The following is a 114,633-nucleotide window of genomic DNA, read 5'->3' on the forward strand; positions in this document are numbered from 1 at the left end:
TGCCTCCCCATCCATCGCGCGCTGTCCGACGCCGAAACCAATTGTGCCCACAGTCCGACGCTATGCACGACACACAGCTGCGGACGATGGTTGTGCGTGTACCCCCGCCTCAACGTCCCAGACGGCCGCGGACCATGCCGACGAGCGAGTTGAGCTCCTCGATGCGCATCCGGCGGGCGGCGACGAAGAAGACGCCCAGCAGCAGGGCTCCGCCGACCAGCAGCGCGGCGAACGACCCGACGACGCCCTGGCCGAGGGAGTGGCCGATGGCGTAGCAGGCCGCACCGCTGAGCAGCGCCGCCGGTACCGCCGCGATGCACAGCCGGGTGTACGTCCGCATCACACGCGCCCCGTCGAGGTCGCCGCCGAGCCGCTTGCGCAGCCGGTTCCAGGCGACGCCCACGCCGATGGCGTAGGCGAGACCGTAGGAGGCGGACATGCCGATCACGGCCCAGCGGGCCGGGAGCAGGAAGTAACACAGGCCCGAGGCGCTCGCGTTGACCGCGGCCACGATGACCGTGTTGTAGAAGGGGGTGCGGGTGTCCTCGTAGGCGTAGAAGGCGCGCAGGACGACGTACTGCACGGAGTACGGGATCAGCCCGAGGCCGAAGGCCATCAGCATGTAGCCCGTGTTCGTGGCAGCGCCGGTGCCGGCGGAGCCGAAGATCAGCGTACAGATGGGGACGCCGAGGGCGACGAAGGCGAAGGCGACCGGGACGATGGCGACGGCCGTGGTGCGCAGGCCCTGTGAGATGTCGTCGCGGACGGCGCCGGCGTCGCCCTCATTGGCCGAGCGGGAGATCCGCGGCAGCAGGGCCGCCATCAGGGAGACGGTGATGATGGCCTGCGGCAGGCCCCAGATCAGCTGGGCGTTGGCGTAGGCGGCGAAGCCGGTGCCGTCGATGTGCGCCTGGTTGCCCGACGACGTGGACAGCTGGGTGACGACGAGCGCGCCGGCCTGGTTCGCGAGGACGAACAACACGGTCCACTTGGCCAGCGTCATGGCCTTGCCCAGGCCGTGGCCTCGCCAGTCGAACCGCGGACGCAACCGGAATCCGGACTCGCGCAGATACGGGATCATCGCCAGGGACTGCACGACCATGCCGAGCAGGACGCCGACGCCGAGCAGGCGCTGTCCTTCGGGCGGGATGTTGGTGACCTCCATCCCGGAGTGCGCGGCGCTGCCGTACACCCAGATGAATGTGCCGAGCGTGATGATGATGACGATGTTGTTCAGCACCGGCGTCCACATCATCGCGCCGAACTTCCCGCGCGCGTTGAGGACCTGCCCCATGACCACGTGGATGCCCATGAAGAAGATCGAGGGCAGGAAGTACCGGACGAAGGTGACGCCGACCTCGTTCGCCGGCTGGTAGCCGGCGACGGAGTCGGACAGCAGGCGGATCAGATAGGGGGCTCCGAGCACGGCGACCACGGTGAGCACGCTGAGAGCCATCATGACCAGCGTCAGGAGCCGGTTGGCGTAGGCCTCGCCGCCGTCCTCGTCCTCCTTCATGGAGCGGACGAGCTGTGGGACGAAGACCGAGTTGAGGCCGCCGCCGACGGTCAGGATGTAGATCATGGTCGGCAGCTGGTAGGCGACCTGGAAGGTGTCGCCGAGCAGGCCGATGCCCAGCGCCGATGCGATCAGCGCGGAACGGATGAACCCGGTGAGGCGGGAGACCAGGGTGCCCGCCGCCATCACCGCACTCGACTTCAGCAGGCCGGAGGCCTTTCCGCCCTTCTTCGCCGGGGCGGGCGCGGGGGCGGCTGCGGAGGGTGGAGCGAAGGTGCCCATCGGGGCCGGAGCGGGACCGGGTACCGAGGGAGCGTCCATGGACGGGCGCCCGTCCATCGCCTGCGGGGTCTGGTAGCCGTGCGGACCGGGGGACGGGGGCTGGTAGCCCCCCTGCCGGGGGTCGTAGCCCTGCGGCCCGGGGTTCTGGTAGCCGGCCTGGCGCGGGTCCTGGTAGCCGCCCTGCTGCTGGTCGCGGAAGAGGTGGGCGAAGGCGTCCGGTTCGTGGTGCTCCTCGCCGGAGTGGCTGACCAGGTCGTCGACGCCCACGAACTGCGTGGTGCGCGGATCCTCGCCGTACGGCAGGTACTGGGTGGTTCCGGACGGCTCCGGCGGTGGGGTCTGCGCCCAGACGCGAGGGTCGGGGGCGTACGGCGACGGTGGCGGGCTGCCGTACAGAGGCTGCTGCGGCCCGTACGTGCCCGCGGGCGGCGGTGGGTGCGCGGCACGGTCGTACAGCGCCTCGCCGACCGGGTCCTGAGCGGTCAGGTCCTGCGCCTGGTAGGGGTCCTCGGTGTAGGCGTCCTGGAGGTACGTGTCCGCCGGAGGCTGCTGCGGCATCTGACCGTGTTCGGGGGGCGGTGCGTCGTGGTGACCCGAGCCGCCCACGGCCTGGCCGCGGTCACCGTCGTACGGCGCGTTCATGCTTACCCCACCTCATCGTCCCGGGCCCTCCGGGCCACGACATCCTCAACGGTCCACTTTCTCACCCGTGCCGGACGGGTCTGCGCTTTCCGCTGCGGTGTCCGGTGCCGGGTCACTCGCCTGCTCCGGGGCATCTGCCCGGGAACGGGAGCCCGACTCTTCCGTGAGACGTTCGGCGGGGGTCTCGGGGTTCTCCGATCCGCCTGTCTCCGGTCCGGCCGCGCTCGAGGCGGACTCGTCGGGGCCGCCGGAGCCGTCCTCGGCGTCCTTCGTCTCCTGCGCGTCCTCGGCCTTCTCCCTGGCCGCCGCCCGCTTGCGCTGGGTGTACATGCGGAAGCCGGCGAGGACGAGGAGCAGCACCCCACCGCCGATGACCAGCATCACGGTGGCGGTGATCTCGGTGACCTTCACGTCGAAGGTGACGGGCGCGCCGTACACCTGGCCGTCCTGCGTGTACAGCTGGGCGATCACCGTCACGGGGCCGTTGGCGTTGGCCGACGTGGTGAACTTCACGGACTGGCTGTGGCCGCCGGAGACCGCCACCTGCTGTTCCGCGTAGGCCTCGCCGCCGATCTTGAGGCGGGTGGGGTTGGTCGAGGTGAGCCGCAGCACCAGATGGTCGACGCCCTGCACCAGGTTGTTCTGCACGGTCACGGGGATCGTGGCGCTGTGGCCGGAGAGCTTCGTCTCCGACTTGTCGATCAGCTTGACCTCGTCGGTGAGGTCGTCGAGGTAGGCCTCCACCTCGCCCCGGAAGCTCTCCGCCGCGCTCTTCCGGCCCCGCCACGACGTGGACATCTCGCGGTTCATGGCCCGTCCGAACGGCGTGACGACCCGGGACTGGTCGGTGAGTACGACCTTGAAGTTGTCGACCTTGTCCTGCGTCCTGGCGATCACCGCGAAGGCGGAGTGCCGGAGCTCACGCTTGCGCAGTGAGGAGGGGTAGTCCGAGGTCGAGGGGATCGTGGTCGTGGCCGCGGGGTCCGGCTTGGCCTTGGCCGCCGCGGCCAGGTTCTGGGGCTGGGACCAGGTGCTCTGCTGGAGAGCGGTCAGGGCCTGCGCCATGACCTGCGCCTGGCTCGCGCTGGGCATGCGCTGCGGGGCGACGACGACGCTGCGCTGCTTGCTCGTCTGGTTGTTCAGCGCGAGGCTCTGGGCCAGGAAACGCTGCACGGCGAGCGTGCCGGCGCCGGCCCGCGTCATGTCACCCTCGAACGCCTTCGACATCCGTGCGTCGGTGACGACGGCCGTGGTGCCCCCGCCGACCGGGCGGGCCGCGGAGGGCGTGTAGGTCAGGGCGTCGGACTCCTGGATGCTGTCGCTGCGTGCGATGACCTTGTCCGCCCCCGCGGAGGTGGCGACCCTGATGATCGCCGGGTCGACGGCACCGTCCACCGGCCAGGCGAAGTCCGTGTCGGGCTTCACGTGGAGCACGGTCTCCACCGTGCTGCCGGCGACGTCGGTGGCGTCCTTGAGCTGGCTCAGCGATCCGGCGACGCTCGTGCCGCTGTGGGCGATGGAGGCCAGGTCCGGGTCGGCGAAGGGCAGCGCCACGACTTCCTTGCCCGCCACCGCCTGCTGCAGTGCGTCGAGCCACTGCTTGGCCACGGCCTGGTGGGTGCCGGCGACCGGGGTGGAGCCGGCCTTCGTCTGGACGCGGTAGTTGCGCGTCATGGCGTCGACGGACGCCAGCAGATCCGGGTCGATCACCCAGGTGACGTCGAGATCCTTGCCCAGGGTCAGCATCCGCTCCAGCCGGCCGCCGGGGGCGAGGTCCTTGGCGAGGTCGTCGTTGAGGAAGACCGGGGTCTGCTGCGTGCCGGGGCCCGTCTCCGCCGTCATATGGGCGGTGGACACCAGCGGCCACAGAAACGTCGTCTTCGTCTTCGTGTCCGCTTCGTCGGCCTGCCAGGGCAGGAAGGTGTGCTGGATGCCCAGCACCTGCTCCCATGGCTGCGCGGATGTCTGGCCGGACAGCGAGACGGAGAACTCGTAGACCCCGTCCGCGCCCAGGTTCAGCTTGTCGACCGGTACGGAGATGCTGAAGTGCTCGGCGACGCCGGGGGCGAGCTCGGCGAACCTCTGGGCGTACTTGTCGCCGATCTCCGGGCCGTCGGCGATCGGTACGAAATCGGTCCGCCGGGCGACGTCGTCGATCGCGGAGCGGGTGCCCAGTTCCTGGCCGACACGCAGACCCACATGGGCGTCGGTGACCGGCTGCTTGCCGTTGTTCGTCACGGTGCCCGAGACGGTCAGCGTGTCGTCGTCCGAGGGGGCACTGGGACTGAGCGAGTCGAGGGAGACGGCCACCGTGCGCGAGCCGGAGGCGGCCCGGAGCGAGTCCTGACCGGTGGCATGCGCACTGGGAGCGGCCGAGAACTGGAGCAGACCGGCCAGCAGGGGCGCCCCGGCGAGCAGTGTCCCGGCCCGCCGCAGCAGGCGGCGGGCAGGTGAGGGACTGGTCCCCTGGAAGTCTGCCGCCTCGGCCACGCGCTCGCCCGTCCCTCGTCGTCGTCAGTGGTCGTCGGAATGTGCGTCCACGCATGGTAACGATGCGCGCCGAGAGGAAGTGCCACGGAGGCGGCCACAAGATCGGCGGCAAGGCGAGGGCGCCCTGGATATGCCCCTATCCGGGGATGCTGTCCAGTACGTCACAAACACGAGGCTTGTGCACGGCGGAGAGGTGGGCGCGGTGCGAGGAGTGAGCAAAGGAATGAGCAGAAGCCGGCTGCCCGTGGACGTCGCCGCGGTCGGGCGCGTTATGTCGCGGCGGCCCGGCGCCCGGGCCACGTACCCTTTTCTGTTGTGCCGAACGCCAACGATGACACTTCCTCTGCCCTGAGCCAGGCGCAGCAGCGCGCGGTGAGCGAACTGCTGCGAGTGGCCCCCGTCGCCGACGACCTCGCGCGCCGTTTCCAGGAGGCCGGGTTCTCGCTCGCCCTGGTCGGCGGCTCGGTCCGGGACGCGCTGCTCGGCCGGCTCGGCAACGACCTGGACTTCACGACCGACGCCCGTCCCGAGGACGTCCTGAAGATCGTGCGGCCCTGGGCGGACGCGGTGTGGGACGTCGGCATCGCCTTCGGCACGGTCGGCGCCCAGAAGCAGGCCCGCGTCGAAGAGGCCGATCGGTCCTTCCAGATCGAGGTGACGACCTACCGGTCCGAGGCCTACGACCGCACCTCGCGCAAGCCCGAGGTGTCCTACGGCGACTCCATCGAGGATGACCTCGTCCGCCGGGACTTCACCGTCAACGCGATGGCGGTGGCCCTGCCGGAGAAGAGGTTCATCGACCCGCACGGTGGCCTGGAGGACCTTGCGACGCGCGTGCTGCGCACCCCCGGAACGCCCGAGGAGTCGTTCTCCGACGACCCGCTGCGCATGATGCGGGCCGCGCGTTTCGCCGCCCAGCTCGACTTCGACGTCGCGCCCGAGGTCGTCACGGCGATGAAGGAGATGTCCGGGCGTATCGAGATCATCTCCGCCGAACGCGTACGGGACGAACTCAACAAGCTGATCCTGTCCACCCACCCGCGCAAGGGCCTGTCCCTTCTCGTCGACACGGGGATCGCCGACCGGGTGCTGCCCGAGCTGCCGGCCCTGCGTCTGGAGAGCGACGAGCACCACCGGCACAAGGACGTCTACGACCACACGCTGATCGTCCTGGAGCAGGCGATGGCCCTGGAGGAGAACGGCCCCGACCTCACGCTGCGGCTGGCCGCGCTGCTGCACGACATCGGCAAGCCGCGCACCCGGCGCTTCGAGAACGACGGCCGGGTTTCCTTCCACCACCACGAGGTGGTCGGCGCGAAGATGACCAAGAAGCGCATGACCGCCCTGAAGTACTCCAACGAGCTGGTGAAGGACGTCTCCCGTCTCGTCGAACTGCACCTGCGGTTCCACGGCTACGGCACCAGCGGGTGGACGGACTCCGCGGTCCGCCGTTATGTCCGCGACGCCGGACCGCTCCTGGACCGCCTCCACAAGCTGACCCGCTCCGACTGCACCACGCGCAACAGGCGCAAGGCGGCCGCTCTCTCCCACGCCTACGACGGCCTGGAGAAGCGCATCGCCCAGTTGCAGGAGCAGGAGGAGCTGGACGCGATCCGCCCGGACCTCGACGGCAATCAGATCATGGAGATCCTGGGCATCAAGCCCGGACCGGCCGTCGGCCGCGCCTACAAGCACATGCTGGAGCTCCGCCTCGAGAACGGCCCGATGGGGCACGACGCGGCGGTGGCGGCCCTGAAGGAATGGTGGGCCGAGCAGGGCTGAGTGCATGCCCCGGGGCCATGTTTCACGTGAAACATGGCCCCGGGGATGCGAGAGGGGCGACGTTTCACGTGAAACGTCGCCCCTCCGTCGTGAGTCGAGCGGTGTGCTACTTGCTTTCCTTCAGGCAGAGCACCACGTCGTGACCGCCGCCGTACTGGACGTAGGAGATCGTCGCGTCGGTGACGGCCTGGCACTTGTCCTCGTCGGTGGAGCCGTCGAACTTCTGGACCACCTTGTACTGCGCCCCACTGGACGAGCAGTCGACCTCCTTGAGATCCGGGTCGCTCATCGTGCCGTCGTTGTGCATGCAGGCGCCCACCGAGGTGGTCTCCGCGTCGTCGCGGCCCAGGAACCAGCCCAGCCCCAGGGCGCCGCCGAACTTCAGCAGGGCGACGAGGACGGCGACGAGGACACCGCCCACGATGCGCAGTGTCTTCTTGCTGCCGCGCCTCGTCGGCGCGGGCGGCGGCGGAACCGGTGCGCCCTGCTGCTGCGGGAACGGGGCGTAGGGCTGCTGCTGCGGGGGGTACGGCTGGCCGGGCTGCTGCCCCATCGGAGCGGAGGGCGCCTGGGCGTACGGGTTCTGGCCCTGGGGCGGCGGAGTGGTCACGTGGGAGTCCCCCTGGAACATAGACAGGATGACGCGGACATGGCGTCGAGATAAGACGCACGTAAGCTACAGTCCGCCAGTGACAACCCAGTACTCCGTAGGGGGTCTGTGTCATTGATGTGACACTTACTGGCGTTCAAACCGGGCCATAGCTCCCGCAACGACCCCGTAGATCACGGCCACCGTGACCACGAGCACGGCCGAGCGGCCGTCCGGTGGCAGCATCAGCGCGGCGACGCCCGCGGCGCCCACGAAGGCGACGTTGAACAACACGTCGTACACGGAGAAGACCCGGCCGCGGAAGCCGTCCTGGATCACCGACTGCACGATCGTGTCCGTGGAGATCTTGGCCCCCTGGGTGGTCAGCCCCAGGACGAAGGCCGCGACCAGCAGCGGGCCGGTGGCGAACGGAAGGCCGAGGGCGGCCTCCAGGACGGCGGCCGAGCCGGCGCACACGGCGATCCAGCGGGCCGGGCCCAGCCGTCCCGCCGCCCACGGGGTCACCACCGCCGCGGCGAAGAATCCGGCACCGGAGAACCCCAGTGCCAGTCCGAGCAGCCGCAGGCCCTCACCGGTGCCGGACGTCAGGCCGTAGCGGCACAGCATCAGCACCATGACCGTGAGCGCGCCGTAGCAGAACCGCATCAGCGTCATCGAGGCCAGCGCCCGGGCCGCCGCCCTGCGGGGCGGCGCCACGAGATGGCGTACGCCGGCCGCCAGCTCGCGTGCGGTGCCGGTCAGCGCGGCGCCCAGTCGCGGCCGCGCCGGGCCACGGTCGGGGCCGAGCAGCTCCGGAGCCATCAGCAGTGACACGAGGGCCGAGCACAGATAGAGGGCGGCGCCGAGCAGCACCACGACCGCGTCGGAGTCCGCACCCACCAGGCGCACGAGGAAGGCGAGACCGCCGCCCGCGAAGGCCGCCAGGGAGCCCGCCGTGGGCGACAGGGAGTTGGCCATCACCAGCCGCTCGGCGTCGACCACCCGAGGCAGCGCCGCGGACAGCCCCGCGAGGACGAAGCGGTTGACGGCGGTGACGCACAGCGCCGAGACGTAGAACAGCCAGTCCGGGACGGCGGCCACCATCAGCACGGCCGCCGCCGCCGCCGTCACCGCGCGCACCAGATTGCCGTAAAGGAAGACCTGGCGGCGCCGCCAGCGGTCCAGCAGGACCCCGGCGAAGGGGCCGACCAGGGAGTACGGCAGCAGCAGCACCGCCATCGCCGAGGCGACCGCGGCGGCCGAGGCCTGATGCTCCGGGGAGAAGACGACGTAGGTGGCGAGCGCGACCTGGTACACGCCGTCGGCGCCCTGGGAGAGCAGCCGTATGGCGAGAAGGCGCCGGAAATCCTTGAAGCGCAGCAGGACGCGCAGGTCACGGACGACGGCCATGAGGCACAGCCTCACATACGGGAAGGGTCCCCGGGTCCGGTACGCGTGGCGTACCCGGCCCGGGGACCCAACAGCCCTGGCAGGAGCGGTTTTTCAGCGCTCGACGTCGCCGCGGATGAACTTCTCGACGTTCTCGCGGGCCTCGTCGTCGAAGTACTGGACCGGCGGGGACTTCATGAAGTACGAGGACGCCGACAGGATCGGGCCGCCGATGCCGCGGTCCTTGGCGATCTTCGCGGCGCGCAGGGCGTCGATGATGACACCGGCGGAGTTCGGGGAGTCCCAGACCTCGAGCTTGTACTCCAGGTTCAGCGGAACGTCGCCGAAGGCACGGCCCTCCAGGCGGACGTAGGCCCACTTGCGGTCGTCGAGCCAGGCCACGTAGTCGGACGGGCCGATGTGGACGTTCTTCTCGCCGAGGTCCCGGTCGGGGATCTGGGAGGTGACGGCCTGGGTCTTGGAGATCTTCTTGGACTCCAGGCGCTCGCGCTCGAGCATGTTCTTGAAGTCCATGTTGCCGCCGACGTTCAGCTGCATCGTGCGGTCCAGGATGACGCCGCGGTCCTCGAACAGCTTCGCCATGACGCGGTGCGTGATGGTGGCGCCGACCTGCGACTTGATGTCGTCACCGACGATCGGCACGCCCGCCTCGGTGAACTTGTCCGCCCACTCCTTGGTGCCGGCGATGAAGACCGGGAGGGCGTTGACGAAGGCGACTTTGGCGTCGATGGCGCACTGGGCGTAGAACTTCGCCGCGTCCTCGGAGCCGACCGGCAGGTAGCAGACCAGGACGTCGACCTGCTTGTCCTTGAGGACCTGGACGACGTCGACCGGCTCCTCGGCGGACTCCTCGATGGTCTGGCGGTAGTACTTGCCGAGACCGTCCAGGGTGTGGCCGCGCTGCACCGTCACACCGGTGGAGGGGACGTCGCAGATCTTGATGGTGTTGTTCTCGGACGCGCCGATGGCGTCCGCGAGGTCCAGGCCGACCTTCTTCGCGTCGACGTCGAACGCGGCGACGAACTCGACGTCCCGCACGTGGTAGTCGCCGAACTGCACGTGCATCAGGCCCGGGACCTTGGACGCCGGGTCGGCGTCCTTGTAGTACTCGACGCCCTGCACCAGCGATGCGGCGCAGTTGCCCACGCCGACGATGGCTACGCGAACCGAACCCATTCCGGTTGCTCCCTGTGTGTACTCGGTGAAGCCCCGACGGGACCTCACGTGGCGGTGTCGCCGGGCGTATCCGGCCGGGAAGGGTCCCCGGTCCGGGGCAGGCCGCCCGTCGCTCCATTGGTGGTGTCCTGCTGAGCGGTCCCCCCGGTGGCGGAACCCTTCAGGTCCCGTCCGGCCCGCTCGCTCTCGATGAGCTCGTTCAGCCAGCGCACTTCGCGCTCCACGGACTCCATCCCGTGGCGCTGGAGCTCGAGGGTGTAGTCGTCGAGGCGCTCCCGGGTGCGCGCGAGGGAGGCACGCATCTTCTCCAGGCGCTCCTCCAGCCGACTGCGGCGGCCCTCGAGCACGCGCATGCGTACGTCGCGCGACGTCTGCCCGAAGAAGGCGAAGCGCGCGGCGAAGTGCTCGTCGTCGTACGTGTCGGGGCCCGTCTGGGAGAGCAGCTCCTCGAAGTGCTCCTTACCTTCTGCCGTCAACCGGTAGACGATCTTGGCGCGACGTCCCGCGAGTGCAGCCGCGACGGTGTCCTCGGAGGTGCTCCCCGGCTCCTCGATCAACCAGCCGTTCGCGACCAGCGTCTTGAGGCAGGGGTAGAGCGTCCCGTAGCTGAACGCACGGAACACACCCAGTGACGTATTGAGTCGTTTGCGCAGCTCATAGCCGTGCATCGGGGACTCGCGGAGCAGGCCGAGTACGGCGAACTCGAGGATTCCGGAACGCCGGCCCACTGTCGCCTCCTCTCTGCCGCGACCCGGTGGTGGCGGGCCACCCCGGGTGCCGTGACGGTCTTTATGTCGCCCTGATGTATCGACTCGATACATCACGACGATAGAACGGCGCTGCGCATGCGACAAGGGGTGACATGGTGAACGGGATCACATCACTGTTTCGGTGCAGGCAAGTTGCCTGATTTGGGGTGAACTTCGGGACCCGGTGGGTTTCGGCGGTGCGTAGTCTGTGCGCCATGCAGACCACCGGGAACCGAGTGACGCCTGGGGACGTCCTCGTCCCCGGTGCAGTACGGGTGAATGCGCGACCGGCCACATCCGTACTTCGGGGGGACCGGAAACCAGCCGCCGTTTCCAGGCGCGCAAAGGTGCGCCTGCCCGAGGAGTAGTCGTTCGATGAGCGAGCACCGTCGCAAACCGCCGCAGCCGCAGGGAGGCGGACGTGCCGCGGCCCGACGCGGCCAGTCCGGTTCGTCCTCCGGCCGCCGTGCGGCACCGCGAGGCGCCACCGGGTCACCTGCCGACTCCTATGGGTCCACGTCCTACGGGTCGGGCTCGTACGGTGCGGGAGGTGAGGGCCGCCCGGCCGGCGGGCGCGCCGAGGCCCGCCGGGCGGCGCAGAGAAGCGGTGGCCGGCGCAGAGGGGCCGGCCCCGGCGGCCCGAACGGGCCGGGGCGCGGCCGGGGGCGCACGGGTCCCCCCGCCAGGAAGCGGTTCATCGACTACCCGCGGGCGGGCAGGTACGGCTGGCGTCGCTGGGTGCCGTCCTGGAAGCTGGTCTCCGGACTGTTCATCGGCTTCATCGGGAGCCTGGTGGCGGTGGCCGGCATCGGCTACGCGATGGTGAGCGTGCCCAACGTCGCCCAGACCGCGACGGCGCAGAACAACGTCTACCTCTGGTCCGACGGGTCGCCGATGGTCGCGACGGGCGGTGAGACGAACCGCCAGATCGTCAACCTCTCGCAGATCCCCGAGGCGATGCGGTGGGCGGTCATCTCGCAGGAGAACAAGACCTTCTACACCGACAGCGGCATCGACCCCAAGGGCATCGCCCGCGCGGTCTTCAACATGGCCACCGGCGGTCAGACGCAGGGTGGTTCCACGATCACCCAGCAGTACGTCAAGAACGCGCGGCTGGACGACCAGTCCCAGACGGTCTCCCGCAAGTTCAAGGAGATCTTCATCTCGATCAAGGTGGGCGCCACCGTCAAGAAGGACGACATCCTGGCCGGCTACCTGAACTCCGCGTACTACGGCCGGGGGGCGTACGGCATCCAGGCGGCCGCGCGTGCGTACTTCAACAAGGAGGCCATCCAGCTGAACCCGGGTGAGTGCGCCTTCCTCGCGGCGACGCTCAAGGGCGCCACGTACTACGACCCGGCCGGCTCCGTCTCCATCGACCCGGCCGCCACGCCCGAGGCCAACGCCAGGCGCGCCACGGCACAGATGCAGGACACCCTGGACAAGATGGTCAAGTACGGCCATCTGAGCGCCGCCGAACGGGCCAAGTACACCAGGCTCCCCCACTGGGAGAACCCGCGGTCCAACACCAGGCTGAGCGGTCAGATCGGCTACCTCGTCGACCTGGCCAACAGCTATCTGGTCGCCCACAGCGACGAGACGCACATCACCCAGGAGCAGCTGCAGCTGGGCGGCTACACGATCAAGACGACCTTCGACAAGAAGAAGGTCAACGAGCTCAAGAGCGCGGTCGAGAAGGTCCAGAAGGCCAACATCAAGCCGAAGGAACGTCCGGACACCGACACCCACGTCCAGTTCGGCGGTGCCTCGGTGGACCCGGCCACGGGGGCCATCAAGGCGATCTACGGCGGTGAGGACTGGACGAAGCACTTCACCGACAACGCCGACGCCACCGGCGCGCAGGTGGGCTCGACCTTCAAGCCGTTCGTGCTGGCGGCAGCGATGCGGGACGGCGTCCGCGACCCTCACGGGGACCCGACGCAGGCGCAGGACGAACGGACGCAGGTCTCGCCCAAGAGCCGCTTCAGCGGCAAGAACAAGCTCAAGATCAAGGACTACGACGGGACGGTCTGGAAGAACGAGAAGGGCGAGGAGTGGCTGCAGACCAACGACGGCAATGAGTCCTACGGGAACCCCCCGAACTACATGATCGATCTGCGCGAGGCGATGCGGGAGTCGGTGAACTCCGCGTTCGTCCAGCTGGGCATGGACGTGGGTCTGGACAAGGTCAAGCAGGCGGCCCTGGACGCGGGTCTGAAGGAGGACAGCCTGGCCGGCACCAGCTACCCGTCCTTCTCCATCGGTATCTCCGACCCCAGCGCGATCCGCATGGCCGGCGCCTACGCCACGTTCGCGGCCAGCGGCAAGCAGAACGACCCGTTCTCCGTCCTGGAGGTCAAGAGCAAGGACGGGCCGGTCTACAAGCACACGAGCAGCACGAAGCAGGCCTTCACCGCGGCGGTCGCCGACAATGTGACGGACGTCCTCAAGACCGTCGTCGAGAGGGGAACGGGTACCAACGCCCAGCTGCCCGGTCGCGAGGTGGCCGGCAAGACGGGCACCACCGACGGCAACAAGTCCGCCTGGTTCGTGGGCTACACCCGGCAGCTGTCCACCGCCATCAGCATGTTCCGGATGGACGACAACGAGAAGAACAAGTCGCGCACCTTCCTGAAGATGTACGGAACGGGCGGCCAGAAGAAGATCCACGGTGCCTCGTTCCCGGCTCAGATCTGGCACGACTACATGTTCCAGGCGCTCAAGGGCCAGTCGGCCGAGCCGTTCCCGGCGCCCGAGCCCATCGGGGAGATCGTCAACGCCGCTCCCAGCCCCACGCCCACTCCCTCGGCCACCCAGACCCAGGAGTCGAGCCCGACGCCGACGCCCACGCCCAGCGCGACGAACACCAGCCCGTCGCCCACGCCGACCCAGTCGAACTGTGGCTTCTTCGGCTGCTCGGACACCGGCGGTCAGAACGGCGGCAACGGCACCGGAGGCACCGACACCGGCGGCACGGACGGAGGCTTCCCCTCCCCGACGCCCACCGCCACGGAGACCAGCACCGGAGGCACCACCCGGGGCAACGGAAACGGCGGCTTCTTCGGAGGCACGAGCAATTAGCCGTGAGGCCGTGAGTCCTCGATCCGGCGCCGTCCGGTAAGGACGTTTCACGTGAAACATGGGCCGTCGCACCGTCCAGGTGCGGCGGCCCACGGCTTTTCCGAGACGCGTACGGCAGGATGGCGGCATGCCCAGTGCTGAATCGACGCAAGCGAGCGTGCACGAGCCCGCCCCCGGCCCGGTGCGGCCGACCAGGGAGGACGAGGTCGCCGCGGCCGGCAGCGAGCTGATCGGCGGTCCTACCGGGCGGCGCGCCCTGCTCGGGACGTCCTGGTGGACTCCGGTGCGGGTCGTCGCGCTCGTCGCGATCGGCATGTTCGCCCTCGGACTGGTCCAGAAGGCGCCCTGCTACCACAGTGCCTGGTTCTTCGGGGCCAGCTCGCAGTACACGAAGGCCTGCTACTCGGACATCCCGCACCTCTATCAGGGGCGCGGCTTCGCCGACGGTCTCGTGCCCTACTTCGACAAGCTCACCGGCGACATGCCGTACCTCGAGTATCCGGTGCTGACCGGTGTGTTCATGGAGGTGGCCTCCTGGCTGACCCCGCACAGCGGCACCATCCAGCACCAGGAGCAGTGGTACTGGATGGCCAACGCCGGGATGCTGATGGTCTGCGCGGCCGTCATCGCCGTCTGTGTGGTCCGCACGCATGCCCGGCGGCCCTGGGACGGTCTGCTGGTGGCTCTGGCGCCGGCCTTCGCGCTGACCGCGACCATCAACTGGGACCTGCTGGCGGTCGCCCTGACGGCCGCCGCGATGCTGATGTGGTCCCGGCGGCGCTCCCTCGCCTTCGGCGTCCTGCTGGGGCTCGCCACGGCCGCCAAGCTCTACCCGGTGCTGCTGCTCGGCCCCCTGCTCGTGCTCTGCTGGCGGGCGGGCCGATGGCGGGACTTCGGCAAGGCCCTGGCGGGAGCGGTCGTCGCCTGGTTGCTGGTGAACGTGCCGGTGATGGCCTTCGCCTCCGACGGCTGGTGGCAGTTCTACAGGTTCAGCCACGACCGGGGCGTCGACTTCGGCTCCTTCTGGCTGATCTGGGCCCAGAACTCCAGCAGTCCGCCCAGCACCGACTTCGTCAACACCGTGGCCACGCTGCTGGTGGTGCTGTGCTTCCTCGGTATCGCGGCGCTGGCCCTGTTCGCTCCCCGCCGCCCGCGCTTCGCCCAGCTGGCCTTCCTGGTGGTGGCGGCGTTCATCCTCACCAACAAGGTCTACTCACCGCAGTACGTGCTGTGGCTGGTCCCGCTCGCGGTGCTGGCCCGTCCGAAGTGGCGGGACTTCCTCATCTGGCAGGCCTGCGAGGTGGCGTACTTCCTCGGCATCTGGATGTACCTCGCGTACACGACCAGCGGGGACGCGCACAAGGGACTGCCGACCGACGGCTATCACTGGGCGATCGCCGTGCATCTGGCGGGGACGGTGTACCTGTGCGCGGTCGTCGTCCGCGACATCCTGATGCCGGAGCGGGACGTGGTGCGCCGCGGCGGGGACGACGATCCTTCGGGCGGTGTCCTCGACGGTGCGCCGGATGCCTTCGTCCTCGGCACCTCAGGCCATTCCCGGCTCCACGCGGCACACTTCGACGGGCCCCCGGTGGAGTGGGGCAGTCGGATCCCGGCCCCACCCGACGACCGTTCGCTGTGAGCGAACGGCGCTGAGGGGGCTTCAGGAAGAGCGAAGGCCGTACACGGCAGGCATCGTGTACGGCCTTCGGCGTGGCTGGGCCGCTCAGCGGTCCACGAGCCGGTCGAACTGCGTGGTGGTGTGCCGCAGATGGGCCACCAGTTCGTCCCCGACCTTCGGCTCCGGCGCGTCCGAGGGCACGAACAGGATGGAGACCTGCATGTGCGGGGGCTCGGCGAACCAGCGCTGCTTGCCGCCCCAGACGAACGGCGAGAGGTTCCGGTTCACCGTGGCCAGCCCGGCCCGTGCCACGCCCTTGGCGCGCGGCATGACGCCGTGCAGCGCCTTGGGTGCCTCCAGGCCCACTCCGTGCGACGTGCCGCCCGCCACGACGACGAGGAAGCCGTCGGAGGCCGCCTTCTGCTGGCGGTAGCCGAAGCGGTCGCCCTTGGCCACCCGTGTGACGTCCAGGACCGCGCCGCGGTACTCGGTGGCCTCGTGGTCACCGAGCCACAGCCGCGTGCCGATGCGGGCGCGGAACTGGGTCTGCGGGAACTGCTGCTGCAGCCGGGCGAGCTCCTCGGCCTTGAGGTGGCTGACGAACATCGTGTGCAGCGGAAGCCGTGCCGCGCGCAGCCGGTCCATCCAGCCGATCACCTCCTCGACGGCGTCCGAGCCGTCGGTGCGGTCCAGCGGCAGATGGATGGCGAAGCCCTCCAGGCGGACGTTCTCGATGGCGGCGTGCAGCTGGGGCAGGTCCTGCTCGCTCACGCCGTGCCGCTTCATCGAGGACATCACCTCGATGACGACGCGCGCGCCGACGAGGCCGTACACGCCGTCGACCGACGACACCGAGCGGATCACCCGGTCGGGCAGCGGCACGGGCTCCTCGCCGCGCCGGTAGGGCGTCAGCACCAGCAGGTCGCCGCCGAACCAGTCCTTGATCCGTGCGGCCTCGTAGGTCGTGCCGACGGCGAGGACGTCCGAGCCGAGCCGGGTGGCCTCCTCCGCCAGCCGCTCGTGGCCGAAGCCGTAGCCGTTGCCCTTGCAGACCGGGACCAGCCCCGGGAACTGCTCCTGCACGTGCTTGTGGTGCGCCCGCCAGCGCGCGGTGTCGACGTAGAGCGTGAGCGCCATGGCCGGACCCGGAACCTTTCTCGTGGCTGCGGTGAATCAGAAGTGTGGGGATTGGCGACGGTGTCGATGCGGAGAACGCGAGGTCAGCGACGCGACATGTAGATGTCGAGTGCCTTGTGGAGCAGCTTGTTCAGCGGGAAGTCCCACTCGCCGAGGTACTCGGCGGCCTGCCCGCCGGTGCCGACCTTGAACTGGATCAGGCCGAACAGGTGGTCGGTCTCGTCCAGCGAGTCGGAGATGCCGCGCAGGTCGTAGACCGTGGCGCCGAGGGCGTAGGAGTCGCGCAGCATCCGCCACTGCATCGCGTTCGAGGGGCGGACCTCACGGCCGATGTTGTCGGAGGCCCCGTAGGAGTACCAGACGTGGCCACCGACGATCAGCATCGTCGCCGCGGCCAGGTTCACGCCGTTGTGCCGGGCGAAGTACAGCCGCATGCGGTTGGGGTCCTCCGAGTTGAGGGCCATCCACATGCGCTGGAAGTACGACAGCGGGCGCGGCCGGAAGTGGTCGCGCACGGCCGTGATCTCGTACAGCCGCTGCCACTCCTCCAGGTCGTGGTAGCCGCCCTGGACGACCTCGACACCCGCCTTCTCGGCCTTCTTGATGTTGCGGCGCCACAGCTGGTTGAAGTTCTTGTGCACCTCTTCCAGGGACCGGTTGGCGAGCGGCACCTGGAAGACGTAGCGGGGCTGGACGTCGCCGAAGCCGGCGCCCCCGTCCTCGCCCTGCTGCCAGCCCATACGGCGCAGCTTGTCGGCGACCTCGAAGGCGCGGGGCTCGATGAAGTCGGCCTCGAGGTCGCGCAGGCGCTTGACGTCCGAGTCCTGGATGCCCCTCTTGATGGTCTCCGAGTTCCACCGGCGGATGATCACCGGCGGGCCCATCTTCACCGAGAAGGCACCCTGCTGCTTCAGATGCGCCAGCATGGGCTGGATCCAGTCGTCGAGGTTCGGCGCGAACCAGTTGATGACCGGGCCCTCGGGCAGATAGGCGAGGTAGCGCTTGATCTTGGGCAGCTGACGGTAGAGGACCAGGCCCGCACCGACCATCTCGCCGGTGCGGTCGTCGAACCAGCCGAGATTCTCCGAGCGCCACTCCGCCTTGACGTCCGCCCATGCCGGGACCTGCATGTGACTCGCCGCCGGCAGACTCTGGATGTAGGCCAGATGCTGCTCTCGACTGATGGTCCTCAGGGTCAGGCTCATTCGGGGCGCTCCTCGGGCTGGCGTGTCCCCATGGGTTCAGGGGCTCCGGCTCTCGCGCCGAAGCCTACTGCGCCCCGGGAGCGCGCACTCTGGCCGCACGCAACCTTCGCCCCGGCCCATTGGCCGGGGCGTGCTGCGGGTCGGACGGACGGCGCCCGCGGGGTCAGGCGGACGCCGTCCGGGACAGGAGCGGCCGGGATGCCCGGCGTCAGCTGATGACACCGCCGAAGAGGCCGCCGTGTGCCATGCCGAGGAAGAAGCCGATCGCGGCGGCGCCGAGGCCGAGGATCAGCCCGAAGCGCTCGCGCGTGGTCACGGAGATCCACTGGCCGTACGCCCCGGTGAGGATGCCCGCCAGGCCGGCCCAGGAGCTGACCAGATGCAGGCCGTGGAAGAGGAGCCCGGTGATGAAGGCGAGCACACCCAGCACCAGGGTCACCGCGAGCAGGGTGTCCTGCAGCGGATGGGACTTGCCGTCCGTGGCGAAGAGCCCGTTGCTCGCGGCGGTGTTCGGTCGCATCGTCTGTGCCATGGGCACCTCCAGCGAAAAGCGGCGCATCGTAGCGCCGTGCACACCCGAGGTGTCCAGGTTGCCGGGTCCTGCGCCCCGATTTCAACCGGAAGCGGGGGTGCGGGTAGTCTGTACCCTCTGCACTCGTGTCTGCCCGGACCGAAGCCAGGGCAACCTGGGGACGGCCCGGAGATTCCGTCGGCCGACCCCGATTGTCAGTGCCGGCTGATTTACTGGCAAGCACGATTGCGTACGCATCACAACCCTCCTGCCACGGAACGACCGTGGCCGCTGAGTCCAAAGGAGGTGGGTTCCACATGCGTCACTACGAGGTGATGGTCATCCTCGACCCCGACGTCGAGGAGCGCGCTGTCTCCCCGCTGATCGAGAACTTCCTCTCTGTCGTCCGTGACGGCGGCGGAAAGGTCGAGAAGGTCGACACCTGGGGCCGTCGTCGTCTCGCGTACGAGATCAAGAAGAAGCCCGAGGGCATCTACTCGGTCATCGACCTGCAGGCCGAGCCTGCGGTCGTCAAGGAGCTCGACCGCCAGATGAACCTGAACGAGTCGGTCCTCCGGACCAAGGTCCTCCGCCCCGAGACCCACTGAGCCCTCCCGCTCAGCCGGTCTCGGGATTCGAGTAGCAGCACAAGCAGCCAGCAGCACACCCGCCGAGAGGTTCCCCATGGCAGGCGAGACCGTCATCACGGTCATCGGCAATCTTGTCGACGACCCCGAGCTGCGCTTCACCCCCTCCGGTGCGGCGGTCGCGAAGTTCCGTGTCGCGTCCACACCCCGCACCTTCGACCGCCAGACGAACGAATGGAAGGACGGCGAGAGCCTCTTCCTGACCTGCTCGGTCTGGCGCCAGGCGGCGGAGAACGTCGCCGAGTCGCTCCAGCGAGGCATGCGCGTGATCGTGCAGGGCCGGCTGAAGCAGCGGTCCTACGAGGACCGTGAGGGCGTCAAGCGCACGGTCTACGAGCTGGACGTCGAGGAAGTCGGCGCCAGCCTGCGCAACGCCACGGCCAAGGTCACCAAGACCAGCGGCCGCGGTGGTCAGGGCCAGGGCGGCTACGGCGGCGGTGGCGGCCAGGCGGGCGGCGGCTGGGGCGGCGGCCCCGGCGGTGGCCAGCAGGGCGGCGGTGCTCCCGCCGACGACCCGTGGGCGACCGGCGCTCCCGCCGGTGGCAACCAGGGCGGCGGCTGGGGTGGCGGCTCCGGCGGCGGTGGCGGCTACTCGGACGAGCCCCCCTTCTAGGCCTGCGGCCGGCCTTCCGGGGCCGGGCCTGGGTCGGGGTGGGCCGTACCCACACTTCTTGATCACACAGGAGAAACACCATGGCGAAGCCGCCTGTGCGCAAGCCTAAGAAGAAGGTCTGCGCTTTCTGCAAGGACAAGGTCACGTACGTGGACTACAAGGACACGAACATGCTGCGGAAGTTCATTTCCGACCGCGGCAAGATCCGTGCCCGCCGCGTGACCGGCAACTGCACGCAGCACCAGCGTGACGTCGCCACGGCCGTCAAGAACAGCCGTGAGATGGCGCTGCTGCCCTACACGTCCACCGCGCGCTAAGGGAAGGGTGACCTACTCATGAAGATCATCCTCACCCACGAGGTCTCCGGCCTCGGTGCCGCGGGCGACGTCGTCGACGTCAAGGACGGCTACGCTCGCAACTACCTGATCCCGCGGAAGTTCGCGATCCGCTGGACCAAGGGTGGCGAGAAGGACGTCGAGCAGATCCGTCGTGCTCGCAAGATCCACGAGATCCAGACCATCGAGCAGGCCAACCAGGTCAAGGCCCAGCTCGAGGGCGTGAAGGTCCGCCTGGCCGTTCGCTCCGGCGACGCCGGCCGTCTCTTCGGTTCCGTCACCCCGGCCGACGTCGCCTCGGCGATCAAGGCCGCCGGTGGTCCCGAGGTCGACAAGCGTCGCATCGAGCTGGGTGCGCCGATCAAGACCCTGGGCGCCCACGAGACGTCCGTGCGTCTGCACCCCGAGGTTGCCGCCAAGGTCAGCATCGAGGTCGTCGCCGCCTGAGCGCTGCGCGCTGATTGAGCAGTCGGGAAAGGGGCCGCACCCATCGAGGGTGCGGCCCCTTTCCACGGGCGTGGCGCTTCCATGGATGGCTTTTCCACAGGCGTGGCCCGTTTTTTCCACCGCCGTCACTCGCCATGTGGCGCTGGGTGTTTCACGTGAAACCTGACAGGCATGGTGTTTCACGTGAAACGGTCAGCGCGTCGCACCGGTGACGATCCAGCGGCCCGAACGCGAGCGCAGCCACAGCGTCAGCAATCGCACGGTCATCATCAGCGTCATCGCAGCCCAGAGCGCCGTGAGCCCGCCTCCGAGGATCGGCACGAGCAGCGCCACCGGCGTGAAGACCACGAGGGTCACCAGCATGGCGCCCGCGAGGTAAGGCCCGTCTCCAGCACCCATCAGCACACCGTCGAGGACAAAGACCACGCCGCAGATCGGCTGGGAGAGCGCCACCATGAGCAGCGCGGGCAGCGCCGCGTCCTTGACCACGGCGTCGCTGGTGAACAGAGGCAGGAAGAGCGGGCGGCTTGCCAACACGAGGAGCCCGAGGACGACTCCGACCGCCATGCCCCACTGGACCATGCGGCGGCAGGCCTCACGCGCGCCCCGGGGATCGTCGGCACCGAGGTAGCGCCCGATGATCGCCTGCCCGGCGATCGCGATCGCGTCGAGCGCGAAGGCGAGCAGGCTCCACAGGGACAGGATGATCTGGTGGGCGGCGATGTCCGCGTCGCCGAGGCGGGCAGCGACCGCCGTGGCGATCATCAGGATGGCCCGTAGCGAGAGGGTGCGGACGAGCAGGGGAACTCCGGCCTGTGCGGACGCCCTGATGCCGGCGGCGTCCGGGCGCAGAGAGGCAGCGTGTCTGCGGGCTCCGCGGATGACCACGGTGAGGTAGACGGCGGCCATGCCCCACTGGGCGATGACGGTGCCCCAGGCGGAACCTGCGATGCCGAGTCCGGCGCCGTAGACGAGGCCTGCGTTGAGGGCGGCGTTGGCGATGAAGCCGACGACGGCGACGTAGAGCGGTGTCCGGGTGTCCTGCAGTCCGCGCAGCACACCTGTGGCGGCGAGCACCACGAGCATGGCCGGGATGCCCAGGGCGGAGATGCGCAGATACGTCGTCGCGTACGGAGCTGCCGTGTGCGAGGAGCCGAAGAGGTCGACCAGGACGGGTGCAGTGGGCAGGACGACCGCGATGACGGTAGCGCCGAGCAGCAGGGCCAGCCAGATGCCGTCCATGCCCTGGCGGATGGCGGCCTGGAGATCACCCGCGCCGACACGTCGGGAGACGGCGGCCGTGGTGGCGTAGGCGAGGAAGACGAAGACGCTGACGGCGGTCGTCAGCAGGGCCGAGGCGACACCGAGTCCGGCGAGCTGCGCCGTTCCGAGGTGGCCGACGATCGCGCTGTCGGCCATGACGAAAAGCGGCTCGGCGACGAGGGCGCCGAAGGCCGGGACGGCCAGCGCGACGATCTCTCGGTCGTGCTGACGTCGGCCGGCCGTAGGGCGTGCGGGGGCCTGTGTCATGGGCACCAATCTAATCGTCCACAGGTAAGTGACGCAAAGGCCTTGCACCCCTTACTTGTCGTCTCGTGCTGCGCACTCGTACGCACCGTTCGAACCGATCTTGGTCCGACGGGGAAAGTTTTTCTTCTGCACAGCCAGTGGACGGCAATGATGCAGGTCAGAAGGGTCCTGGGGAATTCGGCGAGGCCTTGTTCACAGCACTGTCCACCGGGTCGTGCACAGGTTTGGGGGAGTTCTCCACAGCATCCGGTCGCTCGTCCACATGGCCTGTGGATAACCAGATTGGCTGACGGTGCCCGGGGGCCTACCGTAGTCCGGCGCGCGCTCCGTCCGCAGGCTTCCAAACCGTCATAAAAAGACGGGCCAGAAGCGGAGTCGGGCTTCTCGAATTGTCAGTGCCGTGCCGTAGAAATGAGGGGCACGGCGAGGTCCGCTCGGCGGACGGGAGGAGGTCGCTCGGTGAGCATTTCCGAGCCCCTGGACGACCCGTGGGCCGGCAGCGGACCCAGTGATCGTCTGCCCGCCTCCCGGCGTCGGCCCGACCAGGTCCGCGGCCGCGACGAACAGCACGACCGCGGCCCGGACGACGGGAAGTGGGACAGCGGCTCGTCGTTCGAGCGCGTCCCCCCGCAGGATCTCGACGCGGAGCAGTCCGTCCTCGGCGGGATGCTCCTGTCCAAGGACGCCATCGCCGACGTCGTCGAGATCCTCAAGGGCCACGACTTCTACAAGCCCGCGCACGAGACGATCTACCAGGCCATCCTCGACGTCTATGCCAAGGGTGAGCCGGCCGACCCCATCACCATCGCCGCCGAGCTCACCAAGCGCGGTGAGATCAACAAGGTGGGCGGCGCCTCGTATCTGCACTCCCTGGTGCAGACCGTGCCCACGGCGGCCAACGCCGCGTACTACGCGGAGATCGTCCACGAGCGCGCGGTCCTGCGCCGCCTGGTCGAAGCGGGTACGCGGATCACACAGATGGGATACGCGGCCGACGACGACGTCGACGAGATCGTCAACCGTGCCCAGGCCGAGATCTACGCGGTCACCGAACAGCGCACCAGCGAGGACTATCTGCCGCTGGGCGACATCATGGAGGGCGCACTCGACGAGATCGAGGCGATCGGCTCGCGCAGCGGGGAGATGACGGGTGTGCCCACCGGGTTCACCGACTTCGACTCGCTGACGAACGGCCTGCACCCGGGGCAGATGATCGTCATCGCCGCACGGCCTGCGATGGGTAAGTCGACGCTCGCGCTGGACTTCGCGCGGGCCGCGTCGATCAAGCACAACCTGCCGAGCGTCATCTTCTCCCTGGAGATGGGCCGCAACGAGATCGCGATGCGTCTGCTGTCCGCGGAGGCCCGGGTCGCCCTGCACCACATGCGCTCGGGCACGATGACCGACGAGGACTGGACGCGGCTGGCCCGCCGCATGCCGGATGTCTCGGCTGCTCCGCTCTACATCGACGACTCCCCGAACCTGTCGATGATGGAGATCCGCGCCAAGTGCCGGCGCCTGAAGCAGCGCAACGACCTCAAGCTGGTCGTCATCGACTACCTCCAGCTGATGCAGTCCGGCGGCTCCAAGCGCGCCGAGAGCCGCCAGCAGGAGGTCTCGGACATGTCCCGCAACCTCAAGCTGCTGGCCAAGGAGCTGGAGGTCCCGGTCATCGCGCTCTCCCAGCTCAACCGTGGCCCCGAGCAGCGCACCGACAAGAAGCCGATGGTCTCCGACCTGCGCGAGTCCGGCTCCATCGAGCAGGACGCCGACATGGTCATCCTGCTCCACCGCGAGGACGCCTATGAGAAGGAGTCGCCGCGCGCCGGTGAGGCCGACCTGATCGTGGCCAAGCACCGCAACGGCCCGACGGCGACGATCACGGTCGCCTTCCAGGGCCACTACTCGCGGTTCGTGGACATGGCGCAGACCTGACCGGTGCCCGTGGGCGGGTAGCCTCCGCTGCCCAGGCCGCCACGGGTGAAATCCGCTCGACGTGCACGGGTGTACCGGATGGACTGAGGGCATGACGACACCTCAGGACGAGCTGCTTCCGAGTACCCGCCGGGCCCTGCTGCACCGGATCGCGGTCGCCCAGGCCGAGGGGCGGGCACCGTCGCTCGTCGCTGCGGTCGCCCGTGGCGGGCGGACGGTCTGGCATGGCGCGCGGACGTCGGTGGACGGCCATGCGCCGGACGAGAACACGCAGTACCGCATCGGCTCGATCACCAAGACCTTCACCGCCGTGCTCGTGCTGCGCCTGCGCGACGAGGGCCTCCTCGATCTCGTGGACCCGCTGGAGAAGCATCTGCCGGGAACCGGTGCGGGGGAGGCGACGGTCGGGGATCTGCTGGCGCACACCGGCGGCCTGGCTGCCGAGTCGCCCGCACCCTGGTGGGAGAGGACCCCTGGAACACTTCGCCCCGAACTCTCCGATGTGCTCGGCGAGAAGCCGCTGCGGCACCCGGTCGGACGACGGTTCCACTACTCCAATCCCGGCTACACCGTCCTGGGCGCACTCGTCGAGAAGCTGCGCGGCGCCGCGTGGGAGGACGTCCTTCGGCGGGAGGTACTCGAGCCCCTGGGGCTGCATCGGACAAGCACTCGACCGCAGGCGCCCCATGCCGGTGGCTGGGCAGTGCACCCGTGGGCCGACGTGATGCTGCCCGAGCCCGCCGAGGACCTCGGGCGGATGGCCCCGGCCGGACAACTCTGGTCCACCACGGGTGACCTGGCCCGGTTCGCCGTCTTCCTCGCCCAGGGGGACGACCGGGTGCTGAGCGCCGAGTCGCTGCGCGAGATGCGGCAGCCGTCGGCCCCGCCCGAGGACGTGGACGTGGTGACGGGGTACGCCTACGGGCTGGGGCTGGAACTGCGGAGGTCCGGCGAGCGGCTGCTGGTGGGGCACTCGGGGTCGCTGCCGGGCTTTCTTGCCTTCCTGACCGTCGCCATCGAGGACGACGTGGCCGTCGTCGTGCTGGCCAACTGCACCTCAGGCGTGCCGCTGGCCACCGTGGGTGCCGACCTGGTCCGCATCGTCGCCGACGCCGAACCGCGGATTCCGGAGCCCTGGCGGCCGCTGCCGGAGGCGGAGCCGTCCGTGCTGGAGCTGGCGGGGCAGTGGTACTGGGGGACGTACGGCTTCGGCCTGCGGCTGACGGCCGACGGGCTCCTCTCCCTGGAGCCGCTGTCCGGCACCGGCCGGCGTTCGCGGTTCCGGGCGAACGGTGACGGCACCTGGACCGGGCTGGAGGGGTACTACGCCGGAGAGCTGCTGCGGCCCGTACCGCGGGCCGATGGCTCAGTGGACCATCTGGACCTCGGGTCCTTCGTGTTCACGCGCCAGCCCTACGACGAGAACGCGTCGGTTCCCGGTGGAGTCGACCCGGCGGGATGGCGCGGCATCGAGTAGTCCGCCTCTCGCTGAAGGGGCCTGTTTCACGTGAAACAGGCCCCTTCAGCGCCTTTGTGACGGGAGCTGTCGTCATAGCGGAAGCTTGAAGCCGATGTGTGAGGCCACGAAGCCGAGCCGCTCGTAGAAGCGGTGCGCGTCGGTACGTGTCCTGTCGGACGTCAGCTGCACCAATTGACAGCCCTGGCGCCGGGACTCCGCGATCGCCCACTCGATCAGCTGGGTGCCCAGCCCGCTTCCCCGCTCGTCGGCATGGATGCGCACGGCCTCGATGATCGAGCGTGTCGCCCCCCGCCGCGACAGGCCGGGGATGACCGTCAGCTGGAGTGTGCCGACGACGCTGCCCTCGCGGACGGCGACGACCAGGTGCTGGTTCGGGTCCGCGCTGAGCCGTTCCAGTGCGGCCAGGTACGGGGCGAGGTCGTCGGGGGACTCCCGCTGGGCACCCAGCGGGTCGTCCGCGAGCATGGCGACGATGGCCGGGACGTCGCCGGTGACGGCCTCCCGTATCTCGAGATCTCCCATGACCGCACCCTATGCGGCAGCTGGGGCCTTCAGGGACTCGACAACCCGGACCAGCGGTGCCAGCTCCGGGTTCTGCGCGGCCTCGTCGAGCGCCTCGCGCAGGGCGGCGTCGTTGGTCGGCCGGGCCTCCCCCAGGAGCTTGAGCCCGGCCTTGGTGACGTTGGTGTAGATGCCGCGGCGGTCGGTGGGGCACAGGTACCGCTCGAGCAGCCCACGGTCCTCGAGCCGGGTGACGAGCCGGGTGGTGGCGCTCTGGCTGAGGACGACCGCGTCGGCCACCTGCTTCATCTGCAGATGGCCGCCCTCGCCGTCGTGCTGGCGGCTGAGCACGTCGAGCAGGGAGTACTCGCGCACGCTCAGGCCGTGCCCCGACTGCAGAGCGCGCTCGATGTGCGCCTCGATCCTCCCGTGGAGCAGCGAGAGAGCGCACCAGCCCTGGGCGAGAGCGGTGAGCGCTGGGTCCGTCGCTGTCATGGGCGTCTCCTCCATCCCGAGCGGTTGACTCCCAGGATAGAGCAGCATCGCAATAGCCCTCGTTTGCCATTAGCCCGCGTATGCAATTATTGTTGAAGCATGCAAAGCGCACCTGCAATCGTCTGGGAAGGTGTCCCCTCATGCCTCTCGCGCTTCTGGCCCTCGCGATCGGGGCCTTCGGGATCGGAACGACCGAGTTCGTGATCATGGGCCTGCTACCCGAGATCGCGGGCGACTTCGCCGTCTCGATCCCGACCGCCGGTCTGCTCGTGACCGGCTATGCGCTGGGCGTCATGTTCGGCGCCCCGTTGATGACCGTGCTCGGCACCAAGATCCCTCGCAAGCGGATGCTGATGCTTCTGATGGGACTGTTCATCGCCGGGAATCTGCTCTCCGCGCTGGCTCCCGCCTTCTCGGTCATGCTGATCGGCCGGGTGGTCGCCTCACTGGCACACGGCGCCTTCTTCGGCATCGGTTCCGTCGTCGCGGCGGACCTGGTCGCGCCGGACAAGCGGGCCGGTGCCATCGCGATGATGTTCACCGGTCTGACCGTCGCCAATGTCGTGGGTGTTCCGCTCGGCACCCTGATCGGACAGGCCGCCGGATGGCGCATCACCTTCGGCATCGTCGCCGGACTCGGTGTCGTCGGCCTGGCCGGCATCGCCAGGCTCGTCCCCGAGGTGCCCAGGAGCGAGACAGTGCGGCTGCGCCACGAACTGGCCGCCTTCAAGAACACGCAGGTGCTGCTGGCCATGGCGATGACCGTCCTCGGCTTCGGCGGTGTCTTCGCGGCCATCACCTACATCGCGCCGATGATGACCCATGTCGCCGGCTTCTCCGACGGCTCCGTCACCTGGCTGCTGGTCCTCTTCGGTCTCGGCATGGTCGGCGGGAACCTCGTCGGCGGCAGGTTCGCCGACCGGGCTCTGATGCCCCTTCTGTACGTATCCCTCGGCGCCCTGGCCGTGGTTCTGGCCCTCTTCACGCTCACGGCCCACCACAAGATCGCGGCTGCCGTGACCATCGTCCTGATCGGTGCCCTGGGCTTCGCGACCGTACCGCCGCTGCAGAAGCGCGTCCTGGACCAGGCGCACGGTGCACCGACGCTGGCCTCGGCCGTCAACATCGGCGCCTTCAACCTGGGCAACGCGCTGTCCGCGTGGCTCGGCGGGCTGGTGATCGCGGCCGGCTTCGGCTACACCGCCCCCAACTGGGTCGGCGCGGCTCTCGCGGCAGGCGCTCTGGTCCTCGCCGTCCTCTCGGCGGCCCTGGAACGCCGGGGCAGTACGCCGAGCACCGTCGTCCTCGGTTCCACCCCCGTCGATCAGCCGACCGCCGTCCGTCAGTGATCCCTGGCCGGGCGTCGCGGGGCCAGGGCCGTCCCCGCACCGTCCGGCTCATCCTCGCCTCACCTTCATGAGCACCACCGACAAGGAGAATCTCCGATGAGCACCACCACCGTCGCCCCGCTGACCATCCAGGACGCGGAGACCCTCGTCGCCGCCGCCCGCAGCGCGGCCGAGGCAGCCGGTGTCACCGTCAGCGTCACCGTGCTGGACGCAGGGGGCCACCTGCTCGCCTTCCGGCGCGATGACCGGGCCGTCCTCATCTCCGGAGAGACCAGCACACGCAAGGCCTACACGGCCCTCCAGCTGGACACCCCGACCGCCGACATCGTCGACGCCGTGCAGCCGGGTGGTCTCTTCCACACCCTGCCCACCGCGCTCGACCGGCCGCTGCTGTTCATCGCGGGTGGGGTACCCGTGCGGCGCGACGGCCGCCTGATCGGAGCGATCGGCGTCGGCGGCGGCGCGCCGGAGCAAGACCACGCCTTCGCCGTCACCGCGGTGAAGGCGCTGGCCTGACGCTCACCCCGCCGCCACGGTCAGCGGAGCGAACCGGCGAGTCCAGTCGCCGGGGAGCTCCGCGATGCCGTATGTCATGACCGAGTTGAAGGCGATCGACGCCAGGCCGCGCTGCTTCACCCAGGTCAGCAGTTCCTCGTGACGCACATCGATGTCGGTGCGCAGAGGGCGGTCGGTGTGCGCGGCGAGGGAGGCGATCAGCGCCTTGGCCGTCTCCGTGTCCCGGGCGATCAGCGGGCCCACCACGTGGGTGTCCATGTTCGGCCAGGCGGCCGCGTACCCGGTGATCCCGTCGCCGTCCTCGGCGACCCGCAACTGGTCGGCGAACGCGGGCAGCCGGATGATCAGAGGGGTGCGGTCGGCGCCGAACACCTTCTCGTCCAGAGCGAGGATGCCGGTGAGGTCCTCGGCGGTGGCCGCTCGGGTGGTGACGGCGGACGGCGAACCGTCCGGAGTGAAGCGGCCCCGCACCATCTCGGCCCGGCCAGTGACCTTGAAGCCGAGCTCCTCGTACAGCGGACGGCCGTTCGGCGTGGCGTGCAGGGTCAGCGGGGTGGTGCCCATCGTCGAGACGACGTGACGCATCAAGCGGCGGCCGATGCCCTGACGGGCGTGCCGCTCAGCGACCAGGACCATGCCGATGGCGCCCAGCTCCGGTCGCTCCTGCGGTCCGTACTCCGTGACGACGCAGGCGGCGACGAGCCCTCCGTCGGGGTCGTCGATGCCGTATCCCTTCCCGGAGCTGAGGAGGAAACCCCACTTGTGCTCCTCGCGCGGCCACCCCCGGTTCTCGGACAGGTCGGCGCAGGCGGTGAGATCGCGGAGCGTCAGACGGCGGATGGGCAGAGCGGCAGGGGAAGGAGTCGACACGCAGGTCAGGCTGTCCGACGGGTGTCGTCCCCGTCCACTCCTTTCGAGACGGACGTACGTGCTTTTGGCCATCCCGTGGGGCTCCCTACGGCACGCGGACAGACGCCGGGTGTTTCACGTGAAACGTACGGCGCTCGGTCAGCCCAGGTCCGGCGCGTGCATGGCCCGGACACCCTCGATGTTGCCGTCCAGGTAGTGCCGCAGGGACAGCGGGACGAGGTGGACGGAGGCGATCCCCACCCGGGTGAACGGCACCCGCACGATCTCGTACTCGCCGGCGGGCTCGTCCACCTCGGGACCGTGCCGCAGAGAGGGGTCCATCGACTCCAGACGGCAGACGAAGAAGTGCTGCACTTTGACACCGGTCGCGCCACCGTCCGCGCCGATGTGTTCCACGGTGTCCACGAAGCAGGGCACGACGTCGGTGATCTTTGCGCCGAGCTCCTCGTACACCTCTCGGTGCAGGGCGTCGACGACGGTGGTGTCCCCCGGCTCGACCCCGCCTCCGGGGGTGACCCAGTAAGGATCGACACCGGGCTTGGTGCGCTTGATCAGGATCAGGTCGTCGCCGTCGAGGAGAACGGCTCGAGCGGTGCGCTTGACCACGGGTCGGACGGTCATGGGAGAAATGTGGCCCGGTTGGTTCCACGTGAAACATCGCGAAACGTCAGCAACCGAGTTCGCTGTGTGAGGGGCGTGCGGAGGGTCTCAGCACCACTGCGAGGCCGCCCGTAACAGCCACTCGTGGGCACGGGCGATGTGCGGCATCGCCAGTGTGCCGGTGCGGACCACCAGGAAATACGTACGCAGGGGCGGCACCGCCGGTTCATGGAGGGCCACCACGTCTCCCTGCTCCAGGGCGGAAGCGCACAGATAGCGGGGTAACACCGCCAATCCGGCGCCCGCCACGGCACAGGCCAGAACCGCGCGCAGGTCGGGGGCGATCACAGTGCCGGACACGGTCGGCCGGGAGTCGAAGACAGACGCCCAGTAACGGGAGACGAAGGGCAGCGACTCGTGGACCTCGACCAGAGGGACGTTCTCCAGAGCGGGCACGTCCTTGCCGTGCAGCGTCATGGGGCCGATCTCGTGGGCCCGGCGCGGGGCGGCGACCAGGATGTGCTCCTCGTCGCACAGCGGAGCCGCCGTGAGCAGGGCGCCGCGCGGCCGGGCGGTGCTGATGGCGAGATCGTGGTGCCCGGCGGACAGCCCTTCCAGGACCTCTTCGGCGGTCCCGAAAGAGGCCCGGAGGGCGAAGCCCTGTCCGTCCTCGCCGGTCAGCTCGGTCAGCGCGGGCAGCGCCCGTTCCGCGGTGAACTCGGGCGGCCCGGCCAGATGCAGCGTGCGGAAGGAGGACTCGTCGTCGAGGCCGGACTCGGCTATCTCCACCAGGGCGTCCAGATGGGGCGCGGCCTTGTGGGCGAGTTCGTCCCCGATGGATGTCGGCGTCACCCCGCGGGCCTGGCGCAGAAACAGGGGGCGGCCCAGCTGCCGCTCCAGCGTGCGGATCTGGGAGGTGACCGCCGGCTGGGAGAGGCCGAGCAGCGCTGCCGCACGGGTGAAGGATCCCGCCCGGTGCACGGTCACGAACGTACGCAGCAACGCCAGGTCCACGCCTCGCCCTCCCCTTGCGGCGCCTACCCCTCCCGACCCCCCCGGCCGCGCACAACTATAAATATGTCGATAGGTCTCTGTCGCTACCGTGATTGGACACTGACGCAGAGTCAACTAGCCTTGTTCGCGCGGTTCTTCGCGCGCGGAACCGAGGGCGGTCCGAGCCACGAGGGGGGAGGCTCGGACCGCCTGTCATGGCGAGGCCGAGGGAGAGGCGGTCACTGCGCCGTTTCGTCCAGCGCGCGCAGTACATCCGCCACCAGGTCAGCGGGGTCCTCGGCGCCGACGGACATCCGGATGAAGCCCTCCGGGACCGCGTCCCCGCCCCAGCGCCCGCGCCGCTCCGCCGTGGAGCGCACCCCGCCGAAGCTCGTCGCGTCGTCCACGACCCGCAGGGCCTCGAGGAATCGGTCGGCCCGGGCACGCGAGGGCAGGGTGAAGGACACCACGCACCCATAGCGCCGCATCTGCTGTGAGGCGATCTTGTGCGAGGGATCGTCGGGCAGCCCCGGATAGCGCAGGCCGGTCACCTCGGGGCGCCCGCGCAGTGCCTCGGCGAGGGCCAGGGCGGTGGCGTTCTGCCGGTCGACGCGCAGCTGGAGGGTGGCGATCGAACGATGTGCGAGCCAGGCCTCCATCGGTCCCGGAATCGCACCGACGATCTTGCGCCAGCGGCGTACGGCCGCCATGGCCTCGGCGTCGCGGCCGGCGACGTAGCCCAGCAGGATGTCGCCGTGCCCGGTGAGCTGCTTGGTGCCGCTGGCCACCGAGAAGTCCGCGCCGAGCTCCAGTGGCCGCTGCCCCAGGGGTGTCGCCAGGGTGTTGTCGACGGCGACCAGTGCCCCGCGCGTATGTGCCGCCTCGACCAGCCGGCGGATGTCGCACACGTCGAGACCCGGGTTCGAAGGGGACTCGATCCACAGCAGCCGGGCTCCGTCCAGCACCTCCAACTGGGCGTCCTGCCCGGTCGGGGCGGTCCGCACCTCGATGCCGTACGACTGGAGCTGGTCGCGCACCAGAGGCAGTGCCTGGTAGCCGTCGCTGGGCAGCACCACCGCGTCGCCCGCGCGCAGCTGGGAGAAGAGCACCGAGGAGATGGCCGCCATGCCGGAGGCGAACACCAGCGTCTCGACGCTCTCGTGCCCGGGGGCCTCGAGCTCGCCGATGGCCCGCTCCAGCAGCGTCCAGGTCGGGTTCTCGTCACGGCCGTAGGTGTACGGGCCCGTCGGGTCGCCCGGCAGATGGAAGTGGGCGGCGAACACCGGTCCGGGCAGCGTCGGTTCGTGTTTGACCGGCTCGGGGAGTCCGGCCCGCACCGCGCGCGTGCCGTCGCCGGCGCCGGCGGGAAGACCGGTCTCCTTCCGTGTTCCTTCCCTACCGTAGGCGCCGTCCGCAGCGGAATCGCTCATACCGCCCGTCCCTTCACACGCTCTCGTACCGCGGCCGGCAGCCCCGGGCTCGCTGCCTCCACCATCTCAGGACACGCTCGGGCAGCGTCCGGACCCCCGTGGTGCGCCTGCGGCGCGGGTCGGCCGGTGAGCCCGAGCGCGGCGCGGTCGCGGGGGCCGGCCTCCTTGGTCAGTCATCGTCCGGCAGAACCATGTGCAGTGCCCAGGAGACGACCGAGACGATCAGGCCGCCGACGACGGCCGTCCAGAAGCCCTCGACATGGAAACTGAGCTCGAGCTTGCCGCACACCCACGACGTCAGCAGCAGCATCAGCGCGTTGACGACCAGGGTGATCAGGCCGAGCGTCAGGATGAACAGCGGAAAGGTCAGCACCTTCACGATGGGCTTGACCAGGAAGTTCACCAGGCCGAAGACCAGGGCTACGACGATCAGCGTGCCGGCCTTCTTCGCGGTGCTGTCACCGGTGAGCGTGATCTTGTCGAGCAGCCAGACGGCGACCGCCAGTGCGCCCGCGTTGGCGATCGTCTTGACTACGAAATTCTTCATGTGTCTGATCGTGGCAGAAGAGATCGATCACGGATACGGGCGAGGACGATGAAGGTATTCCGGCTGGACGAACTGGAGGCCGAGCGGGCCGCCAACGAGGGCGCCTATCTCCAGTTCCTGCGGGAACGGAACATGTCGGTCGGTCTGTACGCGCTGAACGCGGGCGAGCACGACCCGCAGAAGCCGCACCACCAGGACGAGGTGTACTTCGTCGTCAGCGGCCGCGCCTCGATCACGGTCGGCCTGGAGACGACCGAGGTGGCCCGCGGCAGTGTGGTGTACGTACCGGCCGGGGTCGCCCACAAGTTCCATCACATCAGCGAGGATCTCAGGGTCCTGGTGGTCTTCTCTCCGCCGGAAGCCTGAGGCGCCCTCTCAGGGTTCCCTAGGGGAACGGTCAGGGGAGGACAAGGGTGCGAAGCCCCCGCCGGAGCCGCTGACGGCCATAGCATCGGGTGCAGGACATCGACAGTGCCCGGCACCATGGGGTGCGGGGCACCGACGGACACCGGCACTGGGCCGGCGGAGAGGTAAGGACGAGGGCAATGCGAGAGATCTTCGCGGGTCTGCCGTGGTGGGTGAAGTGGATCGCGGTGCCGGTCATCGCCCTGGTCGTCTTCGGCGGCCTGATAGCGAGCGTGGTGGGCTTCGTGATCGGTCTGCTGTTCAAGCTGCTGGTCTTCGTGGCCCTGGTCGGCGGCCTGATCTACATCGTGCGGAAGTTCATGGCGGGGTCCTCCTCGCGCGGCGACTGGTGAGTACGCAGGGGCACCGGTGATCGGTAACAGGAATCGCCGGTTCCCTCGCGGGAGGGAAGTTTCCCGGACAGGCCGTCCACAAGCGGTGGTGGGCGGATAGGGTCCGGGCATCGACGTGGGGGCAGGACCCCCGCGGGCAGCGTTTCCCCACCCGTGTTTCCCCGCACGGGCTGCCCCCTCGTGCTACGGGAGTGACCCTTGGCCACGGTTGACACCGCACCCGCAGGACCGCACGCGCGTCCCGGCCCCCTGACGCCGTCCCGTTCCACGGGACTCCCCGCACAGCCGCGCTCCGCGCCACCGGTGGAGCAGTCCTACGCGAGGGCGCTGGAGCAGCAGGCCGCTCAGCCGCAGCAGACCCTCATCGGCTCGGTGCAGCGCGCGATGCGCCTGCTGGAAACCGTCGCGCGCCACGAGTACGGCGCCCCGGCGAAACAGCTGGCCCGTGAGACCGGCCTCGCTCTTCCCACCGCCTACCACCTGTTGCGCACCCTGGTCCATGAGGGCTACCTGTACCGCGACCGGGGGCTGTTCTTCCTGGGCGAGGCGGCCGAGCGACTCGGCAGCAGCGGAGCCGCGCAGAAACGTCGCAGCACGATCGTCGAGACGCTCGCACAATGGCGTGATCTGATCGGTGCTCCCATGTACTACGCGACGTACCGGGACGGCGAGATCGAGGTCATGAGCGTCTCCGACACCCCGGCCAACCCGGCGGTGGAGGAGTGGGCCGGCTTCCGGGAGACCGGGCATGCGCACGCCGTCGGCCAGTGCCTGCTGTCCCAGCTGGACGACGGTGCCCGCCGCGACCACCTCGACCGCTATCCCGTGCGGTCCGTCACTCCGTACACGGTCCGTGACAATCACAGCTTCCTGCGGCGTCTGGAACGGATGCGCCGGATGCAGCCGGTGACGGAGCGGCAGGAGTACGCCCTGGGGACGGTCTGCGCGGCCGTCCCCATCACGGTGGGCGCGACGGCTTTGACGATCGCCCTGTCGCTTCCCGCCCACCAGGACGACCGGCTGATGACCGCGGCGCTGCAACTGCAGCACGAGGTGGAACGGTGTGCCGGCGCCCTCGCACTCGCTATCAGTATCTGAAAACTTACTCCTTGTGATCTGTTGTGTACGTTCAGCAAGATGCCACCAGTGTCACGGGGATGATTCCCGGCCAGTCGACGGCAGATGACGGGGTAGCGATGCGCGAGTCCGTACAGGCAGAGGTCATGATGAGCTTTCTCGTGTCCGAGGAGCTCTCCTTCCGCATCCCGGTGGAGCTGCGGTATGAGACCTGTGATCCCTACGCCGTGCGGCTGACGTTCCACTTGCCCGGAGATGCCCCCGTGACCTGGGCCTTCGGGCGGGAGCTGCTGATCGACGGGGTGGGCACACCGTGCGGGGACGGCGATGTCCGAATCTCGCCCGCGGACGCGGACTCGCTGAGCGAGGTCCTGATCCGCCTTCAGGTCGGCAGCGACCGGGCGCTGTTCCGTTCCTCCACGGCACCCCTCGTGGCGTTCCTGGACCGCACGGACAAGTTGGTGCCGCTGGGCCAGGAGGGCGCTCTGGCCGACTTCGACGCGCACCTCGACGAGGCGCTGGGGCGCATTCTGGCCGAGGAACAGAGCGCGGGCTGAAGCGTTTCGGCAACGGGCCGTGTGCGGTGGCGTAACGCTTCACCGCGTACGCCGGTCACATGAAGCGGCGGGAGATCCGGTGCCCCGGGATCACCGCTTGCGGCGTCGTCCTCTGCCGCCGCGCGCGGGAGCCGGCACACCGGGCATCGCGCGCGCCGGCGTCGGCCCGGTACTCGTACGGTCGGCCGAGACCACGAGTGCCGCCAGGGCCGTGGTGACCGGCACGGAGGCGACCAGGCCGATCGAGCCCACCAGCGTGCGGACGATCTCCTCCGCGACCAGCTCACTGTTGGCGACGGTCCCCACGCTGCTCTGCGCGATGGAGAAGAGCAGCAGCAGCGGAAGCGCCGCGCCCGCGTAGGCGAGGACAAGGGTGTTGACGACGGACGCGATGTGGTCCCGGCCGATGCGGATGCCCGCGCGGTACAACCCGCGCCAGCCCATGGCCGGATTGGCCTCGTGCAGCTCCCAGACCGCCGAGGTCTGCGTCACGGTCACGTCGTCGAGGACGCCGAGCGAGCCGATGATGACCCCGGCGAGCAGCAGACCGCTCATGTCGATCGACGGGTACAGGCCATGGATCAGACCGGTGTTGTCGTCGGTGTTGCCGGTGAGCGCGGCCCAGCCGATGAACAGTGAGCCGAGGATGCCGATCAGCACCAGCGAGATCAGCGTGCCGAGCACCGCCACCGATGTGCGGGCGGACAGGCCGTGACACATGTACAGGGCGATCAGCATGATGGCGCTCGCCCCCACCACGGCCACGAGCAGCGGGTTCGAACCCTGCAGGATGGCGGGCAGGACGAACAGGTTCAGCACCAGGAAGCTGACGGCCAGAGCGATCAGCGCCATGACGCCCCGCATCCGCCCCACGACCACGACGGCGAGCGCGAAGACACCGGCCAGCAGCGCCATCGGGAAGCGCCGGTTGACGTCGGTGACCGAGTACTGAAGTTCCTTCGGCGCGGAGGGTTCGTAGGCGACCACGACCTTCTCGCCTTGGTGCAGCTGCCGTGACTGGTCCGGCTGCACGATCTCGGTGAAGGTGCGCCCCTTGTCGTTGCCGGTGTCGACACGGACCGTGGCCTTCTTGCAGGTACCGGTCGCCTGGGCTTGCGCGGAGGATCCCTCGGCCGTCGAGGTGTCGCCGGTCGGCGTGTCCCCGGAGGCGTTCACCGACTTGCAGCTCACCGCCACCACTTCGGTGACCGTGGCCTGCCGTGTCTGCCGGTCGAAGCCCACACCGGTGCGCTGGTGCGACGGCGCGCCGCCGGGCCAGAGCACCACGAGCCCGACCACGACCGCGGCGGCGAACGGGATCAGGATGGCCGCGATGACCTTGCGGAGGTGCTGGGAAACGGGGGCGGCCGGTCCATGGCTGTGGCTGTGCGCGTGCCCGTGCCCGCCGCCGCTCCCGGGAGGGGGCCCATGGGGGGACTGCTGTGTCGTGGTCACCACCAGATCATCGCAAGAACGGCAGAGGCCCACTGTTCACCGCGCCACAAATGACGCTAGCGTGTAGACACCTTTGCACACGCGGGAGCTCGGAGCACCGGGCTGAGAGGGCGCTGACCTTCGTCTTTGCGATGTTTCACGTGGAACGAGTGATGTTTCACATGAAACGTCGGCAGACGAGAACCGCTGCGTCGACCGCCGAACCTGTTACCGGGTAATGCCGGCGTAGGGAGTAGGTCTCATGACCAACAAGGACGTACGCACGCCTGCCTCCGCTCAGGACGAGAAGTCCCAGGAGGCCGGGAAGTCCATCGGCTGGCACAAGGCGTATGTCGAGGGTTCACGCCCCGACCTGCGGGTGCCGGTCCGTCAGGTGCACCTCACCAACGGGCAGTCGGTCACGCTGTACGACACCTCGGGCCCATACACCGATCCGCTCGTCGACACCGATGTCCGCAGGGGCCTGTCACCGCTGAGGGGGAACTGGGTCATCACCCGCGGCGACACCGAGGAGTACGCGGGCCGTCCCGTACGCCCCGAGGACGACGGGATCAAGCACACCTCGCCGCGTGGAGGCCTGCGCAACCTCGACGCGGTGTTCCCGGGCCGGCCGCGCCAGCCGCGGCGGGGGCGTGCCGGCCAGGCGGTGACGCAGCTCGCGTACGCGCGCCGCGGGGAGATCACGCCGGAGATGGAGTTCGTGGCACTCCGGGAGAACGTTTCTCCCGAGGTCGTCCGCGAGGAGATCGCGGCGGGCCGCGCGGTGCTGCCGGCCAACGTCAACCACCCGGAGATCGAGCCGATGATCATCGGCAAGCGGTTCCTGGTGAAGGTCAACGCCAACATCGGCAACTCCGCGGTCACCTCATCCATCGAGGAGGAGGTCGAGAAGATGACCTGGGCGACCCGCTGGGGCGCCGACACGGTCATGGACCTCTCCACCGGCCGCAACATCCACACCACCCGTGAGTGGGTGCTGCGCAACTCCCCCGTCCCCATCGGCACAGTGCCGCTCTACCAGGCCCTGGAGAAGGTCGACGGCAAGGCCGAGGAGCTGACCTGGGAGATCTACAAGGACACGGTCATCGAGCAGGCCGAGCAGGGCGTGGACTACATGACGGTCCACGCCGGCGTGCGCCTGGCGTATGTGCCGCTGACCGCGAACCGCAAGACCGGCATCGTCTCGCGCGGCGGCTCGATCATGGCGGCCTGGTGTCTCGCGCACCACAAGGAGTCGTTCCTCTACGAGAACTTCGAGGAGCTCTGCGAGATCCTCGCCGCCTACGACGTCACGTACTCCCTGGGCGACGGCCTCAGGCCGGGCTCCATCGCGGACGCCAACGACGAGGCGCAGTTCGCGGAGTTGCGCACGCTCGGGGAACTCAACCGCATCGCCAGGCGTTTCAACGTACAGACCATGATCGAGGGCCCGGGACACGTCCCGATGCACAAGATCAAGGAGAACATCGACCTTCAGCAGGAGATCTGCGATGAAGCTCCGTTCTATACGCTCGGCCCGCTGACGACGGACGTCGCTCCGGCGTACGACCACATCACCTCCGGCATCGGTGCGGCGATGATCGCCTGGTGGGGCACGGCCATGCTCTGCTACGTCACGCCCAAGGAGCACTTGGGCCTGCCCAACCGTGACGACGTCAAGACCGGCGTCATCACCTACAAGATCGCCGCCCACGCCGCCGACCTCGCCAAGGGGCACCCCGGTGCGCAGGAGTGGGACGACGCCCTGTCCGACGCCCGCTTCGAGTTCCGGTGGGAGGACCAGTTCAACCTCGCCCTCGACCCGGACACGGCACGGGAGTTCCACGACGAGACCCTCCCGGCGGAACCCGCCAAGACGGCCCACTTCTGCTCGATGTGCGGCCCGAAGTTCTGTTCGATGAAGATCTCGCAGGACATCCGGCGTGAACACGGCACCAGCCGGAGTGAGATCGAGGAGGGCATGGCTCAGAAGTCGAAGGAGTTCGCGGCCGCGGGCAACCGGGTGTACCTGCCGATCGCCGACTGAGCGCGGCGAAGCGTCACGGTGGTCGTTCTGGTCCGGGGGCACCGCTTGTGCCGCCCGGACCAGCCGGTGCCGTAGCCGACTGCCCCTGCGGGAGCGGGCCGGTGCGGCCCCGGGGGCTGGTCACTCCGGCTGGTGCTCGGGCCCTCCGAAGTCCGGGCTGGTGAAGTCGGGGCTGGAGAAGCTCGGACGGGAGCCCGGGACGCCGTCGTCGGGGCTGCTGAAACCGGGCCGGCCGTAGCCGAGTTGCGGGATGCGGCCGCTCGGTGCCGACGGGTCCGTACGGTGTGCGGCCGAGCCGGAGGCGGCGAGCGCCTCGCGCAGGAACGGCACGATGCCGCGTTCGAGCAGGGCGTCGTGCCAGGCCTGCCTGGCCCGGGCGAGTTCCGCGCCCAGTTCGCCGTACGGTCCCGTCTCGGGCGAGGGGCGGTTGCGCAGGGCAGTGAGCAGCAGCCCTGTGCCGGCGACGACGATCGCGGCCGCGGTCACGGCGCCGAACACCCAGCCCGCCGTGACCATGGTCCGGGCGAAGGCGGGGGCCGGATCCAGCATCTCCAGGATGTAGCCGACGAGCAGGAAGAGGGCCGCCGCGACTCCGGCGAGCACGGGGGCGAGCACCGCGACGACGGCGCCGGCGCCCGCGCCGGTGGGCTCGGCGACCTCGCCCATGGTGGTGGCGAGCCCGGTGGCGGCCGCGCCCAGGTCCGCGGAGCCGGTGTCGCCGGCGGACGACGGGGTGGACGGTGCGGGCCTGCGCAGTTCCTCGCGGACCTTCACGTAGTGGTGGTACTCGGTGGCGGCAGCCGCGGTGATCAGAGCGGTGGCGTTGAGCGCCATGGTGCGCAGCTGTTCGCTGTTGAGCCGCTGGCCGAGCGCGGCCAGTTCCGGGCGGTGTGGGGCGGAGCGCAGCGCCTCATCGAGGATCCGCTCGTATTCCTGGCGGTCCTCGCTCAACAGGTGCTGCGGAACGCTGTTCATGTGCATCCCCCGATGCTCCGTAGGGCTTGGGGCTCGCACGGCGGCGAGCCGTCGGGCAGAAACGGAGGGGAGCCTGCTACGGATAAGCCGATGGTAGAGCCGTGACGGCGCGCGGTGACAGGGGGTTTTCACAAATTGGGTGCCATTGGGTGCCCGGCCGTGCCCGGGTCCGGCGGGGGAAGCTCGCGCGGTGAACGGTCAGGCGTCCAGCGGAAGTTGCTGGACCAGCAGCTTTCCGGCCATGGTCACGCCGCCGTCCATCGCGATGGCCAGTCCGTCGGCGTAGACGTGCGGTCCCTCCACCACGGGGCCCGCGGTGTCGTCGCCGTCCTCGGAGCCGACTTGGCCCAGCAGGTAGGGAATGGGGCTGTGGCCGTGAACGATGCGGGTGCCGCCGTACGTATCGAGGAGGGAGCGCACGGCGTCGGCGCCGCCCTCGTCGCGGAAGGAGAAGCGTTTGGTGAATTTGCGGAACAGATCCCAGCACTCGTCCGCGTCGTTGCGCGTGAGCGTCTCGTGGACGGTGTCGTTGACCTCTTCGGTCGAGTCGCCGTAGTCGAGGTAGGCGGTGGTGTCGGAGTGCACGAGCAGATAGCCGTCGACCTCCTCGATGGCGTCGAGGCGGGCCATCCACTGCAGGTGGTGGTCCTGGAGGCGGTCCATGTCGGACTTCTGGCCGCCGTTGAGCAGCCAGGCGGCCTGGAAGGTGGCGGTGCCCGCCCCGGAGTTGACGGGGGTGTCGCCGAACCGCTTGGCGCCCAGCAGCAGCAGTTCGTGGTTGCCCATGAGGGCCTTGCAGTAGCCGCCGGCCGCGGCGGCCTCGGCGGACAGCCGCATCACGAGGTCGATGACGCCGATGCCGTCCGGGCCGCGGTCGGTGAAGTCGCCGAGGAACCACAGCCGCGTGGTGCCCGCGCACCACTGGCCGGCGGAGTCGATGAGGCCCTGTTCCTGCAGGGCGGCGACCAACTGGTCGAGATAGCCGTGCACGTCCCCGACGACGTACAGCGGGCCGGGCCCGGTGACGGGCTGGGCGGCCGGTGCGGGGACCGGGTCCACGGTCACCTGGAGTGTGTCGCCGCGGTTGATGACGGGAAGGTCGCGCTGGGTGGGCGTGTACGCGTCCGGGTAGCCGTCCTCGGTCGGCGGGAGGGTCTCGGCGGGGTGGGTGTTGTGGGCGTACGGACCGGTCTCGTTCACATACGCGGGTACCCGGAAGTCGCGCAGCGTCGCCGTCCGCTCCACTTCGGGTCCCTGACCGGCCCCCTGAGTCATCGACCCCTCCACCATCGCGCCGCATCTGCACCGCTTCGGACTGCCTGGTCGCAGCGGCCCGCGGTGTCGTGGGCCCATCATAGGAATGCGGATCGCGCCATGTGATGACCCAGGGGTGGTGAATCGGAGCAGGACTGCGGTTCACCGCGGCTTTCGCCCCGATTGGGCCGTCTTCGGCGATCCCGCGACCGGCTGCCCCCAGTGCTCCCCGGGCTTCTCAGTGCCCCTCCGGTGCGCGTGGCGGGCTGACGGTCGTGCGCGGTGGGCGCCGCTGGGACGAGGTGCGCACGATCAGCTCGGTCGGTATGACCTGCTCGACCGGGTGGTCGGAATCGACTCCCTCGATGGCGTCGATGAGCAGCTGTACCACCGCCGTGCCGATGCGGCGCGGCTTGAGGGAGAGCGTGGTGATGGGCGGGTCGGTGTTGGCATACACCGTGGACTCGCTGCAGCAGACCAGCAGCAGGTCGTCGGGTACGCGCAGGCCGTAGCGGCGGGCGGCGGCGAGCAGGTCGGTGCCGTTCGGGTCGAACAGCCCGTAGACGGCATCCGGCCGGTCGGGGCGGGCGAGTAGCCGGTCTGCGGCGACGGCGCCCGCGCAGGGGTCGTGGGCGGGATAGGCCTCGTACACCGGGTCCTGGCCGACGCGCTCGCACCAGTGCAGGTAGGCGGTGGTCGACAGGTGGGTGTAGGTGTCGGTGGTGGTGCCGGTGAGCAGGCCGATGCGGCGGGCGCCGGCCTCGGCCAGGTGGTCGAGGATGTCGAGCACGGCGGCCTCGTGGTCGTTGTCGACCCAGGCGGTGACCGGGAGCGAGCCGGCCGGGCGGCCGTCGCTGACCACCGGTAAACCCTGCCGGACCAGTTCGCTGACGACCGGATCCTGGTCGGAGGGGTCGATGACGACCGTGCCGTCCAGGGCGACGTTCGACCACACGTCGTGGCGTGAGGTCGCGGGGAGGATGACGAGGGCGTAGCCGCGGGCGAGCGCGGCGGAGGTGGCGGCGCGGGCCATCTCGGCGAAGTACGCGAACTCGGTGAAGGTGAAAGGTTCATCCCCGTACGTCGTCACGGTCAGGCCGATGAGGCCCGACTTGCCGGTACGAAGGGTGCGGGCTGCGGCCGAGGGTCGGTATCCCAGCCGGTCGGCGACCTCGCGGACATGGCGCCGGGTGGCGTCCGGGAGCCGGCCCTTGCCGTTGAGGGCGTCGGAGACGGTCGTGATGGAGACTCCGGCGGCGGCGGCCACGTCTCTGATGCCCGCCCGGCCCGGCCGGCTGCCTCGACGTGAGGTTTCCGCGCGGCTCACCTGGTGCTTCCCTGCTGCTGTCATGGCGAGCCGATAGTAGGGCTCATGGGGTGGGGTAGTGCGGACGCATATGCACGCATTGACAGGCACGTTTCTGCATGGTCATCTCTGCTCAACTGCCTTAGAAAACAAGCCGGTTACGCGTTGGAATGCCAGGAGATGACGCGGTGGCGCGCGTGCGCCTGGCGTGCCTCCGAGGTCTCGAAGAGGTCTCAACTCACCTTCACGAGGGATGCGCGCCACGGCGCGAGCCACCGGCGCGTAGATATATGTGCGGCGCGCCCCTCGTATCCGTACAAATTCGTACGATGGTGCCACTGATGCAGCCGATGCCTGTGTGACAGGCCGGGTCGGCGGCCGGACGGGAGTGATAGGGCCTGCCCCATTCGCACGGGCGCCCAATCCTCATAAGGTGTGCAGTATTGGAAGCCGGTGTGGTCACGAGGAGGACTGCGGTGAGCGAGACGAGCCCGAAGCTGCGCGCCGAGCTGGAGGGTATCCCCACCTACAAGCCGGGCAAGCCCGCCGCGGCCGACGGCCCGGTGGCGTACAAGCTGTCCTCCAACGAGAACCCGTACCCGCCGCTGCCGGGCGTCATGGAGACGGTGACGACCGCCGCCTGCTCCTTCAACCGGTACCCGGACATGGCGTGCACCGCCCTGACCGAGGAGCTGGCCGAGCGTTTCGGGGTGCCGGTCTCCCACGTCGCTACCGGCACCGGCTCCGTCGGTGTCGCCCAGCAGCTGCTCCAGGCCACCAGCGGCCCCGGCGACGAGGTCATGTACGCCTGGCGTTCCTTCGAGGCCTACCCGATCATCACGCAGATCAGCGGGGCGACCTCGGTGCGGGTCCCGCTGACGCCGGGCGATGTGCACGACCTGGACGCGATGGCGGACGCGATCACCGACCGCACCCGACTGATCTTCGTCTGCAACCCCAACAACCCGACCGGCACGGTGGTGCGGCGGGCCGAGCTGGAACGCTTCCTCGACCGGGTGCCCGGCGATGTCCTGGTGGTGCTCGACGAGGCCTACCGCGAGTTCATCCGCGATGCCGAGGTGCCGGACGGTGTGTCGCTGTACCGGGAGCGGCCCAACGTCTGTGTGCTGCGCACGTTCTCCAAGGCTTATGGCCTGGCCGGGCTGCGAGTGGGCTTCGCGATCGCCCATGAGCCGGTGGCGGCGGCGCTGCGCAAGACGGCGGTGCCGTTCGGGGTGAGCCAGCTGGCCCAGGACGCGGCGGTCGCCTCGCTGCGTGCCGAGGACGAGCTGCTCGGCCGGGTCGGCTCGCTGGTGGGCGAACGTACGCGCGTGGTCGACGCGCTGCGCGCGCAGGGCTGGACGGTGCCCGAGACGCAGGCCAACTTCGTGTGGCTGCGGCTGGGGGAGCGGACGATGGCCTTCGCCGAGGCGTGTGAGCAGGCGGGCGTGGTCGTCCGGCCGTTCCCGCGCGAGGGTGTGCGGGTGACCGTCGCGGAGACCGAGGCGAACGACATCTTCCTCAAGACCGCGGAGGCGTTCCGCAGGGAGGCCTGAACGGCCGTCCCGGTCTTCTGATCTGCCCCTAGTCCTCGACAGGTTCCACGCGTACCGGGTCGCCGGCGCGCATGGTCGCCAGGCGGCGGGGGTCGCCGTCGATCCGGCCGAGGACGTTGCACGGGCTCGCGAGGCGGCACTCTCCCTCGAACTCCGTTCGGGGGAGACCCCAGCCTTGCGAGATCGGCGTGGGTCCATAGGGGAGGGCCAAAGCGTCACCGTCGGTCCAGAAGGCGACCGTGCCGGGGGCGACGACCTGCTGGGCGCCCGTTTCGCGTGGAACACGGACGCCGGTGTCGAAGTAGACCTCCTCGCCCCAGGTCTGGGCGGTGGAGACCAGGGGCAGCTCCTTGGCGAGTGCCCGGGGTGTCGTCGAGGGTCGCGGTGAGGTGTCCCGCGGGCCAGGAGATCCGTATCTGCACGAGGTGCAATTCAACAAGCTGTTGAAGTTCTTGCCAAGACCTTGACGTGACGGCGAAGGGGGACCCCCGGGTTCCCTGCCGAAAATCAGTGCGTCATAATTGCTTGTGAATGTGAACGCGTTCACAAGCGAGTTCCGATTGCTGCCTTGTTGTGTGGGACACATCGGGGCAAACCGTCGCCGTGACCACGGCGACGTAAGGAGAGTGACGACGTGAACCTGGCTTTGGCGCCGGAGACACTGGCGCGCTGGCAGTTCGGCATCACGACCGTCTACCACTTCCTGTTCGTTCCCCTGACGATCTCCCTGGCCGCCCTGACGGCCGGGCTGCAGACCGCCTGGGTGCGCACGGAGAAGGAGAAGTACCTCAGAGCGACCAAGTTCTGGGGCAAGCTCTTTCTGATCAACATCGCCATGGGTGTGGTCACCGGCATCGTGCAGGAGTTCCAGTTCGGCATGAACTGGTCGGACTACTCCCGCTTCGTCGGCGACATCTTCGGTGCCCCGCTCGCCTTCGAGGCACTGATCGCGTTCTTCTTCGAGTCCACCTTCATCGGCCTGTGGATCTTCGGCTGGGACAAGCTCCCCAAGAAGATCCACCTGGCGTGCATCTGGATGGTGTCCCTCGGCACGATCCTCTCGGCGTACTTCATCCTCGCGGCCAACTCGTGGATGCAGCACCCCGTCGGCTACCGGATCGACAAGGCCAGGGGCCGCGCCGAACTCACCGACTTCTGGGCCGTTCTGACCCAGAACACCGCACTCAGCCAGGCCTTCCACACCCTCTCCGCCGCCTTCCTCACCGGTGGCGCCTTCATGGTCGGCATCGCCGCCTACCACCTGCTGCGCAAGAAGCACGTGAGCACGATGAAGACCTCGCTGCGGCTCGGCCTGGTCACCGTCGTCATCGCCGGCCTGCTCACCGCCGTCAGTGGTGACACCCTCGGCAAGGTCATGTTCAAGCAGCAGCCGATGAAGATGGCCGCCGCCGAGGCGCTGTGGGACGGACAGAAGCCGGCTCCGTTCTCGGTCTTCGCCTACGGCGACGTGGAGAAGGGCCACAACACGGTCGCGATCGAGATACCCGGCCTGCTGTCCTTCCTGGCCGACGACAACTTCAGCTCCTACGTCCCCGGCATCAACGACGTCAACAAGACCGAGCAGCAGAAGTTCGGACCCGGCGACTACCGGCCCAACATCCCCGTCACCTTCTGGGGCTTCCGCTGGATGATCGGATTCGGCATGGCGTCCTTCGCCATCGGCCTGGCCGGACTCTGGCTCACTCGCAAGAAGTTCATGCTGCCGCAGCATCTGCGGGTCGGGGAGGACGAGGTGCCGCACCTGGTCCTGTTCAGGAACAAGGCACTCGGCCCGCAGCTGACCACGTGGTACTGGCGGATCGCGATCTGGACGCTCGCGTTCCCTCTGATCGCCAACTCCTGGGGCTGGATCTTCACCGAGATGGGCCGCCAGCCGTGGGTCGTCTACGGCGTGCTGCAGACCCGGCACGCGGTCTCCCCCGGCGTCTCGCAGGGCGAAGTCATCACCTCCATGACCGTCTTCACGCTGCTCTACGCCATCCTCGCCGTCGTCGAGGTGAAGCTGCTCGCGAAGTACGTCAAGGCCGGCCCGCCGGAGCTCACGGAGGCCGACCTCAACCCGCCCACGAAGATCGGCGGCGACATCCGTGACGCCGACAAGCCGATGGCCTTCTCCTACTAGGCCGAGGGAGGCACAGTCATGGAACTGCACGACGTCTGGTTCGTCCTCATCGCCGTCCTGTGGACCGGATACTTCTTCCTGGAGGGCTTCGACTTCGGGGTCGGCGTCCTCACCAAGCTGCTCGCCCGGAACCGGGCCGAGAAGCGGGTACTGATCAACACCATCGGCCCCGTCTGGGACGGCAACGAGGTCTGGCTGCTCACCGCGGGCGGCGCGACCTTCGCCGCTTTCCCCGAGTGGTACGCCACGCTCTTCTCCGGCTTCTACCTGCCGCTGCTGGTCATCCTGGTCTGCCTGATCGTCCGGGGCGTCGCCTTCGAGTACCGGGCCAAGCGGTCCGAGGAGAACTGGCAGCGCAACTGGGAGACCGCCATCTTCTGGTGCTCGCTGATTCCCGCTTTCCTGTGGGGCGTGGCCTTCGGCAACATCGTGCGCGGGGTGCGGATCGACCGGAACCTCGAGTACGTCGGCAGCGTCGGCGACCTGCTCAACCCGTATGCGCTCCTCGGCGGGCTGGTCACCCTGACGCTGTTCACCTTCCACGGCGCGGTGTTCACGGCGCTGAAGACCGTCGGCGACATCCGGGAGCGGGCGCGCAGGCTGGCCCTGCGTGTGGGCCTCGTGACGGCCGTCGTGGCCCTGGCCTTCCTGCTGTGGACGCAGGCCCACTCGGGCAACGTCCGGAGCCTGGTGGCGCTGGTCGTGGCGGTGCTGGCCCTTGTCGCCGGACTGTTGGCCAACCAGAGCGGGCGGGAGGGATGGGCGTTCGCCCTGTCCGGTCTCACCATCGTGGCCGCCGTGGCGATGCTCTTCCTGTCGCTCTTCCCGAACGTCATGCCGTCCACGCTGGACGCGGACTGGAGCCTGACGGTCACCAACGCCTCGTCCAGCCCCTACACCCTGAAGATCATGACCTGGTGCGCGGGGATCGCCACGCCGATGGTCCTGCTCTACCAGGGGTGGACCTACTGGGTGTTCCGCAAGCGGATCGGCACGCAGCACATCGCCGAAGCCGCGCACTGAGTCCGACCGGGGTGTGTTTCACGTGAAACACACTGAAACACACCCCCTGGACCGAAGGGCATGTTTCACGTGAAACCCATCGATCCGCGTCTCCTCCGCTACGCCCGGGCCACCCGGCACTTCCTGATGGCCGTCGTCGCCTTGGGGGCCCTCGGCGCGGGCCTGGTCATCGCGCAGGCCATGCTCATCGCCGACGTGGTGGTCGGCGCCTTCCAGCACAGGATGACGGTCGGCGAACTCCGCACTCCCCTGTTGCTGTTGGTGGCCGTCGCCTGCGGCCGAGCGCTGGTCTCCTGGCTCACCGAGCTCGCCGCGCACCGGGCGAGCGCTGCGGTGAAGTCCGAACTGCGCGGCCGGCTGCTGGACCGAGCGGCGGCCCTGGGTCCCGGATGGCTCAGCGGGCAGCGGACCGGCTCGCTGGTCGCGCTGGCGACCCGCGGTGTCGATGCCCTGGACGACTACTTCTCGCGCTATCTGCCACAGTTGGGGCTCGCGGTGGTCGTCCCCGTGGCGGTGCTGGCGCGGATCGTCACCGAGGACTGGGTGTCGGCGGCCATCATCGTCGGCACCCTTCCGCTCATCCCCGTCTTCATGATGCTGATCGGCTGGGCCACGCAGTCCCGCATGGACCGCCAGTGGCGGCTGCTGTCCCGGCTCTCCGGGCATTTCCTCGACGTGGTCGCGGGACTGCCGACCCTGAAGGTCTTCGGCCGGGCCAAGGCGCAGGCGGAGTCGATCCGGCGCATCACGGGCGAGTACCGGCGCGCGACCCTGCGCACCCTGCGGATCGCCTTCCTCTCCTCCTTGGCACTGGAGCTGCTGGCCACGCTGTCGGTGGCCCTGGTCGCCGTGACGATCGGCATGCGGCTGGTCAACGGCGACATGGACCTGTACATCGGCCTGGTCATCCTCGTCCTCGCGCCGGAGGCCTACCTGCCGCTGCGCCAGGTCGGCGCCCAGTACCACGCCGCGGCGGAGGGACTGGCGGCCGCGGAGGAGATCTTCGCCGTGCTGGAGACACCGCTGCCGCAGTCCGGTGCGGCGGCCGTCCCCTCCGGGGCGCTGACCTTCGAAGGCGTGCGCGTCCGCTATCCCGGACGGTCCATGGACGCCGTGGCCGAGGTGTCCTTCTCCGTGCGGCCGGGGGAGACGGTCGCGCTCGTCGGGCCGAGCGGCGCCGGCAAGTCGACCCTGCTCAACGTCCTGCTGGGCTTCGTCCGGCCCACCGAGGGCCGGGTGTGCGTCGGGGGAGCCGATCTCGCCGACCTCGATCTGGAGCAGTGGCGGTCCCGCATCGCCTGGGTGCCGCAGCGGCCGCACCTGTACGCCGGAACGATCGCCGAGAACGTACGGCTGGCACGGCCCGACGCGGACGAGACCGCCGTACGCAGGGCGCTGGCCGACGCCGGGGCCCTGGAGTTCGTCGACGCGCTGCCGGACGGGACGCGGACCGTACTCGGTGAGGACGGCGCCGGGCTCTCCGCCGGTCAGCGGCAGCGGCTCGCGCTGGCGCGTGCCTTTCTCGCCGACCGGCCGGTCCTGCTGCTGGACGAGCCGACGGCCGCACTGGACGGAGCGACCGAGGCCGAGGTCGTGGCGGCGGTGCGGCGGCTGTCGGCCGGGCGGACGGTGCTGCTCGTCGTCCACCGGCCGGCTCTGCTGGGGGTCGCGGACCGGGTGGTGCGGCTGGACGGCGCCCGGCGGCCCGGCCCGGCGCCTGCCGCGCTGGTGCCCGCGAGCCGTCCGGAACCCATGGCGGAGACGGTGCGGGAAGGCGCGCTCGCTCCGGAGGACGGAACCGGGAACGCGACCGTGGCGGCGACAGGCAGTGTCCTCACCCGGGTCCGTGCGATGTCCGGCCCCCGGCGCGGGCGCCTCACCCTCGCCCTGCTCCTCGGCAGCCTCGCCCTCGGCAGCGCCGTCGGGCTCATGGCCACCTCCGGGTGGCTCATCTCCCGGGCCTCGCAGCATCCCCCCGTGCTCTACCTGATGGTGGCGGTCACGGCGACACGGGCCTTCGGCATCGGACGGGCGGTCTTCCGGTACGCGGAACGGCTGGTGTCGCACGATGCGGTGCTGCGGATGCTCGCGGACACGCGGGTGGCCGTCTACCGGCGCCTGGAGCGGCTGGCGCCCGCCGGGCTGCGAGGGCTGCACCGGGGCGATCTGCTGACGCGTCTCGTCGCCGATGTGGACGCGCTGCAGGACTACTGGCTGCGCTGGCTGCTGCCGGCCGGCGCGGCACTGGCGGTGTCCGCGGCCTCCGTCGCCTTCACCGCGTGGCTGCTGCCCGAGGCCGGTGCCGTCCTCGCCGTCGGGCTGCTCGCGGCCGGCGCCGGTGTCCCGCTGGTCACCGGCGCCGTGGCCCGGCGCGCCGAACGGCGGCTGGCCCCCGCCCGCGGCGCCCTCGCGACCCGTGTGACCGACCTGCTCACCGGGACCGCAGAACTGACGGTCGCCGGCGCCCTGTCCGCCCGTGCCGCCGAGGCGCGACGGGCGGACCGTGCGCTCACCCGGATTGCCTCGCGCGGGGCCACCGCCACCGCGCTCGGTGACGGGCTCACCGCACTGGTCTGCGGGCTGACCGTCACGGCGGCGGCCCTCGTCGGCGCGCAGGCGGTCGCCGGCGGCCGGCTGAGCGGGGTGGCCATGGCCGTCGTCGTCCTCACCCCGCTCGCCGCCTTCGAAGCGGTCCTCGGTATGCCGCTCGCCGTGCAGTACCGGCAGCGGGTGCGCCGCAGCGCGGAGCGCGTGCACGAGGTCCTGGACGCCCCCGGGCCCGTCCGCGAGCCCGAGCGGCCCCGGCAGGCGCCCGCATCGCCGTTCCCGCTCACCGTCAGGGGCCTGACGGCCCGGCACGCGGGGCAGGAACGGGAGGCGCTCACCGGGCTGGATCTGACCCTGGAGAAGGGCCGCAGGGTGGCCGTGGTCGGTCCGTCCGGATCCGGCAAGACGACGCTGGCACAGGTGCTCCTGCGGTTCCTCGACCCGGGGCCGGGCACCTACACCCTCGGTGGGGTCGACGCCCGCGCGCTGGACGGCGACGACGTACGGCGGCTCGTCGGGCTGTGCGCCCAGGACGCGCACCTGTTCGACAGCTCGGTGCGGGAGAACCTGCTGCTGGCGAAGAAGGACGCCACCGAGCCCGAGCTGCGTGACGCGCTGGCCCGGGCCCGGCTGCTGGACTGGACCGACACTCTGCCGGACAGGCTCGACACACTCGTCGGCGAGCACGGCACGCGGCTGTCCGGTGGCCAGCGGCAGCGGCTGGCCCTGGCCCGGGCGCTGCTCGCGGACTTCCCCGTCCTGGTCCTCGACGAGCCCGCCGAGCACCTGGACCTGGAGACCGCCGACGCGCTCACCGCCGATCTGCTGGCCGTCACCGAGGGCCGTACGACACTGCTCATCACCCACCGCTTGGCCGGACTGGAGGCCGTGGACGAGGTGATCGTGCTGGACGAGGGCCGTGTGGTCCAGCGGGGACCGTACACGGAGCTGGCGGCTCTGCCCGGGCCGCTGCGGCGGATGGCGGAGCGGGAGGCGGCGGCGGAGCTGCTGGTGGGCGCGCGGTAGCGGCGCGCTCCCGGAGAACTACGGCCGCTCCCCCAGCAGCTGCTCGATCACGACGGCGACACCGTCCTCGTTGTTGGCGACCGTGCGGCCGGACGCCGCGGCGATCGCGTCGGGGTGGGCGTTGCCCATGGCGTAGGACCGGCCGGCCCAGGTGAGCATCTCGACGTCGTTCGGCATGTCGCCGAAGGCGACGACCTCCTCGTGCGAGATGCCGCGCTCGGCGCAGCACAGGGCCAGCGTGCTGGCCTTGGAGACGCCCGGGCCGCTGATCTCCAGCAGGGCGCTGGGACTGGAGCGGGTGATGGTGGCGCGCTCCCCGACGGCGAGGCGGGCGGCGGTGAGGAAGGCGTCCGGGTCCAGCGTCGGGTGGTGGGCGAGGATCTTCAGGACCGGCTGCCCGGCGGCGACGCTGCCGGGTGCCAGCAGCTCCTCGGCGGGCGCGAGGGCGTCCGGCACCTCCATGTGCAGCTTCGGGTAGTCCGGCTCCTGGTAGAAGCCGTACGTCTGCTCGACCGCGTAGACCGTGCCGGGCGCCGTCTCGCGCACCAGCCGGACGGCGTCCAGCGCGTTCTCGCGCGCCAGTGCGCGGATCTTCACGAAGCGGTGGGCGCCGGGGCCGCCGTGCAGGTCGACCACGGCGGCGCCGTTGCCGCAGATCGCCAGGCCATGGCCGTGGACATGGTCGCTGACGACGTCCATCCAGCGGGCCGGACGGCCGGTGACGAAGAAGACCTCGATGCCCGCCTCCTCGGCGGCGGCGAGGGCGGCGACCGTGCGAGGCGACACCGACTTGTCGTCGCGCAGCAGGGTTCCGTCGAGGTCGGTGGCGATGAGCCGTGGCTTGACGGCGGGAGCACCTCCCGACTCGAGCGAGGTCGAGAGCTGGGGAGAGGCCGGGGGCTCGGGCTGTCGAGTCGCTGAGGTCACCGGGTCATTGTTCCGCATATGCCCGCACGCCCGTGCGGGAGTGTGCACATCTGAGGGGTCGCCTCGGTCACGTCAGCTGGGAGGGCGCTTCCATGGCGATCCGTTCGAACACCTTCTCGTCCGCGGCGAAGTCCGAGTCGGGGATCGGCCAGTGGATCACGAGCTCGGTGAACCCCAGCTCCTGGTGGCGGCCGGCGAAGTCGACGAAGGCGTCGAGGGACTCCAGCGGACGTCCCCGATCAGGGGTGAAACCGGTCAGCAGGATCTTGTCGAGGCCGGCGACGTCGCGGCCGATCGCGGCACACGCGTCGGCGAGCTTCTCGGTCTGGCCGCGCAGGGCCTGCACCGACTGCTCCGGCGTGCCGTTCTCGAACAGCTTCGGGTCGCCCGTGGTCACCCACGCCTGGCCGTACCGGGCGGCCAGCCGCAGCCCTCGTGGGCCGGTGGCGGCCACCGCGAACGGCAGCCGGGGTCGCTGGACGCAGCCGGGGATGGTGCGGGCCTCGTGCGCCGAGTAGAAGTCACCCTCGTACGACACGCCCTCCGTGCCGTCCTCGGTCAGCAGCCGGTCGAGCAGCAGGACGAACTCGGCGAAGCGATCGGCGCGCTCGCGGGGAGCCCAGGGCTCCTGTCCGAGCACGGTGGCGTCGAAGCCGGTGCCACCCGCGCCGATGCCGAGGGTGACCCGGCCACCGGAGATGTCGTCGAGCGAGATCAGTTCCTTGGCGAGGGTGACCGGGTGCCGGAAGTTGGGCGAGGTGACCAGGGTGCCCAGGCGGAGCCGTTCGGTCGCGGCCGCTGCCGCGGTCAGCGTCGGCACGGCACCGAACCACGGGCCGTCCCGGAAGCTGCGCCAGGACAGGTGGTCGTAGGTGTAGGCGGTGTGGAAGCCCAGCTCTTCGGCGCGCGTCCACGCCGAACGGCCGCCCTCGTGCCAGCGGCGGTAGGGAAGGATCACGGTGCTCAAGCGCAGACTCATGGATGCGAGCCTAAGCGGCTGCCGGTGTTTCATGTGAAACCGTCACCGCACGCGGCTGTTCAGCCACGGAGTGAGGCCGATCATGGGGACGCGCTCCTTGTAGGTGCGGTCGCCGGGCAGGGGCACGACCATGCGGTATCCGGGCGGGAAGCGCCGCCCTTTGACGTACGCCATGCCGTCCAGGACGGCGCGGAGAAAGGCGGGGACGTCGTCGCGGGGCAGATCGGGGAACTCGACGCCCTCGACGGTGATCAGTGCGTCGTCCTCCGGGTAGAGCCGCACGGCGATCCGGGGCAGGCCGCCGAACTCGATGAAGGCCTCGTGCGGGAGCGATCCGTCCGGGTCGCTGGTCACTCCGACGCCGGCGGCGCTGCGACGGGAGGTCTGGTCGGCGCCGATGTCGTGGGTCACCTCGATCTCGCGTGCGTACGCGGCGGCGATGGCACGGCAGGCGGTGACGGCGGCCTCGGTGGTGGGCAGGTGGCGGTCCATGGCGACGATCATGCCCGACCCGGGTCAGTGACCCGAGGGAAACCGCAGGTACCGCGGCGGTACGGCCTTGGTCAGCCATACCCCGTTGGCGCTCACGTGGAAGACATGGCCGTCCCGGTGCATGGCGGAGGCGTCGACGGCGAGCACGACGGGGCGGCCGCGGCGGGCGCCGACGCGGGTCGCGGTCTCCCGGTCCGGTGAGAGATGTACGTCGTGCCGGTTCATGGACCGCAGGCCCTCGGCGCGGATCGCCTCCAGGCTGCGGGCCACGGTCCCGTGGTAGAGGTAGGACGGCGGGGTTGCCGGGGGCAGTCCGAGATCGATGTCGATGCTGTGGCCCTGGCTGGCGCGGATGCGGTCGCCCTCGATCGCGAACCGCTGTTTGTCGTTGGTGGCGACCACCTGGTCCAGTTCCTCGCGCGTGAAGGGGAAGCCGTGGGCGGCAGCCGCCGCGATCAGCGCGTCGATCCCCACCCAGCCGCGCTCGTCCAGCGTGAGCCCGATCCTCCCGGGCTGGTGGCGCAGGTGTTTGGAGAGGTACTTCGACACCTTCACGGTGCGTCTTTCGTCCATGCCACCAGCGTGCCGGGAGAGACGAGCCTCACGCAGGTCCTTTTCGCTCCGAAAGGTTTGATCCACAGCCAAGGCATGTTGTCCACAAGCGAACGGGCCTTTCTGTGGACAACCGGCCCGCCGAGCGAGGGCGTCGCGCCGGAGTCGGCTGCTCACGGAGGCCGCACGGCCACGACTCACAGCCGTGGCCGAACCCGTGCCAGCCTGCGCAGCGCCCGGGGAGTGAAACGGGACATCGCGTGGAAGAGGCGCGCCTCCGGTGTCACCGGCACCATCGCCTCGTCGCGTACGACCGCGCGCAGGATCGCGTCGGCGACCTTCTCCGGCGGATAGCCGCGCAGCCCGTACAGCCGGGCAGCGTGCTGTCGGCGGCGCCTTTCCTCCTCCGCGTCGACGCCCGCGAAGCGTGCCGTCGAGGTGATGCCCGTGTTGACGAAGCCGGGGCAGACCGCCGTGACGCCGATGCCCTGCCCGGCCAGCTCCGCGCGCAGACACTCGCTGAGCATCAGTACCGCCGCCTTGGCGGTGCTGTAGGCGGGCAGCGCCCGGGAGGGCTGGTACGCGGCCGCGGACGCGATGTTGACGACATGGCCGCCCTGGCCGCGCTCGGCCATCCGCCGGCCGAACAGCCGGCAGCCGTGGATCACTCCCCACAGATTGACGTCGAGGACGTTCTTCCAGTCCTCCACGGTGTGGTCGAAGAAGGAGCCGGACAGACCGATGCCCGCGTTGTTCACGAGGACGTCCACCACGCCGTACTCGGCGGCGACCTTCTCGGCCAGCTTCTCCATGGCCTGCCCGTCGGAGACGTCCACGGCCTCCGCCCAGGCGGCCGACGCGCCGAGCGGCCGGGCCAGCTCGGCGGTGCGCGCGGCGGCCTCGGCGTCCCGGTCCACCACCACCACGCGCGCGCCGGCCTCGGCGAACGCGAACGCCGTGGCCCGTCCGATGCCACTGCCCGCTCCCGTCACCAGCACGAGCTGCCCGGCGAAGCGGTCGGCGTACTTCCCCGTGGCGGCGGGCCGGGGCCGTCCGCTCTCGGTGGCGGTCACGAACTCCGCGATCCAGGCGGCCAGCTGGTCGGGCCGGGTGCGCGGGATCCAGTGCTTGGCAGGGAGCGTGCGGCGCACCAGCCGCGGGACCCACCGCTCCAGGTCGTCGTACAGCCGCTCGGACAGGAACGCGTCCTCCACCGGGGTGATGAGCTGCACCGGAGCGTGGGCGTGGGCGTCCGTTCGCGGGCTGCGCAGCCGGGTGCGCACGTTGTCCCGGTAGAGCCAGGTGCCGTGCGCGGCGTCCCGAGGCAGGGACGGGGTCGGGTAGCCGCCGCCGGGCACCTTCTCGACGCGCTGGAGGATCTTCGGCCAGCTTCTGCCGAGCGGACCGCGCCAGGCCAGCTCCGGCAGCACCGGCGTGTGCAGCAGGTACACGTACCAGGACTTGGCGCCCTGACCGAGAAGCTGGCCCACACGGCGCGGAGTGGGGCGCTTGAGACGGGCGTTGATCCAGTGCCCGAAGTGGTCGAGTGACGGGCCGGACATGGAGGTGAAGGACGCGATCCGGCCCCGGGTGCGCTCGACGGTGACGAACTCCCAGGCCTGCACCGAGCCCCAGTCGTGCCCGACCAGGTGCACCGGGCGGTCGGGGCTGACGGCATCCGCGACCGCGAGGAAGTCGTCGGTGAGCTTCTCCAGGGTGAACCCGCCCCGCAGCGGCCGCGGCGCGGTCGAGCGGCCGTGCCCGCGGACGTCGTACAGCACGACATGCAGTCCGCCGGGGCCGGCGAGGCGTTCGGCCACCTCGGACCAGACCTCCTTGCTGTCCGGGTAGCCGTGCACCAGGACGACCGTCGGCTGCCGCGGGTCGCCCAGCTCGGCCACGCACAGCTCGACCCCGCCGGTGCGCACCCGGCGTTCCCGTGCGCCGTTCAGCGACGTCACCAGCGTCACCTCTCCTTCACGCAGTGCTCTTCGCCGAGTGCCGTGGGCGACTGTCGCAGTTGTTAGACGGGTCGTCAATAGGGCCGGGTGGACGCGGCTCCACCCGCTGGCGTGAGACCTCAGGGCGCGACCCCTAGGGTTCCCGTAATACTCGAGGTGGAGGCCGAAACGGCTCTGGGGTCTGACGACTCGCGTGGCGCCGGTCACTACCGTCGAAGACGTGACTGTGATCGCGACCGAAAGCCTGAGCAAGCGGTTCCCCCGGGTGACCGCGCTTGACCGGCTCTCCGTGGACGTCGGACCCGGTGTGACCGGACTCGTCGGCGCCAATGGAGCCGGCAAGTCCACACTGATCAAGATCCTGCTGGGTCTGTCCCCCGCCACGGAGGGCCGCGCCGAGGTGCTCGGCCTCGACGTCGCCACCAAGGGCGCCGCCATCCGCGAACGCGTCGGCTACATGCCGGAACACGACTGCCTGCCACCCGACGTCTCGGCCACCGAGTTCGTCGTCCACATGGCGCGCATGTCCGGCCTGCCGCCCACCGCCGCGCGCGAGCGCACCGCGGACACGCTGCGCCACGTCGGACTGTACGAGGAGCGCTACCGCCCCATAGGCGGCTACTCCACCGGCATGAAGCAGCGCGTCAAGCTCGCCCAGGCGCTGGTGCACGACCCGCAGCTGGTCTTCCTCGACGAGCCGACCAACGGGCTCGACCCGGTCGGCCGCGACGAGATGCTGGGCCTGATCCGGCGGATCCACACCGACTTCGGCATCTCGGTCCTGGTCACCTCGCACCTGCTGGGCGAGCTGGAGCGCACCTGCGACCACGTCGTCGTCATCGACGGCGGCAAGCTCCTGCGGTCCAGCTCCACCACCGACTTCACCCAGACCACGACCACCCTCGCGATCGAGGTCACCGACAGCGACGAGCACCCGGACGGCACCCGCGCGGTGCGCGACGCGCTCCACGCGCGCGGTGTGCGGACCGAGGACGGCACCGGCCTGCCGGGCGCGGGACACGTCCTGCTCCTCACCGCCCAGGGCGAGGAGACGTACGACCTGGTGCGGGACGTGATCGCGGACCTCGGCCTCGGCCTGGTGCGCATGGAGCAGCGCCGGCACCACATCTCGGAGGTCTTCCGGGACGACGAACAGCGCGACGGACAGCGGAAGGAGGCGGTCGGCCATGGCAGTTGAGCAGCCTATGAGCGCACCCGTCACGCCGTCGGGTGACCAGACCCGCATCCACAACATCGGCTACCGCACCTACGACGGCCCCCGCCTCGGCCGTGCCTACGCCCGCCGTTCGCTGTACTCGCAGTCCCTGCGCGGTGCCTACGGCCTCGGCCGCTCGGTGAAGTCCAAGGTGCTGCCGATGCTGCTGTTCGTGGTGATGTGCGTGCCCGCGGCCATCATGGTCGCCGTCGCGGTCGCCACCAAGGCCAAGGACCTGCCCGTCGACTACACGCGCTACGCCATCATCATGCAGGGCGTGATCAGCCTGTACGTCGCCTCGCAGGCACCCCAGTCCGTCTCACGCGACCTGCGCTTCAAGACCGTGCCGCTGTACTTCTCGCGGCCCATCGAGACCGCCGACTACGTCCGCGCCAAGTACGCGGCACTGGCCTCGGCCATGTTCGTCCTGACCGCCGCACCGCTGCTCGTGCTGTACGTCGGCGCGCTGCTGGCCAAGCTGGACTTCGCCGACCAGACCAAGGGATTCGCACAGGGACTCGTCTCCGTGGCACTGCTCTCACTGCTTTTCGCCGGCATCGGCCTCGTCATCGCCGCCGTCACCCCGCGCCGCGGCTTCGGCATAGCGGCCGTGATCGCCGTGCTGGTCATCTCCTACGGCGCGGTCTCCACCCTCCAGGCCATCGCCGACGCCCAGAACAACACCGGCGCGATCCCCTGGATCGGCCTGTTCTCGCCGGTCACCCTGATCGACGGCGTGCAGACCGCCTTCCTGGGCGCGACCTCCGCGGCACCCGGTGCCGTCGGCCCCGGCACCGGAGAAGGCGTCGTCTACGTCCTCGTCCTCCTGGGCCTCATCGCCGGTGCCTACGGCCTCCTGCTGCGCCGCTACAAGAAGGTGGGCCTGTGACGACCCTCAGCATCGACCACGTCTCCCGCTGGTTCGGCAACGTGGTCGCCGTCAACGACATCACCATGACGATCGGCCCCGGCGTCACCGGCCTGCTCGGCCCCAACGGAGCCGGGAAGTCCACGCTGATCAACATGATGGGCGGCTTCCTCGCCCCCTCCACCGGCTCCGTCACTCTCGACGGGCAGCCGGTGTGGCGCAACGAGCAGATCTACCGGCACATCGGCGTCGTCCCCGAGCGGGAGGCGATGTACGACTTCCTCACCGGCCGCGAGTTCGTCGTCGCCAACGCCGAGCTGCACGGCCTCGGGGCCAAGGCGGCACAGAAGGCGCTGGCCACGGTCGAGATGGAGTACGCGCAGGACCGGAAGATCTCCACCTACTCCAAGGGCATGCGGCAGCGCGTGAAGATGGCCAGCGCCCTCGTGCACGACCCGTCCCTGCTCCTGCTGGACGAGCCCTTCAACGGAATGGACCCGCGCCAGCGCATGCAGCTGATGGACCTGCTGCGACGCATGGGCGACGAGGGCCGCACGGTGCTCTTCTCCTCCCACATCCTGGAGGAGGTCGAGCAGCTCGCCTGGCACATCGAGGTGGTGGTCGCCGGCCGGCACGCGGCCAGCGGCGACTTCCGCAAGATCCGCCGTCTGATGACCGACCGCCCGCACCGCTATCTGGTGCGCTCCAGCGACGACCGCGCCCTCGCGGCCGCGCTGATCGCCGATCCGTCGACGTCCGGCATCGAGGTCGACCTCGCCGAGGGCGCGCTGCGCATCCAGGCCGTCGACTTCGGTCGGTTCACCGCCCTGCTGCCGCGGGTGGCCCGGGAACACGGCATCCGGCTGCACACGGTCTCGCCGTCCGACGAGTCCCTCGAGTCCGTCTTCTCGTACCTGGTCGCGGCGTAGGAGGCCCATATGTACGACCCCACAGTCGCCCGGCTCACCTATCGGGCCCTCCTCGGCCGTCGCCGGGCCCTCATCCTCGGCGCGCTGCCGCTGCTGCTGATCGTCATCGCGGTGGTCGTCCGCGCGCTCACCGGCGCCGACGACCAGACGGCGGTGAACGTCCTGGGCGGGTTCGCGCTCGCCACCATGGTGCCGATCATCGGTGTCATCGCCGGTACCGGCGCGATCGGCCCGGAGATCGACGACGGCTCGGTGGTGTACCTGCTGTCCAAGCCGCTGAAGCGGCCGACGATCATTCTCACCAAGCTGATCGTGGCGATCGCGGTGACCATGGTCTTCTCGGCGGTGCCCACGCTGGTCGCCGGGCTGATCCTCAACGGCAACGGGCAGCAGATCGCCGTGGCCTACACGGTGGCCGCGCTGGTCGCCTCCATCGCCTACGCGGCCCTGTTCCTGCTGCTGGGCACGGTCTCCCGGCACGCGGTGGTCTTCGGCCTCGTCTACGCCCTCGTCTGGGAGGCACTGTTCGGCTCCCTGGTGCCCGGAGCGCGCACCCTGAGCATCCAGCAGTGGTCCCTGGCCGTGGCGCACAAGGTCGCCGGCGGAGACCTGGTCACCTCCGACGTCGGGCTGCCGACGGCGACGGTGCTGCTGGTGCTGGTGACCGTGCTGGCCACCTGGTACGCCGGGCAGAAGCTGCGGGCCCTGACCCTCGCCGGGGAGGAGTGAGGCCTCGCCCGGTCACCGGGCGGTCCTCACCCCGGCCTTGACGGAGGTTTCACCTCCACGCGCGCACACTGGGCACAGCGGACGGACGACCAGGAGGCCGGGATGGCAGGCGAGACGCCGGAGCACGACGGCCGTGGGGCCACCGGCGACGGGTGGGACGACGTGGTCCTCGACGCGGACTTCATACGGGCCGCCGAGAGCACCGAGCCGTCCGCCCGGGCCCGTATGCTCGCCGCCCGCTGGCGCCGCGAGGCACCCGAACCGCAGCCCTGGCGGTCCGACGAGCCGCCCGCGGGATGGTTCTTCAGCAAGGTCCGCCGGCGCGGGTGGCGGCGGCGCTGAGCCATCGCTCGGTGCGCGTTTAATTCGGTGGCGACGGTGGGCGCCGGGACGGCACAGTGGTGGAGTCCGCAGCGCCGGGTCGAGCCGGCGCCACGTTCTGGGAGAGGAGCTGTGGCGATGTCCATGCACGGCAGTACGCCCAGCTCCCGACAGGGCAGCCCGCGGCGGGCTCCGGAGTAGTCCTCACCGCTCCGTCGAGCCCGCCCCGCACGGGGAGCTGCCCGGGGCGGCCGCTTCGAGCACGCGATCCGCTGTCGCGTGGGCCGCCCACCCGGAGGATTGGCCGAGTGGTAAGGCACCGGCTTGGCTCAAGCCGTGGTCGGGGGTGAGACCCCGCGCACGTTCGATCCGTGCATCCTCCGCAGAGACCGAGATCCGCACAGACCGAGACCCGCACAGACCCGAGAACCGGCGAGAACCGAGAGTTCAGCCCAGGAACCGTTCCAGCACCACCGCGATGCCGTCCTCCTCGTGAGAGGCCGTCACCTCGTCCGCGACCGCCTTCAGTTCCTCGTGGGCGTTGGCCATGGCCACGCCGTGCGCGGCCCAGGCGAACATCGGGATGTCATTGGGCATGTCGCCGAAGGCGAGCGTGTCGGCGGCCTTCAGGCCCAGCCGTCGTGCGGCGAGCGAGAGGCCCGTCGCCTTCGACAGTCCGAGGGGGAGGAGTTCGACGATGCCCTCGCCGGCCATGGTGACCGAGACGAAGCTGCCCGCGGCCCGGTGGGCCACGTCGGCGAGCTCGTCGTCGGAGAGGGTCGGGTGCTGGACGTAGATCTTGTTGAGCGGTGCGCTCCACAGGTCCGAGGCGTCCGTGAACGGAGTGGCCGGCAGCGCACCCGTGAGGGCGTAGCCGGGGCCGACGAGCACCTCGCCGTCCAGGCCGTCCCGGCTCGCCGCCAGGTACAGCGGGCCGACCTCCGCCTCGATCTTGGCCAGGGCCACCCCGGCCAGCTGCCGGTCCAGGGTCACCGAGGTCAGCAGGCGCTGCTCCTCGGCGTCGTACACCTGGGCGCCCTGGCCGCAGACCGCCAGGCCCCGGTAGCCGAGGTCGTCGAGGATGTGCCGGGTCCAGGGGACGGCACGGCCGGTGACCACGATGTGGGCGGCACCCGCCGCGGTGGCCGCGGCGAGCGCCTCACGGGTGCGGGGCGATATCGACTCGTCGGAGCGCAGCAGCGTGCCGTCCAGGTCGGTCGCGATCAGCCGGTAGGGGAGGCCGCCGGACATCTCGCCGGCGGCCTCGGGAGCAGGGGCGGTCACTTGGCCACCGGCTCCAGGACCTTCCGGCCGCCGAGGTAGGGACGCAGCACCTCGGGCACGCGCACGGAGCCGTCGGCCTGCTGGTGGTTCTCCAGGATCGCGACGATGGTGCGCGGGACGGCGCACAGCGTGCCGTTGAGCGTGGCCAGCGGCTTGACCTGCTTGCCGTCGCGGACCCGGATCTGCAGCCGGCGCGACTGGTACTCGGTGCAGTCCGAGGTGGAGGTCAGCTCGCGGTACTTGCCCTGGGTGGGGATCCACGCCTCGCAGTCGAACTTGCGCGCGGCCGAGGAGCCCAGGTCACCCGAGGCGACGTCGATGACGCGGAAGGGCAGCTCCAGCGAGGTCAGCCACTGCTTCTCCCACTCCAGCAGCCGCCGGTGCTCCTCCTGCGACTCCTCGGGGGCGACGTAGGAGAACATCTCGACCTTGTCGAACTGGTGCACGCGGAAGATGCCGCGAGTGTCCTTGCCGTGCGAGCCGGCCTCGCGGCGGAAGCACGGCGAGAAGCCCGCGTAGCGCAGCGGCAGGCGCTCGGCCTCGATGATCTCGTCCATGTGGTAGGCCGCCAGCGGCACCTCGGACGTGCCGACCAGGTACAGGTCGTCCTTGTCGAGGTGGTAGACGTCCTGGGCCGCCTGGCCGAGGAAGCCGGTGCCGGCCATCGACTGGGGGCGGACCAGCGCCGGGGTCAGCATCGGGGTGAAGCCGGCCGCGGTGGCCTGCGCCATCGCCGCGTTCACCAGGGCCAGCTCCAGCAGGGCACCGACACCGGTGAGGAAGTAGAAGCGCGAACCGGACACCTTCGCTGCGCGCTCCACGTCGATCGCGCCGAGGAGCTGACCGAGTTCCAGGTGATCCTTGGGTGCGAAGCCCTCGGCGGCGAAGTCGCGGATCGTGCCGTGCGTCTCCAGTGTGACGAAGTCCTCCTCACCGCCGACGGGCACGTCGGGATGCACGAGGTTGCCGAGCTGGAGCAGCAGCTCCTGGGTCTCGGTGTCCGCCGCGTCGCGCTCGGCGTCGGCCGCCTTGACGTCGGCGGCGAGCTGGCTCGCCTTCTTCAGCAGCTCGGCCTTCTCGTCACCGGTGGCCTTGGGGATGAGCTTGCCCAGCGCCTTCTGTTCGGCGCGCAGCTCGTCGAAGCGGACGCCGGACGACCTGCGCCGCTCGTCGGCAGACAGGAGGGAGTCGACGAGCGCGACGTCCTCTCCACGGGCGCGCTGGGAAGCGCGCGCACGGTCAGGGTCCTCACGGAGCAGGCGAAGGTCAATCACGCGGTCAAGGCTACCGGTGCGGCGTTCCCGCTCACGACCCTGTATTCCGAACCGCGCGTCTCGATGCCGTACACGGCCGTACGCACCGTTATGGATGAATTGCGCAGTGTGTCAATAAAGAGATGCTCTGCTCCCCGGAAGGGGGCAGGTCGCGGATGCCTGGTTGACTGGATTTCCTTGTGCGGAACGGGACTTGGCGCCTGTGTTGTCCACAGGGATCCACGTCCTCCGGAAAGTTATCCACAGGCTGTGTGCAAGATCTGTGGACTCCGGAATTGATCACTCCGGAAGCGTCGGCCGGAAGGAAGAATTCCCAGTACAAACCGGCCTGACACCCACTTTCGGGTGGAAAGGGGTCGCCCCAAGAGATGAACCGAAGGAAACGGGTGGACGAAGGGTTACCTACGGGGTGATGGCCCGGCTTGCGAGCCGTAGGGCGATTTGTCGACCGGGTCGCTGCGTGGTGTCGACTTGTCCCCAGGTCGATCAGGGCACCTGTGGATAACTTCTGTGGATAACGAAGATCTGCAGGTAGGACCGGTCGCACTCGGTCAGAAGCGGCTAGAAACGGCCGTCCTGGCAGCGTGCCACCCAGTCCGCCGCCGCCGTGAACTCCCCGTCCGACGTCCCCGTGGACGGCGGCCGTACGTCCGCCACCCCGATGTCCGCACGCGGATAGGAGCCGAGGAAACGCACCTGCAGACAGATCCGCTTCAGGCCCATCAGGGTCTCCGCCATCCGGCGGTCGCTGATGTGGCCCTCGGCGTCGACGCAGAAGCAGTAGTTGCCGATGCCGGCGCCGGTCGGCCGGGACTGCAGCAGCATGAGGTTGATGCCACGGGAGGCGAACTCGCCCAGCAGATCGCGCAGGGCGCCGGGGTGGTCGTCGCGCTGCCACAGGACGACGGAGGTCTTGTCCGCGCCGGTGGGCGCGGCGGGCCGGGCGGGCCGGCCGACCAGCACGAACCGGGTCTGCGCGTTCTCCGCGTCGTGGATGCCCGTCTCGAGGGGCTCCAGCCCGTACCGTTCGGCCGCGAACTCACCGGCGAAGGCCGCGTCGTAGCGGCCCTCCTGGACCAGGCGCGCGCCGTCCGCGTTCGAGGCGGCGGACTCCCACACGGCGTCCGGCAGGTTGGCCCTCAGCCAGTTGCGCACCTGCGGCTGGGCGGCCGGGTGGGCGGTGACCGTCTTGATGTCGGACAGCTTGGTGCCGGGCCGGACCAGCAGCGCGAAGGTGATCGACAGCAGTACCTCGCGGTAGATCATCAGCGGCTGGCCCGCGACCAGCTCGTCGAGCGTCGTGGTGATGCCACCCTCGACGGAGTTCTCGATCGGCACGAACGCGGCCTCGGCGTCACCGGTGCGGACCGCGTCCAGCGCGGACTGCACCGACACGTACGGGACCAACTCCCGGGTGGCCGCCTCGGGAAGCGTACGCAGGGCCACCTCGGTGAAGGTGCCCTCGGGGCCGAGATACGCATAGCTCGCTGGCATGTCCTCACCCTAATGGCCTTGACCGGACTCGGCCCATGTGTCTCATGTGCGCCCCTCCCATGGGTGACCCACCGCGCCCTCCCTTGTGGAGGACGCGAACCCTCCCTCGGAGGACGGCTCTCATCCCTCCAGCAGCCGCTGCCCCACGTACTCGCCCTTGGCCGCCCCGCCCGGCACGGCGAACAGTCCGCTCGCCTCGTGCCGGATGAACTGGGACAGCGCGTCACCCCGGTCCAGCTTGCGCTGCACCGGCACGAAGCCCCGCAGCGGGTCCGCCTGCCAGCAGATGAACAGCAGGCCCGCGTCCGGGGTGCCGTCGGCGCCGAAGCCGTCGTGGTAGGAGAACGGGCGCCGGAGCATGGCGGCGCCGCCGTTCTGGTCGGGCCGGGTGATGCGGGCGTGGGCGTTGATCGGGACGACATAGGAGCCGTCCTCGCCCGTCTTCTCCAGGTCCATGGCGGTCGTCTCGGTGCCCCCGCTCAGCGCCGCGCCGTCGGACTTGCGGCGTCCGATGACGTTCTCCTGCTGGGTGAGCGAGAGCTTCTCCCAGTCGTCGAGGAGCATGCGGATGCGGCGTACGACGGCGTAGGAGCCGTTCGCCATCCAGGCCGGCTCGCCGTTCGCGGGGACGAAGATCCGCTGGTCGAAGTCGGCGTCGGAGGGCTCGGGATTGCGGGTGCCGTCGATCTGACCCATCAGGTTGCGGGCCGTCATGGGCTGCGCGGTGGCACCCGGGGAGCGGTTGAAGCCGTTCATCTGCCAGCGGAGCCGGGCGGCGCTGCCCGCGTCCTTCTGGATCGCGCGCAGGGCGTGGAAGGCGACCAGTGCGTCGTCGGCACCGATCTGCACCCAGAGGTCGCCGTTGCTGCGGGCCTTGTCGAGGTGGTCGGAGGAGAAGTCGGGCAGCGGGTCGAGGGCGGCCGGCCGCTGCTTCCCCAGGCCCGTGCGGTCGAAGAAGCTGTGGCCGAAGCCGAAGGTGATCGTGAGCGAGGAGGGACCGGCGTCCCGGGCGACGTCGGTGTCGTCGTGCGTGGCCGGCTCGCCCGCCATCAGCCGCTCGGCCGTCGCCGACCAGCGGCGCAGCAGCGCGGCTGCCTCCTTGCGGCCCGCGCCTGCCGCAAGGTCGAAGGCGACGAGGTGGCCACGGGCCTGGAGGGCGTCGGTGATGCCCGGCTGATGTTTCCCGTGAAACATCGCCCGGTTCGAGCCGAGCGAGGTGAGCGGGGTGGCTGCGGCGGGTGAGCCGTTCTCCTCGGAGGCGGACTGCCGGGGCAGGCCCGGGACGGCCGGCTCGGGCATGGCCTTCGAGGCCTTGGTCCCGGCCTTGGAGGCCGTGGGCACGGCGGCCTTGGATCCCTCGGGTGTGGCGGCCTTGGAGGCCTTGGGGCGGGCCTTCGGGCTGGACTGTTCGGTCATCGTGGTGCTCAGCCGATCTGCGCGTTCTTGGTGACGGTCACCTGGTCGATGTCGGATGTCCGCACGGTCACGGCGACCTTCCAGTCGCCGGCCATGGGGATCTGCACTCCGCTCGCCGCCCAGTGCCCGGTGGTGATGTGGTCGGGGGCCACCGGCAGCGGCCCGATCTTCTTCGCGGTCAGGGTGAAGGCGACCTTGACCTCGGGGATGTCGAACGCCTGCCCGTCGGGCCGCTGGACGTAGACGTGCAGCTCGTTGCCGCCCACCCGCGCGGGGTCGATGTCGAGCCGTACGACGCCCTTGCCGTTCTGGCCGCCGGTGTCGAAGGTCATGTCGAGGGTGACCGCCCCCGCGGAGGACGAGGAGGAGTTCGAGGAAGCCGCCGAGGAGGTCGTGGCGGCCTTGGCCTCCTCCTCGGTGCGGCCGGGTTCGGTCTGGGTCAGCACGGTGGTGACGGCCAGCAGCACGACGGCGACACCGGCTTCCGCCAGCACGGAGCGGCGCAGCCCGAACCGGTGAGGATCGGCGTCACGCAGCCGCTTCTGCCGTGCCGCGTCCATGGCGGCCCGCTGCCGGGCGAGCTGGGCGGCCCGCCGGGAGTCGCCGCCGGAGTCGCCCTCGGCGGAGCGCGTTCCGCCCGAGTCACCGTCGGCGGAGCTCGTCCCCCCGGAGTCGCCGTCGGCGGAGCTCGCCGCGCCCGTCGCACCCTTGCGTACGGCCGCGGTCTCCTTCCGCTCCGCCTCCTGCGTCCCCTCCACGGCAGGGCTCGTACGCCCCGTCGTCTCCGCCTCGGTCACGGCCCCGGTCGCCGTCTGCGCCAGCCGTCCCGTCCAGCGCCGGGAGAACCAGCCGAGCCCGACCAGCAGCAGCACGAGCCCGATCTTGGCCAGGAGCAGCTGCCCGTAGCGGGTGCCGGTCAGTGCGGACCAGGTGCCGACCTGACGCCAGGCCTGGTAGGTGCCGGTGGCGACCAATGTGAGCACGGACCCGAAGGCGACGCGGGAGAAGCGGCGTACGGCCGAGGCCTCGACCGGGGCGTCCGCGGGCGCCCCGTACAGCGCGACCAGGAGCGCGACGAGCCCGCCGAGCCAGGCGGCCACGGCCAGCAGATGGACGACGTCGACCGGCATCGCGATGCCCGGTTGCAGGCCGACCGAGGCGTGCTCGGCCATCGCCCAGCTCGCGGCGAGGCCGGCGGCGACCACGGTGCCGCCGATCGCGAGCCCGAAGGCCAGATCGCGCTTCTCCTCGTCGTCCCGCTTCTCGTGGGCCCCGAAGAGCACCGCCACGAACAGGGCCGCCGCGGCGAGCAGCAGCAGCCGGGAGACGAGGGCGGCGCCGGTCTTGGTCTGGAGCACCTGCCCGAGCAGGTCCAGGTCGAAGACGTCCCCCACCTTCCCGGAGGTGGTGTAGGAGCCGCGCAGGAGCAGCAGCGCGAGCGTGGCCGCGGTGAGCGCCACCCAGCCGGAGACGACGAGCCGTTGCAGCACCCGTACCCCGGCTCCGCGCCGCCAGCAGGCCAGTACGAAGGCGGCGCCGCCGGCCAGGACGATGAATCCGGCGTACGAGACGTAGCGGCCCAGCCCGTACAGCAGGCCGACGATTCCGCCGCCCACCTCCTGGCCGCCGACCGCGACCGAGGTCTTGGAGGGCGCGCCGACGGAGAAGGTGTAGGCGCCGCCGACGGGGTGGCTGTCGGCGGAGACCACCTGGTAGGTGACGGTGTAGGTGCCGTCGGACAGCCCGGCGCGCAGTCGGACGGCGTACGTGGTGCCGCTGACGTTGGCGGGGTTCCCGGTGTCGACGCGCGCGCCCTTGGGGTCGAGGACGCGCAGTGAGTCGTCGTTCATGGCGACCTTCTCGGAGAAGGTCAGCGAGACCTGGGTGGGTGCCTTGTCGACCACCACCCCCTGCTGGGGGTCGCTGCCGGTCAGCGCGGCGTGCGCGGAGGCGGGTCCGGCACCGGCCAGGAGCATGCCGGTGACGGCGAGGAGCAGCAGCACCAGGGTCCGGATGCGGGGGGCGGTGGTCTGCGTCAAGGCGGTCCCTCCCTCAGTGTCCGGTCGCGGGGTTGTACGTGGCGGACTTCACCGGCATCTCAACCCTCAGGTCGCCGGACTTGGCGAAGTGCAGGTCGACCGTGACCGTCTGGCCCTGCTCGGGCTTGCGCTTGAGCTCGTCGAACATCAGGTGGTTCCCACCGCTGCGGAACACCAGCCGGCCGTGTGCGGGGACGGCGAGACGGTCCACCTGGCGCATCGCCCCGCCGACGGTCTCGTGCACGGTGACGTCGCCGGCGGCGTCGCTGGTGACCGAAGTCAGCTCGTCCACGGCGTCGCCCTTGTTGACGATCGTCAGGAAACCGGCGGCCATCGAGTCCGAGACCGGCTGAGGCATGTAGGAGGAGTCGACGGACAGCTCGGCGCTGCCGCCGCCGGACTCGGAGCCGGAGGCCGAACCGCCGCACCCGGTCAGCAGGAGTGTTCCGGCCAGGACGGCACCGATGACGAAGGGGGCCGCGGCACCCGGGCGCCTCACGGGTTCTCCCCCTTGATGAGCTTGGGGAGGTCCTTGGTGTAGTCGTCGACGGTGGTGTCCTCGCCGTAGACCACATAGCCCCGGTCGGTCTTGGGCGAGAAGGCCATCACCTGGGTGCCGTGCACCGAGACGAGCTTGCCGTTCTTGTCCTTCTTCGTCGGCTCGATGCTGATGCCGACGCTGCGCGCCCCGGCCTGGATGGTGGGGAAGTCACCGGTCAGGCCGATGAACTGGGCGTCGATGCCCTTGAGCCAGGTACCGAGCTCGGCCGGGGTGTCGCGGCCGGGATCGGTGGTCACGAACACCACCCGCAGCTTGTCCTGCTCGGCCTTGGGCAGTGCCTTCTTGGCGACGGCCAGGTTGTTCATCGTCAGCGGGCAGATGTCGGGGCAGTGGGTGTAGCCGAAGTACAGCAGCGTGGGCCGGCCCGCGGTCTCCTTGCGGAGGTCGTACTTCTTGCCGTGGGTGTCGGTGAGCACCAGATCGGGCTTGTCGAACGGCTGGTCGAGGACCGTCGCGGCCTTGTGCGAGGTCTCCTCGGAGACGAAGGTGGCGGGCTTGCTGTTGTCGCCGCTGCCGCAGGCGGAGAGGGTCAGCGTGGCGGCGGCGAGCAGCGCTGCCGCGGCGAACGTCTTCTTACGCATAGAGAAATGTCCCAGATGTGAGATCTCCGGCGCGTGCCGGGGTCGTACGCAAGCGTCGCACGGCCCCGGTACGCGACACGGACGAGCAGGTCAGGCGGCGGTGCGCCGACGGCCGGCGAACACGCCGTACGCTACGCCCGCCGCGCCGATCACGATGCCCACGACGCCGAGCACGCGGGCGGTGGTGTCACTGCCGCTCTTCGAGGCCGCGGTGGTGTCCTGGGCGGCGGGCTCGGAGTCGTCGGTGGCGTTCTGCGCGGTCGCCCCGTGGGCGTCGCCGTCCGAGGCCGCGGCCAGCTGCAGCACCGGAGCCGGGTTGTCGGGCTCGGGCTGTCCCTTCTGCGGCTCCTCGATCCAGCGGACGACCTCCTTGTTGGAGTACGTCTGGAGCGCCTTGAAGACGAGCTGGTCGGTGTCCTCGGGCAGCTGGCCGATGGAGAGCGGGAACTTCTGGAAGTAGCCCGGCTCGATGCCGTCGCCGTCGGCGGTCCAGGTGACCTTGGTGACGGCCTGGGCGATCTTCTCGCCGTGCATCTCGATCGGCTTGGCCAGCTTCGACTTGGTGACGTCGATCTTCCAGCCGTCGATCGGCTCCGGCATCACCGAGGCCAGCGGGTGGTCGGTCGGGAAGTTGACCTCCACCTTGGTGGTGGAGGCGTTGTCGCGCTCGTTGGGGACCTTGAAGTCGACGACGGCGTAGCCGCCCTTGGCGGGCGTGCCCTCGGGCTGCACGGTGACGTGCGCGAACGCGGGGACGGACACGGCGAGGACGGCTGTGCCCGCGAGGGCGCCGACGGTGACGAGGCGAGTGGTCTTGCGGCTGATGGCCTTCATGACAGGTGCACTCCGCTTCGAGTGGGTTCCGGTGGACACCGGTCGCGGTCCGGCGGATGCCGGTGTGCGTGCCGGTGGTGAAGAGGGAGGCGCGTGCGCAGGGCTGACCGCCGGTGCATGGGGGCGGATTCCCCGGAAAACGGGCACGCGCGCGCGTGCCGCACGACGGCGGCCGCTCCCTCCGGCGGAACCCGCTCGATGGCGGTCCTGTGTCCTGTGGGTGCTGGTCGCGTCGTGTCAGGCGGCGAGGGCGAGGGCGGCGGTCGGCGGGCCGCGGCGGATCACCGTGTGCTGGAGCGCGGCAGAGCGCGGTGCGTGGGCCGGGGTGTCGGCGGCGCGCGTGTAACGCGGGCCGGTCGCGGGCGCCGTGGGCAGCCCCGCGCACAAGGCGCGCACCAGCGCGAGCGCCCCGCGCAGGGAGCGTACGAGTGCGCCCTCCACGACTCCGTGCGCCGACAGCTCGATCAGCCGCAGCACGGCGAGGTCGCCGCGGCGCAGCAGCCAGCCCGCGACGAGTCCGGCGAGCAGGTGACCGAGCAGCATGGGCAGGGACGGCAGCAGCGAGGCCGCCGAACCGGTGACGGACAGGGCGTCCGCCGGGTGGTGCACGGCCGAGGTGCCCGGGGCGGGCCCGGGGTAGAGGTGCGCGTCCACGAGGATCCGGTGCGCGCGGGCCGGGGTGATCCCGGCCGGGCCGGTGCCGCACAGGTACCGCGCGGCCTGTTCCACGAGCCCGGCGTCGGACACGGCCTGCGCCGATCCCGAGGACGCCGAGCCCAAGGACGTCGATCCGGACGATCCCATGCCCGCCATGCCGTACTGCCCCAGCCCGAACAGCGTGTGCAGCACGATCTGCCCGACCGTGAGCAGCGCCGCGATCCCCGGCAGCGAGCGCGCCCGCCCGGCGAGCGGCACCACCACGAGAAGGGCCCCCAGGAAGCCCGCGCCCAGTGTCCACAGCGGCACCGTGGCGCAGGAGGCCAGCGTGTGACCGGCCGCGGCCAGCACGACGCAGACCGCGGCGAACACCGCGGCCCGCAGCATCCGGAGATCGCGTCCGGCGTGTGCCGTGCGCGAGTGGGGGGCAGACATGGCGGGCTCATCATCCCACTGGGCGGCCACGGTGCGTACGGCAGGTCCACAAGATGCGGTACGTCCGTCTGGTCACCCTCTGTCCTCCGTGACCCGGCGTCCCCTGTCTTCCGACGGCCTTCCTGCGGCCGGCCAAGTGCCGTCCCACCCGCCGTCTTCCAGCTGTCTTCCGGCCGCAGTCCGAGCTCGCATACACCGATTCCGCCCCCGCCGCATCCGCCGATCGAGCGGTCCGTCGTCAACTCCGTGCTTACGGCCGGGCACGAAGGGCAATACGTATCGGTATGTCGAGCCGCGGCCAGGAGGCTGGAGCATGAGCATCTGGTGGTCCCTCCATCTACGGCGTGACGCTGCCAGCGTGCCGCTCGCCCGGAGGCTGCTCCTCGGCACGATGGAGACCGCGGGCGTCGACCCCGACATCTCCTACGACCTGTCCGTGGCGCTGAGCGAGGCCTGCGCGAACGCCGTCGAGCACGGCGGGGACGGCGAGGACGGCGGCGGCGAGGCCTACCGCGTCACCGCCTACCTCGACGGCGAGAAGTGCCGTATCGAGGTCGCCGACGCGGGCCCCGGCTTCTCTCCCACCGTCCGAAGGGCACCGATCCGCCCCGCGCACGCCGAGTCCGAGCACGGCCGGGGCCTGTGCCTCATCCAGGAGCTCGCCGACCACGTCCACATCGGCAACAAGCCGGGCCGGGGCGGTGCGGTGGTGAGCTTCGACAAGATCCTCAAGTGGCGGCACGGCGCACCGCTGGTGGCGGTGTAGCGAGTCCGGCGCCCGGGGCAGCGCCGTCCGCCGGCGCGGCCCGGCGCGCGGCCGGGCCCATCGCGTACGAGGCCGCCGCCGTCGCGCCGCCCAGCAGCAGCCAGCCGGGCGTGCCCCACTGCACCAGCAGCGAGGTCAGCACCAGCGGGCCGAGGGTGCGGGCCACGGTGACGCCGGTGCCGAAGAAGCCCTGGTACTCGCCGGTGCGTCCGGCCGGCGCCAGGTCGAAGGACAACTGCCAGGCGCCCGCCGACTGCCCCATCTCGGCGACCACCTGCAGCACCGCCCCCGCCACCAGGAGGGCCACGGCCACCTGCGCGGGGACACGGGCCGACAGGGCGAACACCGCACAGGCCGCGAGCATCACCCAGCTCGCATGCCGCACCGCGCGCGCCGCCCCGGTGTTCAGCACGAACAGCGCGGACACCACCCAGTCCGGGGCGCCGGTCCGCTCGGTGATCCACAGCGGCAGCCCGAGGCTGAGCAGCGGCATCCGCAGCAGCAGGACCGTGTTCAGCAGCGTCAGGACGACGTAGGGGCGGTCGCGCAGCACCGTGAGACGCGTGGGCGCCTGCCGGGCCGGGGGCACCGGCGGCACCCGCAGCAGGAGTCCCGCGCACAGCAGGAAGCTCGCCGCGTCCAGCGCGAACACGCCCAGGTAGGCCGCCCGCGTGCCGGTGTGCAGGGCGAGCCCGCCCAGGCCCGCGCCGACCGCCAGGCCCGCGTTGAGCGTCGACTGAAGGTGGGCGAGCAGCCCGGTCCGCTCCGCCGCGGACACCAGGCCGGCCAGCAGCGCCTGCCGGGCCGCGGCGAGCCCGGACTGGGCGGCGGCGTAGGCGCACGCGGCGGCCACGAACGGCACGAAGCCGCGTACGACGAGGAAGGCCGCCACCGCCAGTCCGGTCACCAGCGCCAGCACCACCGCCGTACCGCGTGGCCCGCGCCGGTCCGCGACCCGCCCCAGGGGTACCCCGACGAGCGAGCCGACCGCCCAGGCGACGGTCAGGCCGAGCCCCACGCGCGCGGGCGCCAGCCCGACGACGTGTGTGAAGTAGAGCGCCGAGGTGACGTAGTAGGCGCCGTCGCCGACCGAGTTGGTCAACTGAGCGAGGGCCAGGACCCGTTGCGGCCCCGGAGGCGGAACGAGGGAGACCGTCATACCGATGACACCAGAGGCAGGATGGACCCCTCGGCAGACCCAATGGCCGCCCGTTCGAGTGGTCCACTTGCCCGGACGGGTCAGCAGGGCTCACGCCCCGTCAAGAACCTTCGCCAGCACCGCCAGTGCCTCGGGATACGCCCGCTCCCGGGGCGTTCCGTAGCCGACGACCAGCCCCTGCGGCCGCCCTGCGCCGGAGCCGCCACCGGAGCCGCCACCGGAGCCGCCACCGGAGCCGTCACCGGGACCGGAGGCGGAGCCGGAGCCGTCACCGGGTCCGGGCCCGTGCCAGTGGTCGCCCAGGCGGCCGAGCGCGAGCCCCTCCGCCTGCGCGCGGGCCAGCACCTCGTCCTCGTCGGCGACGTCGATCAGGGCGTGCAGCCCGGCGGCGATCCCGCGCACGCGATGGCGGGAGCCCAGCCGGTCCAGGAGCTGGTCGCGGCGGCGCCGGTAGCGCAGCCGGCAGGCGCGTACGTGCCGGTCGTAGGCGTGGTAGGTGCGGCGGCAGCACCATCCAGCCCAGCCGCAGGGCGGGGCCGAGGGTCTTGGAGGCGGTACCCAGGTACACGACCTGCCCCGGCGCCATGCCCTGGAGGGCGCCCACGGGCTGGCGGTCGTAACGGAACTCGCCGTCGTAGTCGTCCTCGACGATCAGCCCTCCACGCGCGCGTGCCCAGTCGGTCAGTGCCCGCCGCCGCTCGGGATGCAGGGTCACGCCGGTCGGGAACTGGTGCGCCGGCGTGACGACCACGGCGCTCCCCTCGCCCAGTTCGTGTGCGCAGGCGCCCCGGTCGTCGACCCGTACCGGCGCGACGCCCGAGCCGTTGCGCCGCACCACCTCCCGGTGAAAGGGCAGCCCGGGGTCCTCCATGGCGACCGTGCCGCCGTCCAGGACGCGGGTGAGCAGCGCCAGTCCCTGCACATACCCGGAGGTGATCACGATCCGCTCCGGCGGCGCGATCACCCCGCGCGCCCGCCCCAGATAGCTTGACAGCGCCGTACGCAGCTCGATCCGGCCGCGCGGATCGCCGTAGTCGTACGCCAGGGAGGGCGCCGTCGCCAACCAGCGATGCAGCGCGTGCAGCCTGGCCGCCCGCCGGGAATCCTCCACGTCCGGGCTGCCGCGCGGTCAGGTACCGTTCCTGTGCAGTGAGCGGGCGTGAGCCCGATCATTGGCACGCCCCGAACGGTCTTGGGCGCACTGGTCGTCCGCTTTCGCAACCAGGCGGCAACACGGATCCTGTCCGTGGTCCGAGCCGGAAGGGCAGAGTCCCTCACGACCCGGCTTTGTAGTTGCGGCCAAAGGCGACGGAGAGGCCCTGACCCATCACTCCGGTGGAGCAGGGGCCTCGCACGCTGGCGCCGCACCCGGCGTCCCAGATCGCGTAATCACGCCAACCCTGACCCTGCCCAGTGCCGCAAGCCCGTCATCCTGACCATCACACGATCGAGTTAGCAGGCTGGCGCTCGCCCTCAGCCATTCACACTCGTATCAGTCCTTCAGCGACGCCATCCAGGCCTCGACCTCGTCGGAGCGGCGCGGCAGGCCCGCCGAGAGGTTCCGGTTGCCGTCCTCGGTGACCAGGACGTCGTCCTCGATGCGGACACCGACGCCCCGGTACTCCTCCGGCACGGTCAGGTCGTCGGCCTGGAAGTACAGGCCCGGCTCGACGGTGAGGACCATGCCCGGCTCCAGCGTGCCGTCGACGTACGTCTCGGTGCGCGCGGCGGCGCAGTCGTGGACGTCCATGCCGAGCATGTGGCCGGTGCCGTGCAGTGTCCAGCGGCGCTGGAGGCCGAGCTCCAGGACCCGCTCCACCGGGCCCTCGACCAGGCCCCACTCCACCAGCTTCGCGGTGAGCACGCGCTGGGCTGCGTCGTGGAAGTCGCGGTACTTGCCGCCCGGCTTCACCGCCGCGATGCCGGCTTCCTGGGCCTCGTACACGGCGTCGTAGATCTTCTTCTGGATCTCGGAGAAGCGGCCGCTGATCGGCAGGGTGCGGGTGACGTCGGCGGTGTAGTACGTGTGCGTCTCCACGCCCGCGTCCAGCAGGAGCAGGTCGCCGGAGCGGACCGGGCCGTCGTTGCGGACCCAGTGCAGCGTGCAGGCGTGCGGGCCGGCGGCGGCGATGGTGCCGTAGCCGACGTCGTTGCCCTCCACGCGCGCGCGGAGGAAGAACGTGCCCTCGATGTAGCGCTCACTGGTCGCCTCGGCCTTGTCGAGGACCTTCACCACGTCCTCGAAGCCGCGCACGGTGGAGTCGACGGCCTTCTGCAGCTCGCCGATCTCGAAGCCGTCCTTGACCAGCCGCAGCTCGGACAGGAAGACGCGCAGCTCCTCGTCGCGCTCGCCGGTGACCTTGTCGGTCAGGGCCGCTTCGATGCCGGCGTCGTAGCCGCGCACCACGCGGACCGGGCCGGTGGCCTCCTTCAGCTTCTGGGGCAGCTCGCGCACGTCGGAGGCCGGGATGCCGTACAGCTGCTCGGCCTCGGCCAGGGAGTGGCGGCGGCCGACCCACAGCTCGCCCTGGCCGGAGAGCCAGAACTCGCCGTTCTCCCGGTCGGAGCGCGGCAGCAGGTAGAGCGTCTCCCGGTGGCCGCTGGTGCCGTCCGGGGAGGTGGTGGGCTCCAGGACCAGCACGCCGTCCTCGGTCTGGTTGCCGGTGAGGTAGGCGTACTCGACCGAGGAGCGGAAGGCGTACTCGGTGTCGTTGGAGCGGGTCTTCAGGTTGCCCGCGGGGATCACCAGGCGCTCACCGGGGAAGCGCTCGGACAGCGCGGCGCGGCGGCGGGCGGTGTGCTCCGCCTGCTCGATCGGCTTCAGGTCGCGCAGCTCGGTGTCGGCCCAGCCCGACTTCATGTTCTCGGCGAGCTCGTCGGACACGCCCGGGTACAGGCCGTTCTTGCGCTGCTTGATCGGCTCTTCGGACTCGTTCTCCGGGGTCTCCGGGGTGGTGAGCTCCTCCGACACGGTCTTCCTCCTAGGTACGGCACTGGACCACCCCCATCGTACGGTCGTGCGGAAGGGGCCCGAGGCGGCAGCACCTGTTACCGGGAGCACCGGCCGAACCGCAGGGAGCACGGCTCGAACCGCCGGGAGCACCGCTCGAACCGCCGGGAGCACCGCTCGAACCCCGGAGCCCTGGTGGAGCCCTAGTCGAAGCGTGCCGCCAGCAGTGCCACGTCCTCCGCGCCGTCGGTCCTGTCCAGGCCGTCCGGCAGGACCGTGCGCAGCACGTGGTCGGCGACCGCCCCCACGTCGTGGCGCACCGCGCGCGGGACGCTCGCCGCCGCCGCGTGCAGCCGGGCGAAGGCGCGGTCGACGGGGTCGCCGGTGCGGTGCAGCAGCCCGTCGGTGTACAGCAGCACCGTTTCGCCCGCGGCCACCTGGAACTCCACGCTGGGCGCCTCCCAGCAGGCGAGCATGCCCAGCGGCGCGGACACGGACGTCTCCACGAACTCCGTGCGCGGCCCGCCGAGCAGCAGCGGAGGGCTGTGCCCGGCGCCGGCCAGGGTGATCCGGCGCAGCTCCGGCTCGCAGTAGGCGAACAGGGCGGTGGCGGAGCGGGCGGGCTCGGTCAGCCGCAGCAGCAGTTCGAGGTCGGAGAGGACGGCCACCGGGTCCTCGCCCTCCATCACCGCGTACGCCCGCAGGGAGGCGCGCAGCCGGCCCATCGCGGCGACCGCGCCGGGGCCGGAGCCGGTGACCGAGCCGACCGCGAGACCGAGCGCGCCCTCGGGCAGCGGCAGCGCGTCGTACCAGTCGCCGCCCCCGCGCGGGCCGGTGCGGTGCCGGGCGGCGAGCTGGACCCCGGGGACCCGCGGCAGCCGGGTGGGCAGCAGCTCCTCGTACATCGTCGCCATGCACGCGCGCGTGCGCTCGCAGTCGAGCAGGCGCGCCAAGTGCTCGGTGGCGAAGCGGACGTAGAGACCGGCGAGGTGGCGCGGGCGTTCGGCGGGTTCGGCGGGCTCGTCGTAGAGCCACAGGGCGGCGCCGAGGCGGCCGGCGGCCTCGGTGGACAGGGGCAGCGCGTAGCCGGCGGCGTAGCCGAGGCGGACGGCGACCTCCCGGTGGCGGGGGTCGAGGCCGTCCTCGGCGAACAGGTCGGGGCGCACGATCTCGCCGGTGCCGCCGGGCAGTCCGGCGGCGGTGTCGAGGAGCGCGCCGTACGGCATCGCGCCGCGCGGCACGGTCTCGATGTGCCCGAGATCGGCGCGGGCCAGACCCAGCCCGATGGTGGTGCGGGGGCCCAGTCCGTCGTCCGGTTCCAGGACGACGAGACCGCGCCGGGCGCCCACCAGGGCGGCACCGGCGCGCAGGAGTTCCTTCAGGGCGGCGTCGAGCCGGTCCGTACGGGCCAGCCGCTCGGTCAGCTCGTGCAGGGTCGTCAGGTCGGAGACCCAGCCGGCGAGCCGGTCCTGCAGCAGGGCCCCCGGCGGGTACGGGGTGTGAGGGGAGTGCGCGCCGTGCGCGGTGGCGGCCGGAGAGGTGCCCGGGGCTGAGGGGACGGGCGGGACAGTGTGTGCGGGAGCGGGAACCGTTGAATCGATTCCAGCCACTTTCGAAGGGTGAGGGGCGTTCATGGCGTCCGGCTTTCCGACCGGCGCGTACTGCTCGAAAGCATCGCAAACCCCCATGTCTTCTGCGCCGCCAGCAGTGTCTCCACATGTACACGCACTCGTGAGGGGATGTCCAGCATTGTCCTGCCGGGATTCCTGGTGTCCAGGAGCCGGACGGGTCTTCCTTCAGCCCCCTTGCGCAACAACCAAGTTGGCTTGAAACTGCCTCGGGTAACGGTCTATTGCGGTCGACTGGGTTTGCTCCACAGAGCGTCACAGCGGTCGTGATGGGTACGTACTCGGAGAAGGCCAGGGGTGGTTGAGAGCCACCCGGAACCTGGTGATGGACCCGGGCGTCTTAGCCACCGACGACCGTGCCCCATCCTCGCGTGACGGCGGCGGAGAGCAGAACGCGCGACAGCAAAACGCCATGCTCCGCCACCCCACGCCACGCCCGTGCTCCTGGTAGACGCACGGACGGGGCTGCCGCGGAAAGCAGCCAATGCTCGGCCCATAGGGGTACCCCCGCCTGAAGGCAGGGGCGTGATGCGCCAACAGGTACGCACAGTGAAGTGATCGACCCATGGTGTGATGTGGCCCACGGTGTTGCCAGCGGTGCAACGGAAAGGAACGAGCGCTCATGCGCGAGATCCCCGGAAGGCGACGCAGGCTCCTGTCCCGGCGCAGCGACGGGAGGCCTGAGTCGATCAGCGCGGCCCTGACCTTCGCGACCCAGTGGCGGTGGCCGGTACTCCCGGGCGTGGCACCGGACCCGCGGCACCCCGGCCGCTGCGGCTGCCCCGACCCCGAGTGCACAGTGCCCGGCGCACACCCCTTCGACCCCGGTCTCCTGGCGGCCACCACCGACGCCCGGATGGTGGGCTGGTGGTGGACCAACCGGCCCACCGCGCCGATCATCCTGGCCACCGGTGGCACGGCCCCCTGCGCGGTGAGCCTGCCGGCCCTCGCCGCCGCCCGTGCTCTCGGCGCGCTCGACCGCGTCGGCATGCGGCTCGGCCCGGTCGTGGCCTCGCCCACGCGCTGGTCGATCCTCGTGAAGCCCTACTCCCTGGAGCAGCTCGGCGAGCTCCTCCACGCCAAGGACTTCGTGCCCGGCTCGCTCCGCTTCCACGGCCAGGGCGGCTATCTCCCCCTGCCCCCTTCCGAGACCGGGGCCGGGCAGATCCGCTGGGAGCGCGCCCCGCTGCCCGGGTCCGCGTCGCCGTGGGTGCCGGATGTGGAGGCCGTGGTGGACGCGGTCGTGGACGCCCTCACTCGTACGGGTGTGAGCGCGCCCGAGTTGTAGGGGCGTCGGGCGCGCCGGGGTCGTATGCCCGATCTGATCGTTATCGTCCCTTCATGCTGCGTCATTCCGAGGGACAGGGAAGCGGGCGGGGAACCGGGCGCGGAGGCGGACGGGACAGTCGGCGGGACAGCGGGCGGGCAGGCGATCGGGGGCGTCGGCGGGAGCCTCGGCAGGACGCGCGGCGGGGACCTCGGCGGGAGAGCGGGCGCGGAAGCCGGTCCGCGTGGCGCGGTCGGCTGGATGCCCGGCGCGTTCGCCTCTACGCCCTCGTGGCCGTCGTGGCGTGCGCCTTCGCGCTGCCGCTGGCCGTGGCGTCCGCGGGTCAGGTCGGCGACCGGGGCGGTGCGGGCGCGCCCTCCGCCGTACGCCCCCAGCCGCGCGGCGACGGCAAGGTGCCGTCCGCCGAACCCGGCCCGCCCCGCTCGAGCGGGACGCCGACCCCTGCACTGCTCGGCCTGGGCCTGGCGACCGCCGCCCGCTGCGGCCCAGAGGTCTCCTCGCCCGAGGGCATCGAGGCGCAGACCTGCGTGCTGACTCAGGGCGCCGAGAGCTGGGGGCGCACCTACTACCGCAACGCGAGCGGCGAACCCCTGGACGCCGCCCTGACCTTCATGGGCCCCGGCGACCGTACCGTGCAGACGCACTGCGCCCTGGACGGCGCCGACGAGCCGGGGACGTGTGAGACGCCCCGGGAGCACACCCGGGGACTGCCGTCCGCCTACAGCGCCGTCGCGGAGTTCGCCGGACGGGACGGACGGAACGATCGCGGCGGGCGCGGTCCGCTGCTGCTGCGTTCGGGGAGCAACTCACCGGCGAGAACAGGCGGTTGATGCTCGGCTGCGCTCGGTGAGCGACGACGCGGACGGAAAGACCCGGTTGCTGGCGACGGGGGATGCACCAGCAACCGGGCTACTGGAACGGTAACAAGAGATCGGCGGTTCGCAAATTCGATCCCGGCTTTCCAGTCACCTTCTGGGTTGCCTTTCCGGTCACCGACTCGCCTGTCCGGCCCAGGAGTTGTGACTGGAGTCACCCGTTCCGCACGAGATGTCTCGGCTGACCGGTCGGTCAGCCGATGCCGGGGATCGGTCGGGGGGCCGGTGGACCGGCCGGATCGAAATGGACCGGCCGGACCGGGTGGATCGGCCGGAGCGGGTGGAACCGGAGTATCGGCGGATCCGTGGGCCGGCGGATCAGCTGAGGGTGACCTGCCGGTTGGTCAGGCCGCCGCGGGCCCGGCGCTCGTCGGCGGTCAGCGGCGCGTCCGTGGCCAGCGCGGCGGCCAGCCGCTCGGCGAACTCGGCGGCCGGCTTCTCCACGTCCTGCGCGCCGACTTCGCGCGGCAGGTCCCACACGGGCACCGTGAGGCCGTGGGCGCGGAAGGAACCGACCAGGCGGGTGCCCTCACCGAGATTCGAGCGGCCCGCCGCGTGCAGCCGGGCGAGGGCGTCCAGCAGCTGCTCCTCCGGATGCGGCATGACCCAGCGCAGATGGTTCTTCTCCGGCGTCTCGCACCAGTACGCGGCCTCGACGCCCTGCAGCCGCACGGTCGGGATGGCCGCGGCGTTGGCCCTCTCCAGGGACGCGGCGACCTCCGGCGTGGCGTTCTCCGCGTCCGGGACCCAGAACTCGAAGCCCGTGTGCACCACGGGCTCGAAGGGTGTGTCGGCGTCGAGCAGGTCCTGCAGCCGCGGGCCCTCGGTCGGGGCGCGGCGCCCCTGCACCGGGGTGCCGGGCTCGGCCTCCAGGGCGCGCAGGAGGGTGTCGGCGAGGTCGCGGCTGATGTCGCCGGACGCCGTGTCGTTCTGCAGGCCGAGCAGCACCGAGCCGTCGTCGCGGCGCAGAGCGGGCCAGGCCATCGGCAGGACCGTGGCCAGGGTGACCGACGGGACGCCCTCGGGCAGGCCGTCCCGGAGCGTCAGCTCGACCGTGGCGGCGGGCACCAGCTCGCGCAGCGCCACCCAGTCGCACTCGCCGGGAAGTCCCTCGAACGGCCGCTGCACCAGCTCGGTCACCGCGTGCGCCGCGGCCCGGCCGTGACAGGCCTTGTAGCGCCGGCCGCTGCCGCAGGGGCAGGGCTCGCGGGCGCCGACCACCGGGATCTCTCCGTCCGTGAGCTGCGGGCGCTTGGCCTTCGTCTGGGGTCGCTTCTTGGCCATCTGGGTGTCTCCCGGTTACGGCTCGTCTCGTACGGCGCGAGCCTAGTCGTTCACACCCTCAACGACGGGAAGCTGTGGACAAGGCGGCGCATGTGGACAACGGAGGAGCACCCGTACGAACGCGTGGCGGCCTCTCCGGGGGCCACGGGCCGCTCGGTCGGTCCCTGGTCCGGGTCGTCAGTCCAGGTCGTCGAAGGCGTCCGCGAAGTCCAGCTCGGGCAGGGCCGCCACCGCCGGGGCCGCGATGCGGGTGGCGAAGTCGTCGCGACGGTGGCCGACGCGGCCGGCGTCGGGGTCGTGGACGTCGCCGTGGACGACCACCCACACCGTGACCTCGCCGTGGATGTCGTCGCGTACGCCCCAGTCGTCGCAGAGCGCCGTGATGATGTTCAGCCCGCGCCCGCCGTGCGCCGTGACCGAGGGGGTCGCCGGGGCCGGACGGGTGGGGCCGCCACCGTCCGTCACCTCGACGACCAGCCGACCGCACACGTCCACGCGCCACGCGGCCCGTACGTCACCGTCACCGGCCGGCATGCCGCCCAGCGGCCGGCCGTGCTTGCACGCATTGCTCAGAAGCTCGGAAAGGATCAGTACGGCATCGTCGATGACCGATTCCGCCACGCCGCCTCTGCGCAACTGATCGCGCATCCGGCGCCTGGCTTCCCCCACGCCCGCAGGGCCATGGGGTACGGCCATGCTCGACGACGTGGGCACCTCCTGTGCCACCACCAACGCCACCCCCGAGACCTCCTTCGCCCCACGCCACGGTGTGAATGCCCCATTGGCCTGAACCGGAAACCGGCCATTCCGCGTCCGGTGACGCATTCGCAACGATCGAACACACAGCGAACGCGCCGGAGCACTCCCTGTCATGACACGGCAGTATGTGGCTGGATTTCTTGAGGCGTGGCCGAAAACGGAGGATGCGGTCTCCGGTCGCACCGGTCAAGGTCCGCGGCCGATCAGCGGCCGAGCTGTTGCAGGACCGCGCCCGGACGGTTGGTGATGATGGCGTCGACGCCCAGGCCGAGGCAGAGATCGACGTCCTCGGGCTCGTTCACGGTCCACACGTGCACCTGGTGCCCCGCCCGCTTCAGCCGCTCGACGTAGGCCGGGTTACCGCGCACGATCCGGATCGAGGGGCCGGCGATCCGGATCCCCGCCGGGAGCCGGCCGTCCCGGAGCCTGGGCGAGACGAACTGCATCAGATAGACCGTCGGGAGCATCGGCGAGGCGGCCCGCACCCGGTGCAGCGAGCGCGCCGAGAAGCTCATCACACGCACCGGCGACTCCTCCGCCGAGGCCGGGGCGTCCAGGCCGAACCGCTTCAGGAGCACCAGCAGCCGCTCCTCGACCTGCCCGGCCCACCGCGTGGGGTGCTTGGTCTCGATGGCCAGCTCCACCCGCCGCCCGGCGTCGGCGACGAGTTCGAGCAGTCGTTCCAGGGTGAGCACGGAGGTGTCCTCGGGATCCTCCGGCCGCACCTCCCAGTCCGGCTCCTCGTCCCGGCCCCGCCAGAAGGCCCGGGTCCGCCCGGCGCCGAAGTCGAGCGCGGCGAGGTCGGCGAGCTCCAGGGCGGACACCGCGCCGCGCCCGTTCGACGTACGGTTGACCCGGCGGTCGTGCACACACACCAGGTGCCCGTCCGCGGTCAGGCGTACGTCACACTCGAGGGCGTCCGCACCGTCCTCGATGGCCTTGCGGTAGGCGGCCAGCGTGTGCTCCGGGGCGGCCTCGGAGGCTCCGCGGTGGGCGACGACTTGGATGTGGTGCTGCCGTACGTGGGTCACCGCGTCATGGTGCCACTGCGGCGGGGTGCGAGTGACAGCGATCGGGCGTCGATAATTTGTCCGTTTCATGTGAGATGACCTATATAAAGAATGCCATCGGACCCACAGGCACCGCTTATGGTGCTCTGACGGCCCGTGGGAAAAGCTGACGACATACAGATGCACATGCACAGCTGGAGCACGCCGGGTCGTCGGCAGGCGTGACGCGTGACCGAGTGCGACCGACAACAACAGCCGTGGATCGAGGAGAAGAGCTGTGAGCACCGAGAACGAGGGCACCGCGGTACCCCCGGCCCCGTCCGCACCTCCCGTGCCGGTGGAATCTCCCGCAGCTTCCCCGCAGCCGCCCGCCCCCCAGGGGGGCGCCCCCACACCCCCGCCCCCCGGCACACCCGCGCACGGGCCCGACACCCCGGACGCGCAGAACCCGCCGGCCCCGTCGGCACCGCAGGCCCCCGGCGTACAGGCATCCGCCGCGCCCGGCGCCGACCCTCACGGCCCCACCGGTCCTGCCGGCCCCGGCGGCTCGCCCGTCGACGGCTCCTGGCCGCCGCCCCCGCCCCACACGCCCGCCTACCCGGGCGGCGGTGCCGGTGGCGGCGCGGCGGGCGGCCCGGGAGGCGGCTCGGGCGGCTCCGGCTGGGGGTCGGGCTGGGGCTCGCCGTACCAGCAGCCGGCGCCGAAGCCCCAGGGACGCCGCGGCGGACTGGTCGCCGCGGTGCTCGTGGCCGCACTGGTCGCGGGCGGCCTGGGCGGCGGCATCGGCTACACGCTGGCCAAGAAGGACGACACCAGTTCCACCACGGTCTCCGCCTCCGACACCGGCGCCGCGCAGGTCAAGCGTGACCCGAGCTCGATCGCGGGCGTGGCGGCCAAGGCGCTGCCGAGCACCGTCACCATCGAGGCCGAGAGCACCAACGGCCAGGGCGGCACCGGCACCGGCTTCGTCTTCGACACCCAGGGCCACATCGTCACCAACAACCACGTGGTGGCCGACGCCGTGGACGGCGGCAGGCTCACCGCCACCTTCCCCAACGGCAAGAAGTACGACGCCGAGATCATCGGCCACGCGCAGGGCTACGACGTCGCGGTCATCAAGCTCAAGAACGCGCCGTCGGACCTCAAACCGCTCGTCCTCGGCAACTCCGACAAGGTGGCCGTCGGCGACGAGACGATCGCCATCGGTGCCCCCTTCGGCCTGTCCAACACGGTGACGACGGGCATCATCAGCGCCAAGAACCGCCCGGTCGCCTCCAGCGACGGCAGCGGCGACAGCAAGGCGTCCTACATGAGCGCCCTGCAGACGGATGCCTCCATCAACCCGGGCAACTCCGGCGGGCCGCTCCTCGACGCGCGCGGCGCGGTCATCGGCATCAACTCCGCGATCCAGTCCTCCAGCGGCGGCGGACTCGGCGGCTCCAGCCAGTCCGGTTCGATCGGCCTGGGCTTCGCCATCCCGATCAACCAGGCCGCGTACGTCGCCAAGCAGCTGATCAAGACCGGCAAGCCGGTCTATGCCAAGATCGGCGCGTCGGTCTCCCTGGAGGACTCGACGAATGGCGCCAAGATCACCGACCAGGGCGCCGCCGGCTCCGACGCCGTGGAGCAGGGCGGCCCCGCCGCCAAGGCCGGCCTCGAGCCCGGCGACGTCATCACCCGGCTCGACGACACGGTGATCGACTCCGGCCCCACCCTCATCGGCGAGATCTGGACCCACAAGCCCGGCGACCAGGTCAAGATCACCTACAAGCGCGACGGCAAGGAGCACACGACCGAGGTCACCCTCGGCTCCCGAGTCGGCGACAACTGACTTCCCCGCACGCGCGGGCCGTCCCCCGGGGAACAACTGACCCGCACACGCGCGCGCCGACCCGTTACTCTTGTCCCCGCGCCACCGATCAGGCAGGCGCGGGGAGGCGTGCCCGAGCGGCCGAAGGGAACGGTCTTGAAAACCGTCGTGGCAGCGATGTCACCGTGGGTTCAAATCCCACCGCCTCCGCGGCGAAAGCAGCGGGAACGGCCCCTGACCTGGATGTTCGGTCGGGGGCCGTTCTCGTGCCCGGCTACCATGACTGCCCGGTGTTCGCCGTGGTTCCCCGCTCGATCGGGCACAGCCGGGGCACGGGGAACGTTTTGATCCGTAGCTCTATGGGAGAAAGGCCGTTGGCGGTCACACCGGTCGTGGCGCGGCCCTTCGAGGGCACTGCCGAGCATGATCGGTCGCTGTGGTTGCTGTACTCCACTGCTGTACGGCGCTACAGCTTGATCAAGCTCGGCCGGGCATCTGGACGCCCGTATCCCAGGATGCGCGGCAGCACCTCGCGCATGCGCGCCACGTCCGGCGCCGGCGCCCGGAGCAAGGCCTCGACCACGGGATCGGCCAGGCCGAGGGCGTCCAAGGACGAGGAGTCCAAGGTCACCCGCGGCACATCGCCGTCCAGTTCCACTTCGCGTACACAGCCGTAGGCAGTGCCCTGGTCGGGCGTGACGAGACAGTGCGTGTCCATGCCGAGGCCTACTTCCTGCGCGTCGGGCTCGTCGAAGTCGCACATGAACAACAGGGAGAAAGCCTCCTCGTCGTCAGACTCGGCCACCCCGGCCATCAAACAGGCGTTTGCACTACGGCGAGAAGCACCACCCACCTGGTTCGGTTCGGCACTTGGAGCTGCGGCCGGCTGGTGTCAGACGCCGCATGCAGTCCCCACAAGGCTTACCCTGCGGCGACGGTGGCGGCCCAGGCGCGGCGCCCCTCGCCGATGTGCTGCGCCAGATCGAACAGCGTCCACTCCGGGCAGGTCGGCACCTGCACGTCGAGGCTGGGCGCGGAGGCGACCGCGGCGCGGAAGGCGCTCGACCGTTCGTCGAGCAGCTGCAGCAGAACGGGGAACGTGAGTGTCGTTGTCACATGGACTCTCCATCACCGTGTTCCGGCAATCGGACAGTGATTTTCACAGCCGAGGCGGCGAGCGCGCGGCACGGGCCGGGCGCCCTCAGATGACGCCGTGTCCACATTCTGAAACGATCAGTGAGTCACGCAACGCCGCACCGGCAAGGCCTCATTAGCCGCTCTTACCTTGGCGGACATCGTCACACCCATGGGGCACGTGGCGGGCATCGCAGCTCACAGAGCGTGGTGGTCAAGAAGGGGTGTCTCTCGACGAGGGGTGCCCTTCTGCGTGCGATCAGTTGTTGTTGTTCGTCCTGGAGCCCGTTGCTCCCAGTTCCTTCGGCGCCCAGCCGGGAGCATGGACGGCGTCCTTGAAATCGGTCGATTTCATCAGGCCCCGCCAATCCTCCTTGCCCGCGTCACCATCGAGTCGAACGGTGAATTCCTTGACCTGCTGGGAGTCATGGAAGTACAGGACCACGACCTGGCGCTCTGAGCCGCTGTCGTAGAAATCGCCTGTCACTTTTCCGCGGGCGCCGGCGCCGAAACCCTTGATCCAATTCTCGGCGGTCTTTCTGGCCTCTGCCTCACTGCTGTCGCTGGTGGCCAGCTTGCGGAGCTCGTCCGTCCTGCCGTCGGCGATGTCCCACACGAGCTCTTGCATCACGAGCAAAGAGCCGGTGGAGGGGTAGCCGACCACGTGCAACGGCTCGTGGTCGGCGTACGCCTGCTCGTAGGACGCACCCGGCCCTCTGGCATCGGCAGAGCTGCTGTCGAGGACAGCGCATCCAGACGTCAGCAGCATTGCGGCTGCCGGCCATCCGGCCGCTGTATGGCTCCGCTTCGACCTCGGCATCTCACGTCCTTGTTCCTGCGATGGCGCAGCAGTACTCGGCCGCCGGTGTTGCGGTCGACGCGGCTTCGGGACCTGCCGAGGTTACCCGCAGGTAGCCATGCAAGGCAGGGCGGTGTTCCTTCCGTATGGCTCTGTTCCGGCTCCCCGGTCCGGTTCTGTCGCGTTCTTGGTCCGGATCTGTCCGCTATGGATCAGTGCAGGTGACTCATGCCTTGTGAGGCGTTTCTTCACCGCGCTTCTTCACTGTTTCTTCACAGGAAACCCACTGAGTGGACACGCGCTACGCACTCCTTCTTCGCAGTCAAGGGCCCAAACGACTCATTCCAGAACTTCCGAACTTCATGCACGATGTGCCTCCGGCCCGACAGCGGAACGGGGTTCACCGTCGCGTGTCGGCGCCGTGCCGGGGGTGTCCCCGCGCATGATCGAACTGGGGAAGCACATGAAGCAGATGAAGCACAGAAGCGGGATGATCACTGCGGGACTGGCCGCCGCCGGGGCGGCCGTCACCGCTCTTGCCGTCGCGGGGACGGCCTCGGCCAGCGTGACCTTCGACCCGGCCACCGGGACGGGGTTCGTCGGCAAGGGCGATGTCCAGACGGCCTTCGGCTGGAACAACCAGCAACTGCAGAACTCCGCGGCCGGCGTGACGTTCTCGTACGACGCGACCGACGTCTACTCAGCGGTCTGCACCTGGATCACCGGGGAGGGAACGAAGGGGGAGAAGACACACGACATCTCGGTGCCCAGGCACTCCAGTGTGAACAGCGTGATCGCCTACGACGCACGGACGCACAAGCAGATCGACGGCTTCACTCTGACCGGATTCGCCGGCACCACGACGACGGGCACCGTGCCGGTGGTCGGTAACTCCTGTGTCGGCAACAGCGACGGCATCAACTTCAACGGCACGTGGACGTCCGTCTCGCTGGTCTCGTCCGATGCCACCCTGTCCACGGTCTACGGTGGCAACAGCGTGGTGGTCTGGCCGTAGCCGAGGCTCGCAGGCACGCGGACAGGGAGAGAAGACCGGCACGGTCCCTCGCGCGGGGCCGTGCCGGTTCCCCGTGATCCACCCGTGCGGGCACGGCGCCCCCACGGGTCACGGCTCGTGCCATGCCAGGCGGGCCGCCGAGGCGATGGTGGCGCGGGCCTCCCGTTCGGTGAGGCCGGTGTCGACGGCCGCCGCGACCAGGGGGGCGACGAGGTCGGGGCCGATGCCGTTCTCGTAGGCCCGGCAGGCCGCCCAGAACAGGCGGGTGTTGCGCTGGCCCGCGTGCGCGGCGAGGACGAACTGCACCAGGCCCTGGCCCTGTCGGCCCGTCGTCGGCTGCGCGGGGTGGCGGGGTGTGCGGGGCGGTGGGAGGAGGAGCCTCAGCAGGGCCCGTGGGCAGGGGGCGGGTGCGAGGTGGGCGGTGCCGGGGGCGGTGGCGTACACGCCGTGTTCGGTGCGGGAGCCGGGGCCGACCAGGTAGCCGCCGGCGCCGCGGATGTCGATGCCGGGGGCCAGCCGGCCGGCCGAGTTGGGGACGACGACGTCCGGCGGTCCGCTCAGCCACAGATGGCGGCCGCCGCTGGGGGTCATGACCACGACCGTGGGCGGGATGGTGAACAGGTGGCGCAGGGCGATCTCGCGCAGGGCCGCCGGGGCGTCCGTGCCGGTCTTGGTGTCGAGGTCGATGCCGATCAGGTGGTACGGGGGCAGGCCGCAGGCGATGCCGTAGCCGGTGGCCCAGGGCGCGGCGGCGAACAGTTCGCGGATGCGGGCGGGGTCGGTGGAGGCGTCGTACACACCGTGGCCGAAGCGGCCGCACTCGCCGTGGCAGCGCGGCCGGGCCGGGTCGGGTGCGTCGGCGCGGTGCGGGGAGCGCAGGGCCGGGAGTTTCGTCCGGGACAGGGGGATGACGGCCAGTCCGCGTTCGGCGGCTGACAGCGCGTGTGCGAGGGCCAGCGTCGTGGCCTGCCGGTCGATGGTGGCCATGACTTCAGTTTCGTATGCACGTTCGAAGAAGGGAAGGGGGAGGGGGTGGCGCGCCGGGGTGTGCGCGGTGATTTGTCGACGTTCGGGGGATTCGCGTCAGGGGTTTGGCGGAACGCTTCAGCCCTTGCGGCGGTTGGGAGCGGCTGGGGCGGTCCGGGTCCGGTTCGGTGCGCTGTGCGGGCTGTGGGGCAGGAAAGGTAGTGAAGGGGGTTTATCGACTTGTCCTCACGCTTGCGTGCGAATCGCGGCTTCCGGGGTGGTTCGCCGGGGGTCCGTGGGCAATTCTGATCTTGCGACGTCGTGAGAAGCCGCCGGGGCGGTCGGCCAACTGCCCTGGAGACAGCCGTAGTTCAGAGTTCTCAGAGTTCAGGCAGCTTCACGCAGCTTCACGCAGTGTCACGTACTCCGGCAGGCAGCCGGTGCGTACCTCGTACTGGAGGAGCAATATGGCAAGCATCCGTACCGCCCGCGTTTTCGCCGCCGTCACCGCCATCCCCCTCGCGGCGGCCCTCTTCACCGGCATCGCGGCCGCGGACAACGGTGCCTTCGCGGACAACGGATCGAACGCGGGTATCGCCGGCGTCGTCGGCAGCGGGGTCGGCCACAACAACAACGGCAACTCGTCCACCACGCAGCAGCAGGCGGTCGGCTACGGCGCCTCGAACCAGAGCAACACCGCCCAGGTCAACGGCTCCGCGTTCACGGCCATCCAGCAGGGCAACAGGAACGTCGCCATCGACTTCTCCCCCCTGTGGTGAGCCGGGGCGGGCCGGCGCGCACACTGGGGATCCGCCGGCCCTGAACTCGTATGGGTCTGCTCGTGGGGACGCAACACACGTCTGCGCGGCGGTGCTTCGGCCCCGCCGCGCAGGCGTTCGCCGTGCTCGGCGCGGGAGTTCGCCGTGCTCGGCGCGGGAGTTCTCCGTGCGCCGCGCGGGGGGGTGCTCCGTTCTTCCGGCACCCGGCGGAGGGCATCACCCGGACGTCACCCAGGGGTGAACCCGCAGTACGGACCGGTCCCTCGTCCACCTTCAGGAGGTGCGGTCAACCCCACCCCTACAACCTGAGGGGGACTCCGCTTCAGGACCTGCGGGCGATACACCGCGGGGGTCGGCGCTCCTAGCGTGGAGTCATGACCACACCCGTCTGCACCAGCGCGTCGACCGCCGCCGTACCGGCGGCGACGCAGAGCCTGGCGTATCCGTCGTTCTCGTCGTACGTGCGGGCCCGCCAGTCGGTGCTGCTGCGCACCGCCCGGTCGCTGACCGCGAACCCGAGCGACGCGGAGGACCTGCTGCAGACCGCGCTCGCCAAGACGTACGTCGCGTGGGAGCGGATCGAGGACCACCGGGCACTCGACGGCTACGTCCGCCGTGCGCTGGTGAACACCCGTACGTCGCAGTGGCGCAAGCGCAAGGTCGACGAGTTCACATGCGACGAGCTGCCCGAGCCGGAGCCCGCGCCGGGCGCTGCCGACCCCGCGGAACAGCAGGCGCTGCGCGATGCCATGTGGCGGGCGATCATGAAACTGCCCGCACGCCAGCGGGCGATGGTGGTCCTCAGGTACTACGAGGACCTCTCCGAGGTGCAGACGGCCGAGGTGCTCGGCGTCTCCGTGGGCACGGTGAAGTCGGCGGTGTCCCGGGCGCTCGGCAAGCTGCGCGAGGATCCGGAGCTCGGGCTGGTCCGCTGAGGCGGGGCGACCAGGGCCTGCTGACGCGGGCTCCCGAGCCCGCCGAAACGGGTCCCGAGCCCGCCGAGACGGGTCCCGAGCCGGCACCGGCAGGAGGCGTTCGTGCAGAAGGTCACGTGATCGATCGTCCGCCCCTAGTGACATACCACGTGGTATGTGCGCAGAATCAGCGCGACCCCTACTACCGCGTAGGCCATGCCGCTCCGGGAGGACGCCGTGCTGAGCACCATGCAGGACGTACCGCTGACCGTCACCCGCATCCTCGTCCACGGGGCGCTGGTGCACGGACGGTCCCAGATCGTCACCTGGACCGGGGAGGGCGAGCCGCAGCGGCGCAGCTTCGCCGAGGCGGGCCTGCGCGCGGTACAGCTGGCGAACGCCCTGCGCGACGACCTCGGCGTCCGCGGCGACGACCGGGTCGCGACCCTGATGTGGAACAACGCCGAGCACGTCGAGGCGTACTTCGCGGTCCCCTCCATGGGCGCGGTGCTGCACACCCTCAACCTGCGCCTGCCCGCCGAGCAGCTCGCCTGGATCGTGAACCACGCGGCCGACCGCGTGATCATCGTCAACGGCTCCCTCATCCCGCTGCTCGCCCCGCTGCTGCCGCAGCTGAAGACGGTCGAGCACGTCGTCGTCTCCGGCCCCGGCGACCGCTCCCCGCTCGACGGCGCCCCCGCACAGGTGCACGAGTACGAGGACCTGATCGCCGGCAAGCCGACCACGTACGACTGGCCGGAGCTCGACGAGCGCCAGGCCGCCGCCATGTGCTACACCTCCGGTACCACCGGCGACCCCAAGGGCGTGGTCTACAGCCACCGTTCGATCTACCTGCACTCCATGCAGGTCAACATGGCCCAGTCCATGGGCCTGACCGACCAGGACACCTCGCTCGTCGTGGTCCCCCAGTTCCACGTCAACGCCTGGGGCCTGCCGCACGCCACCTTCATGACCGGCGTCAACATGCTGATGCCGGACCGGTTCCTGCAGCCCGCCCCGCTCGCCGAGATGATCGAGCGCGAGAAGCCGACGCACGCCGCCGCCGTCCCCACCATCTGGCAGGGCCTGCTCGCCGAGCTGACCGCCCGCCCCCGTGACGTCTCCTCGCTCACCCAAGTCACCATCGGCGGCTCGGCCTGCCCGCCCTCCCTCATGGAGGCCTTCGACAAGCTCGGCATGCGGGTCTGCCACGCCTGGGGCATGACGGAGACCTCCCCGCTCGGCACGGTGGCCCGCCCGCCGGCGTACGCGGTCGGCACCGACGAGGAGTTGGGCTACCGCCTCACCCAGGGCCGCTTCCCCGCCGGTGTCGAGGCCCGGCTGACCGGCCCCGGCGGCGAACACCTCCCCTGGGACGGTGAGTCGGCGGGCGAGCTGGAGGTCCGCGGCCCCTGGATCGCCGGGGCCTACTACAACGGCCCCGACGCCGAACCGCTGCGCCCCGCCGACAAGTTCAGCGAGGACGGCTGGCTGAAGACCGGCGACGTGGGCACGATCAGTACGGACGGCTACCTCACCCTCACCGACCGCGCCAAGGACGTCATCAAGTCCGGCGGCGAATGGATCTCCTCGGTGGACCTGGAGAACGCCCTGATGTCCCACCCGGACGTCGCCGAGGCCGCCGTCGTCGCCGTCCCCGACGACAAGTGGGGCGAGCGCCCGCTGGCCACGGTCGTCCTCAAGCCGGGCGCCACCGCAGACTTCGAGACCCTGCGCGTCTTCCTCGCCGAGGAAGGGAAGATCGCCAAGTGGCAGCTCCCGGAGCGCTGGACGATCGTCGAGGCGGTTCCGAAGACCAGCGTCGGCAAGTTCGACAAGAAGGTGCTGCGCAGGCAGTACGCCGCCGGGGAACTCGACGTCACGCAGCTGTAGACGTCACGCGGCCGTAGCCCTGGTACAGCCGGCCGCCGGGGCAGGGCCCGCCCTCCGGGGAGACCTGTGAGGGCGGGCCCTCCTGCGCGGCCTGCGAAGGCGGACCCGCCTGGCGGGGCGGGTGCCGGCGCCTGGTGCCGGTGCCCAGTGCCGCAACAGGCAACGTTCGCCCCGTCGCGACGCCCGGCACGCCCTCTCGCCGCACCGGGCACAAGCCCGAGTACGTCCAGTACGAGGGCTTGCGCCAGGCACACCGAGAGCACGCACCGGACGCCGCTCCTTGACGGGTAAACGTCGCCTGCCGCGGCACTAGTTGGTGCCGATGCGGGCCAGCAGATCGACGATCCGCGTCTGGACCTCGCCGCTCGTCGACCGCTCGGCCAGGAACAGCACCGTCTCACCGGAGGCCAGCCGCGGCAGGTCCGCCTGGTCGACGGCGGCCGTGTAGACGACGAGCGGGGTGCGGTTGAGCTGGCCGTTCGCACGCAGCCAGTCCAGGATCCCGGCCCGGCCGCGATGCACCTGCATCAGGTCCATCACCACCAGATTGGGCCGGAACTGCCCTGCCAGCGTCACCGCGTCGCCGTCGCTCGCGGCCCGCGCCACCTGCATGCCACGCCGTTCCAGCGTCGCGGTCAGCGCCAGCGCGATCTCCGCGTGCTCCTCGACGAGCAGCACGCGCGGCGGGTGCTGCTCGCTGTCGCGCGGCGCGAGCGCCTTCAGTAGTACGGCGGGGTCGGCGCCGTAGGCCGCCTCGCGGGTCGCCTGTCCGAGCCCGGCCGTGACCAGCACGGGCACCTCCGCGGCGACCGCCGCCTGCCGCAGCGACTGCAGCGCGGTGCGCGTGATCGGTCCGGTCAGCGGATCGACGAAGAGCGCTGCCGGGAAGGCCGCGATCTGCGCGTCGACCTCCTCGCGCGAGTGCACGATCACCGGCCGGTAGCCGCGGTCGCTCAGCGCCTGCTGGGTGGTGGCGTCCGGGGCCGGCCAGACCAGCAGCCGACGCGGGTTGTCGAGCGGCTCCGGCGGCAGTTCGTCGTCCATCGGCTGCGGGCGCGGCATGTCCGCGACCTCGACGGCACCGCCGGGGCCGTCCAGCGGCTCGGGTCCCTCGGCGGCGTTCTCGTCCGGGGCTCCTATGGCGTACGACCGTCCGGCGCCCTCGGTGGTCTGCGCGAGCCGGGGCTGCCCGGGGGGCGGCGACGGCTGCGCCGGGGCTCCGGGCACCGCCGGTGCGGCAGAGGCCGCGGGGGCCGGGCCCACGGGAGAACCGCCCAGGGACGGCTGCGCCGGGGCCGCCTGCTCGGCAGACGGGTGCGGGCGCCCCGTCTGCTCGGGCCGCTGCTCGGGGCGTGCGGTGGCCGGGTCCGGGGGTGTGCCCAGCTTGCGGCGGCGGCCTGAACCGCCTGGCGTGTGCGGGGGCGGGGTGGCCGACGGCTGCTGCACCTGGGCGGCCTGACGGCTGAACGGCACGCCCTGTCCGAGCGTCCGCACACTGATCGACCGGCCCTGGGTGGAGTTCGGGTCGCCCGCCACGGCGGCCTCGGCCGGCAGCGGCTGAGCCGCCCGCGGAACACCGTCACCGGGGACGGGCGAAGCGACCGGCCCCCCGGAGGCCTGTGCGGCTTGCGGGGCCTGAGGGGCTTGGGCGACGGGCTGTCCGGCGGTCTGCTCGGGCGGCAGCGGGGTGCCGGGGACCGTGCCGTGGGCCGGGGTGCCCTGGGGCGGCGTACCGGAGGCGTTCGGGGGCAGGGGGGCGCCCGCCCCGTTCGGGCGGGCCGGAGTGGCCGGCCCACCCGGCGGCGGTACGACGGCCGCGGCACCGTTCGGCGGTACGGGCGCGGCGGAACCGTTCGGCGGTACGGGGACGCCCGGGCCGGAAACGTCACCGGTGCCGGGCCACGGCTGCGGGGCCGGTGTACCGGCTGCGGGGGTCTGCTGTGCGGCAAGGGGGGATTGGGCGGGGAAGCCCTGGGCCGGGGTGCCGGGTGCCGGGGTGCCCGCTGTCTGGGTGCCGTGCACGGGGGCGGCCTCGGCCGGGAGCGGCCGGCCGGTGGCGGCCTGTTCCTGGACCAGCGGGCCCTGGGCAGACGCCTGCGCCGGAGACTGCTGCGCTCCGGCCGGCTGCCCGGGAAGGCCCTGCACCACCGGACCACCCTGCGCGGGCACGCCGTGTCCGGGCGTTCCCTGAGTTCCCTGCGCGGGCGCGCCCTGCGCCGGTGTCGCGGCGGCCGCTGCCGCGGGCTCCGGCGGCTGGGCCACCGCCCGCCGCCGTCGCCCGGTCGGCGCGTTCGCGGGATGGGGCTGCGGGGGCGTGTGGTCGTCGGCCTGCCCGGCGGCCACGGCGTCGTGCTGCCCCGCGTCGGCACCGGCTCCGGCACCCGCTCCGGGATGGGCGGCCTGCTCCGGAATCTGAACCTGCTGCGGCACTCCCGGCCCCTGCGCCGCCGGCGTGGGCACGGACATGGGCGTCGGCGCGGACTCGGACGCCGGCCGGTCCACGTCGGCGGGCGGCAGGGCGAAGACCGTACGAGAAGCCGCCTCCTGGGCGGCGGCACGCTCGGTCGCCGCCGCGAGGGCACGTCGCCGTCGCCCGGTCGGCTGCTGGGCAGGCGCGGAGGCGGAACCGTCGGTGGAACCGGCGGAAGCGGCGGGGCCGGCCGCGGCATCCGGCGCCACGGGCAGCGCGGGCGGAAGAGCGTGGGGTGCACCGGACTCGCGCCGGGCCCGCCGCCCGCTGGGCGCGGGCATGCCCTGCGGCGGCACCGTGCCGCCCAGGCCGGAACCGGAGGCCGCCGCTCCCGCCGCGTGCTCGGCCGCCGTGACCACGGCGCCCTCGGCCACGGCGGCGTCCTCGGCGGGCCGTCCGCGCCGTCGGCCCGTGCCGCTGGACACCTCGGCTCCCTGGGCCGAACCCTGAGCCTGACCCCGGGCAGGGACCGGCGCGGGCTCCTCGGCCGGACGCCTCCTGCGCCGCCCGGTAGGCGCGGTCCGCCCACCGGAAGCGGATGCGTCGCCCTCGCCGTCGCCCTCCAGGAACGCGTCCGTGGACGCCCGTCGGGCCCGACGCCGTCCACCACCGGAGGCCTGTGCGGGCACGGTGTGCACGGCGACCTCCGCCGAGACCCCTCCACCGGGCACCGGCCCTGTCTCCGGCCCCGAGTTCGCCGCCGGCTCCAGCTCCATCCCGGCTCCCGTGTCCGCGACGGCAGCCGCGACCCCCGCCTGGCCGTGGTGGTCGTGGGCCACGGCCCCGGCGCCGCCCCCGATGGGCACCTCGAGGACGTAGGCGCTGCCGCTCATGCCGGGCACTTCGTGGGTCTGCAGCACTCCGCCGTGCGCCCGGACGATCCCGCGCACGATCGGCTGGTGCACCGGGTCTCCCCCGGCGTACGGCCCGCGCACCTCGATCCGTACCACCTCGCCGCGCTGGGCCGCCGCCACCACCACGGTGTTGTCCATGTAACCGCCCGCCGACACGGGCGCGTTGCCGGTCGCGTCGACACCGGCGACGTCCGCGACGAGATGCGCGAGCGCGGTGGCGAGCCGCCGCGAGTCGACCTCGGCCTCGATGGGCGGCGCGTGCACGGCGAACTGCACCCGCCCGGGCCCGACGAGTTCCACGGCCCCGTCCACGCCGGCGGCCACGACGGCGTCGAGCATGGCCTTGGTCCGGGTGATCTGCTCGCTGCCGACGTCGATGCGCTGGTAGGAGAGGACGTTGTCGATGAGGGTGGTGATGCGCGAGTAACCGGCCGACAGGTGGTGCAGCACCTGGTTGGCCTCGGGCCACAGCTGGCCGGCGTCGTCGGCGGCGAGGGCGGCCAGCTCGCGGCGCAGTTCGTCGAGGGGGCCGCGCAGGGAGCCGCCCAGCAGGGTCAGCAGCTGCTCGTGGCGGGCGGCCAGCGCCTCGTAGCGGTCCTTCTCCCGCTCCCCGAGCGCGGCGTACCGCTCCTCGTTCGCGGCGAGTTCCTCCGCGTGCCGCTCGGTGAGCTCCTCGATCTCGGTGACGTGCTGCTGGCGCAGGGCGGTGAGCTCGGAGGCGTGCTCCTCGGCGAGCTGTTCGAGCTCCTCGGCGTGCCGCTGCTCGGCGGTGGCCTTCTCCTCGGCGAGCGCGTCGTAGGGGCGACGGTCGGTGAAGGTCATGACGGCGCCGACGAGCTGGTCGCCGTCGCGCACGGGTGCGGTGGTCAGGTCGACGGGGACCTTCTCCCCGGCCTTGGACCACAGCACCTGCCCGCGCACCCGGTGCTTGCGGCCGGAGCGCAGGGTGTCGGAGAGCGGCGACTCCTCGTACGGGAAGGGTGAGCCGTCGGCGCGCGAGTGCAGCACGAGGGTGTGCAGCTCGCGGCCGCCGAGCTCACCGGCCCGATAGCCAAGGATCTGGGCGGCGGCGGGGTTGACGAGCACGATCCGCCCGTCGGTGTCGGTGCCCACGACGCCCTCGGCGGCGGCCCGCAGGATCATCTCGGTCTGCCGCTGCGAACGGGCCAGCTCCGCCTCGGTGTCGACGGTTCCGGACAGGTCGCGCACGACCAGCATCAGCAGCTCGGCGCCGGTGTAGCCGGAGCCGTCGTAGGCCTGCTGGCCGTTCTCCAGATGCGCGCTCGTGACCTCGACGGGGAACTCGGTGCCGTCCGTACGCCGCGCCGTCATCCGGGTCGGCTTGGTCCGCCCGCGCGGGTCGATGTGGTCGGGGCGGCGCATGGAGCCGGGGATCAGTTTGGAGTCGAACTGCGGCAGCAGATCGAGCAGCCCGCGCCCCACCAGGGCCGTGCCCGGCGTCTCGAAGGCCTCCAGGGCGATGGTGTTGGCGTTGACGACGGTGCCGTTGGCGTTGACCAGCACCAAGGCGTCGGGCAGGGCGTCGAGTATGGCAGCGAGGCGAGCAGCGCCTCGGGATGGCCTGCTGCTCACGAGACGCTTCCTCCCTGTTACCGCACCTTGCCGACCGCGGGGGTCATCTTGCCAACCGGCCCGCGGCGTGTCACGCGAGCGAGTCTATGCGCTGAGGTTGCGGCGGCGACGCCGGATGAGAGGGAGGTCGCACGAGGAAGTGACGTCGAACCGGTGACCGTACGATTCCGCTGCGCACGACCTCCGCACGACCTTCACCGACTGCGGAATCACGACTCTCACCGACTCCGGGATCCGGGCCGCAGGACCTCAGTAACCGAAGGAACCGAGGTCGGGCAGGAGCGGCACGAGCCGGTCCCAGCGGCCGATCTCGCAGCCGTTGCCGCGGTCGTACGTCGCGTCGACAGGCCGTCCGGCCCAGGTCCCGGTGATGTGGGCGGTGGCCGGCCCGCCGTACTGCATGGTGCAGACGCTGTCCCGCGGCACGGGGGCGAAGGTGTCACGGCCCCAGCGCGTGCTCCGGTCGAGCACCCCGCACGCGCCCCGCACGTCCGGATGGCTCCCACCGCCGGGATGGCAGTACAGCTCGAACGTCCCGTCCCTCCCGCCACCGGCGTGCCGCACGGTGACGGTGAGGTGATCGCCGGCCCGGTCCTCGTCCCGGACGGGCGGCGGCGCGCCGGCCGAGGCGGCGGCGGGCAGGGCGGACAGCGCGGTGAGCGCGACGGCGGAGGCAGAGGCCCCGAGCAGCAGCCGCCGCAACGGGCGGTGCGGGGAGCGTGAGCTGAGCTGCACCATGCCCGGACTAACGCGCCGGGCCCCGGGACGTTGCGCCCCGCGTCGCGGACCCGGCGACGCCGGCCTCGCGACGCCACGGCAAGGACTTTGCCCTGGGCCCCGCCTGCCTAGTACCGTGGGGGGCGATTGGTGACGCCCCGCTCGTGTGTGTCATCATCTGCACGCACCACTCGCGCGCTCGCGTGAGCGGTTGTGCTGGAGGCGTCGCCTAGTCCGGTCTATGGCGCCGCACTGCTAATGCGGTTTGGGCCTTAAAGCCCATCGAGGGTTCAAATCCCTCCGCCTCCGCTCAAGATCACCGAAGCCCCGGTCCACTGGACCGGGGCTTCGTCGTACGGCTCGTACGGGTCGTACGGGTCGTACGGGTCGGACCGTGTGGATCAACGCCCCACCGTCCCCGTGTCCCCGCCCGCTTCCGCCCCGAACCATGTTTCCGCAGGTCACAAGGGGTGTGGGGAATGGATTTCACATGACGGCGGCAGTCATGTAATGTTCTTCCTGTCGCCGCGAGCGGGCCGGAAGGACCGAAAGCGAAGACGAAAAACAGAACAAGCACTCGTAGCTTAACGGATAGAGCATCTGACTACGGATCAGAAGGTTGCAGGTTCGAATCCTGCCGAGTGCGCACAGACCAGAGGCCCCGGAGTGATCCGGGGCCTCTGGCGTTTCAGGCGCGTACAGCAGCGGAGCGCGGTGACCGCGTCAACCGCCGCGGCCCATGGCTCGACCCTAGATCGGGCAGGCCATCGGCCAAAGCCGTTCCGCAGTCATTCCGCCAACCTCGTCGCAACCGACACGGCCTCAACCCCCTCCCCTGTGGGGAAGGGGGTCGGGCGGCTGCCGGGCACGGTGTCCACGGAGACTGCTGCTGTGCGAGGCACAGCTGCTACATGGACCGGCTGGTCAGGTCCCCGGAGGCCGGGTGAACGGCGGCGCGAAATCGCACATCGTGATCGGGTTGCCCGGACCCGGCTCCCCCGGCCCCACGTCGCACGTGCCCTCCTGCACCTGTCCTTGCGCAGTCAGCACGGTGACATACACGTTGTCACCGTGCTCCGCCACTGTCGCGTCGATTACGTTGGACGGACCGCCGGTCGCCACCCACCCTGGTGCAATGGCATGCGGCCCATCAGGCTCCTCAGCCACCGCCAGGACGAACACCCGCCCGTTGCATACCACCGAGACGTACTTGGTCACCCCGTGAATGACCGAGTCGATGTCGAAGCAGCCCTTTGGCACCGGCGGGGGCTTCGGGCAGTTGTGGTCGTGGTCGTAGTCGCACCCGCCGGCGGATGCGATGCCTGCGCGGGCGGTCATGCCGTCTGCTGCCCCGGGCTGCTTGGCAGCCTGTGCTGTTCCGACCCCGACGAACGTCATGGCGACTGCGGCAGCCAGCGACGCGGCAACCCTGCGCTTTTGTTTCACTCCATGCGCTCCTTTCTCTGGCGACAACAGGCCTAAGCCTTTTTGTCGTGGAAACAGCAGGTATATGCCCGGTTGGCGTCGTCCATTTCAGGGTGTGCCCAGCTTTCACTCTCATGCCGCGAAGCAGGAATGAAGGAGCGGCCAGTCCGTCGGCCGGTCTTCTGGTGTCCGGAATGCCAGTGAGGATGACCCAGCCTGAACAGGGTGAGCAGCAGCAGGAGGGGCCTCGTCAGGGGCGGGGGCTTTCTTTCCGAGCGCCACGACGGTAAGCAGCGCCTTGACGCTGGGAGCCGAGCCGTGTGGCACTGCCGGTGTATCCCGCCAACCAGCGAATCGCCTCATCCTGAGCAGGTACGGCAGGCCCGCCAAAGCCATTGCCGACCGATGTCACTCCGATGACGCTCCAATCGCTTTAATTGCCCTTCACGGGTAACGGGCTGCGGGTGGTGTACCGCCATATTGATTGTTCCTCTTCCCATGTCAGCGGGGGAAGTTGTCTTACAGGGTCCTGTGATGCGAGCACTGCGAGGAGCGGCCGACCGGCCCCGGAGAGATCCGGCGCCTTGTGCGTCGGGCGGGTGACGGGGCGTTGTCAGTGGGGGGTCGTAGCCTCGTGAGGGATGGGGCAGGTGTGGAAGTGCTCGGGGTTGCGGTGGGTGGCCGGCGGGCCCGTGCTGGTGTGGGAGGGCGGGCGGTCCAGTGCGCTGACGTGGGGGAAGCGGGTGGCCTTCGGGGTCGTGGAAGGGGGAGTGCGGACATGTGTGGGGGCGCGGGGGCATGTGTGTCCGGTCCGGGCGGTCGTGCCGGGGCGGAGTACGGGGGCTCGGTGCGAGGGGTGCGCGCGGCTGGAGCGGGCGCACTCGGTGGCCGCGGACACGATCGCGGACGACCGGCGGGCGTATCACGTATATCTGGCCTGGTTCGGTGCCGGGATGACCAAGGTCGGGATCACGGCGGTCGAGCGGGGGCCGGCGCGGCTGCTGGAGCAGGGCGCCGTCTGCTTCAGCTGGCTCGGTGCCGGCCCGTTGATGGCCGCGCGCCGGACGGAGGAGCTGCTGCGCGCCGCGCTCAGGGTGCCCGACCGGATTCCGTACGCCGAGAAGCGGGCCGTGCGGTCCAGGCTGCCGGCGAGTCCCGCCGAGCGGGCCGCTGAGATCGAGGAACTGCACCGAAGAGCCGCCACACTCGGTGGCTGGCCGGAGTCGCTGGAGCGGGCGCCGTTCCGGCCCGTCGATCACGTGGCCGTGTTCGGTCTGGACGGGGTGCTTGCCGCCGTCGGCGAGGTGAGTGAGCTCGTCGCGGGCGGGACCGTGAGCGGTGAGCTGGTCGCCGCCGCCGGGCCGGACCTGCATCTGGCCACCGAGCGCGGGGTCGTGGTGCTCGATACGCGGCTGATGAGCGGGTGGGAGCTCGGGCCGGCCGGGCGGGGTGCCTCGAGCGTGCCGGTGCGGCCCTTGAAGGAGGCGAGGGAGGCCAGGGGGGTGCAGGACGGGTTGTTCTGAGGGCGGGGTGGACGCGGTGTGGGGTCCGGGGCGATCGTGGGCCGTATGAGTGATCACGTGCGGGACGCGGGCCCCGCGGATCCCGGTTCCTCCGGGGGCTTTGCGGGTGCCGCGGAGAGCGGGGAAGTGCGGCGCTTCCGGGAGCGGACCGGGGTGCGGGGGCTCGTCGACGTGCACACCCACTTCATGCCCGAGCGGGTGCTGCGCAAGGTCTGGGCGTACTTCGACGCGCTCGGGCCGCTCACCGGAGGCATCGAGTGGCCGATCGCCTACCGGGAGGAGGAGCGGCAACGGGTCGCCCGACTACGAGAGTTCGGGGTGCGGGCCTTCACCGCCATGCTCTACCCGCACAAGCCCGGCATGGCCCGGTGGCTGAACGGCTGGGCGGCCGAGTTCGCCCGCCGCACCCCCGACTGCCTGCACACCTCGACCCTCTTTCCCGAGGACGGCGTGCACACCTACGTCCAGGAGGCGGTCGAGGCGGGCGCGCGCGTCTTCAAGGCGCACGTCCAGGTCGGGGCGTACGACCCCGCCGACGAACTCCTCGATGCCGCCTGGGGGTTGCTCGCCGAAGCCGGCGTCCCCGTGGTGATCCACTGCGGGTCGGGGCCCGCGCCCGGCAAGCACACCGGGCCGGAGCCGATCGCCCGCGTGCTCGCCCGCCACCCCCGGCTGCGGCTGGTCGTCGCCCACCTGGGCATGCCCGAGTACGAGGACTTCCTCGACCTCGCCGAGCGGTACCCGGAGGTGCGGCTGGACACCACCATGGCGTTCACCGACTTCAGTGAACGGTTCGCCCCGTTCCCGCGCCGCGCACTGCCCCGGCTGGCCGGTCTCGGCGACCGGATCCTGCTCGGCTCGGACTTCCCCAACATCCCCTATCCCTACGTCCACCAACTGCACGCCCTGGAACGGCTGGACCTCGGCGACGACTGGCTGAGCGCGGTCTGCCACGACAACGGTGCGCGGCTGTTCGGCCTGGACCGGGACCGTTCCTGAGAGGCCCACCGGTCGGCCCCGAGAGACGCCTGAGCGTTTCTCAGGGAAATCACAGACTTGCCCAAGCGCGCTCTCAGAGGCGGCCGACAGGGTTGCCTCCATGACCACGATCTCGCCCCAGGGGCGCACCGAACTGCTCAGGCCGGACGGGAGCCCCGTCCGGGTGCTTGTGGTGGACGACGAGCAGTCGATCAGCGAACTGCTCTCCATGGCCCTGCGATACGAGGGCTGGCAGATCCGCAGCGCCGGGGACGGACAGGCCGCCGTCCAGACCGCACGCGAGTTCCGGCCCGACGCCGTCGTCCTCGACATGATGCTGCCCGACATGGACGGACTCACCGTCCTGGGGCGGCTGCGCCGCGAGCTGCCGGACGTGCCCGTCCTCTTCCTCACCGCCAAGGACGCCGTCGAGGACCGTATCGCCGGGCTGACGGCGGGCGGCGACGACTACGTCACGAAGCCGTTCAGCCTGGAGGAGGTCGTGGCGCGGCTGCGCGGGCTGATACGCCGCTCGGGCGCCGCCGACCGGCGCTCCGACTCGGTGCTGGTGGTCGGTGACCTGATGCTCGACGAGGACAGCCACGAGGTGTCCCGGGGCGGGCAGAACATCCACCTCACGGCCACCGAGTTCGAACTGCTGCGCTTCCTCATGCGCAACCCGCGGCGCGTGCTCAGCAAGGCGCAGATCCTGGACCGCGTGTGGTCGTACGACTTCGGCGGGCAGGCCAACGTCGTCGAGCTCTACATCTCCTATCTGCGCCGGAAGATCGACGCCGGTCGCGAGCCGATGATCCACACCCGGCGCGGCGCCGGTTACCTGATCAAGCCCGCCGTGTCATGAGCGGACGGCGACGGCCCCGTACGCAGCAGCAGAAGCGACGAGTTCGACAGCCGCGCACGCTGCGCACTCGGCTCGTCGTCGCGTCCGTGGTGCTGATCGCCGTGGTGTGCGCGGTGATCGGCACGGTGACGACGCTGGCGCTGCGGTCGCATCTGTACGAACAGCTGGACGGGAGGCTCAAGGAGGTCGCCGCGCGGGCGTCCGGCTTCATGCCGCCCGGCGCCCACCGGGACAGCGACCACGCCCCCGTGCCGCCGACGGGCAAGGAGATCGACCTCACCCAGTTCGTCACCAAGGGCCCGCAGCCGCAGGGCACGATCGTGGCGGCGGTCGAGGACGGCTCCGTCACCGACGCCAGGGTCGGCAAGAAGGCCAACGACGACAACAACGTTCCATGGCTGAACGCGGAGTCGCTCAGCCAGGCCCAGACCCGCGCTCTCGGCTCCGTCTCCCGGGACGGCCGCATGCACACCGCGGACATCCCCGGTCTGGGCGGATACCGGGTCCAGTACGTGACCGGCCCCAACGGCGCCTACTACGTGGCGATCCCGACCTCCGAGGTCGACAGCACCATCAACGCCCTCGTCCTCGTCGAGATCAGCGTCACCGCCGCCGGTCTCGTCGCGGCCTCCCTCGCCGGAGCGGCCATCGTCGGGGTCGCCGTGCGGCCGCTGCGCAAGGTCGCCGCCACCGCCACCCGGGTCTCCGAACTGCCCCTGCACACCGGCGAGGTGAACCTCAGCGAACGCGTCCCGGAGTCGGAGACCGACCCGCACACCGAGGTCGGCCAGGTCGGCGCCGCCCTCAACCGGATGCTCGACCACATCCACGGCGCGCTGCACGCCCGGCAGCAGAGCGAGACACGGGTACGGCAGTTCGTCGCGGACGCCGGCCACGAGCTGAGGACACCCCTCGCCTCCATCCGCGGGTACGCCGAGCTCACCCGCCGGGGACGGGAGCAGGTCGGGCCGGACACCCGGCACGCCCTGGGCCGCATCGAGTCCGAGGCCGGGCGGATGACGCTCCTGGTGGAGGACCTGCTGCTGCTCGCCCGCCTCGACGCGGGGCGGCCGCTGCGGTTCGAGCGCACCGATCTCGTACCGCTGGTCGTGGACACCGTCAGCGACGCCCGGGCGGCCGGGCGGGACCACACCTGGCGGCTCGACCTGCCCGACGAGCCCGCGCCGGTGTCGGCGGACGCGGCACGCCTCCAGCAGGTGCTGGTCAATCTGCTGGCCAACGCGCGCACCCACACCCCGCCCGGTACGACCGTCACCGCGCGCGTCCGGCGAGACGGGCCGTGGCTGTGCGTGGACGTGCAGGACGACGGGCCGGGCATTCCGCCGCGGTTGCTGCCGCATGTCTTCGAGCGGTTCGCGCGCGGGGACAGCGCGCGCTCCCGTGCCACCGGCTCGACCGGTCTGGGCCTGGCGATCGTGCAGGCCGTGACGGCCGCGCACGGCGGGGCCGTCACCGTCGGCAGCGAACCCGGGCGGACCGTGTTCACGGTGCGTCTGCCGGCAGGTCTGCCCGTGCTTGCGCCGGTCCCGCGGCAGTCCTCGTCCGCGCCCGCCCCCGCGGCCGTCCGGGAGCCGCACTCACAGGCACGGCACAGCGTCACCACATGGGTGCGACAGGGCGGTTGAGAAGAGTCGCTGCCATGCGAACCGACTCTTCTCCCGGCACCCTGCCGGCGCGGGAGCATCTCCCGGCCACAGACGCCGGTACGCCTGTCCTGGACGTAGTGATCCCCGTCTACAACGAGGAGAAGGACCTCCGGCCCTGTGTGCTCAGGCTGCACGAGCACCTCACGCGCACCTTCCCGTACGCCTTCCGCATCACCATCGCGGACAACGCCTCCACGGACTCCACCCCGCGGGTGGCGGCACGGCTGGCGGCGCAGATCCCCGAGGTCGCCGGCTTCCGCCTGGAGCAGAAGGGCCGCGGACGCGCCCTGCGGACCGTGTGGGCCGCCTCCGAGGCGCCGGTCCTCGCCTACATGGACGTCGACCTGTCCACCGACCTCAACGCGCTGCTGCCGCTGGTGGCGCCGCTGATCTCCGGCCACTCCGACCTGGCGATCGGCTCGCGGCTGACCCGCAGCTCGCGTGTGGTGCGCGGCGCCAAGCGGGAGTTCATCTCCCGTACCTACAACCTGATCCTGCGCGGCTCGCTGCAAGCACGGTTCTCGGACGCGCAGTGCGGATTCAAGGCGATCCGGAGCGATGTCGCGCGGGTGCTGCTGCCGCTGGTGGAGGACACCGGCTGGTTCTTCGACACCGAGATGCTGGTGCTGGCCGAGCGGGCGGGCCTGCGGATCCACGAGGTGCCGGTGGACTGGGTCGACGACCCGGACTCGACCGTGCACATCGTGAAGACCGCGACCGACGACCTCAAGGGCGTGTTGCGGGTGGGCAAGGCCCTGGCCACCGGTTCGCTGCCGCTGGACCGGCTCGCCCGCCCCTTCGGCGACGACCCACGTGACCGCGAGATCCAGGACGTGCCCAAGGGGCTGGCCCGCCAGCTCGTCGGCTTCTGCGTCGTGGGTGTCCTGTCCACCCTGTTCTACCTGCTGCTCTACAGCGCCTTCCGGCAGTTCTCGGGCTCGCAGATCGCCAACGCGCTCGCGCTGCTGGTCTCGGCGGTCGCCAACACCGCCGCCAACCGGCGGCTGACGTTCGGGGTGCGCGGCCCCGGTGGCGCGGTCCGCCACCAGGCACAGGGCCTGGTCGTCTTCGGCATCGGCCTCGCCCTGACCAGCGGCTCGCTCGCCGCCCTGAGCGCGGGGACCAGCAGCCCGGCCCATTCCACCGAACTCGCGGTGCTCATCGCCGCCAACCTCGCGGCGACCGTGCTGCGCTTCCTGCTCTTCAGGGCCTGGGTCTTCCCGGAACGACGCGACGAGCAGCCACCCGCCCAGCCGTACGCGACCACCGCCCAGCCGTATCCGGCCATCGCCCAGAAGTACCCGGCCACCACAGAGCCGTACCCGGCCGGCACCCAGCCCCACGCGTCCGCCCAGCCGTACCCGCCCGCGCAGCCGCCCCACCAGCAGCCCTGGCAAGGGGACGCCACCGTGCGGCTGCAGCCGGTGCGTCCGGGTGACACCGATCCGAGGGACCCCCGATGACCACTGACTACGACCGCACGAGCCAGCCGCACGGTGCGGGACAGGCCCCGGCCTCCTGGGGGCCGCCGCCCACGGCTCCCCCGAGCGCCTCGGCCGCCGTGGCCGACAAGCAGCCCCTCGCGCGCCGCCTGTGGCGCGGCCGTCCCGAGGACCCGAGCTGGGCGCGCCCCGCCTTCCTCGGTCTGCTGCTCGCCACCGGCCTGCTCTACCTGTACAACCTCAGCGCCTCCGGCTACGCCAACTCCTTCTACTCGGCGGCCGTGCAGGCGGGCAGCACGTCCTGGAAGGCCTTCTTCTTCGGTTCGCTGGACGCCGGCAACGCCATCACCGTGGACAAGCCGCCCGCCGCGCTGTGGCCGATGGCCCTGTCGGTGCGGATCTTCGGGCTCGGCTCCTGGGCGATCCTGGTCCCCGAGGTGCTCATGGGCGTCCTCACGGTCGCCGTGGTCCATGCGGCCGTACGCCGCCGGTTCAGCCCCGCCGCCGGACTGATCGCGGGCGCGGTGCTCGCGCTCACCCCCGTCGCGGCGCTGATGTTCCGGTTCGACAACCCCGACGCGCTGCTCGCGCTGCTGATGGCGCTCACCGTGTACTGCGTGATCCGGGCGCTGGAGGACGGCCGGACCAAGTGGCTGGTGTGGGCGGGCGTCGCGGTCGGCCTCGCCTTCCTGACCAAGACCCTGCAGGCCTTCCTGATCCTGCCCGCCCTCGCCGTCGTCTACGGCGTCTGCGCGCCCGTGAGGCTGAGGAAGCGGCTGGTGCAGCTCGCGCTCGCGACGGCAGCGATCGTCGTCTCCGGCGGCTGGTGGGTCGCGATCGTCGAACTGTGGCCGGCCTCCTCACGGCCGTACATCGGCGGCTCGCAGAACAACAGCTTCCTGGAGCTGACCTTCGGCTACAACGGCCTCGGCCGCATCAACGGCGACGAGACCGGCAGCGTCGGCGGCGGGGGCGGTACGGTCGGGGGCGGTACGGGCCAGTGGGGGGAGACCGGCTGGGACCGGATGTTCAACTCCGAGATCGGCAGCCAGATCTCCTGGCTGCTCCCGGCCGCGCTGATCCTGCTGGTCGCCGGGCTGGTCGTGACCCGGAAGGCGCCACGCACCGACCTGGCCCGCGGCTCCTTCCTCGCCTGGGGCGGCTCGCTGCTGATGACCGCTGCGGTCTTCAGCTACATGGCGGGCATCTTCCACCAGTACTACACGGTCGCCCTCGCGCCCTACATCGCCGCCGTCGTCGGCATGGGCGTGACCGTGCTGTGGGAGGAGCGGTCCCGGCCATGGGCGTCGCTCACCCTGGCCGCCGCCGTGACGGCGACCGCCGCATGGGGGTACGTCCTGCTCGACCGCACCCCCGATTACTTGCCCTGGCTGAAGTGGATCGTCCTGGTCGGCGGGCTGACCGCCGCGCTCGCACTGATCTTCGTGACCCGGCTCGGCCGGCGCCTCGCCGTCGCGGCGGTCGCCGCGGGCATCCTGACCTCCCTCGCCGGGCCGACCGCGTACACCGTGAGCACGGTGGACTCCGGGCACACCGGTTCCATCCCCACGGCCGGTCCGGCGGGCGCGAGCAGCATGGGCTTCGGCGGCCGGGGCGGCGGCCCCGGCGGGCGCGGCACGGCCGGATTCCCGGGTGGTGGGATGCCGGGCCAGAACGGTCAGAACGGCAACGGCTTCCCGGGCGGCGTCACGGGCGGAACCGGAGGCACGGGCGGAACCGGCGGCTTCCCCGGCGGTGGCATGCCGGGCAACGGCTTCCCCGGTGGCGGGAGCGCCGGCGCCGACGGCCGTACCGGCGAGGGCGGCCGGGCGGGCGGCATGGGCGGTCTGCTCGACGGCGCCCAGGTCAGCGCCACGGCCAAGAAGCTGCTGGAGCAGGACGCGTCGAAGTACACCTGGGTGGCCGCGTCCGTCGGCTCCCAGAACGCGGCCGGCTACCAGCTCGCCACCGGCGACCCGGTGATGGCCATCGGCGGCTTCAACGGCACCGACCCGTCTCCGACGCTCGCCCAGTTCAAGAAGTACGTGGCGGAGGGCAGGATCCACTACTTCATCGCGGGCGGCGGCATGGGCGGTGGAGGCATGGGCGGCAGCGGCACGTCCTCGCAGATCACCTCATGGGTCGAGAAGACCTTCAAGAAGGTCACGGCCGGTTCGGCCACCTTCTACGACCTCACCCGAGAGGTGAGCGGCTGACGGTTCGCCGAGCGGAAGGGGCGGTGCCTGAAGGGGCACCGTCCCTTCTCGTTGTCGTTGTTATACAGCGTATGAGGTTTGCTATATGCCGTAAGGCATGTCGTCGACCCCGCCTCCCCAAGGCCACGCCCAAGCCTCACAGCCAAGTGGACGGCCAAGCTCGGGGTGCCGGTGTCGATCACGCTGGGCATGGTGCTGATGTCCGGCGGACCGGCGTCGATCGCCACGCTCTCCGGGCGCGGGCGTCAACGGCACGCCGGCGGAGTTCGGCAACGGCCGGGGCGTGGCCGTGCTGGGCGCTGTCCTCAACGCGCGGTTCGCGGCGCTGGTGCCGGTGGCGGCGAGTTCGCTTCCCGCGGCGCACTCCGCGGAGGAACGGCGGCAGATCACCCACGCGTTCTCCTCGGGACTTCAGAGGAGCCAGCTGGTCGGCGCGGCGGCCGTACTGCTCGGCGGACTGCTCGCGGCGGCGTTGCTGCACCGGGCGGAGCGGGCAGGGGGAGAACACGGACGCGGAGATGGCGGTCGCCCGGTAGCGCGTGCCGGCGGCACTCAGCGGCCGCTTAGCATGACGAGCATCGGACCGATGGGGAAGGTGCGCCATGGTGAAGGCAGCCGGCGCCAAGGACGCGGCGCGGACCAGTGTCTGGCTGGAGGGCAGGGCGCGCCGGGGCGGGCGCGGCGGCGGGCAGCCGTCGGGGCTCGACCGCGAGCGGATCACCGAGGTCACGGTGCGCCTGCTGGACGCGGAGGGGCTGGCCAAGTTCTCCATGCGCCGGCTCGCCGCCGAGCTGAACGTGACGGCGATGTCCGTGTACTGGTACGTCGACACCAAGGACGACCTGCTCGAACTCGCCCTCGACGCCGCCTTCGGAGAGGTGCGGCTGCCCGACCCGGAGGCCGACGCCGACTGGCGCGACCAGCTGCGCGCTCTCGCCGCCGAGTACCGCGCGCAGCTGGTCCGCCACCCCTGGCTGTCGCCGCTGGCGGGTCGCTATCTCAACATCGGCCCGAACCACCTCGCGTTCTCGCACACGGTGCAGCGTGTCATCCGCCGCGCCGGGCTGCCCGCGCACCGTGTGACGAGCGCGATCTCGGCCGTCTTCCAGTTCGTCTACGGCTACGGCACGATCGAGGGCCAGTTCCTGTCCCGGATCGCGGACAGCGGCATGACGCCGGACGACTACTACGCGCAGGCGATGAACGCGGTGCGGCAGCACCCGCCGGTCGCGGACTACATCCAGCAGTCCAAGGAGATCATGGACGCCCGCGGCGGTGACACGGTCGCGGAGATGCTGGACCGCGACTTCATCTACGCCCTGGACCTGCTGATCGCGGGCATCGAGGCGATGGTCGCCCGGGGCTGATCACCCCTCATCGGCGAGCCGTGCGGGGAAGCCGCCCGTGGCCACCGGTCCCCACCGCTCCGGCGTGATCCGGATGATCGACTTGCCCTGCTTGACCATCGCCTGGCGGTACTCGTCCCAGTCGGGGTGCTCGCCGGCGATGTTGCGGTAGTACTCCACCAGCGGTTCCACGGAGTCGGGCGTGTCGATGACCTCGGCCGTCCCGTCGATCTGCACCCACGGCCCGTTCCACTCGTCGCTCAGCACGAGGACGCTCACCCGTGCGTCCCGCTTGGCGTTGCGGGTCTTGGCCCGCTCCGGATAGGTGGAGACCACGATCCGTCCGGAGTCGTCGACCCCGCAGGTCAGCGGGGAGGCCTGCGGGCCGCCGTCGGCCCGGCGCGTGATCAGCAGGGCCCGGTGCCGGGGCCGTACGAAGTCCAGCAGCTCGTCCCGCGAGACGCGGGTGTTGGTAGCGATGTTCGGTGCCATGGGGGCAGCCTAGGGGCCGGGAGAGCCCCTGTGGCTGACCCTGCTGTGCCTACGCCTGCGGCAGCGAGTCGCCCTGCACCGCCTGGATGTCCAGCTCCACCTTCAGCGTCGTACCGATGGCGGCGATGCCCGCCTGGAGGACCTGGTTGTAGTTCATGGCGAAGTCCTCGCGGCGCAGTTCCGTGGTCGCGCGGAACGCGGCCCGGGTGCCGCCCCAGGGGTCGGCGCCGGTGCCGAGGTAGGCGAGGTCGAGGTCGACCGGGCGGACCACGCCGTGCATGGCCAACTCGCCGTGGACGGTCCAGCGGTCCGAGCCGGCGGCGGTCAGCCCGGTGGAGCGGTAGGTGATCTCCGGGTACCGCTCGACGTCCAGGAAGTCCGGGGACTTCAGATGGCCGTCGCGCATGCCGTTGCCCGTGTCGATGGAGGCGGCGCGGATGACCGCCTCCACACGGGACTTGGTGACCTCGTCCGGGGCGATCTCGATCGTGCCCGAGAAGTCCGTGAACCGGCCGTGCACGCTGGAGATGCCCAGGTGCTGGGCGACCGCGGCGACCGAGGAGTGCGCCGGGTCGATGGTCCACGGCCCCGGCGGCGGCAGTTCGGTGCCGCCCTGGCGGGCCAGCGTCACCGTGCCGACCTGGGCCCGGCCGCCGGCGGTGACGATCGCGCTGGAGGCGGCGGGCGCGTAGCCGACCGCGGTGACGATGACCGTGTACGCGCCCGGCGCCAGCTCGGTGGTGTCCTGTACGGCGCCCTCGGGGTCGGCCTCGGCGCGCAGCACCTGCGTGCCCGTCATGTCGGTCACCGTGACGACCGCGTGCGACACGGCCCATCCGTCCCGGGTGCGGATCCTCGCGGTCAGTCCCATCCCGTTTTCTTCCCTCTCGATTGCTCGTTCGCCTGCGGGGCGCTTCGGCCGGTGCCGGCGTCGCCCCTTCGGCTCACTCGCGTGCAAAGCCTTGCAAATTGGTCATATGAAACCGGCCCGCGGTGGGGCGCACCTCCGTTCGGAGCACGCCCCGCCACGGGCCGGATCCGGACTACTCGCCGGGGTGGGCGAGTTCGATGTCGTGGTCGTCGACACCGCGGCCGGTGACGGTCAGGGCCGTCGCCACCGGCGGGTAGCCCGTCGCGATGACGGTGTACTCACCGCTGTTCAGGTCGGTGAAGGCGTACGCCCCGTCCGTGCCGGTGGTGGCCGTGCCGACCACGTTGCCCGCCGCGTCCACCAGGGTCACGCGGGCGTCCGCGAGGGGACCGTGCGGGGCCCGGACGACACCCTGGAGCTGCGCGCCGGAGTCGAGGTCGATCTCGACCCGGGTGACCCCGGTGCCGCCCACCTCGACCGGTAGCGCCCGCGGGCGGTACCCGATGGCGTTCACCGCGACGGTCACCGCACCCGGCACCAGCTCCGCGAAGGAGAACTCGCCCTGCTCACCGGTGGTCCCGGTGGCCAGCAGGTCACCGCGCACATCGGTGACGATCACCATGGCGTCCTTCACCGGCAGCCCGTTCTCCACGGCCCGCACCACACCCGTCAGCCCACTGGTGCCGCTGAGCAGGATGTCGTACGCCACCGGCTCGCCGTTCACGACGATCGTGGACGCCTGCGGCTGGAAGCCGTCGGCGGAGGCGATCAGGACGTAGGAGCCCGCACCCGGCGCGTCCAGCGCGTAGGCGCCGTCGGCCTGCGCGACCGACCGGCCCAGCTGGCGGCCGGCCAGCGAGATCAGTGTGACCGCGGCCTGCGGCACCGGCGCGCTCTCGGCGCCCCGGACGAAGCCGCGCACGGGGATTGCGCCGCCGGAGCCGGCGGCCGGCTCACCGGGCACCACCGTGGCGACCGCGGCCAGCCGCTGGGTGCCCTCCGGGCCCGCCTCCGTGCCGGCGGTGGCGGCCGCCCAGCTGGGCGCCCGCTCCTCGGCCGGAGCGGACGGCTGAGCCGCGGCGGCCTCGACGGCCGTGGTCTCGGCCTCGGCGACGACCGGAGTCGCGGCCGGGTCCACCGGGGCGCTATCGGCCTCGGCGGCCTGCGCCAGCGCGCCCTTCGTGCGCAACGGGACCTCCTTGATGAACAGCGTGATCAGGAAGGCGACGGCGGCCAGCGCGCCGGCGATCAGGAAGATGTCGGCGATGCCGTGCCCGTAGGCGCTCTCCATGACCGTGCGCAGCGGCTTCGGCAGCGCGTTCATGTCCGGGATGGTGTCGGTGCCGGCGCCGGAGCCGCCCGCGAGCTTGGCGTACTTCGGGCCGAGGTCGGACAGGCCGTCCTTGACGTAGTGGGTGATCCGGTCGGCCATCACCGCGCCGAGCGCGGAGACGCCGATCGCACCGCCCAGGGAACGGAAGAAGGTGACCGTGGAGCTGGCGGAACCGAGGTCGCTCGGGTCCACCTGGTTCTGCGTGCACAGCACCAGGTTCTGCATCATCATGCCGATGCCGAGACCCAGCAGCGCCATGAAGATGGCCATCTTCCAGTAGTCGGTGTCGTACCGGATGGTGCCCAGCAGACCCAGACCGGCCGTCACCAGCACGCCCCCGCTGACCAGCCACCCCTTCCAGCGGCCGGTACGGGTGATGAACTGGCCGGAGACGGTGGAGGAGACGAACAGGCCGCCGATCATCGGGATCGTCAGGATGCCGGACATCGTCGGGGACTTGTCCCGGGCCAGCTGGAAGTACTGGCTGAAGAAGACGGTGCCGGTGAACATCGCGATGCCGACGAAGAGCGAGGCGAGCGACGAGAGCGTGATGGTGCGGTTGCGGAACAGCCGCAGCGGGATGATCGGCTCGCCGGCCTTGGCCTCGACGAGCACGAACAGCACGCCGAGCACGATCGCACCGCCGACCATCGCGGCCGTCTGCCACGACATCCAGTCGTACTTGTCACCGGCGAAGGTGACCCAGATCAGCAGCAGCGAGACGGCGGCGGAGATCAGGAACGCGCCGCCCCAGTCGACCTTCACCTGCCGCTTCACGACGGGCAGGTGCAGGGTCTTCTGCAGCACGATCAGCGCGAGCACCGCGAACGGCACACCGACGTAGAAGCACCAGCGCCAGCCCAGCCAGGAGGTGTCGGTGATGACACCGCCGAGCAGCGGGCCGCCGACGGTGGCGACGGCGAACGTGGCGCCGAGGTAACCGGAGTAACGGCCCCGCTCACGCGGGGAGATCATCGCGGCCATGACGATCTGCGCCAGGGCGGACAGACCGCCGACGCCGACGCCCTGCACCACACGGCAGACGATCAGCATGCCGGGGTTCTGCGAGAGACCGGCCGCCATCGACGCGACGACGTAGATGATGAGCGCTATCTGGACGAGCGCCTTCTTGCTGTACAGGTCGGCGAGCTTGCCCCACAGGGGGGTGGCCGCGGTCATCGACAGCAGGGCGGCCGTGACCACCCAGGTGTAGGCGGACTGGCCGCCGCCCAGGTCACCGATGATCTTCGGCAGTGCGTTGGAGACGATCGTGGACGACAGGATCGCCACGAACATGCCGAGCAGCAGCCCGGAGAGCGCCTCCATGATCTGCCGGTGGGACATCGGAGCGCTCCCCGGGGAGCCTCCCCCATGCCTGGCGTGAGCCCGCACACCGGCTGGTGTGGTCGTTGCCATGGGCTTCCTTTACTTACGTGCTTGCGGGTGTACGGGTGGTCAAAGCGGTCTCTTCGACTACGGGCGCGGCGCGGAGGGCTCGGGGACCCGGACGGCGGTGGACCGGCAGTCGCCGAAGCTGGCGCGCAGCCGGGTCATCAGCCGGATGAGCTGACCGACCTCGTCGTCGGTCCAGTCGCTGAGCCGTTCGGCGAGCAGGTGCGTGGTCCGGCGGGACAGGTCGTCCAGCCGGTCCACCCCCGCGGGCGTCAGGCGCAGGATGCGCGAGCGCTTGTCCGCGGGGTCCGGCAGCCGCTCGATCCAGCCGCGCGCGGCGACGTGTGCCACATGCCGGCTGGTCACCGACATGTCCACGGCGAGCAGCTCCGCGAGCTTGCTCATGCGCATGTCGCCATGGCGGCCGAGCAGCGTCAGCACGGCTGCCGAGCCCGCCGGACAGTCGGACGGCAGGATCCGTCCCATGTCCCGCTTCACGGCTCCGATGGCGCTGAGCTGACGCGCCAGCTCTTCGAACTGCGCCTGCTCGGCCATCACACCTCCCGTAATCGTTGCTTGGGGCAACCATACGGGCGGTTGGTTGCTGCAGGCAAACAAATCGGTGGTCGGTGGCGCAAAAACTTGGCAAAGGCAAGTATTGCGAACGTAAACCCGCAGGTGGACAAGACAGCCCGTCCGGCGTTTGAGGACGAGGCCGTTCAGGCCGAAGCGGGGGTCTGGGGGCGGCAGCCCCCAGGGACGGCCACACCGACTCGGGTACGTGTGAAGGAACAGCGGAAAGAGCCCCCGCGCTTGGGCGGCCCCCGCGTTTTCGCTAGGGTCTCGGGCCATGGCTAACACCCAGGGCCCCCAGGGCAATTACGACCCCGCCGGCAGCACCCAGATGTTCCGCGCGTTCGTCGACGAGGCTCCCCAGGCCGCGCGGCAGCAGGAGACCTCTTCCGGGCCGCGCGTCGGCCTGATCCTCGGTGTCGTCGCCGCCGTGGTCATCGTCGCGGCCGTCGCCTGGCTGGCGTTCAAGTAGACCTGGCGTTCGAGCACAGCTCCCGCCCGGGCGGTCGGCCACCCGCGCCCCCGCCTGGACGGACGACGGCCGCCGGGGCGCCCGCACCGGCGCCTCGACGGCCGTGAGTCCATGTCGTCGTTCCTGCTGCTCCGCCCTGCCTCGGGGCGTCAGTCCGAGATGAGCCCTTCCCGCAGCTGGGCCAGGGTCCGGGTGAGCAGCCGGGAGACGTGCATCTGCGAGATGCCGACCTCCTCGCCGATCTGCGACTGGGTCATGTTGGCGAAGAAGCGCAGCATGATGATCCGCCGCTCCCGGGGCGGCAGCTTGGCGAGCAGCGGCTTGAGCGACTCGCGGTACTCCACCCCCTCCAGCGCCGAGTCCTCGTAGCCGAGGCGGTCCGCCAGGGAGCCCTCGCCTCCGTCGTCCTCCGGGGCCGGGGAGTCGAGGGAGGAGGCCGTGTAGGCGTTGCCGACCGCGAGGCCGTCGACGACGTCCTCCTCCGACACGCCCAGGACCGCGGCGAGTTCGCCGACGGTCGGCGACCGGTCCAGCTTCTGCGACAGCTCGTCGCTGGCCTTGGTCAGGGCGAGCCGCAGCTCCTGAAGGCGCCTGGGCACCCGCACCGACCAGGACGTGTCCCGGAAGAAGCGCTTGATCTCGCCGACCACCGTCGGCATCGCGAACGTCGGGAACTCCACCCCCCGTTCGCAGTCGAAGCGGTCGATCGCCTTGATCAGGCCGATGGTGCCGACCTGGACGATGTCCTCCATCGGCTCGTTGCGCGAGCGGAAGCGGGCGGCCGCGTAGCGGACCAGCGGGAGGTTGAGCTCGATCAGGGTGTCCCGGACGTAGGCGCGCTCGGGGCTGTCCTCGTCGAGCGCGGCGAGCCGCAGGAACAGGGAGCGGGACAGGGTGCGGGTGTCGATGATCTCCGAGGGCGGCAGTGCCGGGGTGGGAGTGGCCGGCAGGGCCGGGGCCGGGACGGCCCCGAGGGCCGCCACGTCGTCGAGGGCGTCGAGCGGCTCGAGCGCCGGGGACGGCGCCTCGCTCTTCATGAGCGTCAGCACCTTGGAGCTGCCCTGGTCTGCGGACATGCCACCCCCTCTGGGTCGCGGGACGGTCGCGGCCGGGCTCCCTGACGAGGAGAACTCAGCCCTCACCTGAATACCGGAGCCGAAGCCACGGCAAACGCGCTTCCCGCAGAATGTCACATGTCGGCAACGCGCTGTAGTGACATGTCGACATCCGATAGGTGAATCCGCCCTGGCAGACAGCGGTCTGACGGCCTTTCGGAACGTCCCTGTCGGAATCTTCCCAGGTGGGCGATTCGCTCGTGACGGTTACGCCTCGATCCTGTTTGCGGATCTCAGCCGCTGGAAGCTACGCGCGAGTAGCCGGGAGACATGCATCTGGGAGACGCCGAGTTCGGCGCTGATCTGCGACTGGGTGAGGTTGCTGTAGTAGCGCAGCAGCAGGATGCGCTGTTCCCGTTCGGGGAGTTGGACGAGGAGGTGGCGGACCAGGTCGCGGTGCTCGACGCCGTCCAGGGCCGGGTCCTCGTAGCCGAGCCGGTCCAGCAGTCCGGGCAGTCCGTCGCCCTCCTGGGCGGCCTCCAGCGAGGTCGCGTGGTACGACCTCCCGGCCTCGATGCAGGAGAGCACCTC

At 70.8% G+C, this 114,633-nt stretch carries 94 protein-coding genes, 4 tRNA genes, 4 pseudogenes and 1 riboswitch (1 of these 103 running past the window's edge); of the genes and pseudogenes, 46 read left to right on the plus strand and 56 right to left on the minus strand.

Features of this window, described 5'->3' with window-relative positions:
* Positions 1-109 precede the first annotated feature (109 nt).
* The gene (gene murJ / locus R2S09_RS01815; protein WP_316739372.1) at positions 110-2,440 is read right to left on the minus strand and encodes a murein biosynthesis integral membrane protein MurJ; all 2,331 of its coding nucleotides are present in this window, start codon (positions 2,438-2,440) and stop codon (positions 110-112) included.
* A 45-nt stretch (positions 2,441-2,485) separates the two neighbouring features.
* Positions 2,486-4,930, minus strand: coding sequence for a DUF6049 family protein (locus R2S09_RS01820; protein ID WP_316739374.1), 2,445 nt, complete (start codon positions 4,928-4,930; stop codon positions 2,486-2,488).
* A 315-nt stretch (positions 4,931-5,245) separates the two neighbouring features.
* Between R2S09_RS01820 and R2S09_RS01825 the strand changes: the two genes are divergently transcribed.
* Complete coding sequence (locus R2S09_RS01825) at positions 5,246-6,712, plus strand: CCA tRNA nucleotidyltransferase (RefSeq protein ID WP_316739375.1); 1,467 nt, start codon at positions 5,246-5,248, stop codon at positions 6,710-6,712.
* Between the two features lie 106 nt (positions 6,713-6,818).
* Here the strand turns inward: R2S09_RS01825 and R2S09_RS01830 are convergent, their stop codons facing one another.
* From R2S09_RS01830 to R2S09_RS01845, 4 genes are all read right to left on the minus strand, one after another.
* Positions 6,819-7,322 carry a hypothetical protein gene (locus R2S09_RS01830; protein ID WP_306184553.1) on the minus strand — a complete coding sequence of 168 codons (504 nt, stop codon included), beginning with the start codon at positions 7,320-7,322 and terminating at the stop codon, positions 6,819-6,821.
* A 126-nt stretch (positions 7,323-7,448) separates the two neighbouring features.
* Positions 7,449-8,711 (minus strand): MFS transporter, encoded by a 1,263-nt coding sequence (locus tag R2S09_RS01835; RefSeq protein WP_316739378.1) that lies wholly within the window; start codon positions 8,709-8,711, stop codon positions 7,449-7,451.
* Positions 8,712-8,804: 93 nt separating this feature from the next.
* Positions 8,805-9,887 (minus strand): inositol-3-phosphate synthase, encoded by a 1,083-nt coding sequence (locus tag R2S09_RS01840; RefSeq protein WP_030168547.1) that lies wholly within the window; start codon positions 9,885-9,887, stop codon positions 8,805-8,807.
* Between the two features lie 44 nt (positions 9,888-9,931).
* The gene (locus R2S09_RS01845) at positions 9,932-10,615 is read right to left on the minus strand and encodes a PadR family transcriptional regulator (RefSeq protein ID WP_306184550.1); all 684 of its coding nucleotides are present in this window, start codon (positions 10,613-10,615) and stop codon (positions 9,932-9,934) included.
* A 396-nt stretch (positions 10,616-11,011) separates the two neighbouring features.
* On the opposite strand from R2S09_RS01845, the gene R2S09_RS01850 reads away from it, so the two are divergent.
* Together R2S09_RS01850 and R2S09_RS01855 are read left to right on the plus strand one after the other, a co-directional pair.
* On the plus strand, positions 11,012-13,717 hold the full coding sequence (locus tag R2S09_RS01850) for a transglycosylase domain-containing protein (protein ID WP_306184548.1): 2,706 nt from the start codon (positions 11,012-11,014) through the stop codon (positions 13,715-13,717).
* 127 nt (positions 13,718-13,844) lie between these two features.
* Positions 13,845-15,359 carry a glycosyltransferase family 87 protein gene (locus tag R2S09_RS01855; protein ID WP_306184546.1) on the plus strand — a complete coding sequence of 505 codons (1,515 nt, stop codon included), beginning with the start codon at positions 13,845-13,847 and terminating at the stop codon, positions 15,357-15,359.
* A gap of 84 nt (positions 15,360-15,443) precedes the next feature.
* Here R2S09_RS01855 and R2S09_RS01860 read toward each other — a convergent pair whose 3' ends face one another.
* The 3 genes from R2S09_RS01860 to R2S09_RS01870 all read right to left on the minus strand — a co-directional run bounded on the left by R2S09_RS01860 (position 15,444) and on the right by R2S09_RS01870 (position 18,212).
* Positions 15,444-16,475, minus strand: a complete 1,032-nt coding sequence (locus tag R2S09_RS01860) for an alanine racemase (protein WP_306184544.1) — start codon at positions 16,473-16,475, stop codon at positions 15,444-15,446.
* A gap of 83 nt (positions 16,476-16,558) precedes the next feature.
* The gene (gene femX / locus R2S09_RS01865; protein WP_306184542.1) at positions 16,559-17,680 is read right to left on the minus strand and encodes a peptidoglycan bridge formation glycyltransferase FemX; all 1,122 of its coding nucleotides are present in this window, start codon (positions 17,678-17,680) and stop codon (positions 16,559-16,561) included.
* Between the two features lie 208 nt (positions 17,681-17,888).
* The gene (locus tag R2S09_RS01870) at positions 17,889-18,212 is read right to left on the minus strand and encodes a hypothetical protein (RefSeq protein WP_306184540.1); all 324 of its coding nucleotides are present in this window, start codon (positions 18,210-18,212) and stop codon (positions 17,889-17,891) included.
* A gap of 296 nt (positions 18,213-18,508) precedes the next feature.
* Here R2S09_RS01870 and rpsF point away from each other — a divergent pair, with 296 nt between their 5' ends.
* From rpsF to rplI, 4 genes are all read left to right on the plus strand, one after another.
* Positions 18,509-18,799: a 30S ribosomal protein S6 gene (rpsF, locus tag R2S09_RS01875; RefSeq protein ID WP_003991486.1), complete on the plus strand. Its 291-nt coding sequence runs from the start codon at positions 18,509-18,511 to the stop codon at positions 18,797-18,799.
* Between the two features lie 76 nt (positions 18,800-18,875).
* Complete coding sequence (locus R2S09_RS01880) at positions 18,876-19,451, plus strand: single-stranded DNA-binding protein (protein WP_306184537.1); 576 nt, start codon at positions 18,876-18,878, stop codon at positions 19,449-19,451.
* 80 nt (positions 19,452-19,531) lie between these two features.
* A complete protein-coding gene (gene rpsR / locus R2S09_RS01885; RefSeq protein ID WP_003949403.1) occupies positions 19,532-19,768 on the plus strand; it encodes a 30S ribosomal protein S18 in 237 nt (78 codons plus the stop codon).
* Between the two features lie 18 nt (positions 19,769-19,786).
* Positions 19,787-20,233: a 50S ribosomal protein L9 gene (gene rplI / locus R2S09_RS01890; RefSeq protein ID WP_030168569.1), complete on the plus strand. Its 447-nt coding sequence runs from the start codon at positions 19,787-19,789 to the stop codon at positions 20,231-20,233.
* Positions 20,234-20,425: 192 nt separating this feature from the next.
* Here rplI and R2S09_RS01895 read toward each other — a convergent pair whose 3' ends face one another.
* Positions 20,426-21,763, minus strand: coding sequence for an MATE family efflux transporter (locus R2S09_RS01895; RefSeq protein ID WP_316739388.1), 1,338 nt, complete (start codon positions 21,761-21,763; stop codon positions 20,426-20,428).
* Positions 21,764-22,222: 459 nt separating this feature from the next.
* Between R2S09_RS01895 and dnaB the strand changes: the two genes are divergently transcribed.
* Both dnaB and R2S09_RS01905 read left to right on the plus strand, forming a co-directional pair.
* A complete protein-coding gene (gene dnaB, locus R2S09_RS01900) occupies positions 22,223-23,698 on the plus strand; it encodes a replicative DNA helicase (RefSeq protein WP_316739389.1) in 1,476 nt (491 codons plus the stop codon).
* A 91-nt stretch (positions 23,699-23,789) separates the two neighbouring features.
* Entirely contained in the window at positions 23,790-25,175 is a 1,386-nt protein-coding gene (locus tag R2S09_RS01905; RefSeq protein ID WP_316739391.1) for a serine hydrolase domain-containing protein, read from the plus strand.
* Between the two features lie 72 nt (positions 25,176-25,247).
* On the opposite strand, the gene R2S09_RS01910 is transcribed toward R2S09_RS01905, so the two are convergent.
* Both R2S09_RS01910 and R2S09_RS01915 read right to left on the minus strand, forming a co-directional pair.
* A complete protein-coding gene (locus R2S09_RS01910; protein ID WP_316739393.1) occupies positions 25,248-25,700 on the minus strand; it encodes a GNAT family N-acetyltransferase in 453 nt (150 codons plus the stop codon).
* A gap of 9 nt (positions 25,701-25,709) precedes the next feature.
* Positions 25,710-26,174 (minus strand): MarR family winged helix-turn-helix transcriptional regulator, encoded by a 465-nt coding sequence (locus R2S09_RS01915; RefSeq protein WP_306184529.1) that lies wholly within the window; start codon positions 26,172-26,174, stop codon positions 25,710-25,712.
* A 140-nt stretch (positions 26,175-26,314) separates the two neighbouring features.
* Between R2S09_RS01915 and R2S09_RS01920 the strand changes: the two genes are divergently transcribed.
* On the plus strand, positions 26,315-27,523 hold the full coding sequence (locus R2S09_RS01920) for an MFS transporter (RefSeq protein ID WP_306184527.1): 1,209 nt from the start codon (positions 26,315-26,317) through the stop codon (positions 27,521-27,523).
* 96 nt (positions 27,524-27,619) lie between these two features.
* Positions 27,620-28,039, plus strand: a complete 420-nt coding sequence (locus R2S09_RS01925; RefSeq protein ID WP_306184525.1) for a heme-binding protein — start codon at positions 27,620-27,622, stop codon at positions 28,037-28,039.
* Between the two features lie 3 nt (positions 28,040-28,042).
* Here the strand turns inward: R2S09_RS01925 and R2S09_RS01930 are convergent, their stop codons facing one another.
* The 5 genes from R2S09_RS01930 to R2S09_RS01955 all read right to left on the minus strand — a co-directional run bounded on the left by R2S09_RS01930 (position 28,043) and on the right by R2S09_RS01955 (position 32,479).
* Entirely contained in the window at positions 28,043-28,909 is an 867-nt protein-coding gene (locus R2S09_RS01930; RefSeq protein WP_306184523.1) for a GNAT family N-acetyltransferase, read from the minus strand.
* A 138-nt stretch (positions 28,910-29,047) separates the two neighbouring features.
* Complete coding sequence (locus R2S09_RS01935; RefSeq protein WP_306184521.1) at positions 29,048-29,530, minus strand: NUDIX domain-containing protein; 483 nt, start codon at positions 29,528-29,530, stop codon at positions 29,048-29,050.
* A gap of 87 nt (positions 29,531-29,617) precedes the next feature.
* Positions 29,618-30,523: a LysR family transcriptional regulator gene (locus R2S09_RS01940; RefSeq protein ID WP_316739400.1), complete on the minus strand. Its 906-nt coding sequence runs from the start codon at positions 30,521-30,523 to the stop codon at positions 29,618-29,620.
* A 218-nt stretch (positions 30,524-30,741) separates the two neighbouring features.
* Positions 30,742-31,932: a cystathionine gamma-lyase gene (locus R2S09_RS01945; RefSeq protein ID WP_316739401.1), complete on the minus strand. Its 1,191-nt coding sequence runs from the start codon at positions 31,930-31,932 to the stop codon at positions 30,742-30,744.
* 169 nt (positions 31,933-32,101) lie between these two features.
* Complete coding sequence (locus tag R2S09_RS01955; RefSeq protein ID WP_306184516.1) at positions 32,102-32,479, minus strand: phage holin family protein; 378 nt, start codon at positions 32,477-32,479, stop codon at positions 32,102-32,104.
* Positions 32,480-32,527: 48 nt separating this feature from the next.
* Between R2S09_RS01955 and R2S09_RS01960 the strand changes: the two genes are divergently transcribed.
* The 4 genes from R2S09_RS01960 (at position 32,528) to R2S09_RS01975 (ending at position 34,871) form a co-directional block, all read left to right on the plus strand.
* Positions 32,528-32,845 carry a cupin domain-containing protein gene (locus R2S09_RS01960; RefSeq protein WP_316739404.1) on the plus strand — a complete coding sequence of 106 codons (318 nt, stop codon included), beginning with the start codon at positions 32,528-32,530 and terminating at the stop codon, positions 32,843-32,845.
* A gap of 179 nt (positions 32,846-33,024) precedes the next feature.
* Positions 33,025-33,237, plus strand: coding sequence for a DUF5326 family protein (locus R2S09_RS01965; protein ID WP_086729530.1), 213 nt, complete (start codon positions 33,025-33,027; stop codon positions 33,235-33,237).
* 198 nt (positions 33,238-33,435) lie between these two features.
* Positions 33,436-34,335, plus strand: coding sequence for an IclR family transcriptional regulator (locus tag R2S09_RS01970; RefSeq protein ID WP_399143909.1), 900 nt, complete (start codon positions 33,436-33,438; stop codon positions 34,333-34,335).
* A 98-nt stretch (positions 34,336-34,433) separates the two neighbouring features.
* On the plus strand, positions 34,434-34,871 hold the full coding sequence (locus R2S09_RS01975; RefSeq protein ID WP_030168615.1) for an SsgA family sporulation/cell division regulator: 438 nt from the start codon (positions 34,434-34,436) through the stop codon (positions 34,869-34,871).
* A 90-nt stretch (positions 34,872-34,961) separates the two neighbouring features.
* On the opposite strand, the gene R2S09_RS01980 is transcribed toward R2S09_RS01975, so the two are convergent.
* On the minus strand, positions 34,962-36,326 hold the full coding sequence (locus tag R2S09_RS01980) for a YibE/F family protein (RefSeq protein WP_316739409.1): 1,365 nt from the start codon (positions 36,324-36,326) through the stop codon (positions 34,962-34,964).
* 71 nt (positions 36,327-36,397) lie between these two features.
* A riboswitch (TPP riboswitch) is annotated at positions 36,398-36,575 on the plus strand.
* Here R2S09_RS01980 and thiC point away from each other — a divergent pair.
* Positions 36,568-38,352 carry a phosphomethylpyrimidine synthase ThiC gene (gene thiC, locus R2S09_RS01985; protein ID WP_316739410.1) on the plus strand — a complete coding sequence of 595 codons (1,785 nt, stop codon included), beginning with the start codon at positions 36,568-36,570 and terminating at the stop codon, positions 38,350-38,352. (Overlaps the previous riboswitch by 8 nt.)
* A 120-nt stretch (positions 38,353-38,472) precedes the next feature.
* On the opposite strand, the gene R2S09_RS01990 is transcribed toward thiC, so the two are convergent.
* The 3 genes from R2S09_RS01990 to R2S09_RS02000 all read right to left on the minus strand — a co-directional run bounded on the left by R2S09_RS01990 (position 38,473) and on the right by R2S09_RS02000 (position 41,932).
* A complete protein-coding gene (locus tag R2S09_RS01990) occupies positions 38,473-39,333 on the minus strand; it encodes a hypothetical protein (RefSeq protein ID WP_316739412.1) in 861 nt (286 codons plus the stop codon).
* Positions 39,334-39,525: 192 nt separating this feature from the next.
* On the minus strand, positions 39,526-40,617 hold the full coding sequence (locus R2S09_RS01995) for a metallophosphoesterase family protein (RefSeq protein ID WP_306184507.1): 1,092 nt from the start codon (positions 40,615-40,617) through the stop codon (positions 39,526-39,528).
* A gap of 202 nt (positions 40,618-40,819) precedes the next feature.
* Entirely contained in the window at positions 40,820-41,932 is a 1,113-nt protein-coding gene (locus R2S09_RS02000; RefSeq protein ID WP_306184505.1) for a LacI family DNA-binding transcriptional regulator, read from the minus strand.
* Positions 41,933-42,363: 431 nt separating this feature from the next.
* On the opposite strand from R2S09_RS02000, the gene hisC reads away from it, so the two are divergent.
* Entirely contained in the window at positions 42,364-43,443 is a 1,080-nt protein-coding gene (hisC, locus tag R2S09_RS02005) for a histidinol-phosphate transaminase (protein WP_306184503.1), read from the plus strand.
* Positions 43,444-43,471: 28 nt separating this feature from the next.
* Here the strand turns inward: hisC and R2S09_RS02010 are convergent.
* Positions 43,472-43,865, minus strand: a pseudogene (locus tag R2S09_RS02010) (cyclophilin-like family protein).
* A 212-nt stretch (positions 43,866-44,077) separates the two neighbouring features.
* Here R2S09_RS02010 and R2S09_RS02015 point away from each other — a divergent pair.
* From R2S09_RS02015 to cydD, 3 genes are read left to right on the plus strand one after another with little or no spacing between them, the layout of a single operon-like run.
* On the plus strand, positions 44,078-45,586 hold the full coding sequence (locus tag R2S09_RS02015; protein ID WP_316739416.1) for a cytochrome ubiquinol oxidase subunit I: 1,509 nt from the start codon (positions 44,078-44,080) through the stop codon (positions 45,584-45,586).
* Between the two features lie 18 nt (positions 45,587-45,604).
* Entirely contained in the window at positions 45,605-46,609 is a 1,005-nt protein-coding gene (cydB, locus tag R2S09_RS02020) for a cytochrome d ubiquinol oxidase subunit II (RefSeq protein ID WP_306184499.1), read from the plus strand.
* A 60-nt stretch (positions 46,610-46,669) separates the two neighbouring features.
* Positions 46,670-50,182 (plus strand): thiol reductant ABC exporter subunit CydD, encoded by a 3,513-nt coding sequence (gene cydD, locus R2S09_RS02025; protein WP_316739419.1) that lies wholly within the window; start codon positions 46,670-46,672, stop codon positions 50,180-50,182.
* An 18-nt stretch (positions 50,183-50,200) separates the two neighbouring features.
* Here the strand turns inward: cydD and R2S09_RS02030 are convergent, their stop codons facing one another.
* From R2S09_RS02030 to R2S09_RS02050, 5 genes are all read right to left on the minus strand, one after another.
* Entirely contained in the window at positions 50,201-51,127 is a 927-nt protein-coding gene (locus R2S09_RS02030) for a Cof-type HAD-IIB family hydrolase (protein WP_306184496.1), read from the minus strand.
* Positions 51,128-51,176: 49 nt separating this feature from the next.
* Entirely contained in the window at positions 51,177-52,088 is a 912-nt protein-coding gene (locus R2S09_RS02035) for an LLM class flavin-dependent oxidoreductase (RefSeq protein WP_306184495.1), read from the minus strand.
* A 42-nt stretch (positions 52,089-52,130) separates the two neighbouring features.
* Entirely contained in the window at positions 52,131-52,592 is a 462-nt protein-coding gene (locus tag R2S09_RS02040) for a hypothetical protein (protein WP_316739421.1), read from the minus strand.
* Positions 52,593-52,604: 12 nt separating this feature from the next.
* Positions 52,605-53,153: an RNA 2'-phosphotransferase gene (locus tag R2S09_RS02045; RefSeq protein ID WP_316739422.1), complete on the minus strand. Its 549-nt coding sequence runs from the start codon at positions 53,151-53,153 to the stop codon at positions 52,605-52,607.
* 176 nt (positions 53,154-53,329) lie between these two features.
* Positions 53,330-55,093 carry an SDR family oxidoreductase gene (locus R2S09_RS02050; RefSeq protein ID WP_306184894.1) on the minus strand — a complete coding sequence of 588 codons (1,764 nt, stop codon included), beginning with the start codon at positions 55,091-55,093 and terminating at the stop codon, positions 53,330-53,332.
* Positions 55,094-55,274: 181 nt separating this feature from the next.
* Here R2S09_RS02050 and R2S09_RS02055 point away from each other — a divergent pair, with 181 nt between their 5' ends.
* The 6 genes from R2S09_RS02055 to R2S09_RS02080 all read left to right on the plus strand — a co-directional run bounded on the left by R2S09_RS02055 (position 55,275) and on the right by R2S09_RS02080 (position 59,539).
* Positions 55,275-56,291, plus strand: a complete 1,017-nt coding sequence (locus R2S09_RS02055) for an ABC transporter ATP-binding protein (RefSeq protein WP_306184892.1) — start codon at positions 55,275-55,277, stop codon at positions 56,289-56,291.
* The gene (locus tag R2S09_RS02060) at positions 56,281-57,198 is read left to right on the plus strand and encodes an ABC transporter permease (RefSeq protein WP_306184490.1); all 918 of its coding nucleotides are present in this window, start codon (positions 56,281-56,283) and stop codon (positions 57,196-57,198) included. Before R2S09_RS02055 ends, R2S09_RS02060 begins: the two co-directional genes overlap by 11 nt.
* Entirely contained in the window at positions 57,195-58,106 is a 912-nt protein-coding gene (locus tag R2S09_RS02065) for an ABC transporter ATP-binding protein (RefSeq protein ID WP_316739425.1), read from the plus strand. The genes R2S09_RS02060 and R2S09_RS02065 overlap by 4 nt, the downstream gene beginning before the upstream one ends.
* 9 nt (positions 58,107-58,115) lie before the next feature.
* Positions 58,116-58,835: an ABC transporter permease gene (locus R2S09_RS02070; RefSeq protein WP_306184488.1), complete on the plus strand. Its 720-nt coding sequence runs from the start codon at positions 58,116-58,118 to the stop codon at positions 58,833-58,835.
* A 102-nt stretch (positions 58,836-58,937) separates the two neighbouring features.
* On the plus strand, positions 58,938-59,177 hold the full coding sequence (locus R2S09_RS02075; protein ID WP_306184486.1) for a hypothetical protein: 240 nt from the start codon (positions 58,938-58,940) through the stop codon (positions 59,175-59,177).
* Positions 59,178-59,450: 273 nt separating this feature from the next.
* Positions 59,451-59,539: transfer RNA gene (locus R2S09_RS02080), tRNA-Ala, on the plus strand.
* 64 nt (positions 59,540-59,603) lie between these two features.
* Here R2S09_RS02080 and R2S09_RS02085 read toward each other — a convergent pair.
* The 9 genes from R2S09_RS02085 to R2S09_RS02125 form a co-directional block, all read right to left on the minus strand.
* Positions 59,604-60,407, minus strand: coding sequence for an HAD family hydrolase (locus R2S09_RS02085; protein WP_306184891.1), 804 nt, complete (start codon positions 60,405-60,407; stop codon positions 59,604-59,606).
* A 29-nt stretch (positions 60,408-60,436) separates the two neighbouring features.
* A complete protein-coding gene (gene serS / locus R2S09_RS02090; RefSeq protein ID WP_306184484.1) occupies positions 60,437-61,714 on the minus strand; it encodes a serine--tRNA ligase in 1,278 nt (425 codons plus the stop codon).
* A gap of 561 nt (positions 61,715-62,275) precedes the next feature.
* Positions 62,276-63,208 carry a prephenate dehydratase gene (gene pheA / locus R2S09_RS02095; protein ID WP_306184483.1) on the minus strand — a complete coding sequence of 311 codons (933 nt, stop codon included), beginning with the start codon at positions 63,206-63,208 and terminating at the stop codon, positions 62,276-62,278.
* Positions 63,209-63,328: 120 nt separating this feature from the next.
* Positions 63,329-64,624 carry an iron uptake transporter deferrochelatase/peroxidase subunit gene (gene efeB, locus R2S09_RS02100; protein WP_316739426.1) on the minus strand — a complete coding sequence of 432 codons (1,296 nt, stop codon included), beginning with the start codon at positions 64,622-64,624 and terminating at the stop codon, positions 63,329-63,331.
* 8 nt (positions 64,625-64,632) lie between these two features.
* Entirely contained in the window at positions 64,633-66,663 is a 2,031-nt protein-coding gene (locus tag R2S09_RS02105) for a copper resistance CopC/CopD family protein (protein ID WP_306184482.1), read from the minus strand.
* 13 nt (positions 66,664-66,676) lie between these two features.
* Positions 66,677-67,162 (minus strand): copper chaperone PCu(A)C, encoded by a 486-nt coding sequence (locus R2S09_RS02110; RefSeq protein WP_316739427.1) that lies wholly within the window; start codon positions 67,160-67,162, stop codon positions 66,677-66,679.
* Positions 67,159-67,806 (minus strand): SCO family protein, encoded by a 648-nt coding sequence (locus R2S09_RS02115; RefSeq protein ID WP_306184480.1) that lies wholly within the window; start codon positions 67,804-67,806, stop codon positions 67,159-67,161. The genes R2S09_RS02110 and R2S09_RS02115 overlap by 4 nt, the downstream gene beginning before the upstream one ends.
* A gap of 90 nt (positions 67,807-67,896) precedes the next feature.
* On the minus strand, positions 67,897-68,640 hold the full coding sequence (locus R2S09_RS02120; protein WP_316739429.1) for a YcnI family protein: 744 nt from the start codon (positions 68,638-68,640) through the stop codon (positions 67,897-67,899).
* A gap of 237 nt (positions 68,641-68,877) precedes the next feature.
* Positions 68,878-69,732 (minus strand): hypothetical protein, encoded by an 855-nt coding sequence (locus R2S09_RS02125; RefSeq protein WP_316739431.1) that lies wholly within the window; start codon positions 69,730-69,732, stop codon positions 68,878-68,880.
* Between the two features lie 313 nt (positions 69,733-70,045).
* Here R2S09_RS02125 and R2S09_RS02130 point away from each other — a divergent pair, with 313 nt between their 5' ends.
* Positions 70,046-70,498 carry an ATP-binding protein gene (locus tag R2S09_RS02130; RefSeq protein WP_316739432.1) on the plus strand — a complete coding sequence of 151 codons (453 nt, stop codon included), beginning with the start codon at positions 70,046-70,048 and terminating at the stop codon, positions 70,496-70,498.
* Here the strand turns inward: R2S09_RS02130 and R2S09_RS02135 are convergent.
* The 4 genes and pseudogenes from R2S09_RS02135 to R2S09_RS02150 all read right to left on the minus strand — a co-directional run bounded on the left by R2S09_RS02135 (position 70,461) and on the right by R2S09_RS02150 (position 76,241).
* Positions 70,461-71,657 carry an MFS transporter gene (locus R2S09_RS02135; RefSeq protein ID WP_316739434.1) on the minus strand — a complete coding sequence of 399 codons (1,197 nt, stop codon included), beginning with the start codon at positions 71,655-71,657 and terminating at the stop codon, positions 70,461-70,463. The genes R2S09_RS02130 and R2S09_RS02135 overlap by 38 nt on opposite strands.
* Before the next feature lie 90 nt (positions 71,658-71,747).
* A pseudogene (locus R2S09_RS02140) lies at positions 71,748-72,780 on the minus strand (PLP-dependent aminotransferase family protein); the annotation flags it as partial.
* A gap of 369 nt (positions 72,781-73,149) precedes the next feature.
* A complete protein-coding gene (locus R2S09_RS02145) occupies positions 73,150-74,628 on the minus strand; it encodes an aminopeptidase P family protein (RefSeq protein ID WP_306184472.1) in 1,479 nt (492 codons plus the stop codon).
* A 182-nt stretch (positions 74,629-74,810) separates the two neighbouring features.
* Positions 74,811-76,241 carry a PP2C family protein-serine/threonine phosphatase gene (locus tag R2S09_RS02150; protein WP_372337622.1) on the minus strand — a complete coding sequence of 477 codons (1,431 nt, stop codon included), beginning with the start codon at positions 76,239-76,241 and terminating at the stop codon, positions 74,811-74,813.
* Between the two features lie 616 nt (positions 76,242-76,857).
* On the opposite strand from R2S09_RS02150, the gene R2S09_RS02155 reads away from it, so the two are divergent.
* Positions 76,858-77,523: a bifunctional DNA primase/polymerase gene (locus tag R2S09_RS02155; RefSeq protein ID WP_306184469.1), complete on the plus strand. Its 666-nt coding sequence runs from the start codon at positions 76,858-76,860 to the stop codon at positions 77,521-77,523.
* Between the two features lie 269 nt (positions 77,524-77,792).
* On the plus strand, positions 77,793-78,353 hold the full coding sequence (locus R2S09_RS02160; protein ID WP_316739437.1) for a hypothetical protein: 561 nt from the start codon (positions 77,793-77,795) through the stop codon (positions 78,351-78,353).
* Positions 78,354-78,716: 363 nt separating this feature from the next.
* Here R2S09_RS02160 and R2S09_RS02165 read toward each other — a convergent pair whose 3' ends face one another.
* From R2S09_RS02165 to R2S09_RS02175, 3 genes are all read right to left on the minus strand, one after another.
* Positions 78,717-79,682, minus strand: coding sequence for a DUF5926 family protein (locus tag R2S09_RS02165; RefSeq protein WP_316739438.1), 966 nt, complete (start codon positions 79,680-79,682; stop codon positions 78,717-78,719).
* 177 nt (positions 79,683-79,859) lie between these two features.
* Positions 79,860-80,507: an ATP-binding protein gene (locus R2S09_RS02170; RefSeq protein WP_306184466.1), complete on the minus strand. Its 648-nt coding sequence runs from the start codon at positions 80,505-80,507 to the stop codon at positions 79,860-79,862.
* Between the two features lie 137 nt (positions 80,508-80,644).
* Entirely contained in the window at positions 80,645-81,472 is an 828-nt protein-coding gene (locus R2S09_RS02175) for a glycerophosphodiester phosphodiesterase (RefSeq protein ID WP_306184464.1), read from the minus strand.
* A 256-nt stretch (positions 81,473-81,728) separates the two neighbouring features.
* Between R2S09_RS02175 and R2S09_RS02180 the strand changes: the two genes are divergently transcribed.
* Both R2S09_RS02180 and R2S09_RS02185 read left to right on the plus strand, forming a co-directional pair.
* Positions 81,729-83,282 carry a S1C family serine protease gene (locus R2S09_RS02180; protein ID WP_306184462.1) on the plus strand — a complete coding sequence of 518 codons (1,554 nt, stop codon included), beginning with the start codon at positions 81,729-81,731 and terminating at the stop codon, positions 83,280-83,282.
* 102 nt (positions 83,283-83,384) lie between these two features.
* Positions 83,385-83,471: transfer RNA gene (locus R2S09_RS02185), tRNA-Ser, on the plus strand.
* A 256-nt stretch (positions 83,472-83,727) separates the two neighbouring features.
* Here the strand turns inward: R2S09_RS02185 and R2S09_RS02190 are convergent.
* The 3 genes and pseudogenes from R2S09_RS02190 to R2S09_RS02200 form a co-directional block, all read right to left on the minus strand.
* The gene (locus R2S09_RS02190) at positions 83,728-84,075 is read right to left on the minus strand and encodes an Imm10 family immunity protein (protein WP_399143910.1); all 348 of its coding nucleotides are present in this window, start codon (positions 84,073-84,075) and stop codon (positions 83,728-83,730) included.
* A 110-nt stretch (positions 84,076-84,185) separates the two neighbouring features.
* A pseudogene (locus R2S09_RS02195) lies at positions 84,186-84,377 on the minus strand (maleylpyruvate isomerase N-terminal domain-containing protein); the annotation flags it as partial.
* A 277-nt stretch (positions 84,378-84,654) separates the two neighbouring features.
* Entirely contained in the window at positions 84,655-85,164 is a 510-nt protein-coding gene (locus R2S09_RS02200; protein ID WP_316739445.1) for a hypothetical protein, read from the minus strand.
* A 472-nt stretch (positions 85,165-85,636) separates the two neighbouring features.
* On the opposite strand from R2S09_RS02200, the gene R2S09_RS02205 reads away from it, so the two are divergent.
* A complete protein-coding gene (locus tag R2S09_RS02205) occupies positions 85,637-86,209 on the plus strand; it encodes a hypothetical protein (RefSeq protein ID WP_316739447.1) in 573 nt (190 codons plus the stop codon).
* A 108-nt stretch (positions 86,210-86,317) separates the two neighbouring features.
* On the opposite strand, the gene R2S09_RS02210 is transcribed toward R2S09_RS02205, so the two are convergent.
* On the minus strand, positions 86,318-87,196 hold the full coding sequence (locus R2S09_RS02210) for a bifunctional DNA primase/polymerase (protein ID WP_306184460.1): 879 nt from the start codon (positions 87,194-87,196) through the stop codon (positions 86,318-86,320).
* A 446-nt stretch (positions 87,197-87,642) separates the two neighbouring features.
* On the opposite strand from R2S09_RS02210, the gene R2S09_RS02215 reads away from it, so the two are divergent.
* The 3 genes from R2S09_RS02215 to R2S09_RS02225 all read left to right on the plus strand — a co-directional run bounded on the left by R2S09_RS02215 (position 87,643) and on the right by R2S09_RS02225 (position 90,761).
* On the plus strand, positions 87,643-87,954 hold the full coding sequence (locus R2S09_RS02215; RefSeq protein WP_316739449.1) for a hypothetical protein: 312 nt from the start codon (positions 87,643-87,645) through the stop codon (positions 87,952-87,954).
* Between the two features lie 374 nt (positions 87,955-88,328).
* Positions 88,329-88,889: a SigE family RNA polymerase sigma factor gene (locus tag R2S09_RS02220; protein ID WP_306184458.1), complete on the plus strand. Its 561-nt coding sequence runs from the start codon at positions 88,329-88,331 to the stop codon at positions 88,887-88,889.
* 195 nt (positions 88,890-89,084) lie between these two features.
* On the plus strand, positions 89,085-90,761 hold the full coding sequence (locus R2S09_RS02225; protein ID WP_316739451.1) for a long-chain fatty acid--CoA ligase: 1,677 nt from the start codon (positions 89,085-89,087) through the stop codon (positions 90,759-90,761).
* Positions 90,762-91,070: 309 nt separating this feature from the next.
* Here R2S09_RS02225 and R2S09_RS02230 read toward each other — a convergent pair whose 3' ends face one another.
* Both R2S09_RS02230 and R2S09_RS02235 read right to left on the minus strand, forming a co-directional pair.
* Complete coding sequence (locus R2S09_RS02230) at positions 91,071-95,678, minus strand: PAS domain-containing protein (protein WP_316739453.1); 4,608 nt, start codon at positions 95,676-95,678, stop codon at positions 91,071-91,073.
* A gap of 249 nt (positions 95,679-95,927) precedes the next feature.
* The gene (locus R2S09_RS02235) at positions 95,928-96,416 is read right to left on the minus strand and encodes an SSI family serine proteinase inhibitor (protein WP_306184455.1); all 489 of its coding nucleotides are present in this window, start codon (positions 96,414-96,416) and stop codon (positions 95,928-95,930) included.
* A gap of 197 nt (positions 96,417-96,613) precedes the next feature.
* Here R2S09_RS02235 and R2S09_RS02240 point away from each other — a divergent pair.
* Positions 96,614-96,704 (plus strand) — tRNA-Ser (locus R2S09_RS02240).
* Positions 96,705-96,968: 264 nt separating this feature from the next.
* A tRNA-Arg gene (locus tag R2S09_RS02245) sits at positions 96,969-97,041 on the plus strand.
* Positions 97,042-97,319: 278 nt separating this feature from the next.
* Here R2S09_RS02245 and R2S09_RS02250 read toward each other — a convergent pair.
* Positions 97,320-97,841: a hypothetical protein gene (locus tag R2S09_RS02250; RefSeq protein WP_316739455.1), complete on the minus strand. Its 522-nt coding sequence runs from the start codon at positions 97,839-97,841 to the stop codon at positions 97,320-97,322.
* Positions 97,842-98,461: 620 nt separating this feature from the next.
* Between R2S09_RS02250 and R2S09_RS02255 the strand changes: the two genes are divergently transcribed.
* From R2S09_RS02255 to R2S09_RS02290, 8 genes and pseudogenes are all read left to right on the plus strand, one after another.
* Positions 98,462-99,343 carry a DUF2797 domain-containing protein gene (locus R2S09_RS02255; protein WP_316739456.1) on the plus strand — a complete coding sequence of 294 codons (882 nt, stop codon included), beginning with the start codon at positions 98,462-98,464 and terminating at the stop codon, positions 99,341-99,343.
* Positions 99,344-99,388: 45 nt separating this feature from the next.
* Positions 99,389-100,342: an amidohydrolase family protein gene (locus R2S09_RS02260; RefSeq protein WP_316739458.1), complete on the plus strand. Its 954-nt coding sequence runs from the start codon at positions 99,389-99,391 to the stop codon at positions 100,340-100,342.
* Between the two features lie 100 nt (positions 100,343-100,442).
* Positions 100,443-101,183 (plus strand): response regulator transcription factor, encoded by a 741-nt coding sequence (locus tag R2S09_RS02265; protein ID WP_306190623.1) that lies wholly within the window; start codon positions 100,443-100,445, stop codon positions 101,181-101,183.
* A complete protein-coding gene (locus tag R2S09_RS02270) occupies positions 101,180-102,829 on the plus strand; it encodes a HAMP domain-containing sensor histidine kinase (protein ID WP_316739462.1) in 1,650 nt (549 codons plus the stop codon). The genes R2S09_RS02265 and R2S09_RS02270 overlap by 4 nt, the downstream gene beginning before the upstream one ends.
* Positions 102,830-102,843: 14 nt before the next feature.
* Positions 102,844-104,313, plus strand: coding sequence for a bifunctional glycosyltransferase family 2/GtrA family protein (locus R2S09_RS02275; protein WP_316739463.1), 1,470 nt, complete (start codon positions 102,844-102,846; stop codon positions 104,311-104,313).
* Complete coding sequence (locus R2S09_RS02280) at positions 104,310-106,508, plus strand: glycosyltransferase family 39 protein (protein ID WP_316739465.1); 2,199 nt, start codon at positions 104,310-104,312, stop codon at positions 106,506-106,508. Before R2S09_RS02275 ends, R2S09_RS02280 begins: the two co-directional genes overlap by 4 nt.
* Positions 106,509-106,643: 135 nt before the next feature.
* Positions 106,644-107,004: pseudogene (locus tag R2S09_RS02285) on the plus strand (MFS transporter); the annotation flags it as partial.
* Positions 107,005-107,110: 106 nt separating this feature from the next.
* Positions 107,111-107,875: a TetR/AcrR family transcriptional regulator gene (locus tag R2S09_RS02290; protein ID WP_316739467.1), complete on the plus strand. Its 765-nt coding sequence runs from the start codon at positions 107,111-107,113 to the stop codon at positions 107,873-107,875.
* Here R2S09_RS02290 and R2S09_RS02295 read toward each other — a convergent pair whose 3' ends face one another.
* The 4 genes from R2S09_RS02295 to R2S09_RS02310 all read right to left on the minus strand — a co-directional run bounded on the left by R2S09_RS02295 (position 107,876) and on the right by R2S09_RS02310 (position 112,497).
* Positions 107,876-108,346, minus strand: a complete 471-nt coding sequence (locus R2S09_RS02295; RefSeq protein WP_306190618.1) for a PPOX class F420-dependent oxidoreductase — start codon at positions 108,344-108,346, stop codon at positions 107,876-107,878.
* 49 nt (positions 108,347-108,395) lie between these two features.
* Positions 108,396-109,217, minus strand: coding sequence for a YceI family protein (locus R2S09_RS02300; protein WP_316739470.1), 822 nt, complete (start codon positions 109,215-109,217; stop codon positions 108,396-108,398).
* A gap of 172 nt (positions 109,218-109,389) precedes the next feature.
* Entirely contained in the window at positions 109,390-111,966 is a 2,577-nt protein-coding gene (locus R2S09_RS02305; protein WP_316739472.1) for an MFS transporter, read from the minus strand.
* A gap of 57 nt (positions 111,967-112,023) precedes the next feature.
* Complete coding sequence (locus R2S09_RS02310; RefSeq protein WP_306190615.1) at positions 112,024-112,497, minus strand: MarR family winged helix-turn-helix transcriptional regulator; 474 nt, start codon at positions 112,495-112,497, stop codon at positions 112,024-112,026.
* A 295-nt stretch (positions 112,498-112,792) separates the two neighbouring features.
* Between R2S09_RS02310 and R2S09_RS02315 the strand changes: the two genes are divergently transcribed.
* Positions 112,793-112,987, plus strand: a complete 195-nt coding sequence (locus tag R2S09_RS02315; RefSeq protein ID WP_316739474.1) for a hypothetical protein — start codon at positions 112,793-112,795, stop codon at positions 112,985-112,987.
* 149 nt (positions 112,988-113,136) lie between these two features.
* On the opposite strand, the gene R2S09_RS02320 is transcribed toward R2S09_RS02315, so the two are convergent.
* A complete protein-coding gene (locus R2S09_RS02320; RefSeq protein WP_306190613.1) occupies positions 113,137-114,063 on the minus strand; it encodes an RNA polymerase sigma factor SigF in 927 nt (308 codons plus the stop codon).
* 246 nt (positions 114,064-114,309) lie between these two features.
* Positions 114,310-114,633, minus strand: the 3' end of a protein-coding gene (locus tag R2S09_RS02325) for an RNA polymerase sigma factor SigF (RefSeq protein ID WP_306190633.1). It continues 549 nt past the right edge of the window; only the last 324 of its 873 coding nucleotides appear in the window; its start codon lies off the right edge, out of view; the stop codon is at positions 114,310-114,312.

The sequence above is a fragment of the Streptomyces sp. MK7 genome (assembly GCF_032658145.1).
GTDB lineage: Bacteria > Actinomycetota > Actinomycetes > Streptomycetales > Streptomycetaceae > Streptomyces > Streptomyces spiralis.

Coding starts and splice junctions, on each gene's coding strand:
- R2S09_RS01905 (WP_316739391.1), top strand. CDS start 23,790: ATGACGACACCTCAGGACGAGCTGCTTCCGAGTACCCGCCGGGCCCTG.
- R2S09_RS02235 (WP_306184455.1), bottom strand. CDS start 96,416: ATGGTGCAGCTCAGCTCACGCTCCCCGCACCGCCCGTTGCGGCGGCTG.
- R2S09_RS02150 (WP_372337622.1), bottom strand. CDS start 76,241: ATGAACGCCCCTCACCCTTCGAAAGTGGCTGGAATCGATTCAACGGTT.
- R2S09_RS02210 (WP_306184460.1), bottom strand. CDS start 87,196: ATGGCCACCATCGACCGGCAGGCCACGACGCTGGCCCTCGCACACGCG.
- rplI (WP_030168569.1), top strand. CDS start 19,787: ATGAAGATCATCCTCACCCACGAGGTCTCCGGCCTCGGTGCCGCGGGC.
- R2S09_RS02170 (WP_306184466.1), bottom strand. CDS start 80,507: ATGCGTCACCGGACGCGGAATGGCCGGTTTCCGGTTCAGGCCAATGGG.
- rpsF (WP_003991486.1), top strand. CDS start 18,509: ATGCGTCACTACGAGGTGATGGTCATCCTCGACCCCGACGTCGAGGAG.
- R2S09_RS01880 (WP_306184537.1), top strand. CDS start 18,876: ATGGCAGGCGAGACCGTCATCACGGTCATCGGCAATCTTGTCGACGAC.
- R2S09_RS02265 (WP_306190623.1), top strand. CDS start 100,443: ATGACCACGATCTCGCCCCAGGGGCGCACCGAACTGCTCAGGCCGGAC.
- R2S09_RS02270 (WP_316739462.1), top strand. CDS start 101,180: ATGAGCGGACGGCGACGGCCCCGTACGCAGCAGCAGAAGCGACGAGTT.
- cydD (WP_316739419.1), top strand. CDS start 46,670: ATGTTTCACGTGAAACCCATCGATCCGCGTCTCCTCCGCTACGCCCGG.
- R2S09_RS01935 (WP_306184521.1), bottom strand. CDS start 29,530: ATGACCGTCCGACCCGTGGTCAAGCGCACCGCTCGAGCCGTTCTCCTC.
- R2S09_RS01955 (WP_306184516.1), bottom strand. CDS start 32,479: ATGAAGAATTTCGTAGTCAAGACGATCGCCAACGCGGGCGCACTGGCG.
- R2S09_RS02315 (WP_316739474.1), top strand. CDS start 112,793: ATGGCTAACACCCAGGGCCCCCAGGGCAATTACGACCCCGCCGGCAGC.
- efeB (WP_316739426.1), bottom strand. CDS start 64,624: ATGACCGAACAGTCCAGCCCGAAGGCCCGCCCCAAGGCCTCCAAGGCC.
- R2S09_RS02115 (WP_306184480.1), bottom strand. CDS start 67,806: ATGCGTAAGAAGACGTTCGCCGCGGCAGCGCTGCTCGCCGCCGCCACG.
- R2S09_RS02310 (WP_306190615.1), bottom strand. CDS start 112,497: ATGGCCGAGCAGGCGCAGTTCGAAGAGCTGGCGCGTCAGCTCAGCGCC.
- R2S09_RS02220 (WP_306184458.1), top strand. CDS start 88,329: ATGACCACACCCGTCTGCACCAGCGCGTCGACCGCCGCCGTACCGGCG.
- R2S09_RS02290 (WP_316739467.1), top strand. CDS start 107,111: ATGGTGAAGGCAGCCGGCGCCAAGGACGCGGCGCGGACCAGTGTCTGG.
- R2S09_RS02255 (WP_316739456.1), top strand. CDS start 98,462: ATGGGGCAGGTGTGGAAGTGCTCGGGGTTGCGGTGGGTGGCCGGCGGG.
- R2S09_RS02035 (WP_306184495.1), bottom strand. CDS start 52,088: ATGAGTCTGCGCTTGAGCACCGTGATCCTTCCCTACCGCCGCTGGCAC.
- R2S09_RS01925 (WP_306184525.1), top strand. CDS start 27,620: ATGAGCACCACCACCGTCGCCCCGCTGACCATCCAGGACGCGGAGACC.
- R2S09_RS01860 (WP_306184544.1), bottom strand. CDS start 16,475: ATGGCGCTCACGCTCTACGTCGACACCGCGCGCTGGCGGGCGCACCAC.
- R2S09_RS02135 (WP_316739434.1), bottom strand. CDS start 71,657: ATGACGGTCTCCCTCGTTCCGCCTCCGGGGCCGCAACGGGTCCTGGCC.
- R2S09_RS01915 (WP_306184529.1), bottom strand. CDS start 26,174: ATGACAGCGACGGACCCAGCGCTCACCGCTCTCGCCCAGGGCTGGTGC.
- R2S09_RS02155 (WP_306184469.1), top strand. CDS start 76,858: ATGCGCGAGATCCCCGGAAGGCGACGCAGGCTCCTGTCCCGGCGCAGC.
- R2S09_RS02045 (WP_316739422.1), bottom strand. CDS start 53,153: ATGGACGAAAGACGCACCGTGAAGGTGTCGAAGTACCTCTCCAAACAC.
- cydB (WP_306184499.1), top strand. CDS start 45,605: ATGGAACTGCACGACGTCTGGTTCGTCCTCATCGCCGTCCTGTGGACC.
- R2S09_RS02295 (WP_306190618.1), bottom strand. CDS start 108,346: ATGGCACCGAACATCGCTACCAACACCCGCGTCTCGCGGGACGAGCTG.
- R2S09_RS02165 (WP_316739438.1), bottom strand. CDS start 79,682: ATGGCCAAGAAGCGACCCCAGACGAAGGCCAAGCGCCCGCAGCTCACG.
- R2S09_RS01895 (WP_316739388.1), bottom strand. CDS start 21,763: ATGACACAGGCCCCCGCACGCCCTACGGCCGGCCGACGTCAGCACGAC.
- R2S09_RS01995 (WP_306184507.1), bottom strand. CDS start 40,617: ATGGTGGAGGGGTCGATGACTCAGGGGGCCGGTCAGGGACCCGAAGTG.
- R2S09_RS02205 (WP_316739447.1), top strand. CDS start 85,637: ATGATCGAACTGGGGAAGCACATGAAGCAGATGAAGCACAGAAGCGGG.
- thiC (WP_316739410.1), top strand. CDS start 36,568: ATGACCAACAAGGACGTACGCACGCCTGCCTCCGCTCAGGACGAGAAG.
- R2S09_RS02225 (WP_316739451.1), top strand. CDS start 89,085: ATGCCGCTCCGGGAGGACGCCGTGCTGAGCACCATGCAGGACGTACCG.
- R2S09_RS02320 (WP_306190613.1), bottom strand. CDS start 114,063: ATGTCCGCAGACCAGGGCAGCTCCAAGGTGCTGACGCTCATGAAGAGC.
- R2S09_RS02305 (WP_316739472.1), bottom strand. CDS start 111,966: ATGGCAACGACCACACCAGCCGGTGTGCGGGCTCACGCCAGGCATGGG.
- femX (WP_306184542.1), bottom strand. CDS start 17,680: ATGAGCCTGACCCTGAGGACCATCAGTCGAGAGCAGCATCTGGCCTAC.
- R2S09_RS02085 (WP_306184891.1), bottom strand. CDS start 60,407: ATGTCCGGCGGCCTCCCCTACCGGCTGATCGCGACCGACCTGGACGGC.
- rpsR (WP_003949403.1), top strand. CDS start 19,532: ATGGCGAAGCCGCCTGTGCGCAAGCCTAAGAAGAAGGTCTGCGCTTTC.
- R2S09_RS01965 (WP_086729530.1), top strand. CDS start 33,025: ATGCGAGAGATCTTCGCGGGTCTGCCGTGGTGGGTGAAGTGGATCGCG.
- pheA (WP_306184483.1), bottom strand. CDS start 63,208: ATGCCAGCGAGCTATGCGTATCTCGGCCCCGAGGGCACCTTCACCGAG.
- R2S09_RS02275 (WP_316739463.1), top strand. CDS start 102,844: ATGCGAACCGACTCTTCTCCCGGCACCCTGCCGGCGCGGGAGCATCTC.
- R2S09_RS01945 (WP_316739401.1), bottom strand. CDS start 31,932: ATGAGCGATTCCGCTGCGGACGGCGCCTACGGTAGGGAAGGAACACGG.
- R2S09_RS02000 (WP_306184505.1), bottom strand. CDS start 41,932: ATGACAGCAGCAGGGAAGCACCAGGTGAGCCGCGCGGAAACCTCACGT.
- R2S09_RS01960 (WP_316739404.1), top strand. CDS start 32,528: ATGAAGGTATTCCGGCTGGACGAACTGGAGGCCGAGCGGGCCGCCAAC.
- R2S09_RS02260 (WP_316739458.1), top strand. CDS start 99,389: ATGAGTGATCACGTGCGGGACGCGGGCCCCGCGGATCCCGGTTCCTCC.
- R2S09_RS02030 (WP_306184496.1), bottom strand. CDS start 51,127: ATGCGGAACAATGACCCGGTGACCTCAGCGACTCGACAGCCCGAGCCC.
- R2S09_RS02040 (WP_316739421.1), bottom strand. CDS start 52,592: ATGATCGTCGCCATGGACCGCCACCTGCCCACCACCGAGGCCGCCGTC.
- R2S09_RS01870 (WP_306184540.1), bottom strand. CDS start 18,212: ATGGCACAGACGATGCGACCGAACACCGCCGCGAGCAACGGGCTCTTC.
- R2S09_RS02075 (WP_306184486.1), top strand. CDS start 58,938: ATGGCAGGCGAGACGCCGGAGCACGACGGCCGTGGGGCCACCGGCGAC.
- murJ (WP_316739372.1), bottom strand. CDS start 2,440: ATGAACGCGCCGTACGACGGTGACCGCGGCCAGGCCGTGGGCGGCTCG.
- R2S09_RS02300 (WP_316739470.1), bottom strand. CDS start 109,217: ATGGGACTGACCGCGAGGATCCGCACCCGGGACGGATGGGCCGTGTCG.
- R2S09_RS02190 (WP_399143910.1), bottom strand. CDS start 84,075: ATGGCCGGGGTGGCCGAGTCTGACGACGAGGAGGCTTTCTCCCTGTTG.
- R2S09_RS01835 (WP_316739378.1), bottom strand. CDS start 8,711: ATGGCCGTCGTCCGTGACCTGCGCGTCCTGCTGCGCTTCAAGGATTTC.
- R2S09_RS01990 (WP_316739412.1), bottom strand. CDS start 39,333: ATGCACATGAACAGCGTTCCGCAGCACCTGTTGAGCGAGGACCGCCAG.
- R2S09_RS02200 (WP_316739445.1), bottom strand. CDS start 85,164: ATGCTGCTGACGTCTGGATGCGCTGTCCTCGACAGCAGCTCTGCCGAT.
- R2S09_RS01920 (WP_306184527.1), top strand. CDS start 26,315: ATGCCTCTCGCGCTTCTGGCCCTCGCGATCGGGGCCTTCGGGATCGGA.
- R2S09_RS01840 (WP_030168547.1), bottom strand. CDS start 9,887: ATGGGTTCGGTTCGCGTAGCCATCGTCGGCGTGGGCAACTGCGCCGCA.
- R2S09_RS01855 (WP_306184546.1), top strand. CDS start 13,845: ATGCCCAGTGCTGAATCGACGCAAGCGAGCGTGCACGAGCCCGCCCCC.
- R2S09_RS02130 (WP_316739432.1), top strand. CDS start 70,046: ATGAGCATCTGGTGGTCCCTCCATCTACGGCGTGACGCTGCCAGCGTG.
- R2S09_RS02120 (WP_316739429.1), bottom strand. CDS start 68,640: ATGAAGGCCATCAGCCGCAAGACCACTCGCCTCGTCACCGTCGGCGCC.
- R2S09_RS01910 (WP_316739393.1), bottom strand. CDS start 25,700: ATGGGAGATCTCGAGATACGGGAGGCCGTCACCGGCGACGTCCCGGCC.
- R2S09_RS02060 (WP_306184490.1), top strand. CDS start 56,281: ATGGCAGTTGAGCAGCCTATGAGCGCACCCGTCACGCCGTCGGGTGAC.
- R2S09_RS02125 (WP_316739431.1), bottom strand. CDS start 69,732: ATGTCTGCCCCCCACTCGCGCACGGCACACGCCGGACGCGATCTCCGG.
- R2S09_RS02070 (WP_306184488.1), top strand. CDS start 58,116: ATGTACGACCCCACAGTCGCCCGGCTCACCTATCGGGCCCTCCTCGGC.
- R2S09_RS01975 (WP_030168615.1), top strand. CDS start 34,434: ATGCGCGAGTCCGTACAGGCAGAGGTCATGATGAGCTTTCTCGTGTCC.
- R2S09_RS01850 (WP_306184548.1), top strand. CDS start 11,012: ATGAGCGAGCACCGTCGCAAACCGCCGCAGCCGCAGGGAGGCGGACGT.
- R2S09_RS02215 (WP_316739449.1), top strand. CDS start 87,643: ATGGCAAGCATCCGTACCGCCCGCGTTTTCGCCGCCGTCACCGCCATC.
- R2S09_RS02280 (WP_316739465.1), top strand. CDS start 104,310: ATGACCACTGACTACGACCGCACGAGCCAGCCGCACGGTGCGGGACAG.